At 54.7% G+C, this 113,879-nt stretch carries 119 protein-coding genes, 1 rRNA gene and 1 pseudogene (1 of these 121 running past the window's edge); 50 read left to right on the top strand and 71 right to left on the bottom strand.

The annotated features are described in order from the left end of the window. Positions 1-253, top strand: the 3' end of a protein-coding gene (sthA, locus tag PGR10_RS23590; RefSeq protein ID WP_015368908.1) for a Si-specific NAD(P)(+) transhydrogenase. 1,148 nt of this gene lie to the left of the window's left edge; 253 of the gene's 1,401 nt are visible here — the last part of the coding sequence; its start codon lies beyond the left edge, outside the window; the stop codon is at positions 251-253. On the opposite strand, the gene oxyR is transcribed toward sthA, so the two are convergent. From oxyR to argC, 4 genes are all read right to left on the bottom strand, one after another. Continuing rightward, positions 236-1,153, bottom strand: a complete 918-nt coding sequence (gene oxyR / locus PGR10_RS23585; RefSeq protein WP_015368909.1) for a DNA-binding transcriptional regulator OxyR — start codon at positions 1,151-1,153, stop codon at positions 236-238. The two genes, sthA and oxyR, sit on opposite strands and share 18 nt — an antisense overlap. A 252-nt stretch (positions 1,154-1,405) precedes the next feature. After that, positions 1,406-2,779 (bottom strand): argininosuccinate lyase, encoded by a 1,374-nt coding sequence (argH, locus tag PGR10_RS23580; protein ID WP_087858723.1) that lies wholly within the window; start codon positions 2,777-2,779, stop codon positions 1,406-1,408. 101 nt (positions 2,780-2,880) lie between these two features. Continuing rightward, positions 2,881-3,657, bottom strand: a complete 777-nt coding sequence (gene argB, locus PGR10_RS23575) for an acetylglutamate kinase (protein WP_113374915.1) — start codon at positions 3,655-3,657, stop codon at positions 2,881-2,883. 9 nt (positions 3,658-3,666) lie between these two features. Beyond that, positions 3,667-4,671 carry an N-acetyl-gamma-glutamyl-phosphate reductase gene (argC, locus tag PGR10_RS23570; RefSeq protein WP_271032462.1) on the bottom strand — a complete coding sequence of 335 codons (1,005 nt, stop codon included), beginning with the start codon at positions 4,669-4,671 and terminating at the stop codon, positions 3,667-3,669. Between the two features lie 113 nt (positions 4,672-4,784). Here argC and argE point away from each other — a divergent pair, with 113 nt between their 5' ends. Further along, positions 4,785-5,936, top strand: coding sequence for an acetylornithine deacetylase (argE, locus tag PGR10_RS23565; RefSeq protein ID WP_015368914.1), 1,152 nt, complete (start codon positions 4,785-4,787; stop codon positions 5,934-5,936). Between the two features lie 257 nt (positions 5,937-6,193). Further along, positions 6,194-8,845 carry a phosphoenolpyruvate carboxylase gene (gene ppc / locus PGR10_RS23560; protein ID WP_430924209.1) on the top strand — a complete coding sequence of 884 codons (2,652 nt, stop codon included), beginning with the start codon at positions 6,194-6,196 and terminating at the stop codon, positions 8,843-8,845. A gap of 46 nt (positions 8,846-8,891) precedes the next feature. Here the strand turns inward: ppc and zinT are convergent, their stop codons facing one another. After that, positions 8,892-9,542 (bottom strand): metal-binding protein ZinT, encoded by a 651-nt coding sequence (gene zinT / locus PGR10_RS23555; protein ID WP_113374913.1) that lies wholly within the window; start codon positions 9,540-9,542, stop codon positions 8,892-8,894. Positions 9,543-9,566: 24 nt separating this feature from the next. Here zinT and PGR10_RS23550 point away from each other — a divergent pair. The 3 genes and pseudogenes from PGR10_RS23550 (at position 9,567) to gldA (ending at position 12,572) form a co-directional block, all read left to right on the top strand. Then, positions 9,567-10,546, top strand: a pseudogene (locus PGR10_RS23550) (helix-turn-helix transcriptional regulator). Between the two features lie 205 nt (positions 10,547-10,751). Beyond that, positions 10,752-11,414: a fructose-6-phosphate aldolase gene (fsa, locus tag PGR10_RS23545; RefSeq protein WP_213317838.1), complete on the top strand. Its 663-nt coding sequence runs from the start codon at positions 10,752-10,754 to the stop codon at positions 11,412-11,414. A 54-nt stretch (positions 11,415-11,468) separates the two neighbouring features. Then, positions 11,469-12,572 (top strand): bifunctional L-1,2-propanediol dehydrogenase/glycerol dehydrogenase, encoded by a 1,104-nt coding sequence (gldA, locus tag PGR10_RS23540; protein WP_213317839.1) that lies wholly within the window; start codon positions 11,469-11,471, stop codon positions 12,570-12,572. A 53-nt stretch (positions 12,573-12,625) separates the two neighbouring features. Here gldA and PGR10_RS23535 read toward each other — a convergent pair whose 3' ends face one another. Together PGR10_RS23535 and metF are read right to left on the bottom strand one after the other, a co-directional pair. Then, the gene (locus tag PGR10_RS23535) at positions 12,626-13,525 is read right to left on the bottom strand and encodes a DMT family transporter (protein WP_087858731.1); all 900 of its coding nucleotides are present in this window, start codon (positions 13,523-13,525) and stop codon (positions 12,626-12,628) included. 151 nt (positions 13,526-13,676) lie between these two features. Further along, positions 13,677-14,564: a methylenetetrahydrofolate reductase gene (gene metF, locus PGR10_RS23530; RefSeq protein WP_087858732.1), complete on the bottom strand. Its 888-nt coding sequence runs from the start codon at positions 14,562-14,564 to the stop codon at positions 13,677-13,679. 366 nt (positions 14,565-14,930) lie between these two features. On the opposite strand from metF, the gene PGR10_RS23525 reads away from it, so the two are divergent. Continuing rightward, positions 14,931-16,430 (top strand): PTS transporter subunit EIIC, encoded by a 1,500-nt coding sequence (locus PGR10_RS23525; protein WP_087858733.1) that lies wholly within the window; start codon positions 14,931-14,933, stop codon positions 16,428-16,430. A 91-nt stretch (positions 16,431-16,521) separates the two neighbouring features. Then, positions 16,522-17,538: a Mal regulon transcriptional regulator MalI gene (gene malI, locus PGR10_RS23520; RefSeq protein WP_113374903.1), complete on the top strand. Its 1,017-nt coding sequence runs from the start codon at positions 16,522-16,524 to the stop codon at positions 17,536-17,538. Positions 17,539-17,570: 32 nt separating this feature from the next. Here the strand turns inward: malI and PGR10_RS23515 are convergent, their stop codons facing one another. Then, complete coding sequence (locus PGR10_RS23515) at positions 17,571-20,003, bottom strand: bifunctional aspartate kinase/homoserine dehydrogenase II (protein WP_045395300.1); 2,433 nt, start codon at positions 20,001-20,003, stop codon at positions 17,571-17,573. A 2-nt stretch (positions 20,004-20,005) separates the two neighbouring features. Further along, complete coding sequence (metB, locus tag PGR10_RS23510; RefSeq protein ID WP_015368924.1) at positions 20,006-21,166, bottom strand: cystathionine gamma-synthase; 1,161 nt, start codon at positions 21,164-21,166, stop codon at positions 20,006-20,008. A 266-nt stretch (positions 21,167-21,432) separates the two neighbouring features. Here metB and metJ point away from each other — a divergent pair, with 266 nt between their 5' ends. Then, the gene (gene metJ / locus PGR10_RS23505) at positions 21,433-21,750 is read left to right on the top strand and encodes a met regulon transcriptional regulator MetJ (protein WP_004107547.1); all 318 of its coding nucleotides are present in this window, start codon (positions 21,433-21,435) and stop codon (positions 21,748-21,750) included. Between the two features lie 101 nt (positions 21,751-21,851). On the opposite strand, the gene rpmE is transcribed toward metJ, so the two are convergent. After that, on the bottom strand, positions 21,852-22,064 hold the full coding sequence (gene rpmE / locus PGR10_RS23500; protein ID WP_087858736.1) for a 50S ribosomal protein L31: 213 nt from the start codon (positions 22,062-22,064) through the stop codon (positions 21,852-21,854). A gap of 260 nt (positions 22,065-22,324) precedes the next feature. On the opposite strand from rpmE, the gene priA reads away from it, so the two are divergent. The 8 genes from priA to PGR10_RS23460 all read left to right on the top strand — a co-directional run bounded on the left by priA (position 22,325) and on the right by PGR10_RS23460 (position 30,988). Continuing rightward, on the top strand, positions 22,325-24,520 hold the full coding sequence (priA, locus tag PGR10_RS23495; RefSeq protein WP_430924208.1) for a primosomal protein N': 2,196 nt from the start codon (positions 22,325-22,327) through the stop codon (positions 24,518-24,520). Positions 24,521-24,669: 149 nt separating this feature from the next. Further along, positions 24,670-25,698, top strand: coding sequence for a DNA-binding transcriptional regulator CytR (cytR, locus tag PGR10_RS23490; RefSeq protein WP_015368928.1), 1,029 nt, complete (start codon positions 24,670-24,672; stop codon positions 25,696-25,698). Between the two features lie 93 nt (positions 25,699-25,791). Continuing rightward, positions 25,792-26,760 (top strand): cell division protein FtsN, encoded by a 969-nt coding sequence (gene ftsN / locus PGR10_RS23485; RefSeq protein WP_113374899.1) that lies wholly within the window; start codon positions 25,792-25,794, stop codon positions 26,758-26,760. 91 nt (positions 26,761-26,851) lie between these two features. Further along, on the top strand, positions 26,852-27,382 hold the full coding sequence (hslV, locus tag PGR10_RS23480) for an ATP-dependent protease subunit HslV (protein ID WP_015368930.1): 531 nt from the start codon (positions 26,852-26,854) through the stop codon (positions 27,380-27,382). Positions 27,383-27,391: 9 nt separating this feature from the next. After that, a complete protein-coding gene (gene hslU / locus PGR10_RS23475) occupies positions 27,392-28,726 on the top strand; it encodes an HslU--HslV peptidase ATPase subunit (protein WP_045395296.1) in 1,335 nt (444 codons plus the stop codon). A gap of 67 nt (positions 28,727-28,793) precedes the next feature. Continuing rightward, positions 28,794-29,720, top strand: coding sequence for a 1,4-dihydroxy-2-naphthoate polyprenyltransferase (menA, locus tag PGR10_RS23470; protein WP_430924211.1), 927 nt, complete (start codon positions 28,794-28,796; stop codon positions 29,718-29,720). 92 nt (positions 29,721-29,812) lie between these two features. Further along, complete coding sequence (gene rraA, locus PGR10_RS23465; RefSeq protein WP_015703948.1) at positions 29,813-30,298, top strand: ribonuclease E activity regulator RraA; 486 nt, start codon at positions 29,813-29,815, stop codon at positions 30,296-30,298. Between the two features lie 87 nt (positions 30,299-30,385). Beyond that, positions 30,386-30,988, top strand: a complete 603-nt coding sequence (locus PGR10_RS23460) for a hypothetical protein (RefSeq protein WP_430924206.1) — start codon at positions 30,386-30,388, stop codon at positions 30,986-30,988. 113 nt (positions 30,989-31,101) lie between these two features. Here the strand turns inward: PGR10_RS23460 and pfkA are convergent, their stop codons facing one another. From pfkA to PGR10_RS23430, 6 genes are all read right to left on the bottom strand, one after another. Next, on the bottom strand, positions 31,102-32,064 hold the full coding sequence (pfkA, locus tag PGR10_RS23455) for a 6-phosphofructokinase (RefSeq protein ID WP_015368934.1): 963 nt from the start codon (positions 32,062-32,064) through the stop codon (positions 31,102-31,104). A 203-nt stretch (positions 32,065-32,267) separates the two neighbouring features. Then, positions 32,268-33,164 (bottom strand): CDF family cation-efflux transporter FieF, encoded by an 897-nt coding sequence (gene fieF, locus PGR10_RS23450; RefSeq protein ID WP_108419347.1) that lies wholly within the window; start codon positions 33,162-33,164, stop codon positions 32,268-32,270. 253 nt (positions 33,165-33,417) lie between these two features. Continuing rightward, positions 33,418-34,314, bottom strand: a complete 897-nt coding sequence (locus PGR10_RS23445) for a type VI secretion system-associated protein TagO (protein WP_059065021.1) — start codon at positions 34,312-34,314, stop codon at positions 33,418-33,420. A 4-nt stretch (positions 34,315-34,318) separates the two neighbouring features. After that, positions 34,319-34,651: a zinc ribbon domain-containing protein gene (locus tag PGR10_RS23440; protein ID WP_049025283.1), complete on the bottom strand. Its 333-nt coding sequence runs from the start codon at positions 34,649-34,651 to the stop codon at positions 34,319-34,321. A gap of 111 nt (positions 34,652-34,762) precedes the next feature. Then, complete coding sequence (locus PGR10_RS23435) at positions 34,763-35,011, bottom strand: ogr/Delta-like zinc finger family protein (RefSeq protein WP_072217510.1); 249 nt, start codon at positions 35,009-35,011, stop codon at positions 34,763-34,765. A 45-nt stretch (positions 35,012-35,056) separates the two neighbouring features. Then, the gene (locus tag PGR10_RS23430) at positions 35,057-36,211 is read right to left on the bottom strand and encodes a phage late control D family protein (RefSeq protein WP_059065024.1); all 1,155 of its coding nucleotides are present in this window, start codon (positions 36,209-36,211) and stop codon (positions 35,057-35,059) included. A 151-nt stretch (positions 36,212-36,362) separates the two neighbouring features. On the opposite strand from PGR10_RS23430, the gene PGR10_RS23425 reads away from it, so the two are divergent. The 6 genes from PGR10_RS23425 to PGR10_RS23400 are packed head-to-tail and all read left to right on the top strand — an operon-like array spanning position 36,363 to position 41,809. Next, on the top strand, positions 36,363-37,544 hold the full coding sequence (locus PGR10_RS23425; RefSeq protein ID WP_059065026.1) for a phage tail sheath subtilisin-like domain-containing protein: 1,182 nt from the start codon (positions 36,363-36,365) through the stop codon (positions 37,542-37,544). After that, complete coding sequence (locus PGR10_RS23420) at positions 37,545-38,060, top strand: phage major tail tube protein (protein ID WP_004187274.1); 516 nt, start codon at positions 37,545-37,547, stop codon at positions 38,058-38,060. It abuts the gene before it with no gap. A gap of 51 nt (positions 38,061-38,111) precedes the next feature. Beyond that, positions 38,112-38,411 carry a hypothetical protein gene (locus PGR10_RS23415; protein WP_059065028.1) on the top strand — a complete coding sequence of 100 codons (300 nt, stop codon included), beginning with the start codon at positions 38,112-38,114 and terminating at the stop codon, positions 38,409-38,411. Positions 38,412-38,443: 32 nt separating this feature from the next. Continuing rightward, a complete protein-coding gene (locus tag PGR10_RS23410; RefSeq protein WP_040209255.1) occupies positions 38,444-38,584 on the top strand; it encodes a GpE family phage tail protein in 141 nt (46 codons plus the stop codon). Next, positions 38,574-41,309 (top strand): phage tail tape measure protein, encoded by a 2,736-nt coding sequence (locus PGR10_RS23405; protein ID WP_430924204.1) that lies wholly within the window; start codon positions 38,574-38,576, stop codon positions 41,307-41,309. The genes PGR10_RS23410 and PGR10_RS23405 overlap by 11 nt, the downstream gene beginning before the upstream one ends. 11 nt (positions 41,310-41,320) lie before the next feature. Next, positions 41,321-41,809 (top strand): phage tail protein, encoded by a 489-nt coding sequence (locus PGR10_RS23400; RefSeq protein ID WP_151084872.1) that lies wholly within the window; start codon positions 41,321-41,323, stop codon positions 41,807-41,809. A gap of 97 nt (positions 41,810-41,906) precedes the next feature. Here the strand turns inward: PGR10_RS23400 and PGR10_RS23395 are convergent, their stop codons facing one another. From PGR10_RS23395 to PGR10_RS23310, 18 genes are all read right to left on the bottom strand, one after another. Then, the gene (locus tag PGR10_RS23395; protein WP_430924203.1) at positions 41,907-42,986 is read right to left on the bottom strand and encodes a phage tail protein; all 1,080 of its coding nucleotides are present in this window, start codon (positions 42,984-42,986) and stop codon (positions 41,907-41,909) included. Between the two features lie 9 nt (positions 42,987-42,995). Continuing rightward, on the bottom strand, positions 42,996-43,694 hold the full coding sequence (locus tag PGR10_RS23390) for a LamG-like jellyroll fold domain-containing protein (RefSeq protein WP_430924202.1): 699 nt from the start codon (positions 43,692-43,694) through the stop codon (positions 42,996-42,998). Continuing rightward, entirely contained in the window at positions 43,691-45,475 is a 1,785-nt protein-coding gene (locus PGR10_RS23385; RefSeq protein ID WP_430924201.1) for an SGNH/GDSL hydrolase family protein, read from the bottom strand. The genes PGR10_RS23390 and PGR10_RS23385 overlap by 4 nt, the downstream gene beginning before the upstream one ends. Beyond that, complete coding sequence (locus tag PGR10_RS23380) at positions 45,468-46,079, bottom strand: phage tail protein I (protein ID WP_430924200.1); 612 nt, start codon at positions 46,077-46,079, stop codon at positions 45,468-45,470. The genes PGR10_RS23385 and PGR10_RS23380 overlap by 8 nt, the downstream gene beginning before the upstream one ends. Further along, a complete protein-coding gene (locus PGR10_RS23375; RefSeq protein WP_060528029.1) occupies positions 46,072-46,971 on the bottom strand; it encodes a baseplate assembly protein in 900 nt (299 codons plus the stop codon). Before PGR10_RS23375 ends, PGR10_RS23380 begins: the two co-directional genes overlap by 8 nt. Continuing rightward, complete coding sequence (locus tag PGR10_RS23370; protein WP_004187254.1) at positions 46,958-47,326, bottom strand: GPW/gp25 family protein; 369 nt, start codon at positions 47,324-47,326, stop codon at positions 46,958-46,960. Before PGR10_RS23370 ends, PGR10_RS23375 begins: the two co-directional genes overlap by 14 nt. Continuing rightward, positions 47,323-47,907, bottom strand: coding sequence for a phage baseplate assembly protein V (locus PGR10_RS23365; RefSeq protein WP_221013764.1), 585 nt, complete (start codon positions 47,905-47,907; stop codon positions 47,323-47,325). Before PGR10_RS23365 ends, PGR10_RS23370 begins: the two co-directional genes overlap by 4 nt. Further along, a complete protein-coding gene (locus tag PGR10_RS23360) occupies positions 47,907-48,548 on the bottom strand; it encodes a phage virion morphogenesis protein (protein WP_430924199.1) in 642 nt (213 codons plus the stop codon). Before PGR10_RS23360 ends, PGR10_RS23365 begins: the two co-directional genes overlap by 1 nt. Continuing rightward, positions 48,545-49,003, bottom strand: coding sequence for a phage tail protein (locus tag PGR10_RS23355; protein ID WP_004187249.1), 459 nt, complete (start codon positions 49,001-49,003; stop codon positions 48,545-48,547). The genes PGR10_RS23360 and PGR10_RS23355 overlap by 4 nt, the downstream gene beginning before the upstream one ends. Next, positions 49,000-49,194 (bottom strand): Rz1-like lysis system protein LysC, encoded by a 195-nt coding sequence (gene lysC / locus PGR10_RS23350; protein WP_423786808.1) that lies wholly within the window; start codon positions 49,192-49,194, stop codon positions 49,000-49,002. Before lysC ends, PGR10_RS23355 begins: the two co-directional genes overlap by 4 nt. Continuing rightward, entirely contained in the window at positions 49,148-49,543 is a 396-nt protein-coding gene (locus PGR10_RS23345) for a hypothetical protein (protein WP_064184512.1), read from the bottom strand. Before PGR10_RS23345 ends, lysC begins: the two co-directional genes overlap by 47 nt. Before the next feature lies 1 nt (position 49,544). Continuing rightward, a complete protein-coding gene (locus PGR10_RS23340) occupies positions 49,545-50,093 on the bottom strand; it encodes a lysozyme (protein ID WP_430924198.1) in 549 nt (182 codons plus the stop codon). After that, on the bottom strand, positions 50,090-50,371 hold the full coding sequence (locus PGR10_RS23335) for a hypothetical protein (protein ID WP_430924196.1): 282 nt from the start codon (positions 50,369-50,371) through the stop codon (positions 50,090-50,092). The genes PGR10_RS23340 and PGR10_RS23335 overlap by 4 nt, the downstream gene beginning before the upstream one ends. Further along, positions 50,362-50,562 carry a tail protein X gene (locus PGR10_RS23330; RefSeq protein ID WP_004187236.1) on the bottom strand — a complete coding sequence of 67 codons (201 nt, stop codon included), beginning with the start codon at positions 50,560-50,562 and terminating at the stop codon, positions 50,362-50,364. Before PGR10_RS23330 ends, PGR10_RS23335 begins: the two co-directional genes overlap by 10 nt. Next, positions 50,562-51,059 (bottom strand): head completion/stabilization protein, encoded by a 498-nt coding sequence (locus PGR10_RS23325; protein ID WP_430924194.1) that lies wholly within the window; start codon positions 51,057-51,059, stop codon positions 50,562-50,564. The genes PGR10_RS23330 and PGR10_RS23325 overlap by 1 nt, the downstream gene beginning before the upstream one ends. A 102-nt stretch (positions 51,060-51,161) precedes the next feature. Beyond that, the gene (gpM, locus tag PGR10_RS23320; RefSeq protein ID WP_430924193.1) at positions 51,162-52,022 is read right to left on the bottom strand and encodes a phage terminase small subunit; all 861 of its coding nucleotides are present in this window, start codon (positions 52,020-52,022) and stop codon (positions 51,162-51,164) included. A 46-nt stretch (positions 52,023-52,068) separates the two neighbouring features. After that, on the bottom strand, positions 52,069-53,118 hold the full coding sequence (locus tag PGR10_RS23315) for a phage major capsid protein, P2 family (RefSeq protein WP_430924192.1): 1,050 nt from the start codon (positions 53,116-53,118) through the stop codon (positions 52,069-52,071). 23 nt (positions 53,119-53,141) lie between these two features. Continuing rightward, a complete protein-coding gene (locus tag PGR10_RS23310; RefSeq protein WP_032414440.1) occupies positions 53,142-53,975 on the bottom strand; it encodes a GPO family capsid scaffolding protein in 834 nt (277 codons plus the stop codon). A gap of 160 nt (positions 53,976-54,135) precedes the next feature. Here PGR10_RS23310 and PGR10_RS23305 point away from each other — a divergent pair, with 160 nt between their 5' ends. Both PGR10_RS23305 and PGR10_RS23300 read left to right on the top strand, forming a co-directional pair. After that, positions 54,136-55,857 carry a terminase large subunit domain-containing protein gene (locus PGR10_RS23305; RefSeq protein WP_032414439.1) on the top strand — a complete coding sequence of 574 codons (1,722 nt, stop codon included), beginning with the start codon at positions 54,136-54,138 and terminating at the stop codon, positions 55,855-55,857. Between the two features lie 2 nt (positions 55,858-55,859). Continuing rightward, on the top strand, positions 55,860-56,912 hold the full coding sequence (locus tag PGR10_RS23300; protein ID WP_032414438.1) for a phage portal protein: 1,053 nt from the start codon (positions 55,860-55,862) through the stop codon (positions 56,910-56,912). 434 nt (positions 56,913-57,346) lie between these two features. On the opposite strand, the gene PGR10_RS23295 is transcribed toward PGR10_RS23300, so the two are convergent. The 5 genes from PGR10_RS23295 to PGR10_RS23275 all read right to left on the bottom strand — a co-directional run bounded on the left by PGR10_RS23295 (position 57,347) and on the right by PGR10_RS23275 (position 62,285). Next, positions 57,347-58,180 (bottom strand): hypothetical protein, encoded by an 834-nt coding sequence (locus tag PGR10_RS23295; protein ID WP_048299734.1) that lies wholly within the window; start codon positions 58,178-58,180, stop codon positions 57,347-57,349. Then, positions 58,177-58,392, bottom strand: a complete 216-nt coding sequence (locus PGR10_RS23290) for a hypothetical protein (RefSeq protein WP_047049912.1) — start codon at positions 58,390-58,392, stop codon at positions 58,177-58,179. Before PGR10_RS23290 ends, PGR10_RS23295 begins: the two co-directional genes overlap by 4 nt. A gap of 254 nt (positions 58,393-58,646) precedes the next feature. Beyond that, entirely contained in the window at positions 58,647-59,342 is a 696-nt protein-coding gene (locus PGR10_RS23285; RefSeq protein ID WP_430924190.1) for a DNA adenine methylase, read from the bottom strand. Positions 59,343-59,445: 103 nt separating this feature from the next. Further along, the gene (locus PGR10_RS23280) at positions 59,446-59,661 is read right to left on the bottom strand and encodes a hypothetical protein (protein WP_430924189.1); all 216 of its coding nucleotides are present in this window, start codon (positions 59,659-59,661) and stop codon (positions 59,446-59,448) included. After that, a complete protein-coding gene (locus PGR10_RS23275; RefSeq protein WP_430924188.1) occupies positions 59,658-62,285 on the bottom strand; it encodes a replication endonuclease in 2,628 nt (875 codons plus the stop codon). The genes PGR10_RS23280 and PGR10_RS23275 overlap by 4 nt, the downstream gene beginning before the upstream one ends. Here PGR10_RS23275 and PGR10_RS23270 point away from each other — a divergent pair. After that, positions 62,284-62,661, top strand: coding sequence for a hypothetical protein (locus tag PGR10_RS23270; protein WP_032442292.1), 378 nt, complete (start codon positions 62,284-62,286; stop codon positions 62,659-62,661). The genes PGR10_RS23275 and PGR10_RS23270 overlap by 2 nt on opposite strands. On the opposite strand, the gene PGR10_RS23265 is transcribed toward PGR10_RS23270, so the two are convergent. The 9 genes from PGR10_RS23265 to PGR10_RS23225 form a co-directional block, all read right to left on the bottom strand. Next, the gene (locus tag PGR10_RS23265) at positions 62,638-62,799 is read right to left on the bottom strand and encodes a hypothetical protein (protein WP_023279597.1); all 162 of its coding nucleotides are present in this window, start codon (positions 62,797-62,799) and stop codon (positions 62,638-62,640) included. The genes PGR10_RS23270 and PGR10_RS23265 overlap by 24 nt on opposite strands. A gap of 184 nt (positions 62,800-62,983) precedes the next feature. Continuing rightward, entirely contained in the window at positions 62,984-63,157 is a 174-nt protein-coding gene (locus PGR10_RS23260) for a hypothetical protein (protein WP_162837725.1), read from the bottom strand. Next, a complete protein-coding gene (locus PGR10_RS23255) occupies positions 63,157-64,122 on the bottom strand; it encodes a DNA adenine methylase (RefSeq protein ID WP_430924187.1) in 966 nt (321 codons plus the stop codon). The genes PGR10_RS23260 and PGR10_RS23255 overlap by 1 nt, the downstream gene beginning before the upstream one ends. A 10-nt stretch (positions 64,123-64,132) precedes the next feature. Continuing rightward, positions 64,133-64,681, bottom strand: a complete 549-nt coding sequence (locus PGR10_RS23250; protein WP_430924186.1) for a 3'-5' exoribonuclease domain-containing protein — start codon at positions 64,679-64,681, stop codon at positions 64,133-64,135. Then, complete coding sequence (locus PGR10_RS23245; RefSeq protein WP_430924185.1) at positions 64,678-64,902, bottom strand: hypothetical protein; 225 nt, start codon at positions 64,900-64,902, stop codon at positions 64,678-64,680. The genes PGR10_RS23250 and PGR10_RS23245 overlap by 4 nt, the downstream gene beginning before the upstream one ends. Positions 64,903-64,971: 69 nt before the next feature. Continuing rightward, positions 64,972-65,244: a hypothetical protein gene (locus tag PGR10_RS23240; protein WP_004187204.1), complete on the bottom strand. Its 273-nt coding sequence runs from the start codon at positions 65,242-65,244 to the stop codon at positions 64,972-64,974. A gap of 14 nt (positions 65,245-65,258) precedes the next feature. After that, positions 65,259-65,489: a phage filamentation protein Fil family protein gene (locus PGR10_RS23235; RefSeq protein WP_032705924.1), complete on the bottom strand. Its 231-nt coding sequence runs from the start codon at positions 65,487-65,489 to the stop codon at positions 65,259-65,261. A 15-nt stretch (positions 65,490-65,504) separates the two neighbouring features. Then, entirely contained in the window at positions 65,505-65,723 is a 219-nt protein-coding gene (locus tag PGR10_RS23230) for a DUF4761 domain-containing protein (RefSeq protein WP_181246620.1), read from the bottom strand. A 26-nt stretch (positions 65,724-65,749) separates the two neighbouring features. Then, entirely contained in the window at positions 65,750-66,022 is a 273-nt protein-coding gene (locus PGR10_RS23225) for a Cox family DNA-binding protein (RefSeq protein WP_032723883.1), read from the bottom strand. Positions 66,023-66,175: 153 nt separating this feature from the next. Between PGR10_RS23225 and PGR10_RS23220 the strand changes: the two genes are divergently transcribed. Together PGR10_RS23220 and PGR10_RS23215 are read left to right on the top strand one after the other, a co-directional pair. Continuing rightward, positions 66,176-66,469, top strand: coding sequence for a helix-turn-helix domain-containing protein (locus PGR10_RS23220; RefSeq protein WP_114262129.1), 294 nt, complete (start codon positions 66,176-66,178; stop codon positions 66,467-66,469). A gap of 69 nt (positions 66,470-66,538) precedes the next feature. Then, positions 66,539-67,519 (top strand): phage integrase, encoded by a 981-nt coding sequence (locus PGR10_RS23215; RefSeq protein WP_117089489.1) that lies wholly within the window; start codon positions 66,539-66,541, stop codon positions 67,517-67,519. 185 nt (positions 67,520-67,704) lie between these two features. Here the strand turns inward: PGR10_RS23215 and cpxP are convergent, their stop codons facing one another. After that, entirely contained in the window at positions 67,705-68,208 is a 504-nt protein-coding gene (gene cpxP, locus PGR10_RS23210) for a cell-envelope stress modulator CpxP (RefSeq protein ID WP_015368936.1), read from the bottom strand. Between the two features lie 149 nt (positions 68,209-68,357). On the opposite strand from cpxP, the gene cpxR reads away from it, so the two are divergent. Both cpxR and cpxA read left to right on the top strand, forming a co-directional pair. After that, positions 68,358-69,056 carry an envelope stress response regulator transcription factor CpxR gene (cpxR, locus tag PGR10_RS23205; protein ID WP_015368937.1) on the top strand — a complete coding sequence of 233 codons (699 nt, stop codon included), beginning with the start codon at positions 68,358-68,360 and terminating at the stop codon, positions 69,054-69,056. Next, on the top strand, positions 69,053-70,426 hold the full coding sequence (cpxA, locus tag PGR10_RS23200) for an envelope stress sensor histidine kinase CpxA (RefSeq protein WP_015368938.1): 1,374 nt from the start codon (positions 69,053-69,055) through the stop codon (positions 70,424-70,426). Before cpxR ends, cpxA begins: the two co-directional genes overlap by 4 nt. A gap of 62 nt (positions 70,427-70,488) precedes the next feature. Here the strand turns inward: cpxA and yiiM are convergent, their stop codons facing one another. Together yiiM and sodA are read right to left on the bottom strand one after the other, a co-directional pair. Continuing rightward, positions 70,489-71,163, bottom strand: coding sequence for a 6-hydroxyaminopurine reductase (gene yiiM, locus PGR10_RS23195; RefSeq protein WP_113374897.1), 675 nt, complete (start codon positions 71,161-71,163; stop codon positions 70,489-70,491). 72 nt (positions 71,164-71,235) lie between these two features. Beyond that, positions 71,236-71,856, bottom strand: coding sequence for a superoxide dismutase [Mn] (gene sodA / locus PGR10_RS23190; RefSeq protein ID WP_015368940.1), 621 nt, complete (start codon positions 71,854-71,856; stop codon positions 71,236-71,238). Positions 71,857-72,146: 290 nt separating this feature from the next. Here sodA and rhaT point away from each other — a divergent pair, with 290 nt between their 5' ends. Continuing rightward, a complete protein-coding gene (gene rhaT, locus PGR10_RS23185) occupies positions 72,147-73,181 on the top strand; it encodes an L-rhamnose/proton symporter RhaT (RefSeq protein ID WP_032706783.1) in 1,035 nt (344 codons plus the stop codon). A gap of 8 nt (positions 73,182-73,189) precedes the next feature. Here the strand turns inward: rhaT and rhaR are convergent, their stop codons facing one another. Together rhaR and rhaS are read right to left on the bottom strand one after the other, a co-directional pair. Then, a complete protein-coding gene (gene rhaR, locus PGR10_RS23180; protein ID WP_430924183.1) occupies positions 73,190-74,038 on the bottom strand; it encodes an HTH-type transcriptional activator RhaR in 849 nt (282 codons plus the stop codon). 72 nt (positions 74,039-74,110) lie between these two features. Continuing rightward, complete coding sequence (gene rhaS, locus PGR10_RS23175) at positions 74,111-74,947, bottom strand: HTH-type transcriptional activator RhaS (RefSeq protein ID WP_113374895.1); 837 nt, start codon at positions 74,945-74,947, stop codon at positions 74,111-74,113. Positions 74,948-75,258: 311 nt separating this feature from the next. On the opposite strand from rhaS, the gene rhaB reads away from it, so the two are divergent. From rhaB to rhaM, 5 genes are all read left to right on the top strand, one after another. Beyond that, positions 75,259-76,725, top strand: a complete 1,467-nt coding sequence (rhaB, locus tag PGR10_RS23170; protein ID WP_430924182.1) for a rhamnulokinase — start codon at positions 75,259-75,261, stop codon at positions 76,723-76,725. Next, a complete protein-coding gene (gene rhaA, locus PGR10_RS23165; protein ID WP_113374892.1) occupies positions 76,722-77,981 on the top strand; it encodes an L-rhamnose isomerase in 1,260 nt (419 codons plus the stop codon). The genes rhaB and rhaA overlap by 4 nt, the downstream gene beginning before the upstream one ends. Before the next feature lie 82 nt (positions 77,982-78,063). Next, positions 78,064-78,888, top strand: a complete 825-nt coding sequence (rhaD, locus tag PGR10_RS23160; protein WP_430924181.1) for a rhamnulose-1-phosphate aldolase — start codon at positions 78,064-78,066, stop codon at positions 78,886-78,888. Between the two features lie 31 nt (positions 78,889-78,919). After that, positions 78,920-80,068 (top strand): lactaldehyde reductase, encoded by a 1,149-nt coding sequence (gene fucO, locus PGR10_RS23155; RefSeq protein WP_087858744.1) that lies wholly within the window; start codon positions 78,920-78,922, stop codon positions 80,066-80,068. Further along, positions 80,065-80,379: an L-rhamnose mutarotase gene (gene rhaM / locus PGR10_RS23150; protein ID WP_213794905.1), complete on the top strand. Its 315-nt coding sequence runs from the start codon at positions 80,065-80,067 to the stop codon at positions 80,377-80,379. Before fucO ends, rhaM begins: the two co-directional genes overlap by 4 nt. Before the next feature lie 41 nt (positions 80,380-80,420). Here the strand turns inward: rhaM and PGR10_RS23145 are convergent, their stop codons facing one another. Continuing rightward, positions 80,421-80,969, bottom strand: coding sequence for a helix-turn-helix domain-containing protein (locus PGR10_RS23145; protein ID WP_087858746.1), 549 nt, complete (start codon positions 80,967-80,969; stop codon positions 80,421-80,423). Positions 80,970-81,069: 100 nt separating this feature from the next. Here PGR10_RS23145 and PGR10_RS23140 point away from each other — a divergent pair, with 100 nt between their 5' ends. Further along, a complete protein-coding gene (locus PGR10_RS23140; RefSeq protein WP_087858747.1) occupies positions 81,070-81,729 on the top strand; it encodes an AzlC family ABC transporter permease in 660 nt (219 codons plus the stop codon). Further along, positions 81,729-82,052 (top strand): AzlD domain-containing protein, encoded by a 324-nt coding sequence (locus PGR10_RS23135; protein ID WP_045378791.1) that lies wholly within the window; start codon positions 81,729-81,731, stop codon positions 82,050-82,052. Before PGR10_RS23140 ends, PGR10_RS23135 begins: the two co-directional genes overlap by 1 nt. A gap of 44 nt (positions 82,053-82,096) precedes the next feature. On the opposite strand, the gene PGR10_RS23130 is transcribed toward PGR10_RS23135, so the two are convergent. Together PGR10_RS23130 and fdhD are read right to left on the bottom strand one after the other, a co-directional pair. After that, entirely contained in the window at positions 82,097-82,309 is a 213-nt protein-coding gene (locus PGR10_RS23130) for a YdgH/BhsA/McbA-like domain containing protein (RefSeq protein WP_015368957.1), read from the bottom strand. Positions 82,310-82,437: 128 nt separating this feature from the next. Further along, positions 82,438-83,274 carry a formate dehydrogenase accessory sulfurtransferase FdhD gene (gene fdhD / locus PGR10_RS23125; RefSeq protein WP_049047184.1) on the bottom strand — a complete coding sequence of 279 codons (837 nt, stop codon included), beginning with the start codon at positions 83,272-83,274 and terminating at the stop codon, positions 82,438-82,440. Positions 83,275-83,431: 157 nt separating this feature from the next. Here fdhD and fdnG point away from each other — a divergent pair, with 157 nt between their 5' ends. The 5 genes from fdnG to PGR10_RS23100 all read left to right on the top strand — a co-directional run bounded on the left by fdnG (position 83,432) and on the right by PGR10_RS23100 (position 90,122). Next, the gene (gene fdnG, locus PGR10_RS23120) at positions 83,432-86,482 is read left to right on the top strand and encodes a formate dehydrogenase-N subunit alpha (RefSeq protein ID WP_155960843.1); all 3,051 of its coding nucleotides are present in this window, start codon (positions 83,432-83,434) and stop codon (positions 86,480-86,482) included. A 12-nt stretch (positions 86,483-86,494) separates the two neighbouring features. After that, complete coding sequence (gene fdxH / locus PGR10_RS23115; protein WP_032712975.1) at positions 86,495-87,397, top strand: formate dehydrogenase subunit beta; 903 nt, start codon at positions 86,495-86,497, stop codon at positions 87,395-87,397. Further along, positions 87,394-88,020, top strand: a complete 627-nt coding sequence (gene fdoI, locus PGR10_RS23110; protein ID WP_015368962.1) for a formate dehydrogenase cytochrome b556 subunit — start codon at positions 87,394-87,396, stop codon at positions 88,018-88,020. The genes fdxH and fdoI overlap by 4 nt, the downstream gene beginning before the upstream one ends. Before the next feature lie 5 nt (positions 88,021-88,025). Beyond that, a complete protein-coding gene (gene fdhE, locus PGR10_RS23105) occupies positions 88,026-88,955 on the top strand; it encodes a formate dehydrogenase accessory protein FdhE (protein ID WP_015368963.1) in 930 nt (309 codons plus the stop codon). 249 nt (positions 88,956-89,204) lie between these two features. Next, the gene (locus PGR10_RS23100; RefSeq protein WP_430924180.1) at positions 89,205-90,122 is read left to right on the top strand and encodes an alpha/beta hydrolase; all 918 of its coding nucleotides are present in this window, start codon (positions 89,205-89,207) and stop codon (positions 90,120-90,122) included. 16 nt (positions 90,123-90,138) lie between these two features. On the opposite strand, the gene fabY is transcribed toward PGR10_RS23100, so the two are convergent. The 8 genes from fabY to typA all read right to left on the bottom strand — a co-directional run bounded on the left by fabY (position 90,139) and on the right by typA (position 98,248). After that, positions 90,139-91,080, bottom strand: a complete 942-nt coding sequence (fabY, locus tag PGR10_RS23095; protein WP_015368966.1) for a fatty acid biosynthesis protein FabY — start codon at positions 91,078-91,080, stop codon at positions 90,139-90,141. A 44-nt stretch (positions 91,081-91,124) separates the two neighbouring features. After that, positions 91,125-91,562 (bottom strand): D-aminoacyl-tRNA deacylase, encoded by a 438-nt coding sequence (gene dtd, locus PGR10_RS23090; protein WP_015368967.1) that lies wholly within the window; start codon positions 91,560-91,562, stop codon positions 91,125-91,127. Next, a complete protein-coding gene (locus tag PGR10_RS23085) occupies positions 91,559-92,419 on the bottom strand; it encodes a virulence factor BrkB family protein (protein ID WP_015368968.1) in 861 nt (286 codons plus the stop codon). The genes dtd and PGR10_RS23085 overlap by 4 nt, the downstream gene beginning before the upstream one ends. Next, positions 92,413-93,012 (bottom strand): glucose-1-phosphatase, encoded by a 600-nt coding sequence (yihX, locus tag PGR10_RS23080; RefSeq protein ID WP_015368969.1) that lies wholly within the window; start codon positions 93,010-93,012, stop codon positions 92,413-92,415. Before yihX ends, PGR10_RS23085 begins: the two co-directional genes overlap by 7 nt. Positions 93,013-93,163: 151 nt before the next feature. Beyond that, positions 93,164-94,423, bottom strand: coding sequence for an MFS transporter (locus PGR10_RS23075; protein ID WP_430924179.1), 1,260 nt, complete (start codon positions 94,421-94,423; stop codon positions 93,164-93,166). 97 nt (positions 94,424-94,520) lie between these two features. Next, positions 94,521-95,501, bottom strand: coding sequence for a sugar phosphate isomerase/epimerase family protein (locus tag PGR10_RS23070; RefSeq protein ID WP_087858751.1), 981 nt, complete (start codon positions 95,499-95,501; stop codon positions 94,521-94,523). Positions 95,502-95,508: 7 nt separating this feature from the next. Next, a complete protein-coding gene (locus tag PGR10_RS23065; RefSeq protein WP_430924177.1) occupies positions 95,509-96,219 on the bottom strand; it encodes a GntR family transcriptional regulator in 711 nt (236 codons plus the stop codon). A 205-nt stretch (positions 96,220-96,424) separates the two neighbouring features. Next, the gene (typA, locus tag PGR10_RS23060; protein WP_015368970.1) at positions 96,425-98,248 is read right to left on the bottom strand and encodes a ribosome-dependent GTPase TypA; all 1,824 of its coding nucleotides are present in this window, start codon (positions 98,246-98,248) and stop codon (positions 96,425-96,427) included. A gap of 376 nt (positions 98,249-98,624) precedes the next feature. Here typA and glnA point away from each other — a divergent pair, with 376 nt between their 5' ends. From glnA to glnG, 3 genes are all read left to right on the top strand, one after another. Next, positions 98,625-100,034, top strand: coding sequence for a glutamate--ammonia ligase (gene glnA / locus PGR10_RS23055; protein WP_015368971.1), 1,410 nt, complete (start codon positions 98,625-98,627; stop codon positions 100,032-100,034). A gap of 188 nt (positions 100,035-100,222) precedes the next feature. Next, positions 100,223-101,272 carry a nitrogen regulation protein NR(II) gene (gene glnL, locus PGR10_RS23050; RefSeq protein ID WP_015368972.1) on the top strand — a complete coding sequence of 350 codons (1,050 nt, stop codon included), beginning with the start codon at positions 100,223-100,225 and terminating at the stop codon, positions 101,270-101,272. A gap of 8 nt (positions 101,273-101,280) precedes the next feature. Continuing rightward, on the top strand, positions 101,281-102,690 hold the full coding sequence (gene glnG / locus PGR10_RS23045) for a nitrogen regulation protein NR(I) (RefSeq protein ID WP_087858753.1): 1,410 nt from the start codon (positions 101,281-101,283) through the stop codon (positions 102,688-102,690). 54 nt (positions 102,691-102,744) lie between these two features. On the opposite strand, the gene hemN is transcribed toward glnG, so the two are convergent. Both hemN and yihI read right to left on the bottom strand, forming a co-directional pair. Beyond that, entirely contained in the window at positions 102,745-104,118 is a 1,374-nt protein-coding gene (hemN, locus tag PGR10_RS23040; protein ID WP_430924176.1) for an oxygen-independent coproporphyrinogen III oxidase, read from the bottom strand. A 188-nt stretch (positions 104,119-104,306) separates the two neighbouring features. Beyond that, the gene (gene yihI, locus PGR10_RS23035; protein ID WP_113374883.1) at positions 104,307-104,813 is read right to left on the bottom strand and encodes a Der GTPase-activating protein YihI; all 507 of its coding nucleotides are present in this window, start codon (positions 104,811-104,813) and stop codon (positions 104,307-104,309) included. 581 nt (positions 104,814-105,394) lie between these two features. On the opposite strand from yihI, the gene yihA reads away from it, so the two are divergent. Then, complete coding sequence (gene yihA, locus PGR10_RS23030) at positions 105,395-106,027, top strand: ribosome biogenesis GTP-binding protein YihA/YsxC (protein ID WP_430924174.1); 633 nt, start codon at positions 105,395-105,397, stop codon at positions 106,025-106,027. A gap of 347 nt (positions 106,028-106,374) precedes the next feature. Here yihA and polA read toward each other — a convergent pair whose 3' ends face one another. Continuing rightward, positions 106,375-109,155 carry a DNA polymerase I gene (gene polA / locus PGR10_RS23025; RefSeq protein WP_087858756.1) on the bottom strand — a complete coding sequence of 927 codons (2,781 nt, stop codon included), beginning with the start codon at positions 109,153-109,155 and terminating at the stop codon, positions 106,375-106,377. Positions 109,156-109,551: 396 nt separating this feature from the next. On the opposite strand from polA, the gene PGR10_RS23020 reads away from it, so the two are divergent. Further along, the gene (locus PGR10_RS23020; protein ID WP_411325992.1) at positions 109,552-110,454 is read left to right on the top strand and encodes an acyltransferase; all 903 of its coding nucleotides are present in this window, start codon (positions 109,552-109,554) and stop codon (positions 110,452-110,454) included. 44 nt (positions 110,455-110,498) lie between these two features. Here PGR10_RS23020 and dsbA read toward each other — a convergent pair whose 3' ends face one another. The 3 genes from dsbA to PGR10_RS23005 all read right to left on the bottom strand — a co-directional run bounded on the left by dsbA (position 110,499) and on the right by PGR10_RS23005 (position 112,480). Beyond that, a complete protein-coding gene (gene dsbA / locus PGR10_RS23015) occupies positions 110,499-111,122 on the bottom strand; it encodes a thiol:disulfide interchange protein DsbA (protein WP_015368980.1) in 624 nt (207 codons plus the stop codon). A 26-nt stretch (positions 111,123-111,148) separates the two neighbouring features. After that, positions 111,149-112,135 carry a serine/threonine protein kinase gene (locus PGR10_RS23010; protein WP_411325991.1) on the bottom strand — a complete coding sequence of 329 codons (987 nt, stop codon included), beginning with the start codon at positions 112,133-112,135 and terminating at the stop codon, positions 111,149-111,151. 75 nt (positions 112,136-112,210) lie between these two features. Further along, a complete protein-coding gene (locus PGR10_RS23005; RefSeq protein WP_015368982.1) occupies positions 112,211-112,480 on the bottom strand; it encodes a YihD family protein in 270 nt (89 codons plus the stop codon). Positions 112,481-112,551: 71 nt separating this feature from the next. Between PGR10_RS23005 and mobA the strand changes: the two genes are divergently transcribed. Both mobA and mobB read left to right on the top strand, forming a co-directional pair. Then, positions 112,552-113,133, top strand: a complete 582-nt coding sequence (gene mobA / locus PGR10_RS23000) for a molybdenum cofactor guanylyltransferase MobA (protein ID WP_430924173.1) — start codon at positions 112,552-112,554, stop codon at positions 113,131-113,133. Further along, positions 113,130-113,636 (top strand): molybdopterin-guanine dinucleotide biosynthesis protein MobB, encoded by a 507-nt coding sequence (gene mobB, locus PGR10_RS22995; RefSeq protein ID WP_411325990.1) that lies wholly within the window; start codon positions 113,130-113,132, stop codon positions 113,634-113,636. Before mobA ends, mobB begins: the two co-directional genes overlap by 4 nt. A 154-nt stretch (positions 113,637-113,790) precedes the next feature. Here the strand turns inward: mobB and rrf are convergent. After that, a 5S ribosomal RNA gene (rrf, locus tag PGR10_RS22990) occupies positions 113,791-113,879 on the bottom strand; the annotation flags it as partial.

Raw genomic sequence — 113,879 nt, 5'->3', positions numbered from 1 at the left:
GGCGCGGGCGCAAATCGTCGGTATGAGCGTAGGTACGCTGAAGATTCTGTTCCATCGTGAGACGAAAGAGATCCTCGGTATCCACTGCTTTGGTGAGCGCGCGGCCGAAATTATTCATATCGGTCAGGCGATTATGGAGCAGAAAGGTGGCGGTAACACCATTGAGTACTTCGTTAACACCACCTTTAACTACCCGACCATGGCCGAAGCCTATCGGGTAGCGGCGTTAAACGGCTTAAACCGCCTCTTTTAACGCCTTATCAAAGTGGCCATCCATAGTACTGCGGATGGCCTCCGCCAGATGCTCATAGCGGCTACGCAGCGGCGAACCAGGACGATAAACCAGCCCGATGGTACGTCTTGGTTCCGGCTTAATGCACGGAATATAGACCACGCCATCGCGTTTTCTCTCCTGCGGCACCGCCAGCGCCGGCAGCAGCGTAATACCACTTCCGGCGGCAACCATGTTGCGCAGCGTTTCAAGGCTGGTCGCCCGGAAGTGGGTATCTTCATCCGCACCCGCTTCAAAGCAGAAGCCCATCGCCTGGTCGCGCAGACAGTGTCCGTCTTCCAGCATCAATAGCTTTTCACCCGCTAAATCCGCCATCGGAACGCGATCGCGCTCTGCCCACGGATGGTCTTCGTAGATAGCCAGCATCATCGGCTCATCGAACAGCGGCACTTCGATAAAGGCTTCACTCTCTTTGACCAGCGCGAGGATCGCGCAGTCGAGCTTACCGCTATCGAGCTGCGCCAGCAGCTGATGGGTTTGCGCCTCATGCAGATACATTTCCAGCTTCGGGAAAGTCTGATGCAGCATCGGGATTATGTGCGGCAGCAAATATGGCCCCACCGTCGGGATCAGGCCGATATGCAGCGGCCCGGACATGGTTTCCCCTTGCTGGCTTGCCATCTCCTTGAGCACTTTTACTTCGCGTAGCACGGTACGCGCCTGATCCACCAGCAGCAAACCCGCCTGAGTGAACAGAACCTTACGGCTGGTGCGCTCCAGCAACATCACCCCAAGTTCATCTTCCAGCTTGCGAATTTGTCCGCTGAGCGTGGGCTGACTGACGTGGCAGGAATCTGCCGCACGTCGGAAGTGGCGATGTTCAGCCAGCGCTACCAGGTATTCAAGATCGCGAATATTCATTATTCATCCTCCATCGCCACGATAGTCCATGGCGATAGATAGAATAGCAACGAACGATTATCCCTATCAAGTTTTCTGTTCAATAATAACCACAGAAACGAGGAGAACATCTGAAAATCATTGAGTCGCCTCACAGTTTCCCTACCCGAACAACTAAAGCCAACGTGAACTTTTGCGGACTTCGTGTCCGCTTTTTTTTTACGTAAAAAAGCCCGGGGAGTACCCAGGCTCATTCAACACCGGTGCAATCTCTTACACCAGGCGCTGTCTGGCGTCGGCAATCGCCTGCGTCACCTGCTGCGGCGAGACGCCGCCTTTGGCCGCACGTTTATCAAGGCAGGACTGCAACGACAGGATCGGATAGACGTCATCGCCGATAACGTTGCTGAACTTTTGCAGATCGCTTAACGGTAAATCTTCCAGCGCTTTGCCCTGAGCAATCGCTTCAACCACCGCTTCACCGACGATATGGTGTGCTTCACGGAACGGAACACCTTTTGCCACCAGGTAATCCGCCAGCTCGGTAGCGTTGGCGTAACCCTGCTGCGCCGCTTCCGCACAGCGCGGACGTTTCACCTGGATACCGTCCAGCACCAGCGCCGCCATGTGCAGGCAGTCGAGCCAGGTGTCCAGCGCATCGAACAGCCCTTCTTTGTCTTCCTGCATATCTTTGTTGTAGGCCAGTGGTAGCCCTTTCAGGGTCATCATCATGCCGGTCAGCGCGCCCTGCACGCGGCCGCATTTACCGCGGATCAGTTCCAGCGCATCCGGGTTTTTCTTCTGCGGCATCAGTGACGAGCCGGAAGTAACGCGGTCAGACAATTCAACAAAACCCGCTTCGCCGGTATTGAAGAAAATCAGATCTTCGGCAAAACGCGACAGGTGCACCATGCCGATAGAGGCATCGGAAAGCAGCTCCAGCACGTGATCGCGATCGGAGACGCTATCGAGGCTGTTACGGGTCGCCGATGCGAAACCCAACCAACCGGCCAGCTGTTCACGGTCGATTTCATAAGCGGTTCCCGCCAGCGCGCCGCAGCCCAGCGGGCTGACATCAAGGCGCTTGAGCGCATCCTGCAGGCGGCTTTCATCACGGGCCAGCATTTCAACGTAGGCCAGACACCAGTGCGCAAAAGTCACCGGCTGGGCGCGCTGCAGATGGGTATAACCCGGCATCACCGCGTCCTGATTGTTGCCCGCGGTTTCCACCAGCGCGCTTTGCAGTTGGCGGGTCGCGGACAGCAGCTCGGTGACGGTCTCTTTGCACCACAGCTTGAGATCGGTGGCGACCTGGTCATTACGACTACGTCCGGTATGCAGTTTTTTGCCCAACTGGCCGACTTTATCGATCAGTTTTCCTTCGACCCAGCTATGGATATCTTCGGCATCGCTTTCAAGGATTTGCTGCGGGTTGGCGCGTACCTCTTCCAGCAAGACGTTCAGCGCCTCTTCCAGCTGCAGCTGCTCATCGGCGGTCAGTACGCCTACGGTTACCAGCGCTTTGGACCAGGCGACGGATCCCACGATATCCTGTTCCGCCAGACGATAGTCAAAGCGTAAAGAGTCGTTGAATTGTTTGAACCGCTGATCTGCTGCCTGTGTAAAACGCCCGCCCCAAAGTGCCATAACATGCTTCCTTAATTCGTGAGTTCTGCCGGGTCGCGCTACGCTTACCCGGCCTACGGTCTTGTCGCCCCGGCAAGCAACGCGCCGCCGGGCATTCAATCTTAAGCCAAAATACGCGTACCGATCGGGGTACCGTTAAATAATGCCGGCAGCTGCTCGGCATGGCGCCAGGAGGCGATATCTACCGGACGGCCCAGCTCGCGCGCCGCGTCCAGCGCCGCGTTCACTTTCACGATCATGCCGTCGGTAATAATGCCCTGTTCAATCAGTTGCTCGGCCCTGGAGGCGGTCATTTCCGCAATCCGCTGACCTTTACCGTCGAGAATGCCGCTAACATCGGACAGCAAGATAAGATCCGCGCCCAGCGTCGCCGCCAGCGCCGTCGCTGCCTGATCGGCGTTGACGTTCATCAGTTGTCCTTGGTCGGTGACGCCGATCGAGCTCACGACAGGCAGGTAGCCGCCCGCCAACAGCGTATTGATAAGCGTCGGCGAGCCTGCCTGCGCTTTACCAACGTGGCCCAGTTCTTCATCCAACTGAGTCACCTTCACGCTATCGCCATCGCCGAGGAACAGCCCTACCGAAGCCAGACCATGTTTTTTCGCCCATGCCAGCAGCGTTTTGTTGGCGGTTCCCGCCAGCGCGCCGGTAATGATGTCAATCTGATCGGCAGGCGTTACGCGCAGGCCATTTTTCTTTTTCACCGGCAGATTAAGCTGTTTCATCAGCTCATCCACCACGCAGCCGCCGCCGTGGACGATAACCAGCGGACGCTGGTGTGTTTCGCGGTAGTGCACCAGCGCGGTAAACAGACGTTCCAGCGCTTCTTCGCTATCCAACAACACGCCGCCAAGTTTGATAATCAATGGATTGTTCATCATCACACCTTAAATTAAAGACTGCGTCTCAGCGAAGCCGAAACGAATGTTAGCGCACTGCACGGCCTGCGCTGCCGCGCCTTTCAGCAGGTTATCTTCTGCGGCCACGACGATAATATGTTCATCCTGGACGGCAAAACCGATATCACAGAATGGCAGCCCAACCACATTTTTCAGCGCCGGTACGCCTTTATCGTATAAACGGACCAACGGCTTATTGGCATAGGCCTGCTGGAAGACCTCTGCAACCTGCTCTTTACCGACGCCCGGCTTCAGGCGACAGGTAATGGTTTCAAGAATACCGCGTTTAAAATTGCCCAAATGGGGAGTGAAGATCACCTCTGCACCCAGATGGGTGGCAATTTCTGGATGATGGCGATGATTGAAAACGCCGTACGGCTGCAGGCTGACTTCACAGAAGCTATTGCTCATCGCCGCCTTACGACCGGCGCCGCTGACGCCGCTGGTGGCGTTGATCACCGGCCACTGCTTCAGATCCAGCAGACCGGCATCGATCAGCGGTTTTAACGACAGCTGCGCCGCCGTCGGGTAGCAACCAGGCACCGCGATCAAATTCGCCTCTTTCAATGCTTCGACGTTCCACTCCGCCAGGCCGTATACCGCCTGTTTGAGCAGGTCCGGATGCCGATGAGTGAAACCGTAGTATTTTTCGTAGAACGCGCCATCGTTGACGCGAAACGCGCCGGATAAATCGAACACCACGCAGCCCGCGGCCAAAAACTGCGGCGCCAGATCGTGGCTAACTTCATGCGCGGTCGCGAGGAACACCACATCCGCGCCAGCGCTAAATTCGCTGATATCAGACATCGCCTGCAGCGGCAGGTCGACAATACCTTTCAGCTGCGGATGTATATCGGAAATGAACTTTCCAGCATCATTACTTTGCGCGGAGACGGTCAAAGCGGTTATGTTCATATGAGGGTGGCGATTTACATAGGCCACCAGCTCTGCGCCGGCATAGCCGCTAGCTCCCACGATCAGCGTATTTAGCATTGGAAGAGCATCTCCTTACATTCGATGGGTTTTATTGCGCTCAACGATATTGTATTTTTATTCACAAATACTGCATGAATATTGATACTATCATGACCAGAGGTGTGTCAACAATGAAAAACAATTTACCGCCCTTTATCGAGATTTACCGCGCATTGATCGCCACACCTTCCATCAGCGCGACCGAAGAAGCGCTGGATCAAAGCAATGAGTCTTTAATCAATTTACTCGGCGGCTGGTTCCGCGATCTGGGCTTTAACGTCGAGATCCAGCCGGTACCGGAGACGCGTAATAAATTCAATATGTTGGCCAGTACCGGCCACGGCGCTGGCGGCCTGCTGCTCGCAGGGCATACCGATACCGTGCCTTTCGACGATGGTCGCTGGACTCGCGACCCGTTTACGCTTACCGAGCACGACAACAAACTCTACGGCCTCGGCACGGCCGATATGAAAGGCTTCTTCGCGTTTATCCTCGATGCCCTGCGCGACGTTGACGTCAGTAAATTGAAAAAACCGCTGTATATTCTGGCCACCGCTGACGAAGAAACCAGCATGGCGGGCGCGCGCTATTTCGCTGAAACCACACAGCTGCGCCCGGATTGCGCGATCATCGGCGAGCCGACCTCGCTGCAGCCGGTGCGGGCGCATAAAGGCCACATTTCAACAGCGGTACGCGTACTGGGCCAGTCCGGCCACTCCAGCGACCCGGCGCGCGGCGTGAACGCTATCGAACTGATGCACGATGCGATTGGCCGCATCATGCAACTGCGCGATGACTTAAAAGAGCGTTACCACTATGCTGCCTTCACCGTGCCTTATCCGACGCTCAACCTGGGCGCCATTCACGGCGGCGATGCATCCAACCGCATCTGCGCCTGCTGCGAGCTGCACATGGATATTCGTCCATTGCCGGGGATGACGCTTAACGACCTGAACGGCCTGCTGGATGAAGCGCTGGCGCCGGTGAGCGAACGCTGGCCGGGGCGTCTGACGGTCTCTGAGCTGCATCCGCCGATCCCAGGCTATGAATGCCCGCCGGACCACAAGCTGGTCGAAGTGGTTGAAAAACTGCTCGGCGCGCAGACCGAAGTGGTGAACTACTGCACCGAAGCGCCGTTTATCCAGACGCTGTGCCCTACGCTGGTGTTAGGACCGGGCTCCATCAACCAGGCCCACCAGCCGGATGAATATCTGGAGACGCGGTTTATTAAGCCGACGCGCGAGCTCATCACCCAGGTTGTCCATCACTTCTGCTGGCATTAATTGCCGCCGTTTTCCCGCCTTCACGTCCGGAGGCGGGAGAGTGACGATCGTCACACTTCCATAAGTAATGCTTATCCGCCGACCGCTGAGTTAACTTTCGCAAATTATCGCTATTTATTCGTTTGCTGAAGCGATTTCGCAGCAATTGACGCGGGGGTATTTACGTGGCTTTATAAAAGACGGGTTGCTTATCCACTGCTCAAATCACGGAGCGCCGGATATAACAAAATAAAATGAGATGGGGTGTCTGGGGTAACATGAACGAACAATATTCCGCTTTGCGTAGTAATGTCAGTATGCTCGGTAAGGTGCTGGGCGACACCATCAAGGATGCGCTAGGAGAAAACATTCTTGATCGAGTCGAAACTATCCGTAAGTTGTCCAAATCTTCTCGCGCGGGCAATGAGGCCAATCGCCAGGAGCTGCTTACCACGCTGCAAAACTTGTCCAACGACGAGCTGCTGCCGGTAGCGCGCGCCTTTAGCCAGTTTTTGAATCTGGCTAATACCGCCGAGCAATATCACAGCATTTCGCCCAACGGCGAAGCCGCCAGTAATCCGGAAGTTATTGCGCGTACCCTGAGAAAACTCAAAGACCAACCCAATCTCAACGAAGACACCATAAAAAAAGCGGTGGAATCCCTGTCGCTGGAGCTGGTATTAACCGCTCACCCGACCGAAATCACCCGCCGGACGCTGATCCACAAAATGGTGGAGGTCAACAACTGCCTTAAGCAGTTGGATAACAAAGATATCGCCGACTATGAGCACAACCAGCTGATGCGCCGCCTGCGCCAGCTGATCGCCCAGTCCTGGCATACCGATGAAATTCGTAAGTACCGCCCTTCTCCGGTCGATGAAGCCAAATGGGGTTTCGCGGTAGTTGAAAACAGCCTGTGGGAAGGCGTGCCGAACTATCTGCGCGAGCTGAACGAACAGCTGGAAGCCAACCTCGGCTACCAGCTACCGGTTGATTTCGTCCCGGTACGCTTTACCTCCTGGATGGGCGGCGACCGTGACGGCAACCCGAACGTCACCGCCGATATCACCCGCCACGTGCTGCTGCTCAGCCGCTGGAAAGCGACCGATCTGTTCCTGAAAGATATCCAGGTGCTTATCTCTGAGCTGTCGATGGTCGAATGCACCGACGAGCTCCGCGATTTGGCCGGCGCGGAAGGCGCGCAAGAGCCGTATCGTTATCTGATGAAAAAGCTGCGTAGTCAGTTGATGGAGACCCAGGCCTGGCTGGAAGCTCGCCTGAAAGGGCAAAAACTGCCGAAACCGGCAGGGCTTATCACGCAAAACGAACAGCTGTGGGAACCGCTGTATGCCTGCTATAAATCGCTCCAGGCCTGCGGCATGGGCATCATCGCCAACGGCGAACTGCTTGATACCCTGCGCCGGGTGAAATCTTTCGGCGTACCCCTGGTGCGTATCGATATTCGTCAGGAAAGCACCCGCCACACCGAAGCGCTGGGCGAAATGACCCGCTACCTCGGGATCGGCGATTATGAAAGCTGGTCGGAAGCCGACAAGCAGGCCTTCCTGATCCGTGAACTGAACTCCAAACGCCCGCTGCTGCCGCGTCAGTGGGAGCCGAGCGAAGAGACCCGCGAAGTTCTCGACACCTGCAAAGTGATCGCCGAAGCGCCGCGTGGATCGATCGCTGCTTATGTGATCTCCATGGCCAAAACGCCGTCCGACGTACTGGCGGTTCATTTGCTGTTAAAAGAAGCCGGTATCGGCTTCGCGCTGCCGGTTGCGCCGCTGTTTGAAACGCTGGACGACCTGAACAACGCCAACGACGTCATGACTCAGTTGCTGAATATTGACTGGTATCGCGGATTTATTCAGGGCAAACAGATGGTCATGATCGGTTATTCCGACTCGGCCAAAGATGCTGGCGTCATGGCCGCCTCTTGGGCCCAGTACCAGGCCCAGGACGCGCTGATCAAAACCTGCGAAAAAGCCGGTATTGAACTGACGCTGTTCCACGGTCGCGGCGGCTCCATCGGTCGCGGCGGCGCGCCGGCCCACGCGGCGCTGCTCTCGCAGCCGCCGGGCAGCCTGAAAGGCGGGCTGCGCGTCACCGAACAGGGCGAGATGATCCGCTTTAAGTACGGCCTGCCGGAAGTGACCATCAGCAGCCTGTCGTTGTACACCAGCGCGATTCTGGAAGCCAACCTGCTGCCGCCGCCGGAACCAAAACCGCAGTGGCGCGAAATCATGGCCGAGCTGTCCGACGTCTCCTGCAAGATGTACCGCGGCTACGTGCGGGAAAATAGAGACTTCGTCCCTTATTTCCGCTCCGCGACCCCGGAACAGGAACTGGGCAAACTGCCGCTTGGCTCGCGCCCGGCGAAGCGTCGCCCGACCGGCGGCGTCGAGTCACTGCGCGCCATCCCGTGGATCTTCGCCTGGACCCAGAACCGCCTGATGCTGCCGGCCTGGCTGGGCGCCGGCGCCGCGCTGCAGAAAGTGGTCGAGGGCGGTAAGCAAAGCGAGCTGGAAAGCATGTGCCGCGATTGGCCATTCTTCTCGACCCGTCTCGGAATGCTGGAGATGGTCTACTCAAAAGCCGACCTGTGGCTGGCGGAGTACTACGATCAGCGGCTGGTGAAACCGGAACTGTGGAAACTCGGTGAAGAGCTGCGTCAGCTGTTAACCGCCGATATCAAAGTGGTGTTGGCTATCGCCAACGACTCCCACCTGATGGCCGACCTGCCGTGGATAGCCGAATCCATCCAGTTGCGTAACATCTATACCGACCCGCTGAACGTCCTGCAGGCCGAACTGCTGCACCGTTCGCGCCAGGCCGAAGAAGCAGGCAAGGAACCGGATGCGCGCGTTGAACAAGCGCTGATGGTCACTATTGCCGGCGTCGCGGCAGGAATGCGTAATACCGGCTAGTCACTGTTTCCCCCGGCCGCCCGGCCGGGGGATTTTCCCTCTCGTTTTAGTGATGCAACATCTCATCGACGATCTGCTCTTTATGCAGCGCATAAGGATAATAGGTCGGCCAGTTATCCATCTCTTTCAGCAAGGCTTCCTGAGATTCATTGCCCATAAATATATGGAAATGCTGTGATTTACGCGGGCTAATAATGTGGTCGCTGAATTGGACGAATTTCGGCGCGTTACCATCGCCCTGTTGGCACTCAAACAGGTAACGAACCCCCTTCTTGCCGGAGGCGTATTGCAGAATTTTGTAGCCTGAGTAGGTATATTTGCAGCTATTAACGGTCTTGCCGACGTGGAACTCTATCACCCCATCTTCGATGCCAATCTGCTCCACATCGGTGGCGTAACCCTTCTTATAATAGGCGCGATACTCTTCCACGCTCATGGCGCCGGGCTTTTTCGCCTTCTGCTCCAGCACCGGATCAAGGTCGCCATTCAGCAGATACGGATAGACTGACTGCCAGACGCCATCCCAATCGCTCAACGCGCGATCCTTCACATCTTTATCGGCAAAAATGCCTTCGCTGGCCTGGCGTTCTGTTTCAGTTAACGCCGGGCCATGACTATGATTACCGTGGGCAAAAGCCTGAGCGCCGGCAAGCGCTATGCCGAAACCAAACGCGAGCATGGGGATCTTTCGGGTCATTACTCTCTCCTGAGTTAAATATCGATTGCGACAAAATGTTACGATATAACATATCTTAATCGGGAAGCAATAACGATGAGTTCGTACTTTTACCGCTGGAAAAATGTCCGGTATGATGAAATGCGTGGCGTTTTGGCGGGGTAAAGATGGATAACAGCATCAATCAGCTCATTGATTCATTAGTGAAAAAACAAACCTGCATTGCAGAAGTGCATTTTGCCGGAGAATCACGCCCGCCAGCCGACGCCGCGATCAAGGTTGATTTTCCACGTCTGAATATCGTCATTGAGGGGCAGTTGTACGATCTCGCCCTCGGCGATAACGCCGCGCCGCTGCAGGCGCGTGACGTACTCTATATTGCGAGCGATAGCTGGAACTGGCCGCGATGGCAGACCCCATGCCTGCTGCTAAGCATCTTATTCGGCAAACAGCAGCTGGAATTTTCGCTGCAGCGCTGGAACGGAGAAGCGCTAACCCTGGTCCAGAAGATTCAGGTACCGCGCCGCGGGCCGCGCGTGGGTTCATTTCTGCTACAGGCGCTAAATGAAATACGCATGCAGCCGCAGGAGCAGCAAACCGCCCGCTGCATCGTCATTAGCCTACTCAGCCATTGTACCGATCTACTGGGTAGCCAGGCGCAAACCTCATCGCGCAGCCAGGCGCTATTCGAGGCGATCCGCCAATATATCGATATTCATTTCGCCGAGCCGCTGAGCCGGGAATCCGTAGCACAGGCGTTTTATCTCTCTCCCAACTATCTCTCGCATCTGTTTCAGAAGTGCGGACCTATGGGCTTTAACGAATACCTCAATCATATCCGTCTCGAACAGGCGCGCATGCTGCTGAAGGGTCATGATATGAAGGTAAAAGATATCGCCCACGCCTGCGGCTTCGCCGACAGCAATTACTTCTGCCGCCTGTTTCGCAAGAATACTGAACGTTCACCTTCCGAGTATCGCCGCCAGTACCATAGCCAGCTGACGGAAAACCCCTCTGCGCCGTAAAACTAGATTTTTGTAAGTTACTGATTTCTACCTGCAGGCTATTTCAGCCTGGAGGTACTATCACACGGACAAACGTGATCTAAATCACTCTTAACCGTAATGCGTACATTTATCCAGTTTTTGGCAAATTTGTCATCTGGCGGGCAGGCAAACGGAAGCCGTATCCTTACCTCAACATCATTGAATTACACATCGAGGAATGGTTATGGAACTCTATCTGGACACCGCGAACGTCGCTGAAGTTGAACGTCTGGCCCGCATTTATCCGCTGGCTGGCGTCACCACCAACCCGAGCATCATCGCCGCCGGCAAAACCCCGGTTTGGGACGTGCTGCCGCGCCTGCAAAAAGCCGTTGGCCCGGAAGGTATTCTGTTCGCGCAGACCATGAGTCGCGATGCGCAAGGTATGGTGGCTGAAGCCAAACGCCTGAGTAACGCCGTACCAGGAATCGTGGTTAAGATCCCGGTGACCGCCGAAGGCCTCGCCGCCATCAAAGTGCTAAAAAAAGAAGGCATCCCGACGCTTGGCACCGCGGTCTATAGCGCTTCCCAGGGGCTGCTCGCGGCGCTGGCCGGCGCGAAATACGTCGCGCCGTACGTCAACCGCGTCGACGCCCAGGGCGGTGACGGTATTCGCATGGTGCAAGAACTGCAATCCCTGCTGGAAATGCACGCCCCGGAAAGCAAAGTCCTGGCCGCGAGCTTCAAAACCCCGCGCCAGGCGCTGGATTGCCTGTTAGCCGGCTGCGAAGCTATCACCCTCCCCTTAGACGTAGCGCAACAAATGCTCGGCACCCCTGCGGTAGAGTCAGCCATAGAGAAGTTCGAGCAGGACTGGAATAACGCATTTGGCACGTTGAACCTGTAATCCGATCGTCGGCCGCCAACAGACGGCTTGCACGGTCATCGAGGAGGAATCGAAATGGATCGCATTATTCAATCACCCGGTAAATACATCCAGGGCGCTGGCGCCATCAAGCGCCTCGGCGAATATCTCAAACCGCTGGCTGAACGCTGGCTAATCATCGGCGACAAGTTCGTTCTCGGCTTTGCCGAAGAGCAGCTGCGTACCAGCCTGAGCGGCGCTGGTCTGGTGGCCGAAATCGCCCCGTTCGGCGGTGAATGTTCGCAAAATGAAATCAACCGCCTGCGCGATATCGCCAGCAGCGCCCAATGCCATGCGGTGCTCGGCATCGGCGGCGGCAAGACGCTGGATACCGCGAAAGCGCTGGCTCACTATATGCATCTGCCGGTGGTAGTAGCCCCAACTATCGCCTCCACCGATGCGCCGTGCAGCGCGTTGTCTGTTATTTATACCGATGATGGCGAATTCGAAAGCTATCTGATGCTGCCGCACAACCCGAACATGGTGGTTGTTGATACGCAGATCGTCGCGGCCGCGCCAGCACGCCTGCTGGCCGCCGGGATTGGCGATGCGCTGGCGACCTGGTTTGAAGCCCGCGCCTGCTCGCGCAGCGGCGCGACCACTATGGCGGGCGGTAAGTGCACACAGGCGGCGCTGGCGTTAGCGGAACTCTGCTACAACACGCTGGTTGAAGAAGGCGAAAAGGCGATGCTTGCCGCCGAGCAGCATGTGGTCACTCCAGCGCTTGAACGGGTGATCGAAGCCAACACCTACCTGAGCGGCGTCGGCTTTGAGAGTGGCGGGCTGGCGGCGGCGCACGCGATTCACAACGGCCTGACCGCCATCCCGGACGCCCATCACTTCTACCACGGCGAGAAAGTCGCATTTGGTACGCTGACGCAGCTGGTGCTGGAAAACGCGCCGGTGGAAGAGATTGAGACCGCGGCGGCGCTTTGTCACAGCGTCGGCCTGCCCATCACGCTGGCGCAGCTCGATATTAAAGGCGACATCCCGGCTAAAATGCGCACGGTCGCGGAAGCCGCCTGCGCCGAAGGTGAAACCATCCACAATATGCCGGGCGGCGCCTGCGCCGATCAGGTTTACGCCGCGCTGCTGGTGGCCGACCAATACGGTCAGCGTTTCCTGCAAGAGTGGGAATAACCTTTCCCTTTACGCCCGGCGTTTGCCGGGCATAACGCTTAACGAGTAATACCTTACCTGGCAATCTGAGGTTGACGCTTTTTAAGGCTGATTATCGCCAGCGCCGCGACAATCAGCACAATGCCGGCGCCTTCCACCAGCCCCGGATTTTCACCTAGCAGCCACCAGGAAAACAGCACGCCGCAGACCGGTACCGCCAGCGTACTCAGGCCGGCGACGCTGGCTGGCAGGTTACGCAGGACATACAGCCACAGGCTCCAGGCCACCGCCGTAGCCAGGATCGCGCTATAGCCAAGCGCCCAAAAAACCCCAGGCTGCCAGTCAATGCTGCGCTGCGGCACCAGCCACGCCACCACGCTCATCACCAGCGCGGCATATAGCATCTGCCAGGCGGTTAATGATAGTAAATCGAGGCGCGGATAGCGCCGATACATGCGTTTAGCGACAATGGCGCTCGCTCCCCAACTGATGCCGGAGAGGATCGCCAGCAGCGCGCTTTTCATCGAGGAGAAATCCAACTGCCACGGCTGCAGCACCAGCAGTAGACCGCACGCCGCCAGGACGATAGCGGCATACTGTAGCCGCCGCATGCGCTCGCCTAAAAACAGCGCCGCCATGATCACCACCCAGAACGGCATGGTGTAGCTGAGAATGGCGACTTTACCGGCGCCGCCGCTCATCAGCGCCCACTGCGCCAGGCCGACCATGCCGCAGGTTTGCAGCAGCGCAATCGCCAGGGTATAGCCAAACGGCGTCGGCCGCATGCCGCGCCCGCGCAGCGCCAGCACCGCCATCAGTACAATCGCGCCGAAGATACAGCGCAGCGCGGTAAAATCGAAGGCGCCGATATAGAGCGTTACCTGTTTCATCGCAATCCAGCTGTAGCTCCAGATAAGCGTCAGCAGGACGAGGCCGCAACCGGCCAGGAGATTGCTGTTCCTTGCAACCGTCATAACTTCTCCACCGTCATGATTTTTGCGGGCACTATACTCGCTTTGGCGGCAGGTTGCTTAAAGGCAGAGCGCACTTTTCGTGCTAAAAAAGAGGGCGGCGAATTGCAGTTCGCCGCGCCGGGAAGGATGAAACAAGAGGTAAAGCAGGTGATTACGCCGGACGCACGCCCAGAGTATGGCAAATGGCATAGCTCATTTCGGCGCGATTCAGGGTGTAGAAGTGGAAATCTTTCACTCCTTCGCGGCTTAAAATTTTCACCATGTCCATGGCGATATTCGCCCCTACCAGCTGGCGCGTTTCGGCATCGTTATCCAGTCCTTCGAACATTTTCGACATCCAGGTCGGAATACGCACGTTCGTCATATCGGCAAATTTCTTCGCCTGCTTGAAGTTAGAGACCGGCAGAATGCCCGGAATAATTTCCACGTCGATACCGGCGGAGACGCAGCGGTCACGGAAACGCAGGTAGCTTTCGACATCAAAAAAGAACTGAGTGATCGCGCGATTAGCGCCGGCTTCTACTTTACGTTTCAGGTTTAACAGATCGGCCTGCGCGCTTTTGGCTTCCGGATGGACTTCCGGATAGGCAGCGACGGAAATGTCGAAGTCACCCACTTCTTTCAGCAGCGTGACCAGATCGGCGGCGTACATCTCCGGCTTGCCGCTACCCGGCGGCAGGTCACCGCGCAGCGCGACGATATGGCGAATACCGTTGTTCCAGTAATCCTGGGCAATCGCGCGCAGTTCATCGCGGCTGGCGTCGATACAGGTCAGGTGCGGCGCCGCTTCCAGACCGGTGCGGTCTTTAATGCCTTTAATAATGCTGTGGGTGCGGTCGCGCTCGCCGGAGTTCGCCCCGTAGGTGACGGAAACAAACTTTGGCTTCAGGCTGCTTAAGCGATCGATGGATTTCCACAGGGTTTGCTCCATTTCACTGGTACGCGGCGGAAAGAATTCAAAGGACACATTAATCTGGCCCTGGACTTCCGCCAGGCTCTGATTCAGGGCTTCCCGCTGATTGGCGTGAAAAAAGCTCATACCTTACCTCATCAATCGCATTATATTTATCAGTCGTGTTGCGAACTTCTATACGTTTAGACGTCCAGATGTAAAAATGACGGAAAAGCGGGCGGGCGTCAATAGAAAAATCTGCGTAAACAGTGAGGAATTTTCAGTCAAAGTGAAAAAAGTTCATCTGGCGTCAGGCCAGGCGCGCCCTGGCGTTGTTTTCAGATTTTGTCCACAACGTAATTTGAAGTAGTTCAAAAAATCGCACATCTCCCCCCTTGGTACGCCGATTACTATTGCAGCAACGTCAACCTTGATCCACATTAAGTAGAACGTTCTAGTAGAACGTTCTACTTAACATATCATCGCCAATAATATCTATTCGGGGTAATCAGCATGAGTCTGTGGTCAGGGTTCATAAAATCATTATCAAAACTGTCGATGATCGGCCGCGCCTTAATGCTGCCGATTTCGCTCCTCCCGGCCGCCGGCTTGCTGTTGGCCTTTGGGGACAAATTCCATTTACCGCTGATGATGAATGCCGGCGGTATTATTTTCGATAACCTACCGATGCTCTTCGCTATCGGCTCCGCGGTCGGCCTCGCGTCAGAATCCGGTATCGCCGCGCTATCGGCGGCGGTCTCCGTTTTCGTCACCAACATCACCATCGGTACCGTGCTCGGTATCACGCCGGAAATGGCCGCACAGGGCGGGAAATACGCGATGGTGGTCGGCATCCCGACGTTACAGATGGGGGTATTCGGCGGGCTAATCTGCGGGATCCTCGCCGCCTGGTGCTACAACCGTTTCCACACCTTACAATTGCCGGAATTCCTCGGCTTCTTCTCCGGTAAGCGCTTTGTGGCGATCGCCACCGCCTTCCTGTCATTCATCCTCGGCCTGCTGCTACCTTACGTCTGGCAGCATATCCAGGCCGGAATTGATTCCCTGTCGATGGTGATTAACGGCGATAACCAGGCCGCCTCAACCTTTATTTTCGGCCTCGTTGAACGCGCGCTGATCCCGCTTGGCCTGCACCACATCTGGTACCCTTCCTTCTGGTATTCTTTTGGCGATTACACTACCCAGGCAGGCCAGATGATCCACGGCGACCAGACCATCTGGTTTAAGATGCTGGAAGAAGGGGTGAAATCCTTTAGCACCGACAGTTATCAAAACGCCGGCAAATTTATGCAGGGTGAATTCCCGCTGATGCTGTTCGCTCTGCCGGCCGCCTGTCTGGCGATGTATCACGAAGCGCATACTAAAAATAAAAAAATCGCGGCCGGTATTCTCTTCTCCGCCGCGCTGACCTGCTTCCTGACCGGCATCACCGAACCCGTCGAATTCACCTTTATCTTCGTGGCGCCGATTCTGTACGTCTTTAACGCCATTATGGCTGGGCTCTCGTACATGACCATGTACCTGCTGCACGCGCATATCGCCAAGTCGTTCTCCGCCGGGCTTATCGACTATATCTCCTTCGGTATTTTGCCTTCCATGAACGGCTATCAGACAAACTTCCTCAGCGCGGTGATTGTTGGCGTGCCGATGGCGCTGATTTATTATTTCACCTTCCGTTTCGTGATCCGCCGCTTCGATGTGAAAACGCCGGGACGTACCGATATCACCGTAACGGCCAATGATAAAACCGACACCGAACTGGCAACCGAAATAGTCAGCCTGCTCGGCGGTTCGCAGAATATCGACTCGGTTGGCGCCTGCATCACCCGCTTGCGTCTGGAGGTTGCCGAACGCGATGCGGTAGATAAAGACGGCCTCAACAGTATCGGCGCGCGCGGCGTAGTCTTCGTCGGTGATAACGGCATCCAGATAATTTTTGGCGCCAGGGCGCAATTTATCGCCCAAACCATGTCGGGGATGATTGGCAAATAAGCAGAAGATGTTATGGTGTGGAAGATCGCTTGTCCCGGAGAAGCGATCTTCTGCTATCTGACTGTCATATAACAGTTTTCATGGAGCGATTTTGAAGAAAGTCAGCATTATAGATGTGGCGAAACTGGCCGGAGTTTCCGTTTCTACGGTCTCGCTGGTATTACGTCAAAAAGGGAAGATTTCCGACGCCACCATCGAAAAAGTCAATGCTGCCATCCAGGAGCTCGGCTATGTGCATAACGTCGCCGCCGCCAACCTTCGCGCCAACACCACCAATCTGATCGGCCTGATTCTTCGCGATTTCAACGACAGTTTTTCCATCAAAGTGATGGCCAATATCGTGCAGGAACTGGAGAAACAGGGCTACATGGTTTTTCTCGGTCAGCCGCTTAACGATAGCGACTATCTGGATCGCTGCCTGCTGTCATTTAAACAACAAGGCGTCGCCGGCGTGATTTATCTTGATGCTGATACCACCAGCAATACGCTGCCAGCAGCGCTGCTGCGTTGCCCGCTACCGCTAGTGGCCGTCTCGCAAACGCCGTTAATCGACAACCGCGATCGCGTGGTCCGCGATAACCGTCAGGCCGCGAGCATCGCCGCGCGTTATCTGATCGAGCGCGGCCATCGCTACATTGCCTATATCGGCGGTCAGGAAAACGATCTCATCCGCCAGCAGCGATTGCTCGGCTTTTACAGCACGCTAGAGAAAAACGGCATGGCGGTGCGCGAAGAGTTTGCGCCTGCCTGTCACGACAACACGCAGGCCGCGAGTATCGCCACCCGTCAGCTACTGGAACAGAACAACGCTATTACCGCGCTGCTGTGCCATTCGCCGGACGCGATGATTGGCTGTCTCAACGGTATTCATCAGGTGGGGCGGACGGTAGGTAAAGATGTTTTTCTTACCCAGCAGGTGGCGCTGGTGGGTTTCGAAGATATGATGCATGTGAATTTGACCTCGCCGTCCTTTACCTATGTCTCCTCCGCCAGCGAAGAGACCGGCCGTCAGGCCGCCGCGTTAATTATCCGCAAGATCAAAGAACCCACGCTGCCGACGCAGCATATCACCCTCTCCGGGCAGCTCGTCGCGCGGGAATCCGCATAATGAAGGCCGGCCCAGCGGGCCGGCTTGAGAGATTACAGCAGTTGCGCCAGACGGTTAATATCTGACTGAATCGCCCCGGCGGTAACATCGCGACCCGCGCCTGGCCCACGAATCACCATTGGGTTATCGCGATACCAGCGACTCTCGATAGCGAAGACGTTATCGCACGGCAGCAGCGCCGCCAGCGGATGTTCCTGACGCACCGCTTCGACCCCGACGCGTGCTTTACCGTTGGCATCAAAACGCGCCACGTAACGCAACACCAGCCCCATTTCACGGGCGGCTTCAAGGCGCTGCAGCATCTGTTCGTTCAGCTCTTCGCCGTTCTCAAAGAAGTGGTCAACCGAGCCCTCTTCGCAATGCGCCGGAACCAGCGATTCCACGCGCACCTGATCCGGCTCGATATTGTAACCAGCTTCGCGCGCCAGGATCACCAGCTTGCGCATCACGTCTTTACCTGACAGGTCAACGCGCGGGTCCGGTTCGGTCAGCCCTTGCTGCCAGGCCTGATCCACCAGTTCGGTAAATGGCACCGTGCCGTCAAACTGCAGGAACAGCCAGGAGAGCGTACCGGAGAAGATACCGCTCAGCCCCAGGATGGTATCGCCGCTATCGATGAGATCGCGCACCGTATGGTTAACCGGCAAGCCTGCGCCGACGGTGGCGTTATACAGCCAGTGACGGCCGGTTTTTTCGAAGGCGTCGTGGATCTGGCGATATTTATCGCTGCTGCTGGCGCCCGCCAGCTTATTGGCGCTGATCACGTGGAAGCCGTGGCTGGCGAAATCCAGATACTGATCGGCCAGCTGTTCGCTGGCGGTCACGTCCAGCACTACTAAATCATCATAAGGGTGCGCGCGCATCCACAGGAATAGCGACTCTTCATCCTGCTCAACCGCTTCATCTTCAAAGAATGCCAATGCGCGACTGGCATCCAGGCCTTCATAGTTCAGCAGGCTACGGCGGCTATCCACCACCCCGGCCAGCAGGAACTCAAAGCCGGTACGGGCGGAAAGCGTGCTCTGCTCGCGCGCGAACAACTCCAGCCAGCGGGAACCGATATTGCCTTTGCCGAACAGCACCAGACCGATGCGTTTTTCAGCACGGAACACGGAATGATGCAGCCCCTGAATCAGGCTCTCGGTTGGGCCGGCGCGCAGTACCGCCACCAGGCTGATACCCTCTTCCGATTGCCAGGTAAACTCTACCGGCTGCCCTTTCAATTGCTGCCAGAAACGGTGGCAGTGCAATGGATTGCGGGTCACGCCCGCGCCGACCATCGCGACCAGCGCCAGCTTCTGGCGCAGACGCAGCTCGCCCGGCAGGCCCGCCTCGTCCAGCAGCTTCAGCGCGCTATCGGCCACCTCAGAGGTGTAACAGAACTGCAGCAGCTTACGGTCGGCATGCACGCCCACCGCCAGCGGGCGCAGCTGCGCGCGTTTGAAAATCTGATCCAGCTCTTTATGCGCCAGCTTGAAATCCTGCCCGGCAGGCACCTGGAATTCAATCAGGCAGACGTCGTCGTGACTGGTGACAATACGCGCGCCGGTGCCGGATGCCAGCACGCGCTCAATGCGCGTCGAACCCTGGTCGGGGGTGTAGCTGCAGCGCAGCTGTAAATCGATATCGCTGCCGGAAACCGGCTGTAGCGTACGCGCGTGCAGCACCGGCGCCGCCAGGCGAGCCAGCTCGCTGGCTTCATCAAGACGCAGCAGCGGCAGCAGGCACGCATCTTTCACTTTACGCGGGTCGGCGCTATAGACCCCGGCCACATCGCTCCAGATGGTGACGCGGGAGACCCCGGCCAGCGCGCCAATTTGGGTGGCGGAGTAGTCGGAACCGTTACGGCCCAGCAGCACGGTTTCTCCGGCATTGTTGCGGGCGATAAAGCCGGTCACCACCAGCCGTTTGTTGGGGTGCTGCGCCATCAACTGTTGTAACAACGGGTAGGACAAGCCTTCATCAACCTGCGGCTGCGCGGCACGTTCCGCGCGCAGGAAAGCGCGCGCGTCCAGCCAGGCGGCTTCAACGCCAAGGTGGTTCAGTACCGCCGCCATCAGGCGCGCGGACCACACTTCGCCATGGCCGACAACTTCGGCATATACCGCATCGGTGACGCCGCTATCCAGCAGACCCGCCAGACGTTCAAGATCGTGAATAAACGTCGCGATCAGCGCGTCAGCGGCGTCCGCTGGCAACAGGCCGGCGATCAGATCCATTTGATAGCGACGCAGCGCTTGTTGCACCTGATGCGCAGAAAGACGATCGGTCTGGCTTAGCTGCAGCCAGCTAATCAGCTGGTTGGTGGTGCTACCGGCGGCTGAGACGACCATCATATCGCCTGCCTGCGCATAGTCCGTCATGATCCCGGCGACGCGCAGGTAACATTTCGCATCCGCTAAACTACTCCCACCAAATTTGTGCAGCTGACGACCCTTCGCCCCTGCCTGCGCAATCACACTCATCTTTATTCCTCGTTTGCTGCCCGGAAGCCATTTTCCAGGTCGGCAATTAAATCTTCACCATCTTCAATACCGGTCGAAATACGCAGGAGCGTTTCCGAGATCCCTGCCGCCGCACGCGCTTCCGGCGCCATGCCCGCATGCGTCATCGTCGCCGCATGGGAAATCAGGCTCTCAACGCCCCCCAACGATTCCGCCAGCGTAAAGAGCGATAAACCGCTCAAGAAGCGACGCAGCGTCTGCTCATCGCCATCGAGCTCGAAGCTTAGCATCGCTCCAAAACCTTTTTGCTGACGCGCTGCAATCTCGTGCCCCTGGTTTTCCGGCAGGGACGGATGATACAGCTTTTTCACCAGCGGCTGGGTTTTCAGATAGTCGACTATCGCCTGCGCGTTGCGCTGCGCCACTTCCATTCGCGGAGAAAGGGTACGCAAACCACGCAATAACAGATAGCTATCAAACGCCCCGCCGGTGACGCCGATATTATTCGCCCACCATGCCAGTTCGGTGACAGTTTCAGGATCTTTGGCAATCACCACCCCGGCGACCACATCAGAGTGGCCGTTGAGATATTTGGTGCACGAATGCAACACCAGATCGGCGCCCAGCGCCAGCGGATTTTGCAACGCCGGGCTCAGGAAGGTGTTATCCACCACGCTCACCGCGCCGGCTTCACGCGCCAGCCCGCAGATTTTCGCAATATCGACCACCCGCAGCAATGGGTTGCTCGGGCTTTCGACCAGCACCAGCTTCGGTTGTTCCGCTAATGCTTCACGTAATGCCTGCTCATCGCTTTGATCGACAAAGCGCACGCGATAGCAGCCGCGTTTCGCCAGGCTGTCAAACAGACGATAGCTACCGCCATAACAGTCGTGCGGCGCCACCAGCAGATCGCCCGGTTTCAGGAACACCGTGGTCACCAGCAGGATAGCCGACATTCCGGTATTGGTCAGTACCGCGCCCGCGCCGCCTTCCAGTTCCGCCAGCGCGCGCTGTACGACATCGCGAGTCGGGTTGCCGCGACGGGAATAATCGTGGGCGCGAGGTTCATTGAAACCGGTGAAATTATAGGTGCTGGAGAGGTGAATCGGCGGGACAACGCAACCGTACTGTTCGTCGTCATTTAAACCGCTACGCACTGCAATGGTGGCCTGTTTACGCGTCATGTTTGGACAGTTCCTGGGCTGTTCGGTGAGAAGTCAGGCCTCAGAGTAATCATTGTCACAATAGACGTCAATACATCTGGACATCTAAACTTCTTTGCGTATAGATTGAGCAAAAGACAAATAGCCGTTAAAATTATATGCATTAGCGCACGTCGGCGGCGGCTTATCTCATGTCGGAAAGCGCGCTCATACGGTAAACTACGCGCAATTATGGCCGGGCGTAATGTTCTGGCCCTTAACTAATAAACAGAGGATTAAGGTATCTCATGGCTGAATGGAGCGGCGAATATATCAGCCCATACGCTGAGCACGGTAAGAAGAGTGAGCAAGTAAAAAAAATTACGGTTTCCATTCCTCTGAAGGTGTTAAAGATCCTCACCGATGAACGCACGCGTCGTCAGGTGAACAACCTGCGTCACGCCACAAATAGCGAACTGCTGTGCGAGGCGTTCCTGCATGCCTTTACCGGTCAACCGTTACCTAACGATGAAGACCTGCGTAAAGAGCGCAGCGATGAAATCCCGGAAGCGGCGAAAGAGATTATGCGTGAACTGGGTATCGACCCGGATACGTGGGAATACTAAGACATAAAAAAAGCGGAAGACATCTTCCGCTTTTTTTATCCCTCGGCGTTGCCAGACGAAGGATACAAAAAAGCCGCCCTGAGGCGGCTCTTTCTGGCAACTTACTTGCTGCCCGGGATGCTGAAGCGCTTGTTGAAGCGGTCAACACGGCCACCGGTAGCAACATCACGCTGTTTGCCGGTGTAGAACGGGTGGCATTTACCGCACACGTCGAGGTTCAGGTCGTGACCAACGGTGGAACGGATTTTCATGACATTACCGCAAGAACAGGTAGCAGTAATTTCTTCGTAATTTGGGTGAATACCTTTTTTCATGGGAGAACCTCAGTTAAGGCCGCGTCGCTCTTCCAGCCCTAACGCCAGACACCACGCGATATTAATAATTTCCCGACGACCTTCGCACAGCTGGCGCATACCAGCTTAACGAATTTCCCGGGTTTTGGGATGTTTGATGCGGCATAAAGCGCACCAAAGGCGGCGAATCATACAGAATTTGACCAGCAGATGCAAACTTATCCGCGTCGCCTTCGGTAATGTGTATACTATCCCGCCAGATTTCAAGTCAGGAAGATTCCATGTCCGTCGCTCATGTCGCCCTGCCCGTTCCGCTGCCCCGCACCTTTGACTATTTGTTGCCTGAAGGCATCCTGGTCAAAGCAGGCTGTCGCGTACGCGTGCCGTTCGGCAAACAGGAGCGAATCGGTATCGTGGTGTCGGTCAGCGAGCGTAGCGAACTCCCGCTCGCCGAACTCAAACCGGTCGCCGAAGCGCTGGATAGCGAACCGGTTTTTCCCTCTACCGTCTGGCGCATGTTGCTATGGGCCGCGGATTACTATCATCATCCCATCGGCGATGTGCTGTTCCACGCGCTGCCGATTATGCTGCGCCAGGGCAAACCGGCCAGCGCCGCGCCAATGTGGTACTGGTTTGCGACGGAACAGGGACAAGCGCTGGATATCAACAGCCTTAAACGCTCGCCGAAACAGCAGCAGGCGCTGGCAGCGCTGCGCCAGGGCAAAATCTGGCGCTATCAGGTCGCAAAACTTGAATTCAATGACGCGGCGCTACAGGCGCTGCGCGGCAAAGGGCTGGCGGAGTTGGCCAGCGAATCCCCAGCCATTAGCGATTGGCGGACCAGCTTCGCTGTGCCCGGCGAACGGCTGCGCCTGAATACCGAGCAGGCGACCGCCGTCGGGGCAATTCATAGCGCCTCGGACCGTTTTTCCGCCTGGCTGCTGGCGGGTATTACCGGCTCAGGGAAAACGGAAGTCTATCTTAGCGTACTGGAGAACGTGCTGGCGCAGGGTCGGCAGGCGCTGGTAATGGTGCCGGAAATCGGCCTGACGCCGCAGACTATCGCCCGCTTCCGCCAGCGTTTTAACGCTCCGGTGGAGGTCCTGCATTCGGGTCTCAACGACAGCGAGCGCCTCGCATCATGGTTAAAGGCGAAAAATGGCGAAGCGGCGATCGTCATCGGCACCCGCTCGTCGCTGTTTACGCCGTTTAAAGACCTCGGCGTTATTGTCATCGACGAAGAACACGATAGCTCCTATAAACAGCAGGAAGGCTGGCGATATCACGCTCGCGACCTGGCAGTTTGGCGCGCCCATAGCGAACAGATCCCGATTATCCTCGGCTCGGCAACCCCGGCGCTGGAGACGCTCTATAACGTACGCCAGCGTAAGTACCGTGAGTTAAAGCTGACGAAACGCGCGGGCAATGCCCGTCCGGCACAGCAGCACGTGCTGGATTTAAAAGGCCAGCAGTTGCAGGCGGGCCTATCGCCTGCGCTGATTAACCGCATGCGACAGCATCTGCAGGCCGACAATCAGGTGATCCTGTTTTTGAACCGCCGCGGTTTCGCCCCGGCGCTACTGTGCCACGACTGCGGCTGGATAGCGGAGTGCCCGCGCTGCGATAGTTACTACACCCTGCATCAGGCGCAGCACCATCTGCGCTGCCACCACTGCGACAGCCAGCGCCCCATTCCACGCCAATGTCCTTCCTGCGGATCGACACACCTGGTGCCAGTGGGTCTCGGGACCGAACAGCTGGAGCAGGCTCTGGCGCCGATGTTCCCTGATGTGCCAATCTCACGTATCGACCGCGATACCACCAGCCGTAAAGGGGCGCTGGAGCAATATCTTGCCGACGTCCATCGCGGCGGCGCGCGCATTCTGATTGGCACCCAAATGCTGGCTAAGGGACATCATTTCCCGGACGTCACTCTGGTGTCGCTGCTGGATGTCGACGGCGCGCTGTTTTCCGCCGATTTCCGCTCGGCGGAGCGTTTTGCCCAGCTCTATACCCAGGTCTCCGGCCGTGCCGGGCGCGCGGGCAAACAGGGTGAAGTAATCCTGCAAACCCACCATCCGGAACACCCGCTGCTGCAGACCCTGCTGTATAAAGGCTACGATGCGTTTGCCGAGCAGGCGCTGGCGGAACGGCAAACCATGCAGCTACCGCCGTGGACCAGTCACGTGCTGATCCGCGCCGAAGACCATAATAACCAGCAGGCGCCGCTGTTTTTACAGCAGTTACGTAACCTGCTGCAGGCCAGTCCACTAGCCGATGATAAACTGTGGGTACTCGGCCCGGTTCCCGCGCTGGCGCCAAAGCGCGGCGGTCGCTGGCGCTGGCAAATTCTGCTGCAGCACCCTTCCCGCATACGTCTACAGCATATCGTTAGCGGTACGCTGGCGTTGATAAACACCTTGCCGGAAGCGCGTAAAGTGAAGTGGGTGCTGGATGTCGATCCTATTGAAGGCTAAGTCTTCTCTTGCGAGGCGGATCGAAAAATTCAACAACCGTCACGTTTTTCATGAAAATTCTGTAACTCTCAGGCTGTACTATCTGTTAAAAATGTTGCTGATGTCAGCACGCAAGGGATGTGTCTGCGCAGTCAGCGAGGAGAAACCAGGTGAAGCCCAAAAAACAAATGGTTGCCGCCACCATGAAAGACGTCGCCCTGAAGGCAAACGTTTCAACGGCAACCGTATCCCGTGCGCTAATGAATCCCGACAAAGTGTCGCAGGCAACCCGCAGTCGGGTGGAGCAGGCGGCGCAGGAAGTCGGCTATTTACCGCAATCGCTCGGGCGTAACATGAAACGCAATGAGTCGCGGACGATCCTTGTGATCGTGCCGGATATTTGCGATCCCTTCTTCAGTGAGGTGATTCGCGGCATTGAAGTGACCGCCGCCGACGAAGGCTATCTGGTGCTGATCGGCGATTGCGCCCATCAGAATCAGAAAGAAAAAACCTTTATTGATCTCATTATCACCAAACAAATTGACGGTATGGTGCTGCTGAGCTCGCGCCTGCCGTTCGACGCCAGCGTCGAAGAGCAGCGTAATTTGCCGCCGATGGTCATGTCGAACGAGTTTGCGCCGGAGCTGGAGCTCCCTACCGTGCATATCGATAACCTGACCGCCGCGTTTAATGCCGTTAATTATCTCCACGAACTGGGGCATCAACGTATCGGCTGTATCGCCGGGCCGGAGGATATGCCGCTGTGCCATTACCGGCTGCAGGGATACGTTCAGGCGCTGCGCCGCAGCGGTATCACCGTCGATCCGCACTACATCGCCCGCGGCAACTTTACCTTTGAAGCCGGGGCCAACGCGCTGGAGCAACTGCTGGCGCAGCCGGTGCCGCCGACGGCGGTCTTTTGCCATAGCGACGTTATGGCGCTGGGCGCGTTGTCGCTGGCCAAACGTCGCGGCCTGAGGGTGCCGGAAGATTTATCGATTGTTGGGTTTGATAACATCGCGTTGTCTGAATTTTGCGATCCACCGTTAACCACCGTTTCACAGCCGCGTTTTGATATCGGCCGTGAAGGAATGCTGCTTTTACTCGAGCAAATGCAGGGCCGTAACGTCAACAGCGGCTCGCGTCTGCTCGATTGCGAACTGATCGTTCGCGGCAGTACGCAAAAAATCAGACGATAACCATCAGGCTTTCGGGCCTGCTCTTCTGGTCAAAGGCCCGCCGCTTAAGTAACATGGCGGGCTGACGAACGAATATAAGACAGCGAAACGATAGTGGCACAACGAGATTATGTACGCCGCAGCCAACCGGCTCCTTCGCGGCGCAAAAAGAGCAGCTCCCGAAGCTCAAGGAACAAGCAAAGCAGCCTTCCGGCGATTTCACCGACTATGGTTGCGATCGCAGCGGCCGTGCTGGTGGCCTTTATCGGTGGTCTGTATTTCATTACCCATCACAAGAAAGAAGAAGCGGAAGCGCTGCAGAACCGTCAGGCGGCAGGCAATGGTCTCCCGCCGAAGCCGGAAGAGCGTTGGCGTTATATTAAAGAGCTGGAAAGCCGCCAGCCGGGCGTTCGCGCGCCGACTGAGCCAACCGCCGGCGGCGAAGTGATGAAACCCGAGCAGCTTACCGACGAGCAGCGCCAGTTGCTGGCGCAAATGCAGGCGGATATGCGTCAGCAGCCCACGCAGCTGACCGAAGTGCCGTGGAACGAACAAACGCCGGCGCAGCGTCAGCAGACGCTGCAGCGTCAACGTCTGGCACAGCAACAGCAGCAGGCGCAGCAGCAACAGTGGGCGCAGACTCAGCAGCAAACTGTGCAGCAACAGCCGCGCGTCCAGCAGCCGAAGCCGGTGCAGCAACAGCAGCCGAAGCAAACCGCGTCCAACCAGCAGCCGTACCAGGATCTGCTGCAGACGCCGGCGCATAACACCACCGCGCAACCGAAAAGCCAGGCCGCCGCGCCGGTCGCCCGCGTGGAGGAAGCGCCGAAAGCCGCAGCCGCCGAAAAGAAAGACGATCGCAGCTGGATGGTTCAGTGTGGTTCCTTTAAAGGCGCTGAGCAGGCCGAAACCGTACGCGCTCAGTTGGCCTTTGAGGGCTTTGCTTCGCATATCACCACCAACAACGGCTGGAACCGGGTGGTGATTGGGCCGCTGAAAGGCAAAGAGAACGCCAACGATATGATCAACCGTCTCAAGATGGCCGGGCACGCAAACTGCATTCGTCTCGCCGCCAGGGGTTGAAACCCCAAAAATCCCCCCCATCTATAATTGCATTCTGCCCCGCGTAACGCGCGGGGCCCCTATTCCGCTTTTGCAACCAAGGGGTCTGCTCGTGACAACAATAGTTAGTGTTCGCCGTAACGGCCATGTCGTTATCGCCGGTGATGGCCAGGCCACGCTGGGCAACACCGTGATGAAAGGCAACGTGAAGAAAGTGCGTCGTCTGTACAACGACAAAGTGATCGCTGGTTTCGCTGGCGGCACCGCTGACGCCTTCACCCTGTTCGAACTTTTCGAACGTAAGCTCGAGATGCATCAGGGCCATCTGGTGAAAGCCGCCGTTGAGCTGGCGAAAGACTGGCGTACCGACCGCATGCTGCGCAAACTGGAAGCGTTGCTCGCCGTCGCTGACGAAAATGCGTCGCTTATCATCACCGGTAACGGCGACGTGGTTCAGCCAGAAAACGATTTGATTGCGATTGGCTCCGGCGGGCCATATGCCCAGGCCGCCGCTCGCGCGCTGCTGGAAAACACCGAAATGGGCGCTCGCGACATCGCCGAGAAAGCGTTGGATATTGCAGGGGATATCTGCATCTATACCAACCACTTCCACACCATCGAAGAATTACCTTCTAAAGCGTAAGGATCTCCCATGTCTGAAATGACCCCACGCGAAATTGTCAGCGAACTGGACAAACATATTATCGGCCAGGACGCAGCCAAGCGTTCTGTTGCTATCGCCCTGCGAAACCGCTGGCGCCGTATGCAGCTTAATGAAGAGCTGCGTCATGAAGTCACGCCGAAAAACATTCTGATGATAGGCCCGACCGGCGTCGGTAAAACCGAAATCGCCCGTCGTCTGGCGAAACTGGCCAACGCGCCGTTCATCAAAGTTGAAGCGACCAAGTTCACCGAAGTGGGCTATGTTGGTAAAGAAGTGGACTCCATCATCCGCGATCTGACCGACGCCGCGATCAAAATGGTCCGCATGCAGTCCATCGATAAAAACCGTTATCGCGCCGAAGAAATGGCCGAAGAGCGTATCCTCGACGTACTGATCCCGCCGGCGAAAAATAACTGGGGCCAGGCTGAACAGCCGCAGGAACCTTCCGCTGCGCGCCAGGCATTCCGCAAGAAACTGCGCGAAGGCCAGCTTGACGACAAAGAGATCGAAATCGACCTCGCCGCGGCGCCGATGGGCGTTGAAATCATGTCCCCTCCGGGCATGGAAGAGATGACCAGCCAGCTGCAGTCCATGTTCCAGAACCTGGGCGGCCAGAAACAAAAACCGCGTAAGCTGAAAATCAAAGACGCGATGAAGCTGCTTATCGAAGAAGAAGCGGCGAAGCTGGTTAACCCGGAAGAGCTGAAGCAAGAAGCTATCGACGCCGTTGAACAGCACGGGATCGTGTTTATCGACGAAATCGACAAAATCTGTAAGCGCGGCGGCAACTCCTCCGGCCCGGATGTGTCTCGTGAAGGCGTTCAGCGCGACCTGCTGCCGCTGGTGGAAGGCTGCACCGTCTCCACTAAACACGGGATGGTGAAAACCGATCACATTCTGTTTATCGCCTCCGGCGCATTCCAGGTCGCCAGCCCATCAGATTTGATCCCGGAACTGCAGGGCCGTCTGCCGATCCGCGTTGAGCTGAAAGCGCTGACCACCCATGATTTCGAACGTATTCTGACCGAGCCGAATGCTTCCATCACCGTGCAGTACAAAGCGCTGATGGCCACCGAAGGCGTGAATATCGAATTCACTGAAGATGGTATCAAGCGTATCGCTCAGGCGGCATGGCAGGTTAACGAAACCACCGAAAATATCGGCGCGCGTCGCCTGCACACGGTGCTGGAACGTCTGATCGAAGACATCTCTTATGATGCCAGCGAAATGAACGGCCAGACGGTGACCATCGACGGTGATTATGTCGGTAAACACCTGGATGTTCTGGTGGCAGATGAAGATCTGAGCCGTTTTATCCTATAATCCGGTTCAATGCATTTTCATCACACACGATGGGGCTATGATAGCCCCATTTTTTTGGCTGAAAGAAATGACTGAACAACCGATAACACGCACCAGGGCCTGGCTTGAAAGCCTGCGTCCCAAAACATTACCTCTGGCGTTCGCCGCTATCGTCGTCGGCACCGCGTTGGCGTGGCAGCAAGGCCACTTCGATCCGCTGGTCGCGCTGCTGGCGCTTATTACCGCTGGTTTGCTGCAAATTTTATCTAATCTCGCCAATGATTATGGCGACGCCGTTAAAGGCAGCGATAAACCTGACCGTATCGGGCCGCTGCGCGGAATGCAAAAAGGCGCCATCACCCAATCGCAGATGAAACGCGCGCTGATCGTAACGGTAGCGCTGATTTGCCTTTCCGGCCTGGCGTTGCTGTTCTCCGCCTGGCAGACAATGGCGGACTTCATCGGCTTTATGGTGCTCGGCGGGTTGTCTATTGTCGCGGCTATCACTTATACCGTCGGCACGCGTCCTTACGGCTATATTGGCCTTGGCGATATCTCGGTGCTGGTTTTCTTCGGCTGGCTGAGCGTTGTCGGCAGTTGGTATCTGCAGGCGCACAGCATCGACGCGGTTATTTTCCTGCCCGCTACCGCCTGTGGCCTGCTGGCCGCCGCGGTGCTGAATATCAATAACCTGCGCGATATCGATAGCGACCGTTCGAACGGTAAAAATACGTTGGCGGTCCGTCTGGGGCCAATTAACGCTCGCCGTTATCACAGCGTCCTGCTGCTCGGCGCTCCGCTGTGCCTGGCGCTGTTTAACCTGCTGGCGCTGCGCAGCCTGTGGGGCTGGCTGTTTATTCTCGCCATTCCGCTACTGGTGAAACAGGCGCGTTTCGTCATGCGTGAGCGCGAACCGGTGGCGATGCGTCCGATGCTCGAACGCACGGTCAAAGCGGCATTATTAACCAACCTGCTGTTTGTCATCGGGATTATCGGCAGTAAGCTGGCGGCATAACTGACAAATATCAATTAACAATTGATGATTTTGCAAACAATGCAGTTCACGGGATATACTAAAAATTCTCGCAGCAACTGAACGTTAAGCCTATGAAATACGATACTTCCGAGCTTTGCGACATCTACCAGGAAGATGTCAATGTCGTGGAACCGCTGTTTTCCAACTTTGGAGGGCGGTCGTCGTTTGGTGGACAGATCATTACGGTAAAATGTTTCGAGGATAACGGGTTGCTCTACGATCTGCTCGAGCAGAATGGCCGTGGTCATATTCTCCTTATCGACGGCGGCGGTTCCGTACGACGCGCGTTAATTGACGCAGACCTGGCGCGTCTGGCGGTACAGAACGAATGGGAAGGGCTGGTGGTCTATGGCGCGGTGCGCCAGGTTGACGACCTGGAAGATTTAGATATCGGTATCCAGGCGTTAGCCGCCATTCCTGTGGCCGCTGCTGGGGAAGGTATCGGCGAAAGCGACGTGCGCGTCAACTTCGGCGGCGTTACCTTCTTCTCCGGCGATCATCTGTATGCTGACAATACCGGTATCATCCTTTCCGAGGATGCGCTGGATATCGAATAGCACTAGCATTGAAAGGCAGGCGCAGCCTGCCTTTTCTTTATAACCAGGATGGTTAATCGCTCACACAAGCGCAAAGGAGTGCATGACTTGCGTGAAATACTCTATTTCCTCAGCTTTATTTCGATACCATGGCTACTATATCGAGGATTTCGCATCCTGATTTTAGCCCAACCGCCCTATGCCCTTGCTGCGTCATTACGCTTAGGAGCAGCTTTCATTATATTTATCGGTGCGGTATCTCTTCCACGTAACGCTGCGACCTTTGAAAAGGAATATAAAGAAATCATTGGCTATCCATCGACCCAGGTAACATTGCAATTCGTGACGCTGGACAATTCGCAAAAACAACAAATTTTGCGAGAGATGGCAAAATACTTTTCAGATACCGAAAAGATAATAATAGTTATGCAAAAGAAAGTGACGGGAAAAAATGTAAGAAGATGGGATGAAGCAACTAATCCCCATCGCCCATACAGAACCTGGCACGATACGATTCCTACACGCTACCGCTGGAAAGAAAACCGGCTTGAGATAGCCACCGGCAGACCACTTGAAGATGACGAAATAGATACTTTAGAAGCGGAGTTAAAATTAACAATCGCGCAAGAAAATCATTCTGTTTTTTCTGAGCTGTTAAGCCAATCGCTAGAAAATTATCATTTGCAACGCAAGGTTCAATTTCGCCCTTGAAATCGAATCCCACGCTTGTCGATAAATAGCATACCGAGCATGGCTCGCTCGGTTTTATACGCTACGAAAAAAGGCCTTCTCAGTGAGAAGGCCTTTTTGTTATGCCGAGAAACTTAGTACAGTTTCTTCGCGCAATCCATCCAGTCAGACTTGAACGGACGCTTCATATTTTCGATAGCATCGATGATGTCGTGGTGAACCAGCTTCTCATTCTGGATACCAACACAGCGGCCGCCAAAGCCCTGCAGCAGCAGTTCAATGGCATATGCGCCCATACGGGAGGCCAGAATACGGTCGTAAGGAACCGGAGAGCCGCCGCGCTGAATGTGACCCAGCACGGTCGCACGAGTTTCACGGCCCGTTTCTTTCTCAATGAAGCTCGCCAGTTCGTCAACGTCGCACATGTGCTCGGTGATGGCCACGATCGCATGTTTCTTACCTTTCGCGATGCCAGCTTTGATTTCGGCCACCAGATCGTCGCGGGTATATTCTACTTCCGGCACCATGATGAACTCACAGCCGCCGGCAATCGCCGCCGCCAGAGTCAGATCGCCACAGTAGCGGCCCATCACTTCCACCACAGAGATACGCTGGTGCGAAGAGGAGGTGTCACGCAGGCGGTCAATCGCTTCAACAACGGTGCTCAGCGCGGTAAAGAAACCGATGGTGTAGTCAGTACCTTTGATGTCGTTGTCGATGGTGCCCGGCAGGCCGATGCAAGGGAAACCCATCTCGGTCAGACGCATCGCACCCATATATGAACCGTCGCCGCCGATAACAACCAGCGCGTCCAGGCCGCGCTTTTTCATATTTTCAATGGCGACAGCGCGAATATGCTCTTCACGAAATTCCGGGAAGCGAGCGGAGCCGAGGAAGGTACCGCCACGGTTGATCATGTCGGACACGCTGTAACGGTCAAGCTGAACCATACGATCTTCATACAGGCCGAGGTAACCGTCATAGATTCCAAAAACTTCCAGACCTTCCGTTAATGCCGCGCGCACAACGCCGCGAATTGCTGCGTTCATGCCCGGCGCATCACCGCCACTTGTCAACACACCGATTTTCTTAATCATGACTACCTCTGAACTTAGGAAGCAAAAAATAATCCTGTTGCCTGAAGCGCTCCCATACCAGGAGTGCACGACGATAATTGCAATAGTATATCAAACGCTTCTGGCTGAATTGATTCAGGTCAGACCAAATGGCGGTAATTTATACAAAAAATGCCTACCCGCCCCACATTTTAACATCGAGTTTACAGACTATAACCGAAAGCTCAAAAAACGCCCTGCCGCGCCGGCGGCACCACAGAACAGGGATCCTGATGGATGATGACATCCGATCCCGGGAAACGGCGCAAAATAGCCTGCTCCACCTGGTCGGCAATCACGTGCGCCTGTACCAGCGGGAGGTTATCTTCCATTTCCAAATGTATTTGAATAAAGCGAGTCGGCCCTGACTGCCGCGTTCGTAGATCGTGCGCGCCGCTGACGCCGGGCCAGCTATTCACGATACTGATGATTTCCTGACGATCCTCATCCGGAAGCGCGCGGTCTAATAACGATTGCACCGCGTCGTAACCCATACGCAGCGCGCTATATAAAATATAGATGCCAATCCCTAATGCAAACAGCGCATCGGCGCGGTGCCAGCCGTACCAGGAGAGGCCGAGGGCGATAAGAATAGCGCCGTTCATCATAACATCAGACTGATAATGAAGCATATCCGCACGCACGGCCTGGCTCTGGGTTTTTCTGACCACCCAGCGCTGAAAGGTCACCAGCATCAGGGTGCTTATCAAGGCAATCAGCGTTACCACCATCCCGACGCCTGCCGCCTGCATCGGTTCAGGGCGAATCAGATGCTGGATCCCGGTCAGGAACAGAAACAACGCCGAACCGGAAATAAACATGCTCTGCGCCAGCGCCGCCAGCGATTCCGCTTTCCCATGGCCAAAAGTATGTTCTTCATCAGCGGGTTGTAGCGAGTAACGCACCACCAGCAGGTTGGTCAGCGAGGCGGCAATATCCACCAGCGAATCCACCAGCGCCGCCAGAATACTCACCGAACCGGTATACCACCACGCAAAAATTTTGATCAAAAGTAACACGGAGGCCATCGCCGTCGCGGCAATAGCCGCGCGACTCACCAGCCGCCCATAAGATTGATTCATAAACGCTCCTTTTCCGGCGATGCGCTTAGTATAACCTGAACTTTTACCCGGAAGATGAACGGGCATGCGGCGGCTGAGGCGAAAAAAAGACAAAAAAAACCCCCACATCATGTGGGGGAAGACAGGGATGGTGCGCTAAGGAAGCCGCCAGCCCACTGATAAAAAAGGATTTTTATCAAACAGTGTCCACACTGTGACCACATCGACAAAAAAGCCACGGTTATCCGTGGCTTATCTTCATTACCTATCAGCTCTATTTCCAGCCACAGGCTTGCTGTAACGGTTTCAATGCGCTATTGAGTCCCGCCAAATCGAATGTCACAGACACCGGGCTTTCGTTGTAAGGCGTTATCCTGGCGAACATCTTATCGGCTTTCACCATGGCTTTAACAAAATCAATATCTCGCCCACTGTAGAAAACAGCCTTTGTATCAGTAGAAATCGACCATCGCCTTTCCACGGCTTTTTGCTTATCAAACCGGTAAAGCATGCTAGTTTCTTCTAGCCCCAGATATACATCCCAATTAATAAAAACTTCGGTTTTCTTTTCACGACAAGCTACAAAAATCGTCGGTGTAACGGTCTCGCCGTATGGTGTTCTGATGGAATCATTGCTAGGTAGCATTAAAACCACATTTTTAGAGTCATCAACCGGTGAAGTTGTTATATGAGTCAGCCATTTTCCAGGGTTTGGGGCTGACTCAACTGCGGAAGACGCAACATTCTCTGGTTCATCTTGAGGGAAAAGCTTGTCATAACACGCTAATCGTTTGGTGCCATTTATTTCTGAACGGCATTCAAGGAGCTTTTCTTTACTGATCGCCTCGTTTTTAGTGACTTCTTGGCCTGAAGATATGGTTTTGGTCGAATTTGTTGGTTTAAACGTTGGTGAGAAAAATCTGTCGTAGCAGGTCAGGCGGCCCTCGTCCGTTTTTTCATCAGGGCATTGGTCTCTACTTTCAAATTTTTTAGCACTCTTCGTTCGCGTAGGTGGAATTGAATTATCGTAACAAGAAAGACGCTGAGAGCTATCCTCAATCGCTCGACACTGAAGAACCCCTTTAAAGTCCCTTGGCTCCTTTTGAGCATGAGCAGCCAAAGACACGGAAGCGGCTAAAAATGTCACAATGAAAACAAAACTTTTCTTCATGAGATCATCCCTTTGGTCTTGTAAGAAACACCAGTATTCCAATGACAATGTCGCCAATAACCCAAATAGTACCAATGGCCATCATTCCCAGACCAGCCCCTAAAGCAGCCCCAGCCCTTTCCGCTTCCGATGTGGCATGATTAATAACTTCACCGGTTCCGCCCAAGCCTTTAAAGAGGGCGTAGATCATGAAGATGTTAAATAGAATGAAGATCCATTTTATAAGTAGCCCAAAAATTGAGCGGCGCGGTTTTCTTAGTTGTTTGCCGCAGGAAGGGCACCTCAACGCTGAATCACTCACTTCTTTCCGGCATTCCGGGCAGCTAACTAAAGCCATAACAATTATCCCCATCATTACTTATTGGTTTTTATTTGTTACAAAACATTTTGATTTTATAGGATCATTCTCAATTGACAAGAAATAGACCCCGCATATGCGGGGTCTATTTTAAACTGCGAGGGTAAGCTGATCGTTGCCGTAGTGCGATGCAGGAAACGCATCTGAAGGGATGAAGCCCGGCGGTAACTTTTCACGCGGTGTGCGCTTCGTTACCAGTTTTTCAACGCTGTTTAGCGTGGTGAAAGTGATGCTACATTCAAAATTCTGGCACTGGTGATAATGCCGAACGGTGGTATTGCTTAACGAGCGACTGGTACGCGTTTTTGCAACGGCACCACAAACAGGACACTTAAACATGATGGCCTCCCGGGGCGGGAGTTGAACTCGCTCATATTATGGCCGCTAACTCTCACTTTCTGCAATCCATTCAGGTATTTTCGCTTCAAGCTCCAGCCGGGTTTTGAATCCGCTATCGTCTACCGTATGCCCCACCTTCGCGATTATCCAATCCTGCTTGTCTATCGCATCTTTAAATCCCGTTACGGTTCCGTGCATCTCCGGATAAAGATCCGCGCGCCCATAAGCCAGGGTTAACGAAAATTCAGCTGCACCGCGCTGAAGCTGCTGCCACTTTGCGGCGGCCGCGCGCTGTGCCGCCATTTCGCTGCTGTATGTTGTGCGGAGTACAAAAACATTACCATCTTCCCCGGCGATATAATCGCCCTCCCGGCTGCTGCTGCGCGGCTTCTTCTCCGTGGTTTTCTTGCGCTTCTTCACCGTGACTTTTTTCTTTTTGCCGAAATTCAGATCCAGCCAGTAAGCCTGCACGCCGGTGTAAGCGTCGCGGTCTGCAATACGGAACGAATGGCGGTCTGCACTACCGCGCGTAATGGCGAACTCCGGCAACGCTTTGCCGTTCGCACTAACGCCGCCACCCGGCAGAATGAACAACAGGCAACCGTTTTTCACCGTGGCGATGGCACCGAGAATATCCGCCATGCGCGTCAGGAATGACATGTCGCTTTCCTGCGTCTGGTCGGCATGATCTATTTCGGCGCTCATCAGTTGCTCAGAAATGACCGGCGTCAACTTGTAACGATGAGCGATAGCCGACACGATTCGCTCTACCGTCACGTCATGCCACGATACCTCGCGCTTGATATTGAATTCATCACGAAAATCAGCGCTACGGGCGGTTATCTCGATGCGGTCTGGCGGCCCTGAATGCGCGATCTCATCAACAATGTAAATCCCCTTATAGATTAGCGGCTCCCCCTGCCAGCCGAGCGATAACGACAACTCGGCACCACGAGGCGGCAGCTCAATATCGCCCTGGCTGTCATCAACGGTGATCGTCAGCTCGTCGGCGTTAAATCCGCGATTATCCGTCAGCTCCAGAGAAATCATTTTTTCATCCAGCACGGTCAGCGCCTTACCGCCAATCAGGACATTAAACGCCGGAATGCGTGACAACTCATCCTGGTAATTTTTGAAGTCCTGAGTGCCTGCATTCAGCAGGCTTTTTGCATTGTCGATTGTGTCTGTGTTCAGTGCCATGATTGCCCTCCGCCGCTGATAGTTCCATGCGCGCGCGAGGCATGCGACGGCTTTTTGTTGTCACGGAACGCCCACAACCACCGCCGCGAGACGACGCCATGTATTTCAGGGATTATCACCCCGAACTCACTAAACATGATGGCGGTAGAGTATGACCGACAACTTTTTCCACGGGGCGCGCACCAAAGAAAACACCGACCTACAGACCGTAATCAACGATGTTGATTCAACGGTCATTGGCCTGGTGGCGGTTGCTGAGGATGCCGATCCCGAAACTTTTCCACTTGATACACCGGTACTGATTACGCGAGTGATCAGCGTGCTGGGTAAGACCGGCAAAACCGGCTCCCTGTACAAATCACTCAAGGCTATTTCCGACCAGGTCAGCACCCGCGTGATCGTCGTGCGTGTCGCTGAAGCTAAGACCGAGGAAGGCGCACAGACACAGTCGCAGCTCATCATTGGCGGAACGAAGGCAGACGGCAGCTATACCGGCATGTTTGCCCTGCTGACAGCAGAGCAAAAAACCGGTTATCGCCCGCGCATCCTCGGCGTACCAATGTATGACACGCAGGAGGTCACCGCGCAGTTACGCGTGATTGCAAAGCAGTTGCGGGCATTCTCTTACAGCTATTGCGATGGTTGCGAAACGATCACCGAAGCGAAAGCTTATCGTGAACAATTTGCAGAGCGCGAAGGCATGCTGATCTGGCCGAACTTCATCGCCTACAACTCACTAACCGGCGCCAACGAAGAATTTCCTGCAGTGGCTTATGCATTAGGGCTGCGAGCACTGATCGATAACGAACAGGGCTGGCATAAATCGCTATCTAACGTGGCGGTTAAAAACGTGCTGGGGATTACCAAAGACGTATTCTGGGCGCTACAGGCGGAAGACTCCGACGCCAACGAGCTGAACGCCAATGAAATCACCACGCTGATTAAGCGTGACGGTTTCCGCTTCTGGGGCAACCGCACCACAGACACCGAGGAATATATTTTCGAGGTGTACACCCGTACCGCCCAGATCCTGGCGGACAGTATCGCCGAAGCGCAATTTACCACCGTTGACAGCCCACTCACCCCGGCGAACGTGAAAGACGTGGTAAGTGGTATTAACGCCAAACTTCAGGCACTCGTCACGGCGGGCAAGCTGATTGGTGCGGCGTGCTGGTTTGATATCGTCGATAACCCGACCACTGGCCTGCGCCAGGGTAAGGCTGTCGTGCGCTACAACTACAGCCCGGTTCCTCCGCTGGAAGATTTAACGCTGATCCAGACCTTCACCGATCAGTACTACGAACCGGCTTTTGCATCGCTGGGAGGTGCGTAAATGGCTATTCCTAAAAAACTGCGGCTGTTTACCCTCTTTGTGGACGGGGAAAACTATATCGGGAAAGTGCCGAGCGTCACACTCCCGAAGCTCACCCGGAAAACGGAAGACTATCAGGGCGGCGGCATGCTTGGTGCGGCAGGTGTCGATCTCGGCCTTGAAGCCGGGGCGCTGGATGCATCAATGATTGTCGGCGGCGTAGTCGAAGAGCTGATCCTGAAATGGGGCGGCGACATTGACGAATTGCGCCTGCGCTTTGTGGGTGAGATTTACAGCGGCGGTACCAGCTCGCTGCTGGAAGTCGAAATGCGCGGCCGCATCACTGAAATTGATCAGGGTGAAGCGAAACAGGGTGATGATACTAACCACACCTATGCGATCAAAAACACCTATTACAAAGAGTCAGTAGACGATAAGCCCTTGCTGGAAATCGACCTGCTGAACTTCATCTACAAACGCAACGGCAAGAGCCTCTATCCCGATCGCATTGCCTCCGCGCTGGGCCTCGGCCAGTAACTTTTTAACCACTACCAATGGCGGCCAGACCGGCCGCCCGGAGAATTATCAATGTCTGTTACTTTAAGCAAGCCTATCAAACGCGGTGATCAGGAAATTAAAACCATCGCTATCACCGACACTATCAAGCAGGCAGGCTCGCTGCGCGGCCTGAAACTGGTTGACGTGCTCAACTTCGATTATGACGCCGTTTCCACGTTGCTGACGCGCACAACCAGCCCGCAACTGACAGCTCTCGAGATTGCCACGATGGCGACCGGCGACTTTACCGCGCTGTGTGAAGAGATCACACCTTTTTTGACGAAAGCGGAGCCGTCCGCAGTCACCGAAGCGGCGACGGCGAGCAAGTAAGAGAAGCGGTTATCTCCGATATCGACGACCTGATCGCCGATATCGCTGTTATTTTTCACTGGCCGCCCTCCGAGATGTACGGCATGGAGCTGCGCGAGCTGATAGCCTGGCGCGAACGGGCGGCTATCAGAAGCGGCAACCATGACAAGGAGGATGACGACGATGGATCTTAGTATTCGCGTTGCGTTCAGCGCCATTGATAAACTCACCCGTCCGGTCAACGCCGCCAGTAAAGCTATTGGCGGCCTTTCTGACTCCCTCAAGAAAACGCAGTCGTCGATCAAGGATCTGGAGAAAAGCGCAGCGGCATTCGACAAGCTACGCTCGCAGGCCAATGAAACGGCGCAGAAACTAAAAACAACCCAGCGGGCCTTTGACGGCCTCAACCAGAAACAGCGCGAAGGCGGCCAGCTTACCGAAGCACAGGCGGCTCGTCTTGAATCGCTGCGTGGCAAGCTCTCGCGGCTGACGGATACCTATAACAAACAGACCACGCAGCTGCGCGCGGCGGCGCAGGCGGTACGCCAGCACGGCGTTAACCTTTCATCCGGCAGCGGTGCAATTCAGAGCGCAATCCGGCGCACAGAGCAATATAACCAGACACTGGAGCGCGAACGTCGCCAGTTAGCGGCCACGACGCGCGCACAAGCAAGCTATGAGCGCGCCAAAGAAACCGCCGGGAAACTCCGTGGCGCTGGCATGGGGATGACACTTGGCGCAGCGGCTACAGGTTATGCGGCGGGGTCGTTCCTGGCGCCTGCGGTGGGTTTTGATGAGGAAATGTCGCGCGTACAAGCGTTAACCCGCCTCAACAAAAACTCATCCCAGTTGGCCGACCTGCGCGCGCAGGCGAAAAAGCTCGGCGCCGAAACGGCCTTTACTACCCGCGATGCTGCGAGCGGTCAGGCATTTCTCGCGATGGCCGGCTTCACCCCCGAAGCTATTCAGGCGGCCTTGCCAGGCGTACTTAACATGGCGCTGGCCGGTGGCATGGATCTTGGCGAAAGTGCCGATATCAGCTCTAACATCCTGTCGCAATTCCGTCTCGATCCAAAGGAAATGGATCGCGTCAGCGATGTGCTGACTGCCGCCTTTACCCGCACCAACACCGATTTAACCAATATCGGTGAAGCGATGAAATACGCCGGTACCGGCATGGCCGGTCTGGGCGTTGATGTTGAACGTACCACCGCCATGATCGGTGTAATGGCGAACGTGGGGCTGCGTGGCAGTATCGCGGGTACAGGTTTGCAAACGACCTTTTCCCGACTGGCTGCACCCACTACCAAAGCACAGGCCGCCTTGAAACAGCTTGGCGTTACCGTGGCTGACGCCACTGGCAAGATGCGCCCGGCAGAAGCCATCCTCTCGGATATCTATAAATCCGTCTCGAAGTACGGCGCCACCGATCAGCTGTCCTTCTTCAAAGATATCGCAGGGGAAGAGGCGGCCAAATCATTCCAGGCACTGGTGAGATCTGCGGGTAGCGGTGAGCTGCAAAAGCTGCTGGTAGATTTACGCGGATCACAGGGTGAAGCGCAGAAAGCGGCAAAAGTGATGGCCGACAACCTCAGCGGCGATCTGAAAAATCTGGATAGTGCATGGGAAGGCTTCCGCATCCAGGTGGAAGAAACCACCGACGGGCCATTACGTAAACTGACTCAGGGGTTAAGTGACTTAATCACGTCAGCCAGTGAATGGGTAAAAGAAAACCCGCGACTGACACAGACGCTGATCCTTGTGGGTGGGGCGCTGACTGTCTTTGCCGGGGCGGTGGGTATTGCCAGCATTGGCGCCAGTTTCATCCTTGGCCCACTGGCAAAACTCCGTTTGATGCTCAGTATGATCGGCATCTCATCAATCACCGCGACCGGCGGTATTTCGACGCTCGGCATGGCGTTCTCTGGGTTGAGGGTCATTCTCGCATCTTTACTAACTATACCAGGGGCTATTCTGGCGGCTTTTGTCATCGCTGGCGTACTTATCTGGAAATACTGGGAGCCAATAAAGGCGTTTTTCTCCGGGTTGTTTACCGGCATCAGCCAGGGGCTTTCTCCGCTGATTCAGTCGTTTTCTTTCCTGGTACCGCTGTTTGACGCCATCAGCGCCGGAGTGGCGAAAGTCTGGGGCTGGTTCAGCCAGTTATTTACACCGATTGATTTTTCCCGCGATGCGCTGGATAAGTGCGCCAGCGCCGGGAAAACATTTGGCGAGGTGCTGGGTACCGCCCTGAATCTGCTTTTCACCCCTCTCCGCTTGCTGACCGAGGGGGTCAGCTTGTTGCTTGAAAAGCTGGGGTTAATCCCTTCCGGAATTGACGCGGCACGGGCTAAGGCTAACAACCTCGAACCCAAAAAACCGACGTCGTGGGAGTGGGATCCGAAGCAAAAGAAAATGGTTCAAAAGGCGTGGGACTGGTCACCTAAAAAATCAGATTCCCCGGTTACCGCAGGCGCGCCGCCCGCTCCCTCGCCACTGTCCGGCAATACCGGCACGTTACGCCGCCTGAATAGCATTGCGGATAACACGAAGGCGACCGCCGACAACACGAAGGAAGCACGCAAAAAGATTGGCCCTGGCGACATCATTTTTAAAAACCTTCCTCGTGCGCTGGCCTTGCGCGGCGCTTATCAGGAGGCGCGGATGTCACCTCAGGCAGTACCGCGCGTTGCAGCTCCGGCGGCAGGCGGTATTCTCTCCGTTCCCTCAGCCACACAAGGCCCGCTGTCGGCGCCGGTTTCCGCCCCGACAAGTGGTGCGCCAGTGTTTAACCTGGTCTTTAACGAAGTCGGCCAGCACTCGGCGCGGGATCTGGAAAGAATGGTCAGGAATGCCGTTCGCGATGCAATGGCCAGCACAACCAGAAGTAACCGTGGTTCGTTCCGCGACAGAGATTAGAGGTAATCAGTATGATGATGGTTTTCGGGATGTTTGTTTTTACGCTGCGCACTGCCCCTTATCAGCAGCTCCAGCACGCGCAGGAATGGCGACACGTTAAAAACGACCGGGTTAATCAGTCCGCCGGGTGGCAGTACATCGGGCCGGGCGAGGATAATATTACCCTGTCCGGGGTACTCTATCCGGAAATTACCGGCGGCAACCTGTCGCTTTCTGCGCTGGAGACGATCGGATATTCCGGACGCCCCTGGCCGCTCATTGAGGGTGATGGCCGGATTTACGGGATGTACGTCATGACGCGGCTGGAGCGAGGCAAAACAGAGTTCGATCAGTTCGGTGGCGCAAAGAAAATTGAATTTACGTTAAGCCTCAGCCGGGCAGATGCAGATTTTCGCGAGAAGCTGCAATCATCCTCCATCAGCGATGCCCTGGCAGACCTTCAGAGCAGCGCCACCAAAGCCATTAACGCAACAACCAACTCACTGAATCGGCTGTTTTAACCCAACAAAAAGCCCCTCATCGAGGGGCTTTGCTATACCGGCAAACATCACCATTTCTGACCGTGCTGCAGAACGTTATTTTTGACGGTGCTCGATACTATGCAACCCGCGCCCAGCACATCAGCATTGTGTGTGCCTCAACAACGTTAATTGCCTGGCCATTACCAAGATTATCCGTTTTCCCAGTAACGGTGTGGCTATGAGGCGGGATAGTAAAACCATGCTTATGCGCTGGTGCATCGCTTGTATTGTTAAAGGTTGTGCTTTTCTGATTGTCTGTTCCGTGAGTAGCCTCTCGCCATGAAGCCCCCGGCGCACCATCTCCCCCCTGGTGATTATGCGCGCCATTTTCGGTCGTCTCCTGATAACTTCCCTGATGTTCGTCGGTTGATCCGTTTACATTAATCTGTACAGCCGGGAGATTGGCTTGCTGAATGGCGACGGTGTCGCTACCACCAGTGGCACCCACATTTGAGCCATCGGCCTTACCGACGCGGATTGTTTTATTCTCGCCAGTGTAAGTCCATTTCGACCACGGCCATTTCTCGTTCGGATTGATATTTTGAGCAAAGAAGCGCACCGTTCCTGGCGGGTTTTCCTCTTCCCAGAAGTCCCGGCGTGCCGCAGTGATAGCGTCAGCAATAACCTGCTGAATGCTGGTATCCAGATCCCCGACTAACTGATCGGCGTAGTCCTTCGCTTCATCCCTGGCTTTCCCCACTTCGTCAGCTGTCGCAAGAATCACTGAAGGATCCGCTTTCAGCTCTACATCTTCTGTGCTGCTGACCTTCAGTTGCATCCGAATAACCTGGAATCGGCCAGAACCTTCCGCCAGAAGTGGCTTGTACGTCTCCGGCATATTCCCTGCGGCTATACAGGCCCCATCTTCCGCAAACAAAGCCAGCTCGCGCAGCCAGAATCCTCCAATTTGTGGAGGCATGATGAGTTCCGCTTCGATAATACTGGCGTCATTGTCGGCGATGATCAGTTTATTGAGTGTTCCACGGTATTTTTCATTAATTAACCCACTGGCATCACTTGACGGTGCGACAAGGCGCCCGCCACTGTCACCCACAGCCATTTCTGAAATAGCAATGGGGACACCTGTAACCGCTGCTCTTGCCAGATATTCCGCGCCGGTTTCCGTAATTAGCGTCAGAAATTTTTTATCTGTCATATCGCCGCCTTAGCTAACGCTTACGCCACGCAGCGCCATAATCTCTTTTAGCAAGGCGCGCTTTTCAGTTTGTTCATCGGCAGACAACACCCGGTTATATACCGCTATGATCCCCATCATGCCCGGCAAGCCCATATTCTGCTCTGCGCTGACTCCACCATTAAGCATAATGGGAAGAGTCGATTTTTTACGGGCGGTGATCTTAGTCGAATGTTTATCGCCACTGGCGCGAGTGATTGTGATCTCGGTGTTCGACACGGTGACAGTAAAACGAGTCCAGCCTCCAACCGCCCCGCCATGCGTAACATTCACGACTGCCTCGACCGTGTTACCTGTTCCCATCTGCAAAATAAGCTGACCATCAGCTTCAATGCGAAGCTGAATTCCACCAAACGGCGCAACACCCGGTGACAGGTTGGAAAAGATGCGGCCGCTGACGTTCGGCTTATCCATGTTGATACACACCGCAAAGGTCATTTCATCCGTTTCAGTGATACCAGTATTCGCCCCATGTTCGCCATCAGCGACAGTCCGCATCCCCATCAGGGTAAAATCATTGTCCGTGACCAGGTCATACCCGTTTCCGCTGGAGTCGTATTTGTCCTGCATGCCGTAGGTAGCAATGCTGGCACTGTCATTGAGCATCATTTCCGGTTCGGCCAGCTCAAGATCTCCGGCATTCACCACGCCATCACAAACAAGAATCATATATCCTCCAGTTTCAATAAACCGACCTGCCCGATGCTGGTTTTTGCATTGTTGGCAACGATTGTTAATTTCACTTCTGTTACCCCTTCAGGGATCACAACGTCATAGCTAAAAGTCCTGAATCCATCCGTTGATTGATTCCACGGACGGATCCCGGCAAGGTTCGCGCCATTCACTTCAAGAAAACATGCCGTTGCGGCATCCTGAGTAACATCAAACTTCAACCGGCAACTAAACTTCCTTTTTTCCCCCGGCTTAACCTGAATTTTTTGTGAGACACGGCCGCTGACGTCTGCCGTTCCCGTTATAACCAGTACATTACCGACGACCGCGGGATCAGTAACAATCTCAACTGTGCCGCCCTCAATCGTCCATCCCGATGGCTTGCCATCAGCGATATCAAGGAAGAGAGGATTAACAACCGCATTTGGCCCACCCGACGTCACGGGGTTTGATATAGCAAGCTGCGGATAGATAGTTGCCATATATGGAGCCAGCGCAGCAGCCAACGCCTTACCCATATGGAACGCACCCAGCGCTGTCGGATGTGAAGGGTCAGGGGAGCCATCAACAAGTTTTCCGTTATAGCCGTCTTTCCAGCCGTCAGTTTTTGGATCAACTGTCGCCGCACGCATATCAACGAAAGGGAACCCCTGCGAAACAGCAAAAGACCGGATAAAGGTATTAATCGCATTTTCCCGCTCTTTAAGAGCCGCATCGCTGTTATTCTGCGCCGCCATGCTACATACGACAGGAATGATCCCGTTCTTTCTGAATTGCGTCAGAATGTAGCGAATATTATTTTTTATAGTCTCAACGGTGAATTTGAAATTACCGGCGCCATCTTTCTGAATGACGTCATTCCGGCCACCGAGGAAAGTAATAAAACGTGGTTTTGCCGCTATTGCAGGCTGCAAATGCACCCGAATCATATCAGCAGTCGTATAGCCTCCCGTCGCCCATTGCCCGACATATTGCAGGCGCCCGTCACTGAAAAGAGAAGCCCATAGCTGCCACGATCTGGCGTTATACACGTTCCCGTCACGCCCGTTCGCTGTCAACGAATCACCAAATCCACCAAACGTATTCTGTAACAGCCCAATATGCGTCTCCAGCGGAATACCGCGATATTCCAGCGTTGCTACACCATCATCCCTGACAGCCAGGAGCCGCTTACCACCTGTCACCAGATTAAACAGATAACCCGGACGAGGTCGGCGAATCGTTGATGGCCCAATAATTAATTCCTTCATGACATTTAAAAAGTCAGAAAAGGATTTTCCCGGTAACTCCTTCTCACCGCGTTCGTTAATAGAAAAAAGCCGCTCACCTTTTCGGGTAACAAAATCAACAGGCCGCTTATTTCGCTGAATAGTCAGTAATCCGCGAGTTCGTCTGTCGGTTGTTGAAGCCATCAGTTCTACTGCTTCAACAAATGCCGCCGTGACTATTTTTTTACCCGTCGGCATGGCAACACCGCTGACATTCTCATATTGTTCCACCCAGTAATCGGTGACTGGCGAATTTACAGAAAACAAGCGACGGGTTTCCGTTCCGGCGTTAATCGCTGCCTGCGCCTCTTCAGGCGAGTCATAAATTTTCGCATCAGCCATTACTGATGTGTTGAGCTTATCGACGTCGCTTTTTAATGCCCGCGTGCGGTTCGCCAGTTGCCTCGCCTGGATATTAGCCACGCCATCCCGGCCCCCGGTAATGGGATCGCCACGCTTGACCTGATAAATCGACTCTTCCCATTTGGCCTGCTCGTTAATATCAGTCATAAGTAATCCCCGAGTAGTGATAACCGCTGTCTGTATGCGGGATCCCGTTATAGTAAACACTGTCATCAGGCTCATAATCAGCGGGATAGACAGTGACTATCCCGCCATCATGGACACCCACAGCGGCGTAAACAAAACCACGGCTAACCGTAGCAATATTCAGTTGTGCAAGATGGCGGCTGACTGGCTTCGCATCACCGATCAGGCGATTCAACTCATCAAGGCTTTTCGGGGTCAATCCGACGTTACCCACATCAACCTCGATCCGGAACGTGCCAGGCTCGTCGCCGACATCGAACCATTCCGCAAACGTCGCGGAAAAACCCATATCTTCGATCACTCGCCGCACGGCTGCGCGCGTACCCTTCCGGCGATGAAGCCAGTAGGATTGCTGGATTGACGCTATTTTTTTCTCTGCCGGCCAGTTCTTATCCCACCGATCAACCGACAGCGCCCACGCCAGATACGGCAATAAATCAACCGGGCATGCCGTCGGCGTCCACAGCGTGCGAATGGCTACCGTGATTCCGGACAGCTTCGCCGTAGCAGCTTCGGCGCAACGCATCCACGCGCTGGCAGAGGGTGGAAGAAGCGTGTTACTCATCCGTTCCGCCGTTTTCCAGGTTGTAGCCGATATTCCTGGCCGCCTGGATATCGCTGATCCTGATATCGTCCGGCGGGGCATTCAGCACGACGCGCTGTACGCCCTGGACATGGAGCGCCGCTGAAATGGCGGAGCGCGCCACGTCTCTGCTGATTTTTTTATCGTTCTGCTTCAGGAACTTTTGCAATGATGCATCAGCCGCATTGATGATCGGCTCTGACTCCGGCCCCGGATACAGGTACAGCGTGGCGTTAATCTCGTAATCGACAATCTCAGCGCTGCGCACCGTCACGCGATCACCCAGCGGGCGAACCTCTTCATCGTTTACCGCTTCGGTAACTGCGGCGAGCAGTTCTGGCGACGCGGTACCATCACCCTCCGTGGAGAGCACCGCAACAACCACCTCTGCCGGTGCCGGACTGGAAGCCCTGGCGTCGGCAACTTTTCCGCTGGCGCTGCGGGCAAAATATTCATAGGCCGCCGATGGCCCGGCAACGCTCATACCCTCAAAAGCAGCCTGTGCCCGCAGGCGTAACGCCTCGTCACTTTCCATTTCGGCATCGGTTGTCTCGGTTGCTTCGGTCTTGATCAGGCGTTCGGTATCGAGATTCGCCGCGATATTATCCAGATCGTCACCGGTCGAATGACTCAGCATGCAGGCGGCCGCCCCTTCGTTAATGCGCTGGCGCAGTAACATCTCGCGATATGCCAGCGCCTGGGCGAGCACGTTCAATGGTTCGGACTCCAGCGCCAGGGCGGCAATAACAGCGGCCTGCTGATCTGCCGGATAAGCAGCTACCATCACTGCTTTCACCTCGATCAGAATTTCTTCAAAATCCAGTTCCTCGATAATGGTCGGCTGCGGCAGCTGCGAGAGGTCAATTGTCGGCATTTTTGGCACTCCTTAACGTTACCGATCTGGTGCTCTTTTCCATGCTTTCAGTCAGCATTCCGGATAGCTCCGCCGTTACTGCGCCCGAAGCAGAATAGTGAATATTGATAGCGTCAAGCGCGATCCGCGGCTCCCATGCAGCCAGCGCGATAACGGCGGCGCTCATCAGTTGCAGGCGCGTGACGTCGTTCTGCGGGCTGTCGATCAAATCGGGGCATAGCGAGCCGTAATTGCGGCGCATAATGCGCGTATTAACCGGCGTCAGCAGAATATCGCCCACGGACTGCCACACATGATCTTCATCCGTCAGCGTTCCGGTGCCGTTCGCATTCATACCGCGATAGCGCTCACTCATCGGGTGCCCTCCGTCCAGTTATCACCGCGTTCAACTTTGCCGTGATTGTGGTTATCCACCTGCACGCCGTTAGAGATAAACGCCCCGCCGGTATGATTAAAATCACCGCGCATTTCCCCGCCTTCGGTGATATCAAGATTTTTCGCGCGCAACAGGTTGGTGCAGTTCACCTCCGGCGTATCCAGAGTGACGATCACCGACGCCTCGATCGCTGCCGATTTAATACCCGTCACCTGTAAGGCGCCCGCCTCGGCGTCATAACGAAAACGCGCACCATCAGGAGCCGTGACTACCATTTCATTACGCGTCGCGCCCGGCGCCGGATTGTCATTGCTGTACAGGCTGCCGCCAATGATGGCGGTATCCGTGTTACCACCGAGACACAAGAGCCAGACCTGCTCGCCAATGGACGGCGGCACCCAGACCTTAAATGCCCCGGCCCGCTGCGCGTTCCAGCGCAGCCAGGTCGTTTCCAGTCCGCCGCTTTGTACCCGGACTCGCCAGTTTTCCTCGTCGATCTCCGTCACCGTACCGGTGCGGCCGATGTTCTCCAGCAGGCGAATTAGTTCGGCAATATCCATCAGCGCACTCCCAGAGAATCAATCACCTGCCGGGCAATCATCATGCGATCCGTCTTACTCAGGCCCAGCAGTTCACGGCGGGGATAGCTCGCCATCGCGCCGCTGTCATTCACCCGGTCACGCAATCCATACTGGTGAACGCGGGCAATACGAGCCGCCACGCCAGTGAATCCCACGCTTGCCCCTTCAGAGGTGGCGCGAGCTTTCAGAAAACGCGCGGTGCGCAGGCGGCGGAACATGGGATCGGCTTTCGTCGTATCGCGGCGAGTCTCGTTGAAGCTGATATCGAGATAACGCTCGATATCAGCACGGAAAAACGACCGCACCGCGCCTCGCCCTTCATCAAATCCGGTCAACATCCGGCCACGACTACCACGCGTCGCCCGCCAGTTACGCAAGCGGCGCTCTTCCCCCTGCCAGATAAACCCGATCCCGGCCTGCGAGCGCAGTACCCGGCGGTGCCGCTTCTGGTACGGCGTGCCGTCCGGCGAAACCTGCTTACCGATCCGCTGGCTCTGAGTACGGCGCAGCGTGGTGGCAATGCCTCTTGCCGTGCGCAGGCGACGTGCTGGCGTCATAGCGGAAAGGATTTCCGCGAAGACCTGATCAAGCTGTTGAAACAGCGCAGCATCGTTGCTCACGTCATCTCCCCCTCATAGCCCGGATCAAAGACCACTTCCCACTCACCGCCATTAATACGCGGACGGTCTTCCGCCAGGTGCGTAGCAACGGGTTTTCCGTTGACGTTCTCCACCATGACGCGTTCCCAGACCGGCACCTTAAACAGCACATCGGCCATGTCATCGCTGATAATGTCCGCGTCAAACTCAACTTTGCGGTTATTGTCCGGATTGAGCAGCAAATCAGGCTGGTAATGCCATACCCACGCCATAATCGGCAGCATGAGATCATCCACCTGCCCCGGAAAGTCCACGGCCAGCACCTGTATGGTGTAGCGATACATAAACGAGGGTTCGCCGGTCGCCTGCGTCTCAATGCTCCCCTTCTCCACCCAGACGGTGATCAGTTCGGGGTTGGCCTTACACCAGGTGTTTGCGGCGATCAGCGCCTCGCGTAACAATTCGGCTTTTTTCACTTCATCCCCCTGGCTATTCGCCGCAGTTCCAGCTCCTGAATGCCCGCCTTATCGGCGTTGCAGGTATCCAGCGCATCAAGCAGCGCATCGGACCAGAGCACAAGGCTCCCGTAGCGCATCGGTCTGGGCGGTGGCGCTGGCGTTTCAGTTTTTGCCGTCAGGCTTTCTGGCAAAGGCTCCTGAATGATCACCGGCGGCGACTTCGGCTGCGCGCTGGTACAGGCTGTCAGCGACAGCGTCAGGCACAAGAGCAGCAGCACAGGGATCGCCGGCCAGTTCAGTTTTGATATTTTCACGACGTTTCTCCCCGGCTTCGTTACGCTTTTGCCCCAGCGCTTTCACACTGGCTTCAATCTCGCTGACGTCCTGGCGCAGCGCCCGCACTTCGGCCAGTACATCGCCGGTCTGGTTCAGTTTTTGGGTAGCGTCTGCCAGCGCTCTTTCTGCGGCTTCGCGCTTGTTGGTTTCTATGGTTAACCGGATGCAGGCCACCGCCAGGAGGACACAGATCGCCGTGATAACGGCAAGCAACCCTTTCACTTCACCCCCCCTTAAACACAGGATCTGACAAGCACCACTCCCGGAACTCTTCCCGGCGGTTAACCAGTCCCTGCAAGCGCCTGCCGCCTGAGTTAACAAAATCCGTTACCCGCTCACAGACGCCGCGCCAGTCAGCCGACTGCGCGTTACGCCAGATTGTCGTTCTTACCTTTTTCCCCTGCCTGTTGGTGTACCAGGCAAGCCCGCTACAACCGACATTAAATGCGCCATCGGTCAGCGCTTCGAAAACACGCTGCGGTGCAGCTGCGCCGTTAAACTCGCGGTTAATGCAACGCTCTGCGCGCATCAGATCATTCACCCAGCGCTCTGCGATCTCCTGCTCGGGATACTCCCGGTTCTGCACTTTCCCGGTCGAGCCGATCCCCACGGTTAGTACGCCTGCCGGGCAGTAATACGGGGTCTTGCGACAATCCTCATATTTCGCCATCTTCAGTTGCGCTTCCGGGCTGGTACGCAGTGACTGCGGCCAGAGCACGGCGGCCAGCGAGATAATCGCGGCGACTGAGCAGGCAATAACGCCCTTTTTCATCGTGGCGCCTCCCTGATAGTGCGGATCAGCTCTTTAACGTCCTGCCGGTTTTCCGTGTCGTCGCGAATGGCGTCGATCAAATCGTTCAGCAGCACGTTATTGGTTTCATAGATACGGGCCATCCGGCGGCGATGCATTTCACCTAACACCGCCACCACTACCCCTGTTACTGCCGCAATAGCCGTCAGCCAGTCCTTTTGCGTCATCATGCCGACGCTTCCGAGGAACACCGACCAGAGGTATGCTGCCCAATTCCAGGCGCGGTTTATTAACTCCATAGCTGCACCGTCTCCTTTGTCGCCGAGGCGCTCACCTCCGGCAGTTCCACCACCTGCCCGGCCTCCATGAAGATCTGATCGGCCAGTGACTTGTTCGCAGCAAGCACAATCTCGGTAACGCCCTGGGTGGTGCCGTAATAACGCTGGCAAAGCAAATCCACCGTATCGCCCTGTAAGGCCTTTACTTTCATCAGAATGCCTCCGCAGAATTGCGAACTTCGCCGCGAATATCGGAGATAGCCCAGCGCGCATCACGCCAGTGATCGTTTGCCTGGCTTGCCAGCGCAGCGGCTTTCTTCTCCCCGGCGTCGCCGGTCGTATCCACATCACGGAACGTTTCGATCAGCAGAGCGCGGGCTATGCTGTAAACCGCGCGGCGCCAGCGGTAAACTTTTGCGCTCTGCCCGTTAATTTCCATTGCTGGCACGGTATCCAGTGATGCAAATCCGGCGTTCTGCTGTTCGATCCGCCAGGTATCGAGCTGGTCAGCGGCATGGCCCACCGCCTCGATAACAACATGCTTCAGCCGCGAAGTTGTCACCGCGCCAGTGATGCGCATCTCTTTACGGGCATCGCTCAACGCGATTTCGGGCCAGAACGCACCGGCGGTGACTTTCTCGCCGCCATCGTCCACATCCGGCACATCCTCTGCTGAGGGGGTTATTGTGCGGGGGGCTACAAGGCTCATGGTGTAGTCTCCAGAAAAGGTGGCGGTGAGCGGACGGAGAAAAGAAAACGCAGTGCGTTGCAGATCTCCGACCGCGCCGCCAGCGCACGGGGCGCAAGTCGGTTATTTTTTGGCGGCAGGCGCTTTTTTCGTTGTGGTTTTGCGCGCCGCTGGTTTTTTGGCTGTGCTTTTACGGGCGGCTTTAGGCGCAGGCTTTCCGGCCGCCACCGCCGGAACCGGTGGTGCTGCAGGGCTATCACTTTGTCCCTCTTCGCCATCGTCGCCAGTAGACTCACCCTCGGAAATAGCCGCAGCAGCGGTTTTCTTCAGCTGGCTGGCGAGTTTGTCGATCAGCTTTTTCACGCCTGCGCCAGGATCCATGATCAGTGCAGTACGCAGCAGCCCTAGTGCGGTTTCCTGCTCGGCAGGCGTGCCGTTGCGCAGTGCAAAAGCGCGTGCTTTGTGGAGTTTGGCGCGTACCATGTCTGGCATATCGCTGGCTGCGGTAAACTCGGCTACTTCATCGAGTACCGCCAGATATGGCGATACGTCGGTGCTGTCGTCGGCTTTAACCTGAACCAGGATCGGATCACAAATTTCATCGACCAGAGCTGTCGCCGCCGTGCGGTTAAAGCGGTCTGGCATCGCCAGGTTATGCGCGATGACGTAACGCCCGATTCGCGCCGCCAGTGGATAATCACGAACATCTATCGCCCAAATCATCAGGCGCGTGATCACTTCATCCTGGCGGCCGCTATTACCTTCGAGCGTTCCCTCAATCCACCCCTCGTAATTGGGTAGCATCTGGCGCTTAAGCGCGGCTTTCGCCTGCTCGCCCTGAATTTTTTTAAGCGCGGCCATATCCATGCGCATGCGGTGCAGGATCTGCTCATGCGCAGTGCGCGCCGTATCGGACAAATCCTCAGCCTTGCCATGACGTTCAGCCATGACGCGTTGAAAATGTCGTTGTGCCGGTGTCAGCATTCTTTCTTCCCCGATGAACGGCGGGCCGAAGCCCGCCAGTGTGCGGTTACGCGCCGCCTTCCGGCGCCTCGGCAAAGGTGATGCCGTCGATAAATGCGACGTTGCCGTAGTCCTCGATCACAAAGTCATCGTTTGAGGACTGGTATGTCGCGATGCGGTTGTACTCCGGCTCTTCCTTGATCGTCCGGCGCAGTCCGCCGCGCTGGTAGTACACCGACAGGTTTTTAAACGGCGTGATCAGTACGCCATTTACCGGGAAGTAAGGCGCGATAAAGGTCGGCATGTTTCCAACGCGTTCCTGCGCAACAATCAGCTGACCGGCCAGCATTTCGGTGTTCGGGTTAGTCTGGCTCATGGCATTAATGGCCGGGAAATTGCCGGTAGTCAGCAGGTCGCCCGCCAAGATCACCACGTTATCCGGATTGCGTTTGTGCCATTCATCCATAAGACTGTTTTTCGCGTCATAGACCGCGGCGCCGAGGTTGCCGTAGGTGCCTTTTGCAATGACTTTGTTATCTTCATCGCGTGAGGTGATGGTGACGCCGGAAATCACACGGTGTGAGGCTTCAGTGCGGATTTTTTGCAGCCAGCCAATGCCGCAATCCTGCAACAGCGGGTTAGCCGCACGATCTGACGGGTCGCTGTATTTGGTGCCGTTAAAGCCAATCATGATGCGATCCAGCGACATCTGACGAGCCATCGCGGCGCTGATCAACGGCTGGAAGTTCGGCATATGCGCCCAGGCATCAAGCTGTTCGTAGCTGATCCCATAGTCGTAATTGACCTTACGGCACATGTAATCAAATGGCTCCATCGTATGATTTGCGCCCGGATTACGGCGGGTAGTGGTGCTGTTGTTGACGCCAGCCATCGGGCCTTTGCTACCAATCAACACTTTCTGACCGATCTGCTGATTGACGCCAAACACGTTAATTTTGCTCAGGAAAGAATCGCTCTCCTGCGCTGCCTGCTCCAGCTTTTGCTGACGGGTTGGATCAACCGCAAATTTCGCAGCAACTGCCGCAGGCGATACGCCGTTTAACTGCGCCTGGCGCAAAATGTACTGGTCAAACAGCTGGCGGGTATTGTTTTCCATGTTCTCTGCTCTCGTTGTGAATATCAGTAATCAGCCAGCTGCGCGTTCGCGCCGCCGCCCGCCGGTGGTCGCTGGCTAAAGCTGGCATCTGTGGTGCTCAACTTTTGCCGCAGTTCGGCCAGCTCACTGGTGAGTTTCTCAATGGCGACTTTGTCCTGCTGGCGCTCCTGCTCTGCGGTGTTAAAGCGATCAATCTGCTCTGACTGCGATTGCGCCACGGCCTCAACGACCTGGTGCATCTGGCTGAAGCGCTGATCGTCGGTTTTCTGGCCTTTGCCGATGATGCCCATCACCCGGTTAAACCACTTAACCCCTTCATCACTGCGCTGGGCGGCCAGTTCGATCACCTCAGCCTCCAGGGCTTCGGTAAACATTGGCGCTTCGCCCTGCTGGTTGTTAAAGGCCATCACCGAGGCACGTTGCTGCGCGGCAAACTTCAGGCGATCGGTACCCAGGCTCGCCGGGGTATCGGTCATCGCCAGCCCCACCACATAGGCTTTTCCGTTGAGGGCAAACTGAGGATGCAGCTCAATGCTTGAGTAGACTTTCTGGCCTTTGTCGGTCATCTGCACCATGCGATCTGATGGCTCGATCTCGGCATAAAGGGCGGTTCGTCCCGCTAACGGGCCGTCGGTAATGTCTTCGGTGCTGAGTGCCACCACATCCCCCATCGCGCCAAAATCGCTGTTCGGGAACATAGAGAGATAGTGCTCAATGTTGACGCGTGCGCCGTACACCTCCGGGTTGTAATTCGCTGCCGCATCGCGAAGGTGCTGCGGTTGAATTTCGCGGCCATCAACGGTGTTTCCGGAGACGGCAACGCGGAATTTCTTACGTGGTTTTGCTGTGCCTGCCATGTTCGTTTACTCGCTCGGTTTCTGAGTTCCCGGAGATGATGGCAGGGGGTGACGTGCGCTCTCAACGCGTTGTTGTTGTGAGGGAATCACCACAACCAAAAGCGAGCGAAAGGGCACGCGCGCGCGGGTTAATCTCCCCGGCAGGAAGCGAGGAGGACAAATGGCGATTGAAGAAGCATTCATCATGCAGCGGGCGCGGCAGCTTTACTGGCAGGGGTACCCGCCAGCGGAGATTGCACGCCTGATGGGTATTAATCAGAACACGGTTTACTCATGGAAAAAGCGTGATGAATGGGACGCCACGCCACCGATCCAGCGCGTGACGACGTCCATTGATGCACGGTTGATACAGCTCACCACCAAAGACAAGAAGACCGGCGGCGACTTCAAAGAAATTGATCTGCTTACGCGCCAGCTGAAAAAGCTGGACAACGGCACAGCAGCCACCCAGCCGAAGAAGAAGATCCGCAAGAAACAAAACTATTTCTCAGAGTCGCAGATTGCAGCACTGCGCGAGAATATTCTCGGCTCACTGCACTGGCATCAAAGAGGCTGGTACGACAACCACCACTGGCGCAACCGCATGATCCTGAAAAGCCGTCAGGTTGGCGCGACATGGTACTTTGCGCGCGAAGCCCTGGTGCGCGCCCTTTCCGACGATGTGAAGTACAAGCATCAACGTAACCAGATCTTTCTGTCGGCGAGCCGCCGCCAGGCGTATCAGTTCCGCAGCTTTATTCGCTCTGCTGCCGCTGAGGTTGATGTTGAGCTGAAAGGCGGCGACATGATCCAGCTGTTTAACGGTGCCGAGCTGCATTTCCTCGGCACGTCCGCTGCGACGGCCCAGTCGTACACCGGCAATCTGTATTTTGATGAATTTTTTTGGGTCGGCCAGTTTGCCAACCTGAAGAAAGTAGCCGGTGCGATGGCGACGTTAAAAGGGCTGACGCGTACCTATTTCTCCACCCCGTCAGCAGAAAGCCATGAGGCTTACCCTTTCTGGACAGGTGAAGCATTCAACAAAGGGCGCAGCCACGGAAAGCGGGTTGAGTTCGATACGTCCTGGAAGACGCTAAACAGCGGGCTGATGTGCCCGGACAAAATCTGGCGCCAGATCGTCACATTGCAGGACGCTATCGATCACGGCTGGGATCTGACCGACATTGACGAAATCCGCGACGAAAACAGCCCGGAGGAATACGACAACCTGTACGGGTGCCAGTTCATCAAAAGCGGTGAAAGCGCCTTTGACTATAACCGGTTGCTGGCATGCGGCGCAGACGGCTACGACGACTGGCCCGACTGGCGCCCGTATGCCTCCCGCCCGATGGCGGATCGCCCGGTCTGGATTGGCTACGATCCCAACGGTGCCAGCGGCAAAGGCGACAGCGGCGCCATTTCAGTCAATGCCGTACCAATGGTCGCCGGTGGCAAGTTCCGCACCGTCGAGACGCTACGCATACGCGGGATGGAGTTCGAAGAGCAGGCCAATCTCATTATCGGCATGCTGAGTCGCTATAACGTGCAACACATCGGGATTGATGGTACCGGCATCGGTGAGGCCGTTTATCAGCTGGTTAAAAAGCACTTCCCGGCAGCGGTCTGTTACCAGTTCTCACCGGCCAGCAAACGCATGCTTGTGCTGAAGATGCAGCAGCTCGTTCGCGGTGGCCGCTGGGAATATGACCGGGGAGAGCTTGATCTCGTTGGCGCGTTCAACTCTGTTCGCAAGATTGTTACCCCCGGCGGCGTTATCACTTACGACACTGACCGCTCGCGCGGCGTCAGTCACGGCGATCTCGCCTGGGCGACGATGCTTGCCACCATTAACGAGCCGCTGGGACAGGAAGGCGGCAGCAGTATGACAGTTACGGAGTATTAACCTTGAGCAAACGAAAATCCATGCGCGGCAGGCAGTATGCCAGGGAGCAGGCCGATCTCGCCGTCTCGCTAAAAGCTGCACCCGAGCTGAACTCGTTCACATTCGATGGCCCCTGGCCGGTGAGTGGCGCGTATGACCTGCTCGATAACATGTACTGCGCCGACAACGGGCGATACTACGAAACGCCGGTTGACTGGTACGGGCTGGCGCGCCAGTTCGGCTATGCCAGTTGGCACCAGTCGGCGCTGTATTTCAAACGCAACGTGCTGGCCGGGTGCTTTATTCCGCACAAATTGCTTTCCCGCCAGGTATTCTCATCCTTCGCGCTGGACTGGTTCGTATTCGGGAACGGCTATCTGGAGATGAGGAAAAACCGGCTTGGCGGTTCTCTTGGCTTTCGTAACTCGCTGGCTAAATATACCCGTCGCGGCTCCGACCTGGACACCTACTGGTTTATTCAATCCGGGCTACAGGATCACCAGTTTACAACTGGCTCTGTCTGCCATGTTCTTAGCCCGGATATTCACCAGGAGATCTACGGTATGCCGGAGTATTTCGCCGGTTTGCTGTCGGCTAACCTGGCACATTCTGCCGACAAGTTCCGCAAACTCTATTACGACAATGGCTCGCATGCCGGGTGTATCGTCTACGTGAACAGCGCAATGGCCGATCAGGAGAGCCTCGACAAGCTGAAGAAGACGCTAACAGATACCCGACGCGGCGGGGCATTCAAAAACATTCTTCTTCACGCCCCTAACGGCGGCAAAGACTCCGTGCAGATCCTGCCGTTCAGCCAGATATCGGCAAAGGATGAATTCGTAGGGGTGAAGTCCTCCACCCGCGATGACATGTTAGCCGCACATCGGGTGCCGCCTCAATTAATGGGCGCCATTCCGGAAGGCAACGGATCATTTGGCGATATCGAGAAGGCGGCTCGCGTCTTCGCCGTCAACGAGCTGACGCCATACATGGAAGCCATGAAGCATGTTAACGACTGGCTGGGCGAAGAGGTGATCCGCTTCAATCCTTACGCACTGCTCGAAAGCACGAAGTAACACCAGGCCGCATCGTCATTTCTGGCGGTGCGGTACTCGCCGCCCCGTATCAGTACCCGGCCACACTGGCCGCTCACTCACTTTCGAATCCCTACTACACCTCACCAGACGCCGCCAGCGCCATTCTGGCGCATTCACTCGTTCGCATCATCCGGATCTGCACCAGAAGACAGCGCGCGACAGGACGCGATTGGCGAACGATACGCCCCCCTCCCTTACCCCCTTTACGCGCGCTTGCTCCCCCGCCTCGCCTGCGCGCTAAACCGACCTCTTTTTGTGCACTTTGTGCAGACCGCCCAGGCCCCGCCAATGCTGGCGCTGCGCAGCAAAAACATCGTTTCAAAAATTGTGCAAATTTGTGCAATTTCTTGCGTTCACGAAAAGCAAAAAAAGAGGCCTACCAGGCCTCTTCTTGTGTACTGCTCAACGAAGGGTTAACTCCCGTTTTTTCTGGGAACAAACGCCGGGGATAACATAGTGGAACCGATTTTGTCCGCCTCTTCTTTTGCTTTGAATTGCGAGTAAGTATCGGTATCAAAGAATGATATCCCTTCTATCTCATCTTTAGGAACCAGCGTCCTGAAGTCTGCGAGTGTAATCTGACCATCCCCGGCGCCGCCGAGAATACCGCTATCCATATAGTGTCGCTTGTAGTTCGTTGTTACGTTCACTGTCAGAGTATCTTTATCACGATAACCACTAAGCAGCGGTAACATCTGCAAGTAATCAGTTTTACCATGCTCAAATTGAGGGCAATCAACTATCCCAACATAGAATTTCCGCGAACCTAAGGTGATGATTACTGGCATTTTTCTAACGGCTGCTTCAATGAGAAGGCTTTCCAAAGGGTCGTGATGTACGGCTTTAACCAGCGCATCAATCCTTCTGTCAGCATTACGACAGACATACCACCTCATGCCACGCCCTGCCGCCCAGGCTAACAACATTGACGTCACGCCAAAAACTGCAAATTTCAGATCTGCGAATTTAAATTGCTCTGCGGGGGATAGGGGAAAAACACGCTTGATAGTGCTTTCCGCGATGAAGTCATGCGACAGCAGGAAGCCATAAATCCAGCGAAAGATACCTAGCACACTGATAAACGAGCACAAAAGCCAAGCAACGAGGGTAAACAAGACGCCCCACGCTGCAACATAAAAATAAGCGTCCCAACCTTCGGAACGCTTAAATTTATATCGAGCTGAAACAGATCTAGTTACGTAGAGGTAGCCACTAATCAAAACGACGGCGAGAATGATTGTATTCATTCACCTTTCTTTCCAGACTCTTCCTTGATATCGCCGAGTTTCTCAATCTGGCGAGTGATTGCATCTACAACCTCTTTTTTGTTGAGGTCAAGAGATACATAGCCATCACGACTAATGGTGTAACTGTTTTTGTTGTCCTTCAGAGCCTTGGTCAGTCGCTCTTTCGAACTGAACATAGCCCCGGATAATGACAATCCGAATGCAAATGACATATCCGCCTCCTTTGTCCGGTTGCTATCCAGAAATTAGAATAAAATCATAAATATAAAAACAATCGCTATGCGCGACTGCTTAGAGGTATGCGCAGTACGCGCTCATTTGATATTGCTATTGGTTACGTTATGTATAGTAAAGCATGAACCATAGCAACAGTTTTTGCTGTGTGTGCGTACAATATTTCGGATTATCACTACATATTGTGTATCGGTTAGTTTTACGCCACTACTAACCGATTATCCGCCCGCTTTTAGTCCTCGACTTCGCAAAGCGCCTGCATTATCGCCAAACGTTCGGCATGCGGGAGGGCCAAAAACTTCATTTTCCAACGGTTTGCTTTCCGCTTTATACGGTAACGATCATTGTAGTCTTTACCCGCGAAAGTGTGAGAGTACGCGCGCCCCTCTGGAAAGTTCATCCAGATTTTCTCCGTTCGCACGCCGCCTCGCGTCATGGCCTGAAACTCTCGCGAGCGCCAGCCCTGCAAAGCGTTGTCATAAACAGAAGAAGGATACCCGGATACGATTACGCTCACGCTTTCCGGCATCGAGCAGAGGCACTGAAGCAGGCGGTGATGATCGCTAACGGTGTATTCATGTCGATAACGCGCGGAACTGGAACGTGTTTCATGAAGGTATGGCGGATCGGAATAAATCAATACCCGACCGGCAGAGGAGTAATCGAAACGACGTAAAAACTCAACGGCATCGCCAACATCAATAAACAACGTATCTGCCAGCCTATCCAGAAAATCAGGGTTGTCCTGGTTAAATGCTTCGACGGTTTGCGGGTCGATATCGATCCCCCAATTCACTTTTGCCGGAGGTTTACGCAGCATGATCGCGCCGCCGCCTAAATGCGTTTCAATGTAGGTATCGTGCGGCGGCATTTCAGCGATGATTTTTTGATAAACACCGCTGGCCGCCTTACTTCCCAGATAACTCATCGCTTTCTTATCCTCAAAAAAACCAACCTGCAGCACCGCCAAAAATGACGGTGCTCGATAGAATGGCCAGCACGGTCAAAAGCGACCATGACCGGCCACCAAATCACAATTTCATAAGGTTTTTGATAACAATCCGGGAAACAAGATTGTTGGCTTCTCTGGCTTTTTTCAGCAGGAAGGTGCAATGCTGATCTTTAATCTCTGACGGGTCGATGCATTCACCATCGCTGTGCTCTACGGTTGCAGCGCCGTTCCCGTTGTAGATCAGATTCCCTTTTGCGTCGTACCCTTCGAAGTAACTGATATATGCTGATTTCATTTTTTCCCCTTAACTTCAGTTTTGGCCTTTTGTTTGGCCGCCTTCTTCCAGCGCGTGACCAGGTCACACACCGCCATATATTCGGAAGTTGGTTTATCTTTCTCGCCTGCGCCCCACACCTTCACCTCACGCAACCGGCCACCGTCCGCCGCCAACATCCCGCCACCGTGGCGAACGCGAGCACCGGCGGCGATTGACCGCACAACGTCATCACTGACGAAAATCCGACAGCTACGCAGCTGCGCGCCGATACAGTCGATCACCTCTTCTGGAATGCCGTTCTTCTGCAATACTTCTTTTTGCTGCGCCTGGCGCAGTGCGGCTTCGGCCTTTTTCCTCTGGTATTCCGCAACTGCTGCGGCGTAGTTATTCGCGCGCCGTTCGGCCTCGATCCGCAGCTGCTCCCGCCAGCGCTGCTCTGCCTCTTCCGGCGTCAGGCTCATATCTTTCGCGGCGGTAACTTTTGGCCCCCATGTCAGCGCGGTTTCATCATCAACAGACGTGCGAAGACCTCGCGCAGTGCGTACGAAGGCTTGATCTGAGCTTTCGCTACCGGTTTTTTTCAGCCTGGAGGTGATCTCCTGCCTTTGCTGGCGTGAATATCGCCTTAAGTCTTCGATATTCAGCGGAAGTTCTGTCACTGAACTTTCGTCTGGCGCAGTTTTATCAGCTGTCACCGCCGTTTCTGACGGTGGTTTTCCATCCGAAGCGGAGCGCCCCGTACAGTTATTGACAGAACTCCGAGGGGCCGCTGCGCGGCCTTCTAAGGTCAAATTCTCGACCGGCGACGGCTTACGCTTAGGCACAATCTTGTAATCGGTGGTGCGGGTGAAAATGACAGAATCACCGCCCGAGTACGGGCAATAGATACCAGTGATTTTGGCGACCGTGTCACCATAATCATTGCCATCCTCGGTGTATTCGTAGTTGAGGCGAACGCGCAGGCAATCTCGCGGAACAAATGGGCCGCCCTGTGCGTTGGTGTATCCCGGCCAGTCCGGCGCATCAGCTGCCGCGCGGGCCGCTTCAAGTTCCGGATGCAATACCAGCTCACGGCTACCCAACCGGCGCAGCTCGCGCCAGGTAGTAACGGGAGCGCCACCAATCTGCTGAAACTGGCGAATGCTCCAACGAGAAGCCCACGCCCTAACGCGCTTTGCCATCTCTTTGACTGGCTGGCCTGACTCGTCGTCTAACTCGCCATCCATGCCGTAACCGTCGATATTCTTTGAGATGTATTTCGCGATGTATCCCGTCGCTGAGCCAAATTTTTCATCAATCGGCGTGACGGTAAAACGGTGCTCTTGAGCGCCTGGCTCGCCACCGTCTTCACGCAGCGCATGTTTGCGGAAAATAGCTGTGGCGTACTCAGCCTCTTCTGGTCGCAGGAATAACAACAGGTGCCAGTGTGGAGTTCCATCATGATGCGGTTCGGCAACACGAAAACCAAAGGTGCGAATTCCTTCGCGCCCCCATTTGGCTCGGACGCGCGACCATACTTTGCAGAGGTATTTCTGAGTTTTGCGCGGGCTGGCGTCGCGGTATTTATCGTTTCGCTTCCCGGATTGCACATGCGTTGAGTGATAACGCGACGGCGCAGTCAAGGTGTAGAACATGCCGACCAGGCCCATTTCGTTAGCCATATCTTCAAACCCGCGCATGCGTACCATCAGCTCATGGCGCGCGATCTTCGGGTTGGATACGCTACCCATGACCTTATCCAGCAAAGAACTACGCTCGCCGGTGTCCTGGTCTTCCAGCTCCATCGCATTAAGAAATTCAAGGTTTGCTTTCTTCTGGGCTACCCACTCCCTGAAGCAGGGATCGGAGCAATATGGCGATGCCACCTTGCTGACATAACCCGTTGCGATCATGAGGTGTTCGCGCCAGCGATCGTGGATACGGCGGATTTTACTCAGCCACCATTTTTCTTTCTGAAGGCGCGCAATAGCACGCAGTGCATCTTCGGCCTGAAGAGATTCATCGCAATATTTATCCCAGCCCGGGATCGCAATATTGAGCGCTGTCGCTTTACTGGCGATAAATCCGTATGCGTAAAGCGTGGAAAACTCAACATCAGAGGTTTTCTCATACTGAAAATCAAACTCGCGCATAAACTCGCTTTTCATCAGGTTGGCGAGCTTATAAGCCAGTCGTTTCAGGCGCTTTTTGTCGGCCCACGGCAGCAGATGGAATTCATCTCGCAGCGGGATAAGAATTGCGGGCAGGTTGTTTTGAGGCAGGTATTGCGCATTCACCGCATCAATACGGCGTAAAACATGACGCTCGAAGGTACCGAACAACCAGCGCACCACATCTTTTGGCTTGTTGCGTTCGAGGTTTTCAAGGTGCTGGGCGAAACGCTTACGGATAAATGCCGGGAGCGTTTGCACCCGGCGCCGGAGATAGCTGGCGCGGCCTTTACGGTCAAATGCTTCTCGCGCCTCCCCTTCGCGTGGACGCATGGGGTAACGGTAAACCGCATCAACGAGATCACCATAGGCGAGCGTCTTCCGCTCGCCTTTTGGGGTGAGATACTCAATTTCAGGATCTGCGGCGTGATTTGGGTTAATAGCCTGCCGTTTGGCGTTCCATTCCCAAACTAAGGAGGAATAGTCAGACATGATCTGCCTTTTCTGGCTCGCCATGTCCGGCAAACTTTCTTGCCCTCAAACGCAGCAGATGGTTAGTATTGCCAACGCATACAGCAAAAAAGGGATAAAAATGAAAGATAAATATGTAGAAGGAAAAGTGAAGTCCTCCATTGATGAGAAAATCTCCGAAGTAGTCCGCAAAGCGAAGGATGCTGAACTTGGTGGCATGCCGATGCTGACAGCGATTCAAAATGAAGCTGGTGATATTTACCGCGTCATTACTGTTGATGGTCTTGGCGCATACCTGGCTCTCGTTCAAGGCATTGCTAAGCTTGGACTGACTGATCTTCATGCAGATAACCTTAATCCTGGAAAATACGATTCATTGTTCGTTTTCAAGCAATAAGCTCTGGCGGCAAAATGCCGCCTTTTGTTGCTTTTTTGACTTGTATTTATTGACATATTTCCATGCATCAACCTGTTCAAGCAGCCGATTCATTAGCTCATTTCCTTTGAGTTGATACTTCTCTTCGTACAAAGCCATTTAGTTTTCTCCTTTGATTTCACTACATTTTTATAAGAGGCCACAGCGCATCCCAGACCGCAGAGCCAACACGAAATGCGAGATACCCCATCGGGATCCAGAACAACAGCGAGCAAAGCGCACAACAGATCACAAGGTTTCGCCAGAACCGGCGATAATTGGTTTCTTCGTTCATTCGCAAGCCTCAAATCGTCACGGTGTCGCCGGTACGCACTTCCCGGGCTTCTTTTTCGGAATTGCAGATAACGGTCGTCTGGCTGTATCCGCCCCAACTCGACACCTCGACCTCCACGATCCAGAAATCGCGATAAGGGCGGACGTCCAAAACCCGCGTTACAACGGCATCAATCTTGTTCATCAGAATGCCCCCTGAGTTTCATAACCCTTTGCTGGATCTACCCCTAAAAACATCTCGGCGTATGTCGCATCTCCCATCGCCGGGCCGCAGTCCGGGCAGCAACCACCACCAGAACGGCCGCAGCCATCACACACGCGCAGAACGCCGATTACCTCGCCAGCCATATCCCGGCTTTTCGCACTCACGGAACGACGCACGCTCAAGGGGTGAAGGTTGAAGGAGGAATAGATCTCGCGGGTTTCCGGTGTGTCACTATTTGAAATAACCGAGCGCGTGCCGTGCTGGCGATTAACGACCACCAGAACCGCCTCCAAATCGCGATGATCATCAACAGTAAAGGGCTTGCCGTAGGCGGTGAAATTGGCGGTGGTGCTGGTTGGGATGTACGGCGGATCGCAATAAATAACGGCGTCATGCTCCAGCTGCATGACGTCACGGATTGAATCGCGGAAGTCGCTATGAACGAAAACCGCCTTTGTATCATTAGCCTTTTCGGCAAACAGGCGCATTTCGCCTTCGGGGAAGTAAGGTGAAGCATACTTGCCAAATGGGGAGTTAAACTCCCCCTTGAGATTGACGCGGTAAAGCCCATTGTATGTGTGGCGGTTCAGGTACAGAAAATACGCAGCCAGAAGCAGTGCGGCATCCGGATCTGAGTCCGATTTTTGAATTAGCGAATTAAACTCCACACGGCGTTTATAAAATTCCTCAGCGTCATTTCCCCCGTTAAACATCTCCCGACATGCTGCAATTGTGTCCGCTGGGCGTCCTGTTAATTGGATAAAAAAGTTGATCAAATTTGGATTGCTATCGCAAAGCACATAACGGCGGTAATCCGTATTCATAAATACGGTTCCGCTGCCTACAAATGGCTCTATCAGACAATCAGCTTTAGGCAGGTGTTTCAGCAGCTGCGGCATGACGCGAGTTTTACCGCCCGCCCATTTTATCGGTGACTTAATCATTATCATGCCCTCACAGAGATTCGAGGTGTGGGGAAGTCAGGCGCTGCCAGATCTCGCACGCCTGTTCGGCGCGATAAACGGCATCGGTCAGCAGGTAGGTAGCAGAAGAGCGGCGCGGGTGTGGGACGTACCCGGTAACGCCTGCGATATGAATTAGCGTTGAAAGGTTGCGGACTTCAAATGGCGGTAGGAATGGCTCTAAATCATACCGGGAAACAGCATGCGCCAGCGCTGCAACACTAAGAGAGTCACCCGCAGACCAACAAAAGAGCTTCTCGTGCTTTGAAGCAGTTGAAGCGATAAAACTACAGGCCCCCGCAACGGCATCGATCGCGCTGCACGTTGCGTTGATTACCTCGGCTCGTTGCGCCGTATCAGCTCTCATGAGCTGAAACATCGCTTCTGGGTAAATACCTCCCACTGTTCTGATATCAACAGCGCGGTAGTAACTAGGGCCGATCGTCATGGTGGACGGCTCGAAGAAAACGCACTCGATGGCGAAAATTGGAGAGTCGGGGGACTTTCCCAGTACGCGAACATCTAACATGACGTTATTCATTGCTTGTTACCCTCTGTATTGGTTAATTCGCGGTTGACGATCCACCGCTCGACTGATGAATAAATCTCTTCCGGGGTGAGGCTTTCCTTTTTCAGTAAGCCCATGTAGATGCGAAGCAGCCCCAACAATTGGGCGCGCTCACTTATGCGTGCATCGGTGTTTATTTGCATAAACTCCGGATCACTTATTCCGCTTTCCAACTTTATTGACTTGATCGACATGGCGACCTCCTGAAAAAGGCAAAACGAAGCCCCGGCAAAATTAATGCCGTTATTTTTAACGCTGGTTAATTAGTGGTTGGGGCGCGGTTTTCTTTTAACCTGTTTAAATAACCTTTCGTGCCAGTAATACAAAAAGTCGATAAACGTCATTCGCGCACGTTCATGATTACCGCGAATTGTTTTCTCCAGACCGTAAATAATTAAGTCAATCGACGGGCTGTCAGCGGTGACGTTAACGCGAGCGCCGTTCTTCAGGTGAACGGTGAAGCCCTGCTCTGCGCTTTCCACCGCTTCGCGTATCAGCATTTCACGTTCCCACGATGTTTTCTCTTCGGTAAACATAATGGCCCCTTTGGCTACAGGATTTTTTTAAGCGCGTTAATCAACGCAGCGACAATCCCTTTATTTATTTTCTGCGTATAAATAAAAGGTCTGTTCATTTCTTTAATAAAACGAACCTTGTTAGGCTCCGGCTTAAAGAAACGCCCGTCAGGAGTTTCAATCCAACCGCGTGTATTCCTGAAATGTGTGACCTGGCATCCATGCTTCAGCAGGCTGGCAATTGAAGGGATGTTTTCAGTGCTCATCGATACACCTTGTAATTAATGAGTAATAAAGCGGTTTTTATTAATAATTCGGTCTATCGTTTTGCATGCTTCAGCTAATGCAAAGTCAATCCCGAAGTAATGGCCGCTATGCGTGATCTGATAGCGCTGGCGGCTGTATGGTTTTTTGCGTGGGAGCTTCAGAATAGTAAAGCCACGGTAAAGGCTGGTTTTACTATTCAGCTGCGAGACCGCTCCGATAATTCCACTTTTCATGTATCCACTCCCTGAAGCAGTTCGCATCAAAGCCCCATCCACAGCAACCAGGCATCACGCTGCTCTACCGGACGGTTGTAATACGCCTCACGCACTGCCCGGTTGAACTCAGGGATATACACCCAGCGTTCACCCGCGCGGGCGTTCGGTTTGGTTGGGTCGCGCAGCTCAATCACCGGCAGCTTTCTTGCCTTGATCATTTCTTCCACGGCGGACTTTGGTTTGCCGATCAGCTCGGCGAACTTCTCCACATGGACAGCATCAAGCGGATATTTGATCGCGTAATCACTCGCTTCCATCGTTCACGCTCCTGTTAGCTCGTGTTAATCTCGTAAGATCCAGCCCTTTCTAAACCGTTTGAAAACGTTCTAGCGGCTGGTTCTTACGCCTTAAAAGGTTTCTATATGGTTACCTTTTGCGGTGAATATAGTCACCAATGGGAGTCCTTGTCAATGGAGATAGGCCAAAAACTTAAAGCTATTCGTAAAGCTGAAGGGTTAACACAGAAGAGATTTTGTGAGGCGTGCGGGCTAGCGCTCGGTACGGTCAAAAACTACGAAGGAGGATATAAAACACCTGGCTTACAAGTGCTTATGCAGGTAACAAACACAACACAATTCCAAAAATACACGCTATGGCTGATGACTGACAAAACCGCCCCGCAGGCTGGTCAGATCGCACCGGCCCTCGCGCACATTGGGCCAGAATCAACGGAATCAGACCAATCCGGGAAACAGACTGGCTAACAATTTATAAACATTACATTTTCACTATTTGTTACCAAGATAGTGATAACTGCGCCGGAGGGCTTTCTTATGTCGATTAAGAAGCTCGATGATGGTCGCTATATGGTGGACATTAGACCGCGCGGGGCAGCAGGACGCCGCATCCGCAGGACGTTTGACAGAAAGGCAGAAGCTACCGCGTTTGAGCAATACACGATAGCGAACGCCAGCCAAAAAGAATGGGCTGGTAAGCGCGCCGACCGGCGGCCTTTAAGTGAGTTGCTAGATGCCTGGTGGCGGTACCACGGGCAAAACCATGAAAACGGCAAAAAGGAATTCAATCACCTTTTGAAGACAATAAGCGGCCTCGGCGATCCCGCCGTTAGTCGGTTAAGCAAAAGAGATTTAATGGATTACCGCTCAAGCCGTTTGAATGCCGGGATCAAGGCATCAACGATTAATCGTGAGATGTACCGATTATCTGGCATGTTTACGAAGTTAATACAGATTGAGGAATTTAGCGGGCAGCACCCCGTTAACGGGCTTCCACCACTGGCGGAAGAAAACCCGGAAATGACATTTCTGGAGCGAGAAGAGATCAGCAGTTTGTTGAACGTTCTGGAGGGGGATTATCTGTTAGTTGCCCTGTTATGCCTGAGCACTGGCGGAAGATGGTCAGAGGTCGCCACACTGAAGCGGTCGAATATCGTCAACTGCCGCGTGACTTTCCTGAAGACAAAAAATGGGAAAAAACGGACGGTGCCAATCTCTGAAGAACTGGAAAAAAAGGTGAAAAAAGAGGCCAGCGGGAAGCTGTTCAAAGTGGATTATGAGAGGTTTTGCAAGATACTGCGGGAGGTGAAGCCGGATATCCCGGAAAACCAGGCAACGCATATTCTGCGCCACACCTTTGCAAGCCATTTCATGATGAACGGCGGGAATATTATTGCGCTGCAACAGATCCTGGGGCATGCGAATATTCAGCAAACGATGGTCTATGCGCACCTGTCGCCTGACTACCTGCAAAACGCGGTGACGTTGAACCCGTTACAGGGGGGAATTGCGGCATAAAGTGCACCCCGGAGTGTCCATATACTGTCCACACTCCGGGAAATTTGAAAGCGTTCCAAACCTTCACAACTCTTTTTAAGTCGTTGTTTTGATTTGAATACAGAGGTAAGTGATTGATAAAAAAAACCCCCACATCATGTGGGGGAAGACAGGGATGGTGTCTATGGCAAGGAAAACAGGGTTTGTTACTTGGGTTGCACGGTACTGCTACTACTGGAAAGCATCATGGCTGAGCCTTTCTGCATCCTTGCAACCTCACGCAACTGATCCATACGCTGCTGGTGCTTAGCATTTAAAACCGCTTGCTGCTCAGGGGTTAGCAGGTGATACATCTGGTTGCGGACTTTCGCCATTTCTACCTGGCGGGCAACCTGTTCCTGCGCCATCTTTTCTGCCTGAGCGCGCACAGCGCTTTCATCAAATTTATCTGCGGTGACAAGGCTATGCATTGTCTCCAGTTCGCTAACATTAACAGGGAGCCGGTCATGGCGCGCCCGTTGCATAAGATCCCGTAACTGCTGTCGTTGCTGTTCGGTTAGACTTATGCCGTCAAACATATGGCTCTGGCCGCTGCGCTGGGCTCCCTCTTCACCGTGGAGCCAGTTAACGCCGGTAACGACTTCAGCGGCTTGGCTAGTAGCACTTAGCGCCAGCGTTGAGGCCATGACGGCAGCGATAACATTGCGCATCACATACTCCCAAAACGTTTGTGTCGCGATTCAACGAGAGACAGTTTACGATTCAGGCTGCAAACATGCGTCAGGGGGTGTAAAACAACGTAAAGTCATGGATTAGCGAGCCTTGATGACGTAATTTCTGCCTCGGAGGTATTTAAACAATGAATAAAATCCTGTTAGTTGATGATGACCGGGAGCTCACCTCCCTGTTAAAAGAGCTGCTCGATATGGAAGGTTTTAATGTGCTCGTTGCCCATGACGGTGAACAGGCGCTGGCGCTTCTTGACGACAGCATTGATCTCCTTTTGCTTGATGTGATGATGCCGAAGAAAAACGGTATCGACACGCTTAAAGAATTACGTCAGACACACCAGACCCCGGTTATCATGCTAACGGCGCGCGGAAGCGAGCTGGATCGCGTTCTCGGCCTCGAACTCGGGGCGGATGACTATTTGCCTAAGCCGTTTAACGATCGCGAGCTGGTGGCGCGTATACGCGCGATTCTGCGTCGCTCCCACTGGAGCGAGCAGCAGCAGACTACCGAATCCGGTTCTCCGACCCTGGAAGTGGATGCGTTAAGCCTCAATCCGGGCCGTCAGGAAGCCAATTTTGATGGGCAAACGCTGGAGCTGACCGGCACCGAGTTCACCCTGCTGTATCTGCTGGCGCAGCATCTTGGTCAGGTGGTGTCACGTGAACACTTAAGCCAGGAAGTGTTGGGCAAGCGGCTGACGCCGTTCGACCGCGCTATCGATATGCATATTTCCAACCTGCGGCGTAAGCTGCCGGAGCGCAAAGACGGCCATCCGTGGTTTAAAACATTGCGCGGACGCGGCTATCTGATGGTTTCTGCTTCATGATTGGAAGTTTAACCGCACGCATCTTCGCTATCTTCTGGCTCACGCTGGCGCTGGTGTTGATGCTGGTGCTGATGTTGCCCAAGCTGGACTCGCGCCAGATGACCGAGCTGCTGGAAAGCGAGCAACGTCAGGGCATCATGATTGAGCAACACGTCGAGGCCGAACTGGCGAACGATCCGCCGAACGACTTGATGTGGTGGCGACGTCTGTTTCGCGCCATCGATAAGTGGGCGCCGCCGGGGCAGCGACTGCTGCTGGTCACCAGCGAAGGCCGCGTGATCGGCGCAGAACGCAACGAAATGCAGATCATTCGTAACTTTATCGGCCAGGCCGATAATGCCGATCATCCGCAGAAGAAGCGTTACGGACGCCTGGAGATGGTCGGCCCGTTTTCCGTCAGGGATGGTGAAGATAATTATCAACTTTATCTCATCCGCCCTGCCAGCACTTCACAATCCGACTTCATCAACCTGCTGTTTGACCGTCCGCTATTACTGCTTATCGTGACGATGCTGGTCAGCGCCCCGCTGCTGCTCTGGCTGGCGTGGAGCCTGGCGAAGCCGGCGCGCAAGTTGAAAAACGCCGCCGACGAAGTTGCCCAGGGTAACCTGCGGCAGCATCCGGAGCTGGAAGCCGGTCCGCAGGAGTTTCTGGCCGCCGGGGCCAGCTTCAACCAGATGGTGACCGCGCTTGAGCGAATGATGACCAGCCAGCAGCGGCTGCTGTCGGATATCTCGCACGAGCTACGCACGCCGTTAACCCGCCTGCAGCTAGGCACCGCGTTGCTGCGCCGCCGCAGCGGTGAAAGCAAAGAGCTGGAGCGTATCGAAACCGAAGCGCATCGGCTGGACAGCATGATCAACGACCTGCTGGTGATGTCGCGTAATCAGGCAAAAAACGCGCTGGTCAGCGAGACGGTGAAAGCGAATCAGCTGTGGGGCGAAGTGCTGGACAACGCGGCATTTGAAGCCGAACAGATGGGGAAATCATTTACCGTTGAGTATCCGCCGGGCCCCTGGCCGCTGTACGGTAACCCCAATGCGCTGGAAAGCGCGCTGGAAAATATCGTGCGCAACGCGCTGCGCTACTCGCACACGAAAATTTCCGTCAGCTTCTCGGTGGATAAAGACGGGATTACGGTCAACGTCGATGATGACGGCCCGGGCGTCAGCCCGGAGGATCGCGAACAGATTTTCCGTCCGTTCTATCGTACCGACGAGGCTCGCGATCGCGAGTCCGGCGGCACCGGTCTGGGGCTGGCGATTGTCGAAACGGCGATTCAGCAACATCGCGGCTGGGTTAAAGCCGACGATAGCCCGCTGGGTGGCCTGCGATTAACAATCTGGCTGCCGCTGTATAAACGAACCTGAGCCTGTCCCGGCTTGCGCTACGCTGAGCCGGGCTACGGGTTGCCACGTTCAATATGGGGGAATTATTTCCCCCATAATCTGCGCGAATTATCCTCGATCTGCCCGCTTAAACGCCGTTTCTGCATGGTTCTGCTCCAGCTTACCGACAGGCCCGCCGCAGATAACAGACGGTGATACTGGTCGTCGTCAAACGGCATATGCCAGGCAATCGCGCCAGCCTCATGCACGCTCACATCGCTTAATCGCGATACCAGCTCCAGCGGCGCATCGCTGGAGACCTGGCCGCCGGCAATAATGCGGTAGAGCCAGCCAACCTTGCCGCTGTTCTGCATCAGTTGCGCCATATCGCTAATGCCGAAATGGTAATTCAGTTTGAAGCAGGGAGAGCGCGGCTGAGTGACCTGAATCAGCGCCTCGCCCCAACGAAAGATATCGCCGATATAGACATTTTTTTCCGTTAGTCCTTCGGAAGAAAGGTTCTCACCGAATGCGGGGGCGCAGAACAGATCGGCCTGCTGCGGGAATTCGCGGATCCAGTCGAGGTAATGCTCGCGGGGATAGTGGCACAGCGCGCGATCCGGCCCGCCGTGAATTTTCTTTTCCGCCTGCTCGTCCCCTTCCAGCCCGAGATCGCCGAGCTGCAGCTCGCCATCGACCTGGATTTTGCCAATTGCGCTGGGGCGGCTACCGTCGTAGTCCCTGATTTTGCCGACAAAGACATTCACCGGGTAATGCATTGCTGCTCTCCTTGCTACGGATATAAAAAAAGCGAGTCATCAGACTCGCTTCTCTCTTAGCACAATGCAACCTTATTTTTTGGCGGCAAAACGCGCTGCTGCTTCGTCCCAGTTAACCACGTCCCAGAAGGCTTTGATGTAGTCCGGACGGCGGTTCTGGAATTTCAGGTAGTAAGCGTGTTCCCACACATCCAGGCCGATAATCGGGAAGCCGGAAGCGCCGGAAATGGCTTCGCCCATCAGCGGGGAATCCTGGTTTGCGGTAGAAACGACGGCCAGTTTGTCGCCTTTCAGCACCAGCCACGCCCAGCCGGAACCAAAGCGGGTTGCTGCCGCTTTTTCGAATTCAGCTTTGAAGTTGTCCACAGAACCGAAATCACGCTCGATAGCGGCTTTCAGGTCGCCCTGCAGGGTAGTGCCGGTTTTCAGGCCTTTCCAGAACAGGCTATGGTTAGCGTGGCCGCCCGCGTTGTTACGCAGTACGGTTTTTTTGTCAGCCGGCAGTTGATCCAGTTTGGTGATCAGCTCTTCCGCGGACAGGTTAGCGAATTCCGGCAGGCTTTCCAGCGCTGCGTTAGCGTTGTTAACGTAGGTCTGGTGATGCTTAGTATGATGGATCTCCATCGTCTGCTTGTCGAAATGCGGTTCCAGAGCATCGTAAGCGTACGGCAGGGATGGCAGTGTATAACTCATAATCATCTCCATTATTATCGGGCGGCAGAGGGTGTTAACGCCGCGTAAGCAGTCGGTTCATTATAGTTAATTAAATGATATTGAAAATGATTATCAATGCCGTAGTTTTACTAAGGTTATACCCAAAATAGATACACGCCGGTTTGTGAGCCAAAACAACCCATTAAGCCCCTGATTGCCAGAGTTTCGTCTGAGGTGGCAACAGCTCAAAGGCGTAAAAACTGCGCAATTTTTACACTCATCGCATCGGAGAGAGTCTATCCAACCCAACACAGATGAGGGTAAAGGCAATGAATCATGCGATTACGATGGGAATTTTTTGGCATTTAATCGGCGCCGCCAGTGCCGCCTGTTTTTATGCTCCTTTCAAGAAGGTGAAACACTGGTCGTGGGAAACCATGTGGTCGATCGGCGGGATTGTCTCCTGGCTGATTCTGCCGTGGGCGATAAGCGCCATGCTGCTGCCCGATTTCTGGGCCTACTACCGCTCGTTTAGCGCCTCCACGCTGCTGCCGGTGTTTTTGTTCGGCGCGATGTGGGGCATCGGTAACATCAACTATGGCCTGACCATGCGCTATCTGGGTATGTCGATGGGTATCGGTATCGCTATCGGCATTACGCTTATCGTCGGTACCTTAATGACGCCGATCCTCAACGGCCACTTTGATGTGTTGATTCACACCAAAGGCGGACAAATGACCCTACTCGGCGTGCTGGTAGCGGTGATTGGTGTGGGTATCGTCACCCGCGCCGGCCAGCTTAAAGAGCGCAAAATGGGCATCAAAGCGGAAGAGTTCAACCTGAAAAAAGGGCTGATGCTGGCGGTGATGTGCGGTATTTTCTCCGCCGGCATGTCATTTGCGATGAACGCCGCTAAACCAATGCATGAAGCCGCCGCGGCGCTGGGCGTCGACCCGCTGTATACCGCGCTGCCAAGCTACGTGGTGATCATGGGCGGCGGCGCGCTGGTTAACCTCGGCTTCTGCTTTATTCGCCTCGCCAAAGTGAAGGATTTGTCGCTAAAAGCCGACTTCTCACTGGCAAAACCGCTTATCATCAGCAACATTCTGCTTTCCGCATTGGGCGGGCTAATGTGGTATCTGCAGTTCTTCTTCTATGCCTGGGGCCACGCCAGTATCCCGGCGCAGTATGACTACATGAGCTGGATGCTGCATATGAGCTTCTACGTACTGTGCGGCGGGCTGGTTGGGCTGGTGCTGAAAGAGTGGAACAACGCCGGACGCCGCCCGGTCAGCGTGCTCAGCCTCGGCTGCGTGGTGATTATCATCGCCGCGAATATCGTCGGCCTGGGAATGGCTAACTGATTTCCCCTTCACGCGGCGGCGCGACTGCGCTGCCGCCACTGTCCCGGCGTCATGCCAATTTCCCGATTAAACACCACCGAAAAGTAGTTACTGTCCTCAAACCCGCACTGCATGGCGATCTCGCCGATTAGCCGCTCGGTATGCTGCAGTAAATACTGCGCATGGCAGATCCGCAGTTGGCGCAAATAGTGAGTTATCGTCATTCCCGTTTGCTGGCGAAACTGCTGGCGTAGCGCGCGTTCGCTGCAGCCTTCACGCAGACAGAAGCTATCCAGATTAAAGGGACGATTAAGACTACCGGCCAGTTCGGTCAGCAGTTTGTCGAGCAGAGTTTCGCTTTGCGTCGCCGCCAGGTTATCAGTGGCGTAGCGATAGCGCTGGAGCGTTAGCGCCAGTTGGGCAAACAGCAGTTCCGCCATGCTATCCGCCTGCACATCCTGCCGCGCGCTTTCGTGCTCCAGCTGGCTAATGACCTGCCTGGCCTGCGCCATGCCGCTGCCGCCGAGCCGCCAGTGCGGCTGCCACGGCGTGCCGAATAATCCCGGAATATGCGCCGCCCAGTCAAAATTGAGCCGCAGCCGATCCGGGCAATAAATAATATTCTGCAGCACCAGGTCGTTGACCGACGCATAAGAGTGTTTATCTTCCGCGCGAATATAAAAGAGATCGCCGCGGGTAATCCGCCACGGGCGATCGTTGAGGATATGCAGGCCGTTGCCGCGCCACACCAGCACCAGCTCGCAAAATTCATGGGTATGCTCGGCGAAGACGTTTTGCGGGTAGCGGTCAGCCACCGCGACCGCCTGCGAGGAGGAGGCAAAAAACTCATCTTTGCGAAGCACCAGCTGACCTGCCACAACTCTTACTCCCGACGCGGAAACCAACCATTATTCGCATTTTGGTCAGGCAATACGTTGACTCTTCTCGCGTTACTGAAGAATAGCGTCGCGCCCCTGGCGAATATCGCGCGGCGACCAGTCGAATTCACGGCGAAATAGCGTCGAAAAATGATTACTGTCGCCAAAACCGCAGCGATAGGCGATCTCCGTCACGCTATCATCGCTGTGGCGCAGCAGGTGCCGCGCCTTCATCAGGCGCACCCGGTTGAGATAGCGCTGGGGCGTCAGCCCGGTTTGCAGCTTTAACTGGCGATGCAGGGTGCGTAAAGAGAGCGAAAACTGCGCCGCCACCTCCTCCCAACATATCTCTTCGGCAAAATGGTCTTCCAACCAGGCCATCAGCTGATTCAGCCGCGCCTCGTGGTTGCCGGCGCCTTCCGCCAGGCTGTTGCTGTGCAGTAGCACCAGTAGCTGCATAAAAAGGATTTCACGGCTGGCGATGGTATGGGGTTCGATGCCCTGCCCGACCTTTTCCATCTGACCGACGATTTGCCGCACCTGCTGCAGTACCGTCTGGTTGACCCGCCAGTGTGACAGATAGTTGCCGTCCTGCTCCTGCGGCAGCAGCTGGTTCACGCCGGTCAGAAAACGAAAAGCATCCGGCGCGCGGTAGAGCACGTTGGTCAGACACAGGTTATTAGTGTGTTCGTAAAGATGGCGATCGTGATCGCGAATAAAGCAGACCGAACCGCCGCTGATGGTATAGGGCTGGCCGTTGAAAACGTGAATGCCCGTACCCTGTTCAACGATGACAATCTCATGAAAATCATGGTGATGTTCTGGAAAGGCCGCTTGAGGAAGGCGCGGTTCAATCGCCACCGCCGAGACGCCGGCCTTAAAGAAATCCGTACTGTGCAACACGGTCATAGCAGCCTCCACGAATGAGAAAAATTATCAACCGTCGCCGCAAATAGTAATTAAGGGCCGGCAATCCGGCCTTCAATTTTTGACCGTGAACCGCGTAAAACCTGCCGTTTTTTCAAGAACCAGCCGGAAATTTCCGGAACTGCGGCCAACATCACACCGCGCCTCGCGCCGCCCATAAAACGAAACTGTGACGCTTCTCACGGTCACCTTTGCTGTGTTGCCAGCCGTCCGTTTTCGCTGTCAGTAGCGAGAAGGTGACGCAGAGACGCCTTTTTTAGACTGCCTGTAATGATTTTAAGAAGGGTCGTGCCATGAGTATTCGTCATTGTGTCGCCGTTGATTTAGGCGCTTCCAGCGGTCGGGTCATGCTCGCGAATTATGACACCGCGACGCGCGCGCTGACGCTGCGTGAAGTTCACCGTTTCACCAACCGCCTCCTGAAAGTGGGCGGCTACGATTGCTGGGATATCGATAGCCTGGAAGCGGAAATTCGCCGTGGGCTGGTGAAAGTGTGCGAACAGGGGATCCTGATCGACAGTATCGGCATCGACACCTGGGGCGTTGATTTCGTCTTGCTGGATAAGCACGGCCAGCGCGTCGGCCTGCCGGTTTCCTATCGCGATAGCCGCACTCACGGCCTGATGGCGCAGGCAATCGAACACCTCGGCCGCGCCAATATCTACTGCCGCAGCGGCATCCAGTTTCTGCCGTTCAACACCCTTTATCAGCTGCGGGCGCTGGTCAGCCAGCAGCCGACGCTGGTGGAACAGGTCGCCCATGCGCTGCTGATCCCGGACTACTTCAGCTACCGCCTGACCGGCGCGATGAACTGGGAATACACCAACGCCACCACCACGCAACTGGTTAATATCAATAGCGATAACTGGGATGACGAGCTGCTCCGCTGGAGCGGCGCGCAGCCGGACTGGTTCGGTACGCCGACGCATCCGGGCAATGTTATCGGCCACTGGATCTGCCCGCAGGGTAACCGCATCCCGGTGGTCGCCGTCGCCAGCCACGATACGGCCAGCGCCGTGATCGCCTCGCCGCTGGCGGATAAAAATGCCGCCTATCTCTCATCAGGCACCTGGTCGCTGATGGGCTTTGAAAGTAAAACGCCTTACACCAGCCAGCAAGCACTGAAGGCGAATATCACTAATGAAGGCGGCGCTGAGGGACGCTATCGGGTGCTGAAAAACATCATGGGCCTGTGGCTGCTGCAGCGGGTACTGCAAGAGCAGAACATTAGCGATCTGCAGGCGCTGATTGTCGACACGGCGATGCTGCCAGCCTGCCGTTACCTGATTGATTGCAATAACGATCGCTTTATTAACCCGGCCAATATGAGCGCCGAAATTCAGGCCGCCTGCGCGGAGACCGCCCAGCCGATTCCGGTCACTCCCGCCGAACTGGCGCGCTGCATTTTTGACAGCCTGGCGCTGCTGTATGCCCGGGTATTGGGCGAGCTTGCAGCACTCCGCGGCCACCCTTTTAGCCAGTTACATATCGTCGGCGGCGGCTGCCAGAACGCGTTGCTTAACCAGCTGTGCGCCGATGCCTGCGGCCTGCCGGTGGTGGCGGGCCCCATTGAAGCCTCCACGCTTGGCAATATCGGCATCCAGCTGATGACGCTGGATGAACTGCACAACGTCGATGAATTCCGTCAGGTGGTACGCGACAACGCGTCGCTCACCACGTTTACCCCACATTCAGATAGCGAAATTGCCCGCTTCGTCGCGCAATTTCAGCCACAACCTACAAAGGAGCTTTGCGCATGACCACTCAACTTGAACAAGCCTGGGAAATTGCTAAGCAGCGCTATGCCGCCATCGGCGTAGATGCCGAGGAAGCTCTGCGTCAGCTGGACCGTCTGCCGGTGTCAATGCACTGCTGGCAGGGCGATGACGTGGCGGGCTTTGAAAACCCGGAAGGCAACTTAACCGGCGGCATTCAGGCCACCGGCAACTATCCCGGCAAAGCGCGCAATGCCCAGGAGCTACGCGCCGACCTCGAACAGGCGCTAAGCCTGATACCGGGGCCGAAGCGCCTTAATCTGCACGCGATTTATCTTGAGTCCGCCACGCCGGTCGCGCGTAATGAAATCAAGCCGGAACACTTTAAGCACTGGGTGGAATGGGCGAAACGCCACCAGTTGGGGCTCGATTTTAACCCTTCCTGCTTCTCGCATCCGCTAAGCGCCGACGGTTTTACGCTGTCGCACGCCAACCCGGAGATTCGTCAGTTCTGGATCGATCACTGTAAAGCCAGCCGCCGCATCTCCGCTTATTTCGGCGAGCAGCTTGGGACGCCATCGGTAATGAATATCTGGGTGCCGGACGGCATGAAAGATATTACCGTCGATCGCTTCGCCCCGCGCCAGCGGCTGCTGAACGCGCTGGATGAGGTCATCAGCGAAAAGCTCGATCCGGCGCACCATATCGACGCCGTTGAGAGCAAGCTGTTCGGTATCGGCGCCGAAAGCTATACCGTGGGCTCCAATGAATTCTACATGGGCTACGCCGCCAGTCGTCAAACCGCGTTGTGCCTGGATGCCGGCCACTTCCATCCGACGGAAGTCATCTCCGACAAAATCTCCGCCGCCATGCTCTATATCCCACGCCTGCTGCTGCACGTCAGCCGCCCGGTACGCTGGGACAGCGATCACGTGGTGCTGCTGGATGACGAAACCCAGGCCATCGCCAGCGAAATTATCCGCCACAACCTGTTCGACCGCGTGCATATCGGCCTCGACTTCTTTGATGCCTCCATTAACCGCATCGCGGCGTGGGTAATCGGCACCCGCAACATGAAAAAAGCCCTGCTGCGCGCGCTGCTGGAGCCGACGGCGCTGCTGCGCCAGCTGGAAAACGACGGTGATTACACCGCCCGTCTGGCGCTGCTCGAAGAGCAGAAATCTCTGCCGTGGCAGGCCATCTGGGAGATGTACTGCCAGCGTCACGATACGCCGGCAGGCAGCCAGTGGCTGGAAAACGTGCGGACCTATGAAAAAGACGTGCTAAGCCAGCGCGGCTAATGCCTGACTTTCCCCGGATTGTGCCGTACAGGGTTTATCCGGGGAATCACACCTATTACGAATCAACAGGAAAGACAAGACTATGCACAACATCATCAATTCATGGTTCGTTCAGGGCATGATCAAAGCCACCTCCGACGCCTGGCTTAAAGGCTGGGACGAGCGTAACGGCGGTAATTTGACGCTGCGCCTGGATGAAGCGGATATCGCGCCATTCAAAGCCGATTTTCACGCTCAGCCGCGCTATATCGCCTTAAGCCAGCCGATGCCGGAACTGGCTAATCAGCCGTTTATCGTTACCGGTTCCGGTAAATTCTTCCGTAATGTGCAGCTCGATCCCGCCGCCAATCTCGGAGTGGTGAAAATAGACAACGACGGCGCGGGCTACTTCATTCTGTGGGGGTTAACGGAAGAAGCCGTGCCGACGTCGGAACTGCCGGCGCATTTCCTGTCGCACTGCGAGCGCATCAAAGCCACCGGCGGAAAAGATCGCGTGATCATGCACTGCCATGCCACCAACCTGATCGCCCTGACCTACGTGCTGGAGAACAACAGCGATCTGTTCACCCGCAAGCTTTGGGAAGGCAGCACCGAATGCCTGGTGGTGTTCCCGGACGGCGTCAGCATTCTGCCGTGGATGGTGCCGGGCACCGACGAGATTGGCCAGGCGACCGCCGGTGAAATGCAGAAACACTCTCTGGTGCTGTGGCCATTCCACGGCGTCTTCGGCAGCGGACCGACGCTGGATGAGACTTTCGGCCTAATCGATACCGCCGAGAAATCCGCCGAGGTGCTGGTGAAAGTCTATTCGATGGGCGGCATGAAACAGACGATTAGCCGCGAAGAATTGATTGCGTTAGGCCAACGCTTTGGCGTCACGCCGCTGGCCAGCGCGCTGGCGCTCTAAGAAAGCGAGTCGCTTTGTAAGGAGAATAATCATGAGCTTTATGTTGGCACTGCCGAAAATCAGCCTGCATGGCGCGGGCGCGATCGGCGATATGGTGAGCCTGGTGGCGGACAAGCAGTGGGGAAAAGCGCTGATTGTCACCGACGGCCATCTGGTGGAAATGGGCCTGCTCGATAGCCTGTTTCAGGCGCTGGAAGCGCATCAACTGTCTTATCATCTGTTCGATAACGTCTTTCCGAACCCAACCGAAGCGCTGGTTCAGCAAGGTATCGCCGCATTCCGTGCGGCGCAGTGCGACTATATTATCGCCTTCGGCGGCGGCAGCCCGATCGATACCGCTAAGGCGGTGAAAATTCTCAGCGCTAACCCGGCGCCATCGACCGCCTATTCCGGCGTGGGCAAAGTGAAGAATGCCGGCGTGCCGCTGGTGGCAATAAACACCACCGCCGGAACCGCCGCTGAAATGACCAGCAACGCGGTGATTATTGATAGCGAACGTCAGGTGAAAGAGGTCATCATCGACCCAAACATCATCCCGGATATTGCCGTCGACGACGCCAGCGTGATGCTCGATATTCCGCCGTCGGTTACCGCCGCGACCGGTATGGATGCGTTAACCCACGCTATTGAGGCGTTTGTCTCCGTCGGCGCCCATCCGCTGACCGACGCCAACGCGCTGGAAGCGATTCGCTTAATTCACCAGTGGCTGCCGCTGGCCGTTGATGACGGGCACAATCTGCAGGCCCGCGAGCAGATGGCATACGGTCAGTATCTGGCAGGAATGGCGTTCAACAGCGCAGGTCTTGGTCTGGTACACGCGCTGGCGCATCAGCCGGGCGCGACCCACAATCTGCCGCACGGCGTTTGTAATGCCATCCTGCTGCCGATCATCGAAAACTTTAACCGCCCGAACGCGGTAGCGCGTTTTGCCCGCATCGCCCAGGCGATGGGCGTCGATACGGGCGGCATGAGCGACGAAACCGCCAGCATGGCGGCGATTAATGCGATTCGCGCGTTGAGCAAACGAGTCGGTATTCCTGAAGGCTTTAGCCAGCTTGGCGTCAGTAAGGCCGACATCGAAGGCTGGCTGGATAAAGCGCTGGCCGACCCCTGCGCGCCCTGTAACCCGCGCAGCGCCAGCCGCGACGAGGTGCGCGAGTTATACCTGGAGGCGTTATGATCCGCAAAGCCTTCGTGATGCAGGTTAATCCCGACGCCCACGAGGAGTATCAGCGCCGTCATAATCCCATCTGGCCTGAACTGGAAGCCACGCTGAAAGCGCATGGCGCGCATCACTATGCGATCTTTCTCGACAAACAGCGCCATCTGCTATTCGCCACGGTGGAAATTGAATCGGAGGCCCGCTGGAACGCGGTGGCGGAAACAGAGGTCTGCCAACGCTGGTGGCGGTATATGCGCGAGGTGATGCCGACGAATCCGGATAACAGCCCGCTAAGCGTTGAACTGAGCGAAGTGTTTTATCTTGCGTAAAAAAAACGGCCTGTTTTATCAGGCCGCTTGAATTACTACTATTAATTTTGCTCTGCCACCAGCAGCGCCTGGGTATCCGGCTCCAGCGCCTGAAAGAGATGTTCCCGATCGGCCGGGTAGCAGATGTAATCCCCTTCCCCCAGCTCTTCCGGCGCTTCGGTAAGACCAACGCGCGCGCGCCCCTGAGTGATAATAATATGTTCGACCGACCCGGGCGGGTGCGGGTGCGAGATCCGATCGGCGCCGGGCTGCGTCAACAGCAGATAGATGTCGCGACGCGCGCCGGGGGGACAAGCCGCCAGCAAAATGGCCTGATAGTTGGCCTGCTCAGCAACCACTTTAGTGCCTTCGCCGCGGCGAATCACCTGGGTCTGGTTGGCCTGCGGCTCCAGTAAGCGGGCGAAGGGAATGTCCAGCGCCACGCACAGCGCCCACAATGTTTCCAGGCTAGGGTTGCCATTGCCGGACTCCAGCTGTGACAGGGTCGATTTGGCTATCCCGGCGCGGCGCGCCACCTCCGCCAGTGAGAGCCCGGTGCGCGAACGCTCGCGCGCCAGGCTTTTAGCAATTACGCTGATGGGCTGTGTCATACACCGCTCCTCGTATTTTATATCGAACGAATCGTTCGTCTTGAAAAACCATTCTGTTGCGTTCATTATAATGGAAATTCGTTCGATATGGCTAAAGCGTATGCGTTACAAATTTTCCTGTCTCAGTGGAGACACCATTAAAGCAATCGTTCTGGTATGCCTGGCGGTCGGCGTGGTTGGCATGTCTTACGGTTCATTAGCGATGGCCTACGGTTTTCCGCTGTGGGTGCCGTTTGTCCTTTCCATTACGGTGCTGGCCGGTGCCTCTGAGTTTATGTTTATCGGTATTGTCGCCAGCGGCGGTAACCCGCTCGCCGCGGCGGCGGCAGGTTTACTGGTGAACGCCCGCCACGTTCCTTTTGGCGTCACCGTGCGCGATCTGGTCGGCGCCCGCGCCGCCAGCCTGCTCGGCTGCCACATCATGAATGATGAGAGCGTGGTGTTCGGCCTGTCGCAGAAAACCCAGGAGCAACGTAAAGCCGCCTACTGGCTCTGCGGGCTAGGCGTGGCGCTCATCTGGCCGCTCGGTACCCTGCTGGGTGCCGGCGTCGGTAAATTATTACCCGCACCGGAAACCATCGGCCTGGATGCGGTATTCCCGGCTATTCTGCTGGCGCTGGTGGTACCGGCTTTTAAAAAACGTACCACACTGATTCGTGCCTGCAGCGGCGCGGTTATTTCGCTTGCCGCCGTGCCCTTCGCGCCGGTTGGATTACCGGTTCTGCTCTCATTGTTTGGCTTACTGGCGAGGAAAAAATAATGGCTAATATGACGCTGTTTATCGCCGGGATCGCGATTCTGTCGATCGGCACATACCTGATGCGTTTGGGCGGGGCAAAGCTTGGCAGCCGTTTAGCGTTTTCCGAGCGCTCACAGGCGCTGCTTTCTGATGCCGCGACGGTGTTGCTGTTTTCCGTGGCGCTGGCAACCACCTTTTATGAAGGCGAGCATTTTTCCGGCATGGCGCGGGTACTTGGCGTCGGTTTTGCCGTGTTCCTTGCCTGGCGCAAGATGCCGCTTATCGTGGTGATTATCGCCGCGGCGGTGGTGACGGCGTTGCTACGCCTGGCGGGTATAAACTAAAAAAGCGCCCTGAGGCGCTCTTTCGACGGTAGTGGGTTGCTAACTTATTTGTTCAGTTCAGCGGTCATATGCACGCGATTACCGTTAAACGCTTCGGTAATGGTGTAAGAAGACGCGCCGGCAGCCTGCGCCTGAGCGGCGATTTTCGCTTCCGCGGCGTCCATAGTGGAAGCGGTGGCGGTCACGGATTGTGCAGCGAAAGAACCGAAAGAAGCGGCCAGAGCGATAACAGCGACAAAAGTTTTGATGCTTTTCATGATATAAACCCTTTAATTTAGTTGTTTGGATAAGGCGCCGTGCCTTGATGTGATAAATAATAATCTTCACATCCCGTAACTAAAAGCGGAAGGATTTGCTGTCATCTTTCAAAAAAACTGACCAACATTTAACCGGCAATGAGGCGCTGCGGATGAGTATAAATCGTCGCTCTGCCTGGCCTGCAGAACCCCACCAGCGTCAGATTACAACGCTCGGCGACTTCCACCGCCAGGGTCGTCGCCGCGGAGACCGCAAACAGAATTTCCACCCCGCACATCGCGGCCTTCTGTACCATCTCATAACTGGCGCGGCTGGAGACTAAGGCCGCGCCCTGCTGCCAGCCCTCTCCTTCTTCACTACGGCGCCCCAGCAGTTTATCCAGCGCAACGTGACGGCCTACATCTTCATGCCCGCCCGCCAGTTCGCCATCAGGGCGCACCCACGCGGCGGCGTGCGTACAGCCGGTCAGACGGCCGATAGGCTGAACCTCATTTAACTGTTTGAGCGCGCGATCGAGATGAGAGAGCGCAAAGGTCTGGCTAAAGGGCAGCGGCTCGACGGGCTTACCGATATCATTTAGCTGCTCGACGCCACATACTCCACAGCCGGTACGCCCGGCGAGCGCCCGGCGGCGCTCTTTCAGCCCCATAAACCGGCGGCTGGAGAGTTCGATTTGCACTTCTACCCCGTTACAGGCCTGCACCACGTCCATCCCGTAGATCTCTTGTCGACTTTGAATAATCCCTTCCGACAGGGAAAAACCGACGGCGAAATGTTCCAGGTCACGTGGCGTCGCCATCATGACAACGTGCGAGATGCCGTTATAGACCAGAGCGACGGGTACCTCTTCAGCTACCTCGTCTGGCTGAGGATGTTGTAAATCCTCGCGTTTCCAGAGGGTAACCTGGCGATAACCTGTGACATCTGTCACATTTTTGATTTGTTCAGGAAGGTTCTTATTCACTTTCATTTAACCGTATTGGAACAGGCATACACACAATGTGGTATTCTGTTTTTATATCCCTCCAGGACCGAGGGAAATTAACTCAATTCTGAACCTTTGCGGCCTTCACCGCAAAGTAAATAACTACATGTGACAATGTCGAAACAAGGAGCGAACCATGCAGGTCAGCAGAAGGCAGTTCTTTAAGATCTGCGCTGGCGGTATGGCAGGCACGACGGCAGCAGCGCTGGGCTTTGCCCCGGCTACTGCGCTCGCGGAAACCCGGCAGTACAAACTGCTGCGTACTCGCGAAACCCGCAACACCTGTACGTACTGTTCCGTTGGCTGCGGGCTATTGATGTATAGCCTCGGCGACGGTGCGAAAAACGCCAAAGCATCCATTTTCCATATCGAAGGCGATCCGGATCATCCGGTAAACCGTGGTGCGCTCTGCCCGAAAGGGGCCGGTCTGGTGGACTTTATCCATTCTGAAAGCCGCCTGAAATTCCCGGAATATCGCGCGCCAGGTTCTGATAAATGGCAGCAAATCAGCTGGGACGAAGCGTTCGATCGCATCGCGAAGCTGATGAAAGAAGACCGTGACGCCAACTTTATCGCCCAAAACAGCGCCGGCACCACCGTTAACCGTTGGCTGACCACCGGTATGCTGTGCGCCTCCGCTTCCAGTAACGAAACCGGCTATTTAACGCAAAAATTCACCCGCGCCCTCGGGATGCTGGCGGTGGATAACCAGGCGCGTGTCTGACACGGACCAACGGTAGCAAGTCTTGCTCCAACATTTGGTCGCGGTGCGATGACCAACCACTGGGTTGATATTAAAAACGCCAACCTGATCGTGGTGATGGGCGGTAACGCCGCAGAAGCGCATCCGGTGGGATTCCGCTGGGCGATGGAAGCCAAAATTCATAACGGCGCCAAGCTCATCGTTATCGATCCGCGCTTTACGCGTACGGCGTCGGTGGCTGATTTTTACACCCCGATTCGTTCCGGTACCGACATAACCTTCCTGTCGGGCGTCATCCTGTACCTGCTGAATAACGAAAAATTCAACCGTGAATACACCGAAGCCTATACCAACGCCAGCCTGATCGTGCGTGAGGACTACAGCTTTGATGATGGTCTGTTCAGCGGCTACGATGCCGAAAAACGCCAGTATGACAAAACCAGCTGGAACTATGAGCTGGATGAAAACGGCTTCGCCAAACGCGATACCACGCTACAGCATCCACGCTGCGTCTGGAATCTGCTAAAACAGCACGTTTCCCGCTATACGCCGGATGTGGTCGAAAACATCTGTGGTACGCCGAAGGCCGATTTCCTTAAAGTTTGCGAATATATTGCAGAAACCAGCGCGCACGATAAAACCGCGTCGTTCCTGTATGCTCTCGGCTGGACCCAGCACTCCATCGGCGCGCAGAACATTCGCACCATGGCGATGATCCAGCTGCTGCTTGGCAACATGGGGATGGCAGGCGGCGGCGTCAATGCCCTGCGCGGTCACTCCAATATCCAGGGTCTGACTGACCTCGGCCTGCTCTCAACCAGCCTGCCGGGATACATGTCGCTGCCTAATGAAAAACAGGCCGACCTGCAGACCTACCTGAGCGCCAACACGCCGAAACCGCTGTTGAAAGACCAGGTGAACTACTGGGGCAACTATCCGAAGTTCTTCGTCTCCATGATGAAAGCCTTCTTCGGCGATAAAGCTACGGCAGAAAATAGCTGGGGCTTTGACTGGCTGCCGAAGTGGGATAAGAGCTACGACGTTCTGCAGTATTTCGAGATGATGAATCAGGGCAAAGTGAATGGCTATATTTGCCAGGGCTTTAACCCGGTCGCCTCGTTCCCGAACAAAAACAAGGTGGTGGCTTCCCTGTCGAAGCTGAAGTTCCTTGTGACCATCGACCCGCTCAACACCGAAACGTCCACCTTCTGGCAAAACCACGGTGAGTCCAACGATGTTGATCCGGCGAAAATCCAGACCGAAGTGTTCCGCCTGCCGTCCACCTGCTTCGCCGAAGAAAACGGTTCTATCGTCAACTCCGGCCGCTGGCTGCAGTGGCACTGGAAAGGCGCGGACGCCCCGGGGATCGCCGTGACCGATGGTGAAATCCTCGCCGGTATCTTCACCCGCCTGCGTAAGATGTATGCCGAAGAAGGCGGCCCAACACCGGAGCCGGTGCTTAACATGACGTGGAACTACTCCACGCCGCACGAGCCGGCGTCTGAAGAAGTGGCGATGGAAAGCAACGGTAAAGCGCTGGCGGATATCATCGATCCGGCAACCGGCGCGGTAATCGTTAAGAAAGGGCAGCAGTTGAGCTCCTTCGCACAGCTACGCGACGACGGCACGACTTCCAGCGGCTGCTGGATCTTCGCCGGTAGCTGGACGCCGGAAGGCAACCAGATGGCGCGCCGCGATAACGCCGACCCGTCAGGCCTCGGCAATACGCTGGGCTGGGCCTGGGCATGGCCGCTAAACCGCCGCATTCTGTATAACCGCGCCTCCGCGGACCCGCAGGGTAAACCGTGGGATCCGAAGCGTCAGTTGCTGAAATGGGACGGCGCGAAATGGGGCGGAGTGGATATTCCGGATTACAGCGCCGCCGCCCCTGGCAGCGACGTCGGTCCGTTTATCATGCAGCCTGAAGGGATGGGGCGTCTGTTCGCTATCGATAAGATGGCTGAAGGGCCGTTCCCGGAACACTACGAACCGTTTGAAACGCCGCTGGGGACTAACCCGCTGCATCCAAACGTGGTCTCTAACCCGGCCGCTCGCGTCTTTAAAGGCGATCTCGAGCAGATGGGCAAGGCCGAGAAGTTCCCGTACGTCGGCACCACTTACCGCCTGACCGAGCACTTCCACTACTGGACCAAACACGCGCTGCTTAACGCTATCGCGCAGCCGGAACAGTTTGTGGAGATCGGCGAAAAACTGGCGAATAAGCTCGGCATCGGCCACGGCGATACTGTGAAGGTCTCCTCTAACCGCGGCTATATCAAAGCCAAGGCGGTGGTGACCAAGCGTATTCGTACGCTGCAGGTTCACGGTAAAGAGGTGGATACCATCGGTATTCCTATTCACTGGGGCTACGAAGGCGTGGCGAAAAAAGGCTTTATCGCCAATACGCTGACGCCGTTCGTCGGCGACGCCAACACGCAGACGCCGGAGTTTAAGGCCTTCCTCGTGAACGTGGAAAAGGTGTAACGGAGACGACTTATGGCTTATCAATCGCAAGATATTATTCGTCGTTCCGCGACTAACGGTTTCACTCCCGCGCCTCAGGCGCGGGACCACCAGCAGGAAGTGGCGAAGCTTATCGACGTTACCACCTGCATCGGCTGTAAAGCCTGCCAGGTGGCCTGTTCTGAATGGAACGACCTTCGTGACGAAGTGGGTAGCAACGTCGGGGTGTATGACAACCCGGCGGACCTGACCGCCAAGTCATGGACGGTCATGCGCTTCTCGGAAGTGGAACAAAACGACAAGCTGGAATGGCTTATTCGTAAAGATGGCTGCATGCACTGCGCTGACCCGGGCTGCCTGAAGGCCTGTCCGTCAGAAGGCGCGATCATTCAGTACGCTAACGGCATCGTCGACTTCCAGTCTGAGCAGTGTATCGGCTGTGGCTACTGCATCGCAGGTTGCCCGTTCGATGTACCGCGCCTGAACCCGGAAGACAATCGCGTCTACAAATGTACGCTGTGCGTAGACCGCGTGACTGTCGGCCAGGAGCCGGCCTGCGTGAAAACCTGCCCGACCGGCGCTATCCACTTTGGTTCGAAAGAGGATATGAAAACGCTGGCCGGCGAGCGCGTCGCAGAGCTGAAAACCCGCGGTTATGACAAGGCGGGTCTGTACGATCCGGCTGGCGTTGGCGGCACCCACGTGATGTACGTGCTGCACCATGCCGATAAACCGAATCTCTACCACGGTCTGCCAGAGAATCCGGAAATCAGCCAAACGGTGAAATTCTGGAAAGGTATCTGGAAACCGCTGGCGGCGGTCGGCTTTGCTGCGACCTTCGCAGCCAGTATCTTCCACTACGTCGGCGTCGGTCCGAACCGCGCAGATGAAGAAGAAGACAACCTGCATGAAGAGAAAGACGAGGTGCGCAAATGAGAAAACGTGACACCATCGTGCGCTACACGGCGCCGGAACGCATCAACCACTGGATAACCGCCTTCTGCTTTATTCTGGCGGCGGTAAGCGGGTTAGGCTTTTTCTTCCCGTCGTTTAACTGGCTGATGCATATTCTCGGTACGCCGCAGCTGGCGCGTATTCTCCACCCGTTCGTCGGGGTGGTGATGTTCGCGTCGTTTATCATCATGTTTTTCCGTTACTGGCATCACAACCTAATCAATCGGGATGATATCTTTTGGGCGAAGAATATTCGTAAGATCGTCGTCAACGAGGAGGTAGGCGATACCGGGCGTTATAACTTCGGCCAGAAATGCGTATTCTGGGCGGCGATTATTTTCCTGGTGCTGCTGCTGGTAAGCGGCGTGATCATCTGGCGTCCGTACTTTGCGCCTGCATTCTCAATCCCGGTGATCCGATTCGCGCTGATGCTGCATTCTTTTGCCGCAGTCGCGTTAATTGTGGTTATCATGGTGCATATCTACGCCGCCCTTTGGGTGAAAGGCACCATTACCGCGATGGTGGAAGGCTGGGTTACCAAAACGTGGGCGAAGAAACATCACCCGCGCTGGTACCGTGAAGTCCGCCAGAAACAGGAAAAATAGACTGCATGAGTATTCGCATAATCCCGCAAGACGAGCTGGGTTCGAGCGAGAAACGCACGGCGGAAGCAATTCCGCCGCTACTGTTCCCCAGACTGAAGAATCTTTATAACCGCCGCGCAGAGCGCCTGCGCGAGCTGGCCGCCAACAACCCGCTGGGCGATTACCTGCGCTTTGCCGCGCTGATCGCTCATGCGCAGGAAGTGGTGCTGTACGACCATCCGTTGCAGATGGATCTGACTGCCCGCATTAAAGAGGCCAACGATCAGGGCAAGCCGCCGCTGGATATTCACGTATTACCGCGTGATAAACACTGGCACAAGCTACTGCATTCACTGATCGCCGAGCTGAAACCTGAGATGAGCGGCCCGGCGCTGTCGGTTATCGAGAACCTGGAAAAAGCCTCCGGGCCGGAACTGGAAGAGATGGCCAGCGCGCTGTTTGCTTCCGATTTCGCCTCGGTCAGCAGCGACAAAGCGCCGTTTATCTGGGCCGCGCTGTCGCTGTACTGGGCGCAAATGGCCAGCCTGATCCCGGGGAAAGCGCGCGCCGAATACGGCGAGCATCGCCAGTTCTGCCCGGTTTGCGGCTCGATGCCGGTCTCCAGCATCGTGCAAATCGGCACCACTCAGGGGCTGCGCTATCTGCACTGCAACTTGTGTGAAACCGAATGGCATGTGGTGCGCGTAAAATGCAGCAACTGCGAACAGAGCCGCGACCTGCACTACTGGTCGCTGGATAACGAGCAGGCGGCGGTGAAAGCCGAAAGCTGCGGCGACTGCGGGAGCTACCTGAAGATTATGTATCAGGAGAAAGACCCGAAAGTCGAAGCCGTTGCCGACGATTTAGCCTCGCTGGTACTCGATGCTCGCATGGAACAGGAAGGCTTCGCCAGAAGCTCAATTAACCCGTTCATGTTCCCCGGCGAAGGGGAGTAAGTTCTGCGCACCTATAACGGGCGACTCAGGTCGCTCGTTATCATTCATACGGCGTGACCACGCCGGAAATGCTCTCCTTATCCCGATCCTGCTTCTCCAGATATTGTTCAACAGAAGAAGCAGATCTTTGCTGAGAAATACGCTTTTGCGAGCCGCTTTCCACAATGCGATCGCGGCTTTATTCGGTATATCTTTTTCGCAAAAACCAGGCTATAACACTGGATATTAATCCAGTAAAAGGGACTTGCCATGACGTTGGAAAAAGGTATTGCTTCGCTGGTTGAGGAGTTTATTGCTGCGGGGCGGCCACCATCGCGAGAACAGAGTATTGATGACCGGAGAAACGGCTATCTCGCCAGCACCGTTCTCGCAGGGGAAACGGAAACGCGTGTGCAGGTTGAAGACATCACGCTCGATGGCATAACCTTTCGCGTCGTCTCGCCGCCAAAAAGCAACGGCTTGCTACCCACCATTGTGTATTACCACGGCGGCTGTTTTGTGAGCGGCGGCTTTGCCACCCATGACAACCAATTGCGCCAGCTTGCCTGGTTCAGTGGATGCCGGGTGATCGCCGTGCAATACCGCCTCGCCCCGGAATCCCCTTTTCCGGCGGCGCACGATGATGCGGAACGAGGCGCCAACATTATCTATCGGTATGCGCAGCGGCTTGGCGTTGACGCCGCGCGCATCACGCTGGCCGGCGACAGCGCCGGCGGCCACCTCGCCCTGGTCACTGCGCTACGCCTGAAAGCGGCGGGAGTATGGCAACCTGCGCAGCTTATCCTGATTTACCCTATGCTCGACGCTACCGCCAGCATGGCAAGCTATGCCAGCAACGGCGAGGATTACATCATTACCCGGGATACACTGCTTAGCGGCTACGAGATGTATTTAGCGGCCACACCCGCCACCCATCCGGAAGCCAGTCCGCTGTGGCGCGAAGATTTTAACGGGCTGCCGCCGGTTCATATCCTGACGGCCGAATTTGACCCTTTGCGCGATGAAGGAGAAGCGCTGTACCGGCGGTTAATAGCACAGGGAATAGAAAGCACCTGCCAGCGCTATCTGGGCGTCATACACGGTTTCTTTCAGTTAGGCGGGATAAGCCTCGCGGCAAGGCAGGCGATGCGCGATATTGCCTGGCATACGCGAACGCCAGGCCAATAATAATGCCGGAGGCGGGTTACTCTTCCTCGTTCCCGCCCTCTTCATACGAACCGAACGGCTTCGCGGGCAGTACGATATAGGTCCCCTCAAAAACAGCGCCCAGCTTATCGTTACCGAACAGTTCAACCTGAAGCTGCACGCGAGCCTTGCGCCCGCGCGCCAGGCGATCGAGATCGCCGCTTAGCGAGCCCAAATCGGCCACGGCATTCGGCCTCCCGCTGATCGGCTTGCTGTAACGGATATGCGCATCGGCAAGGATAATCGTGCCGCCAAGGTGCCTCTCGCGCAGCATTAACCAGATTAGCCCCCAGCCGGTTAAGGTGGCGAGCGAAAACAGGCTGCCGGCAAATAACGTATGGTGCGGATTCTGGTTACCCGCTTCGGGCATGGTGGTGATAAATTTCTGCCCGGTGTACTGCTGGATGCGCACTCCCATCTTTTCGCTCAGCGGAATGTGCTGATACCAGGCCTGCTGCAGCTGGCCGCACCAGTCGCCGCGGTGCAGGATATCGTCCAACGAAGCAATGGGTTTAATCATCAAGAAGTGGCGAATCGGCGTGGTTGTCGGCGTGGTGATTTCACCCTGGTTCACAAAGCCCAGCTTAGAGAAGAACTCCATCGCGTCTTCACGGGCGCTACAGGTCACCCGCTTCACCCCTTCCTGACGGGCGACTGACTCAAGAGTCATCGCCATAAGGGTGCCTAAACCTTTATCCTGAACGGAAGGATGTACGGCCATAAAGCGGATCGAGGCTTCATTCTCCGCATTAATATACAGCCGGCCGACGGCAACCAGGTTGCCTTCTTCATCGACGACCATCTGATGATGCGCCATGGCATCCCAGGCGTCGCGTTCCGATCCTTTAGGCTGATGCAGCGGCTTACGCAGCATCTCCCAGCGGAATTGATAATAGCTTTCTAACTCTTCTTCTGTTTGCGGTACACGAAGGTGATACATAGCTGTACTCTCTTTTGTTACCCGCAGCCTGCCCGGAAGCTGACTCATACCTGCAACCAAAAGGTCACGGGACCATCGTTTACCAGCGAGACCTGCATATCCGCAGCGAATCTCCCGGTCTGAGTATTCATTTCTTGTTGGCGGCAGCGCTCAACAAAATATTCATACAGCGCTTCCGCTCTGTCCGGCGCCGCGCCTTTGGAAAAACTCGGGCGCATGCCGCGCTCGGTATCGGCCGCCAGCGTAAATTGCGAAACCACCAGCACGCTGCCGCCCGCCTGCTGGACATTAAGATTCATTTTGCCTTCGGCGTCGCTGAAAATGCGATAGCCGAGCACCCGTTCACACAGACGGTTGGCCTTCTGTTCGTCATCGTCTTTCTCGACCCCCAGCAGCACCAGCAGCCCCGGCCCGATTTCACCCGTCACTTCACCCTCCACGGTAACGCTTGCACGGGATACGCGTTGAATTAATGCAATCATGGTTGTTCTGTTTCTTCTTTTTTGAGTTTGCGGTATTCACCGAGAGTGACAGTTATTTCAGCGCCAAGCAAGACGATACACCAGGTCCAGTAAACCCAGACAAACAAAATGGGTACTACCGCAATCACGCCATAAATCAGCTGGTATGACGGAAACATGGTGATATATAAAGCAAAAGCCTTTTTACCGGCTTCAAAAAGCAGTGCCGCCACCAGCGAGCCAATCACCGCATCGCGATTGCGCACCTGGGTGGTGGGCACGATGCTATAAAGCATCCAGAACGCCGCCCACGATAAAATTAGCGGGAATATACGTAGTACATCATCAATGACGCTATTGAGATCGCTGGCCCAACGTAGTGAGAGAAGATAGGAACTGATTGCCAGACTGGCGCCAGCCAACAGCGGCCCGAGAGTCAGGATCATCCAGTAGACCGCAAATGAATAGATCTTTGGTCGCGTCCGACTGCTGCGCCAGATGGTATTCAGCGCGCTATCAATCGAGTACATCAGCAGTAATGAGGTGACGATTAACCCAAAGGCGCCGACGGCCGTCATCCTGCTGGAGTTCGCCACAAACTGTTCGATATATCCCTGAATGACATCGCCGGTCGCCGGAATGAAGTTGGCAAAGATAAAATGGCGGATCTGCACGCTGACGTCGGAGAACATCGGAAAGGCGGCAAACAGGGCAAAAACCACGGCGATCAGCGGTACCAGCGCAAGTAAAGACACGTAGGCAAGATTCCCCGCCAACGTCGTCATGTTGTCTTCTTCAATTCGCCGCCACAGCAGCTTAAGCCAGGCCACCAGCGGCCTGGTATGGTATTTGGTTTTTTGATGAACGCTTTTTAGCATAGCTGCTTCGCAAAGTAGTTGGGGATGGTCTCCTTATCCGTGACCAGAATACTGGTGATCCCCAACTGGTTAGCCCCAGCTATATTATCGGCGTTATCGTCAAAAAAGACCGCGTCTTGCGGCGAAAATCCTTCCGCCTGCAGCACGCTTTGGTAGATACGCGTTTCGGGTTTGCGCATCCCCATCTCTTGCGAAAGATACACATGATCTGCGGCAGCACGCACTTGTGGATATTCGCTTGGCCAGAAAGTGGTATGTAATCGGTTGGTGTTCGAGAGTACGACCACGCGGTGCCCCTGGTCGCGAAGTTTTTGCATGATGTCGGTGACTTCTGGACGCAAGGCGACAAAAACGGCCTGCCAACCGTGGGCAAACTGTTCATAGCTCAGCGGCATGTTCATTTCGTGGCACATCGCGGCGGCAAACTCTTCATCGCTGATCTCCCCGCGTTCATGCTGGTGGAAGGCATCGCCCATGACAAAGTCTTGCTTTAGCGTCGCCAGCGGAATGCGGGTCAAATCACTCCACGTTCCGAGCACCCGGTTGAAGTCAATGTCGACAATCACATTACCTAAATCAAAGATATAGAGCATTTTTGTCTCCTTCCGCGCCGTTGAAGATTAACTGTAGCGGGAAAGAAGAGGTTTGACTATGAACAAACCGGAAACGGCTCACGACATCTCAGGCGCAAAACGACCAAAGCCGCATATCTGCGGCTTTGGTGAAATGGCTGAACGCTTAAAATCAGACCAATGCGGTTTCCAACATATTCTTTCTGCGGTTGATGCGTTTAACCAACATCACCGAAACGAACGCGCCGGCGCAAGCGAAGCAGGCCATGATGCCAAAGACTATCTTGTACCCCACCAGACCCGGATTAAGATCGAGAATGTAGCCGTACAGGCTATAGCAAAACATAGCCGGCGCATAGCCAATGAAGCTCCCCAGCGCCATCGCCGCGCCCGTCTGGTTTTCAGCGATTTTCGCCTCCCCAATCGGGGCAAAAAACACGGCGCGTTGCGTAAAAACAATGGCGCCGAACCCGAGAGTACACACCATACCCAGATAGACCGGCATACTTTCGTGCGGTAACAGAATTAACGCGACTAAAGCCATCGTACTGATACAGAAGGTATAAAAGAGATATTTACTTGGCGATTTGAGGATCTTATCGGCAATTAAACCGCCAATTGGACCACCGATCATTTTTAAACAGTACTGGTTAATAATGCCGTATGCGCCCACCAGGGCTACCGGCAGCATGTAAATGTTCTTCAGGAACGGGATAAAGAAGGTGAGTCCACAGTAAACGGCGTAAACAAAAAACACATTGAAGGCAATCAGCCAGATAGTTTTGTCTTTCAGCACCGAAGAGATGCTGGTTTGTTGCCTGGTGGCGCCTTCATCAGCGGCGGGCGTCGGCTCATCCTTTTGCTTAAGCATGAAAAACAGCAAGATGCCTACAACAATGACAATAATTGCGTAGAACCAAATGCCGGCTTTAAAACCCAGTAAGCCACTGCCAAACCAGGTGAAAATAGCTAATGCGGAAAATGCGATAACGGTGTCGACAATTCCGCGCCCCGTTTCGAAGAAGCCAAATAAACGCCCCTGCTGTTCGCTATTCCCTAACCGACTCACTGATTTTAATAGTACGGGCCAGTTCATCATGTCGCATGTCACGCCAAATAATGCCCAGACAAACAGAATGCCCCAATAGCCGGGCATCGTCGTCAGGTAGATGCCTAACAATCCCGTCGCTATTAGTGAAAATGACATGGTGTAGCGACGCGGAAGTTTATCAGCAAAGTAAATTGACAAGAAAAAACCAATGGTTGTCACCACTGAGTTTACCGACATGGCATTACCAATCTGACCATTGGTCAAATGAAAGTAATCCTGCATCGGTATATAAAACGCATCTTTTAATGAAGGCAGTTTATAAATGGTACCACCACAAAGCGTTAACAGGCTAAATATAGCCCATTTCTTTCTTGTGAGCATAAGATCCCCTGATGACTTAACATCATTTTATTTAAGGACATGGAACATTTAGCTATTAAATTAAAATAGCGGCCATAAATACCAAATTTAATTAAAATTAGCGAGAAAGCACTTTCAGAGCATCATTTTTTATATCGTGTAAGGTGTCCCTGACAAAATTTAACTGGGCGATCGCATCCTGTTTTTCTTTATCCAGCCGGGCTTCAAGTTGCGTTGTATCAGGCAGAGGCGTTTCGCTCATTTGTCGCCACGGGATCCACGGGTTATCGCCTTCAGCCGCAAAGCGGAAAGGCGGCGCGTAATAATCAACTTCTTCTTCCAGTCCGTACGCCATCACCTGTGGTTGCTCCTGGCCCAGACAAATTAACTCAGTCAGCAGCGCCTTAAACGGCATATCACCCAGACCTGAGTTACAGGCCCGGTGCCCAAGCCCGCCATTTTCCGCAATGATACAGGCATCTTTAATGTGAACCTGAGTGACATAGGGTGACATCGCTGCCAACGCCTCAAGCGGTCGTTCATTGGCATTGATCATATTGGCAAAATCAAAGAGCAGCGATAGCGACGGCATCTCGCTTTGTTTAATCAGATTAACCAACTCGATACTTTTTAAATCTTCATGTTGTTCAATGGTAAAAGTGAGTCCAGATTGGCTATACGCCTCTTTAATATATTGAATATCAGCCGTAATTCTTGCCAGAACTTCTTGTAAAGGCCCTTCGTAACGAGGATAAAAACGAACGGAGGTTGCCCCGGTCTTTAATGCGATAGCGACGGCCTGATCGATGGTCTCTTTATCGGAGGCGCTTGTTTCTATATGAATATCCAACCGTAACGCTTTTGCCTGCTCGCCAAAAGCGGCCAATTGCATATTATCCATACAGCTAAGAGAGTAACGCTCACCATCGAGGACATGTATTTTCACACCTTTTAAATGATGGCTATCCGCAATTTTCAATAAATCGACCGGTAAAATTCTCTCCAGCCGCATATTCAGATGATATGCATAAGCATGAAGATAAAGAGGAATATTATCAATGCGAGAAACGATCTTCTCAGCGTTATCTTTAGTGAGCATAAAATACCTACAAGTTAATAAAGAGATCCACAGCCTCAAATCGCCAATATTCGAGATCTATTTGCACGATATTACCTGCACTATCGGCACGATGTTTTTCAATCAGAATAGCGGGCATGCCGGCAGACCCGCCGATGAATTTACTTACATCGCCGGACATTCTCACTGGCCTGAAAGCTAATTTTTTAATAACAACATTTTTATGATAACTCTTCTCCCAAACGGAAGAAAAAGATTGGTTCTTTAGCCTGGTAATAAACTCCGGCGCAACATTCGGGTTGATAAACGTTTCATGATAAAAAACTTTATGCCCTTCCAGCGCCCCCCAGCCGGTTATCAGATATAAATCTTGCGCAGGACAGGTGGCAAAGAGAGCTTCCGTGACGTCGGGATACTCCGTCGTACGTACCTTTTCGATAAAACCCCACGAAGGCTCTCTACCCTGTTCAATCGCTGCCCGCTGAAAGCTGGCCGAAAGCTCCGGGCTATAGTTAAAACGCGGCTGGGCAACGAACCAGCCTTTACGGTCCTTACGAAATATTCTTGATTCCGCCTCCAGGCTGAGCAGCGCCTGGCGCAACGTCATGCGCTTGATACCGAGCAACTCGCCAAGCTCGCGCTCGGACGGCAGTTTTCCACCCGATACCGTCAGGCCCTGCTTTAGCCACAGGTCCAGTTTCTCTTTCGCATTTTCCACAGTGGATGGGTTATTCGTCATTGTTTAATCCATTTGGTTTAAACCAGATGACTCATCTTACTATTGAGCAAAAAAAGAAAGCAATTGCTGCCGCAAGCTTTAAGAATAATTGTGACCGAGCTCTCTCCCGGAGCGACACTGGCGCCGCCCAGGTGATAAGCATGAGGAACAGGCATAAAAAAACCCCGCCGGAGAGGCGAGGTTTGAAGGGTAGCAAGAAGGGTAATTACTCTTCTTTTGCACCGCGCATAGCGCGTTTACGGTCGTTCTCGGTCAGGTGACGTTTACGGATACGGATAGACGTCGGAGTAACTTCTACCAGTTCGTCGTCATCGATGAACTCCAGAGCCTGCTCCAGGGTCATCTTAACCGGCGGAACCAGAACCGTTGCTTCGTCAGTACCGGACGCACGCATGTTGGTCAGTTTCTTACCGGTCAGGCAGTTTACCGTCAGGTCATTAGAACGGCTGTGAATACCGATAATCTGACCTTCGTAAACTTCAGCGCCGTGGCCGAGGAACAGCTTACCGCGATCCTGCAGGCCGAACAGTGCGAACGCAACCGCTTTACCCTGACCGTTAGAGATCAGTACGCCGTTGTTACGCTGGCCCACTTCGCCCGGACGAACATCGTCGTAGTGGCTGAAGGTGGAGTACAGCAGACCGGTACCAGAAGTCATGGTCATGAACTCTGAACGGAAGCCGATCAGACCACGGCTTGGGATCACGTAGTCGAGACGTACGCGGCCTTTACCGTCTGGATTCATGTTTTTCAGGTCGCCTTTACGCTCGCCCAGCGCCTGCATGACAGACCCCTGGTGCTGCTCTTCGACGTCCAGCGTTACGTTTTCGAATGGCTCTTGTTTACGGCCATCGATTTCGCGGAAGATAACTTTCGGACGGGAAACCGCCATCTCGAAACCTTCACGACGCATGTTTTCAATCAGAACGGACAGGTGCAGTTCGCCACGGCCAGAAACGCGGAACGCATCGGCGTCTTCGGTTTCTTCGACGCGCAGCGCAACGTTGTGCACCAGCTCTTTGTTCAGACGGTCCAGGATCTGGCGAGAGGTAACGAACTTACCTTCTTTACCGCAGAACGGAGAGGTGTTGACGTTGAAGAACATAGATACGGTCGGCTCATCAACAGACAGCGCCGGCAGCGCTTCGACGTTCTGCGGGTCGCAGATGGTGTCGGAGATGTTCAGCTCGCCCAGACCGGTGATCGCGATGATGTCGCCGGCTTCGGCTACGTCGCTCTCGATACGCTCGAGACCCAAGTGAGTCAGTACTTTACCGACTTTACCGTTACGGGTTTTCCCTTCGCTATCGATGATAGTGATCTGCTGGTTCGGCTTCACTTTACCGCGCTTGATGCGACCAATGCCGATTACGCCAACGTAGTTGTTGTAGTCGAGCTGGGAGATTTGCATCTGCAGCGGACCGTCAAGGTCAACGTCCGGCGCCGGTACACGGTCAACAATCGCCTGGTACAGCGGGGTCATGTCTTCAGCCATGTCTTCGTGGTCCAGACCCGCGATACCGTTCAGCGCGGAAGCGTAAACGATCGGGAAGTCCAGCTGTTCGTCGGTCGCGTCGAGGTTAACGAACAGGTCGAATACCTGGTCGACAACCCAATCCGGACGCGCGCCCGGACGGTCAACTTTGTTGATGACCACGATCGGCTTCAGACCGTGAGCAAACGCTTTTTTGGTAACAAAGCGCGTCTGCGGCATCGGGCCGTCAAAGGCATCAACCACCAGCAGCACAGAGTCAACCATGGACATAACACGCTCAACTTCACCTCCGAAGTCGGCGTGCCCTGGGGTATCAACGATGTTGATACGGTAATCATTCCATTTGATTGCAGTGTTTTTAGCGAGGATGGTAATCCCACGCTCTTTCTCCAAATCGTTGGAGTCCATCACACGTTCTTGTGCTTCAGTACGTGCGTCGAACGTACCGGATTGCTGTAGCAGCTTATCAACCAGGGTAGTTTTACCATGGTCGACGTGCGCGATGATGGCGATATTACGCAGATTTTCGATCACAACTTTGCCTCAGGCATTAGAAATAGCGCGTTATTGTACACGTATTAAGCGAAGGACTGAACAGGATCACAAAGATCCTCCGCAAACAAGTATTGCAGAGTTTGTTTGTGACCGCTTTCACGGAGCGATAAAAGGGCACCGTAATAAAAATTGCACCAAAATGGTGCTCAACGTTCACATTGAAGCACTATTTTGGTGCATTATCTCCATCATGGTGCAGTCCTTTTGCACTATGGTGCGCATGATACAGCGTTTTACCGTACTTTTAAAAGTTGGCACAGATTTCGCTTTATATTTTTTAAGGCAACAACGCCACTTTTAAGCAGTAAGAAGTTCGTTACCACGACGACAATGACCAATCCGGGAGAGTTTAAGTATGTCCGCTGAACACGTTTTGACGATGCTGAACGAGCACGAAGTGAAGTTTGTCGATCTGCGCTTCACCGATACCAAAGGTAAAGAACAGCACGTCACGATTCCTTCCCATCAGGTAAATGCCGAATTCTTTGAAGAAGGCAAAATGTTTGATGGCTCCTCGATTGGCGGTTGGAAAGGTATTAACGAATCCGACATGGTCCTGATGCCGGATGCCACCACGGCGCTGATCGACCCGTTCTACGAAGAACCGACGCTGATCATCCGCTGCGATATCCTGGAACCAGGCACCCTGCAGGGCTACGACCGCGACCCGCGCTCTATCGCCAAGCGCGCTGAAGAATACCTGCGCGCCACCGGCATCGCCGACACCGTTCTGTTCGGGCCGGAACCAGAATTCTTCCTGTTCGACGACATCCGCTTTGGCGCATCCATCTCTGGTTCCCACGTGGCCATTGACGATATCGAAGGCGCATGGAACTCTTCTACCAAATACGAAGGCGGCAACAAAGGCCACCGTCCGGGCGTGAAAGGCGGTTACTTCCCGGTTCCGCCGGTAGACTCCTCTCAGGATATCCGTTCTACCATGTGTATGATCATGGAAGAGATGGGCCTGGTTGTTGAAGCTCACCACCACGAAGTGGCAACTGCAGGTCAGAACGAAATCGCCACCCGCTTCAACACCATGACCAAAAAAGCGGACGAAATTCAGATCTACAAATACGTTGTACACAACGTCGCTCACCGTTTCGGTAAAACCGCAACCTTCATGCCAAAACCAATGTTTGGCGATAACGGTTCCGGCATGCACTGCCACATGTCCCTGTCCAAGAACGGCGTAAACCTGTTCTCCGGCGACAAATACGCGGGACTGTCTGAGCAAGCGCTGCACTACATCGGCGGCGTTATCAAGCACGCTAAAGCGATCAACGCCCTGGCGAACCCGACCACCAACTCCTACAAGCGTCTGGTCCCGGGTTACGAAGCGCCGGTTATGCTGGCTTACTCCGCCCGTAACCGCTCTGCTTCCATCCGTATTCCGGTGGTTGCCTCGCCGAAAGCGCGTCGTATCGAAGTGCGCTTCCCGGACCCGGCTGCCAACCCATACCTGTGCTTTGCCGCGCTGCTGATGGCCGGTCTGGACGGTATTAAAAACAAAATCCATCCTGGCGATGCGATGGACAAAAACCTGTACGATCTGCCGCCGGAAGAAGCGAAAGAAATCCCGCAGGTTGCAGGTTCTCTGGAAGAAGCCCTGCAGGCTCTGGACGCAGACCGCGAGTTCCTGACCGCAGGCGGCGTCTTCACTGACGAAGCTATCGATGCTTACATCGCCCTGCGCATTGAAGAAAACGACCGCGTACGTATGACTCCGCACCCGGTTGAGTTCGAACTGTACTACAGCGTCTGATTTTGCTGTAAATCCATGGTGTTCCCGTGTTGTGGCACGGGACACCAGGGATGTTTTGTTGCCGTGGAAACTTTCAGCCCATCTCAGGATGGGCTTTTTTCACCAGCAACACGCTGATCTCTCGCGCTTTTTACCAATAAAAAGCTATACTGCACTAAAATAGTGCAACCATTTCAGGAGACTGTCAGATGGCAACAGGCACACAGCCCGATGCTGGGCAGATCCTCAACTCGCTGATCCACAGCATTTTATTAGTCGATGACGACCTCGCGGTGCATTATGCCAACCCGGCTGCCCAGCAGTTACTGGCGCAAAGTTCGCGTAAATTATTCGGTACACCGCTGCCAGAATTGCTGAGCTACTTTTCGTTAAACATTGGCCTGATGCAGGAGAGCCTGCAGGCGGGTCAGGGCTTCACGGATAATGAAGTGACGCTGGTGATTGACGGCCGCTCGCACATTCTCTCCCTCACCGCTCAGCGCCTGCCTGAAGGCTATATCCTGCTTGAGATGTCGCCGATGGATAATCAGCGACGTTTGAGCCAGGAACAGCTGCAGCATGCTCAGCAGGTGGCGGCGCGCGATTTAGTGCGCGGTCTGGCGCATGAGATTAAAAACCCGCTCGGCGGCCTGCGCGGCGCGGCACAGCTATTGAGTAAAGCGCTACCGGATCCCGCGCTGATGGAATATACCCAGGTGATTATTGAACAGGCAGACAGGTTACGTAACCTGGTCGATCGCCTGCTGGGGCCGCAGCATCCCGGTATGCACATCACAGAAAGCATTCATAAAGTCGCGGAGCGCGTGGTGGCGCTGGTCTCCATGGAGTTGCCGGATAACGTCAAACTGATCCGTGATTACGACCCGAGCCTGCCTGAGCTGGCCCACGACCCGGAACAAATCGAGCAAGTGTTGCTGAATATCGTGCGCAACGCGCTGCAGGCCCTGGGGCCCGAAGGCGGCGAAATCATCCTGCGCACCCGTACCGCCTTTCAGCTCACGCTCCACGGCGTACGTTACCGTCTGGCGGCGCGTATCGACGTGGAAGATAACGGGCCCGGTATCCCGCCCCATCTGCAGGATACGCTGTTTTACCCCATGGTTAGCGGCCGCGAAGGCGGCACCGGTCTTGGGCTTTCCATCGCCCGCAGTCTTATCGATCAGCACTCCGGCAAAATTGAATTTACCAGTTGGCCTGGCCATACCGAGTTCTCGGTATACCTGCCTATTCGGAAATAGAGGTGTTTATGCAACGAGGGATAGCCTGGGTAGTCGATGACGATAGCTCCATCCGTTGGGTGCTTGAACGCGCACTCACCGGAGCGGGTTTAAGCTGCACCACGTTTGAGAGCGGCAATGAGGTGCTTGATGCCCTCACTACCAAAACGCCGGACGTTTTACTTTCCGACATTCGCATGCCTGGGATGGACGGCCTGGCGCTGTTAAAGCAGATTAAACAACGCCATCCGATGCTTCCGGTCATCATTATGACCGCGCACTCGGATCTCGATGCCGCCGTCAGCGCCTATCAGCAGGGGGCCTTTGATTACCTGCCGAAACCTTTTGATATTGATGAGGCTGTAGCGCTGGTTGACCGTGCGATTAGCCATTATCAGGAGCAGCAGCAGCCGCGTAATACGCCGGTCAGCAGCCCGACGGCCGATATTATTGGCGAAGCGCCGGCGATGCAGGATGTGTTTCGCATCATTGGCCGCCTGTCACGCTCCTCAATCAGCGTACTGATCAACGGCGAATCAGGTACCGGTAAAGAGCTGGTCGCCCACGCGCTGCATCGCCACAGTCCACGCGCCAAATCGCCGTTTATCGCCCTTAACATGGCGGCCATTCCGAAAGATTTGATTGAATCGGAACTGTTCGGCCATGAAAAAGGGGCTTTTACCGGCGCCAATACCGTCCGTCAGGGGCGTTTTGAGCAGGCCGATGGCGGTACGCTATTCCTTGATGAAATTGGCGATATGCCGCTGGATGTTCAGACGCGACTGCTGCGCGTGCTGGCTGACGGCCAATTTTATCGCGTTGGCGGCTATGCGCCGGTGAAAGTCGATGTGCGGATTATTGCCGCGACTCACCAGAACCTTGAGCTACGCGTGCAGGAAGGAAAGTTCCGTGAAGATTTGTTCCATCGCCTGAACGTGATTCGCGTGCATTTGCCGCCGCTGCGCGAACGCCGGGAAGATATTCCGCGCCTGGCGCGCCACTTCCTGCAGATTGCCGCCCGTGAACTGGGCGTCGAAGCCAAGCAATTGCATCCGGAAACGGAAGCGGCGCTGACGCGACTGGCCTGGCCCGGTAACGTGCGACAGCTGGAGAACACCTGTCGCTGGCTAACGGTGATGGCAGCAGGCCAGGAGGTACTGACCCAGGATCTGCCGTCCGAGCTGTTCGAAACGTCGATTCCCGATAGCCCAACGCAGCTCCAACCGGATAGCTGGGCAACGCTGCTGGGGCAATGGGCCGACCGCGCCCTGCGTTCCGGTCATCAAAACCTGCTATCAGAAGCGCAGCCGGAGATGGAGCGTGCATTGCTCACCACCGCGCTACGTCATACGCAAGGGCATAAGCAGGAAGCCGCTCGTCTGCTGGGCTGGGGGCGAAATACGTTAACGCGGAAGCTAAAAGAGCTGGGAATGGAATAACACCGGACTCAGCGGTGAAATGAACGCCCGGTGAGCTGGCTCACCGGGATTCGCTTAAATAACGCGAGAGAACTGCTGCAGGCGCGCTTTCTGCCGCAGATAGGCATCGAAGCACATACAGATATTACGAATCAACAGACGGCCTTTTGCCGTAACCTGTATTCCTTTTTCATCCACATCCACCAGCCCGTCTTTCGCCAGCGGCGCCAGCAATTTCATATCTTCGGCAAAGTAATCGTTGAAGATAAGATCCCACTGCGTTTCAACCGCCGAGAACTCAAGACGGAAGTTGCAAATCAGGGCCTTAATGATATCCCGGCGGATACAATCATCGCGGGTTAACGCAATACCCCGCCACAGCGCGGTGCCGCTTTCATCGACCTGCTGATAATACTGTTTCAGCTCTTTCTGGTTCTGCGCATAGCAGTCGCCAATCATACTGATCGCCGACACGCCCATTCCGAGCAGGTCGGTATCGCCCTGGGTGGTGTACCCCTGGAAGTTGCGGTGCAGCACGCCTTCACGCTGGGCAATTGCGAGTTCATCGTCCGGCCGGGCAAAGTGATCCATACCGATAAACTGATAGCCAGCGTCGGTAAGCGAAGCGATGGTTTCCTGCAGGATATCCAGTTTCTGCTCTGCGCTCGGTAAATCCGCGTCTTTAATTTTGCGCTGCGCAGCGAATAGCATGGGCAGATGCGCGTAGTTAAATACGCTCAGACGGTCCGGATTGAGTTCAGCGACTTTCTGCAGCGTGAAGGCAAAGCTTTCCGGCGTTTGCTTCGGCAGACCGTAAATCAAATCGATGTTGGTCGATGTGAAGCCAATCTCACGCGCATGACGCAGCAGCGCAAAGATGAATTCTTCATCTTGTTCACGGTTCACCAGGCGCTGTACTTCTTTATTGAAATCCTGCACCCCCATGCTCAAACGGTTGAACCCTGCGGATCGTAAATGATCCAGTACATCCAGTTCGATTTCACGCGGATCGACTTCGATGGAGATTTCCGCATCGGCGTTAAAGCTGAAGTGGCCACGCAGCAGATTCATCAAGCGGCTGATTTGCGCTTTGTTGAGATAGGTCGGCGTACCGCCGCCCCAGTGCAGTTGGCTGACCTGACGGCCGGCAAAAAGTGGCGCGCGGTGAATAATTTCCTGCTCAAGGACATCAAGATACTGGTCAGCCTTATGCTGCTGACGGGTGACAATCTTATTACAGCCGCAAAAATAGCAGAGCTTATGGCAGAACGGGATATGGACGTACAGCGACAGCGGGCGCTGCGGGTAACGGGCGACGGCGGCGGCAAAATCAGCAGCGCCGAACGCCGGAGAAAACTCCAGCGCGGTGGGATACGAGGTATATCGCGGCCCGGAATAGTTATATTTCTGGATAAGGGCCAGATCCCAGTCGATTAACTGCTCAGACATGCTCACTCCTTCCGATGATGCCGCCGACGGGTACGCCGTGCCGGCCCAACCACACCTCGGGTCATGAGCCGGTTGCGCAGCCATTTTTGACGCCGCGACAACCGTCTTAGTTTAACGAATAACCACAGCAGATAACATATAACCAGAAGGGTTATAAGCAGGACCGGGAATCCGATGGGATGCAAACGTTAGTTTCCACCCTTCAGCAGACGCATCATATCTTCCTGACGCTCTTCTTCTTCCTCGTCCTCGTCGTCATCATAGGAGAGGCCAAGCTGCTGCATCAGCGCGTCAATACGATCCAGTTTAGCATCGACCCAGGCCTGCTCTTCAGCATTCAGGGTACCGCCCTCTTCCAGACGTTCCAGCAGCGCGTCCAGGCGCTCATCATTCTCCAGCAAATCCAGCTCAGCCTGCGGTGAAAGCATAGGTTTCTCGCTCTTTGGTTTGTGCTGCTTAACGGCCGGGGTGCTTTCAGTCACGCCCAGCGGGATCGGTTTTTTGCTGCCAATGCGTGGGTCCAGCTGCTGGCTGCGGCCTTTGCCTGCTGAAGCAGCATCGCCGCCGCTGGCGCGGCTGCCTGCGGCATGGCCGCGGTGTTTTTTCTGACGTTTACGGTCGCGTGCTTCCTGGTTCAACTCTTCACGCGACTTACCACGTGCTTTACCGCGCGATGCGGATGCCGGTTTTTTCATGATGTGTGATCTTCAGACAGTTTTCTTCAGTATAGAATTGAGGCGGAATCTAGCAGAAAGCAAGCAAAGAAAAAAGGCGACAGATTAATCTGTCGCCTTTTTCCGCACTCACAACCCTTAACGGGTTTCCACTTTCCATGTCAGCTATCGACTTACCCTGTCTTTCCCTTAGCTTCCAACGGTCCTTGTTCTGTCCCTTTCCCTTTTAAAACGTCTCCAGACGTTTGTCATCCTGACAATCCTGGTCTTCGCCTCCTGGCGCTCCTGACCCCTCGTCCTGAGTCGTAATCCTCCGGCATCCTCGCCTTTGCCCACTACTTTACCGCTTTGCCGAAAATCGACAACCACCTGTAGGATGAAAAGCCAGCTTAAGGATATAGAATTTCCTGTAACAGTATGATTTAACGATAATCAATGAATTTGGCGTCAGGTTTTTCTCACAAATTTCGTATAGTCCTTATGGACAATGTCTCACAAACCGCATGGTTTTTACTTACAACGCCGATGTGCGGTAAAAACAGTCTTTTTCTGCCTTTCAGGTATAATCCCCGCCATAGCCTGATTTTACGGAGACGACAGTCTTGACCAACTGGAATTATCAACAGACGCATTTTGTCACGAGCGCGCCTGATATCCGCCATCTTCCATCCGATACCGGAATTGAAGTGGCATTCGCTGGCCGCTCAAATGCGGGCAAATCCAGCGCCCTTAATACGCTGACTAACCAGAAAAGCCTGGCGCGTACGTCAAAAACGCCGGGTCGTACCCAGCTTATCAACCTGTTTGAAGTCGCAGAAGGTAAACGCCTGGTCGACTTGCCGGGGTATGGCTATGCGCAGGTGCCGGAAGAGATGAAAATCAAATGGCAGAAGGCGCTGGGTGAGTATCTTGAAAAACGTCTGTGCCTGAAAGGCCTGGTGGTATTGATGGATATCCGTCATCCGCTGAAAGATCTCGATCAGCAAATGATCGAATGGGCGGTAGAAAGCGATATTCAGGTGCTGGTCCTGCTAACCAAAGCCGACAAGCTCGCCAGCGGCGCGCGTAAAGCGCAGGTCAATATGGTGCGTGAAGCGGTACTGGCCTTCAATGGCGATATCCAGGTTGAGCCTTTCTCTTCGCTGAAAAAAACTGGCGTGGATAAATTGCGTCAGAAGCTGGATAGCTGGTTTAACGACATCCCGCCGCAAGAAGCCGCCGAAGACGTAGAGTAACCCCCGCTTTTTCCGGATAATGGCGCCCAGCGCCCTATCCGGACGTTCATTTTACGCTGTTGTCAGCGCGTAAAACTTTTCTTTCGCGCAATAAAAAACGCCCCGGTCATAAATGACCGGGGCGGCTAAAATATTCAGCCAAATCCGATTACGTGAAGTAAAAGGTCTGAAAGATAGAACATCTTACCTCTGTACCCTACGCGAATAACTTTACTCTTCTTTCGGTTATGGATAAAGCACTTTTTGTAGTTTTTTTTCACTATTTACATAATAAATTCAAATGACCATCACAAAAATCTATAAGTTATGTTGCTAACTTACAAAAAAGAGCCTTACAGATTGCCCACTTAGTGCGCTTGATCCCAGTTTTCACCGCTACCGACTTCCACCAATAACGGCACTGCAAGCGTGGTGCTGTTTTCCATTAACTCATGTACCTTCTTCGATACGCTATCCAGATCGTCTTTGTGCACTTCAAACACCAGTTCATCGTGTACCTGCATGATCATCCGCACGCGCGGTTTTTCGCTCAGCAGCCAGTCATCAACGGCGATCATTGCCCGTTTAATAATATCCGCCGCCGTTCCCTGCATCGGAGCGTTAATCGCTGCACGTTCCGCGCCCGCGCGGCGCGCGCCATTGCTGGATTTGATATCCGGCAGATACAGACGACGCCCTTCCAGCGTTTCGACATAACCCTGCTCTTTCGCCTGCGCGCGGGTACGTTCCATGTAGTCCAGTACGCCCGGGTAGCGTTCGAAATAGAGATCCATATACTTCTGCGCTTCTTTACGCGGGATATTCAGCTGACGCGCCAGACCAAATGCGCTCATGCCGTAAATCAGGCCAAAGTTAATCGCCTTCGCGCTGCGGCGCTGTTCATTACTGACGCTTTCCAGCGGTAAGCCAAACACCTCTGCCGCGGTGGCACGGTGAATATCCTTACCTTCAGCAAAAGCCTTCAGCAGCCCTTCATCACGCGACAGATGCGCCATGATGCGCAGCTCAATCTGCGAATAGTCGGCAGACACAATCAGGTAATCCTCAGGCGCGATAAACGCCTGACGAATACGGCGACCTTCGTCATTACGCACCGGAATGTTCTGCAGATTAGGATCGGTCGAAGAGAGACGCCCGGTCGCCGTCACCGCCTGATGGTACGAAGTATGAACGCGGCCGGTTTTCGGGTTAATCATCAGCGGCAGCTTATCGGTATAGGTCGATTTAAGCTTCGCCAGCCCACGATACTCGAGGATCACCTTCGGCAGCGGGTAATCCAGCGCCAGTTCCTCCAGCACCTCTTCAGAAGTCGACGGCGCGCCGCCAGGCGTTTTCTTCAGCGGCTTGATGCCCTGCTTTTCAAACAAGATGGTTTGCAACTGTTTGGTAGAAGAGAGGTTGAACTCCTCACCGGCAATTTCATGGGCGCGTTGTTCCAGCTCAACCAGCCGCTTAGCGATCTCCTGCGAATGCGCATGTAGCACCGCCGGATCGATCTTCACGCCGTTGCGCTCAACCCGCGACAGCACCGGCACCAGCGGCATCTCGATATTTTTAAAGATATTCAGCGGGCCTTCATGCTGCTGTAGTTGCGGCCACATCTTCAGATGCAGTTGTAGCGTCACGTCAGCATCTTCCGCGGCGTAACGCCCTGCCTCTTCCAGCGCAATCTGATTAAAGGTGAGCTGATTTTTCCCCTTACCGGCAATCTCTTCAAAGGTGATGGTTTTGTGTTTCAACCAGCGATCGGACAGGCTATCCATATCATGTCGGCCCGCGACGCTGTCGAGGGTGTAGGATTCCAGCATGGTGTCGAAGGCAATACCACGCAGTTCAATGTCGTAGTTGGCCAGGATGCCGCGATCGTACTTCAGGTTTTGCCCTACTTTTAGCACCTTGTCATCTTCCAGCAGCGGCTTGAGCAGCTCCAGCACGCGTTCACGTGGGATCTGGTCCGGCGCGTCGAGATAATCATGGGCTACCGGCACATAAGCCGCAACGCCAGGCTCAATCGCGAATGACAGGCCAACCAGATTGGCGGAAATGTTATCGAGGCTATCCGTTTCGGTATCAAAAGCAAATAGCGGCGCTTTCTTCAATCTGGCAATCCATTCGACCAGCGTCGCTTCATCCAGGATTGTCACATAATGCTCAGCAGAGAGCGTCGCGGCGACCTCTTCTTCCACAATCACCGCGGCTTCAGCTGGTTTCGCCGCTGGTTTAGCGCCTTTCCCCTGTAGCCATTTACCGGATTCGACATCGGTGATCCAACGTTTGAATTCATATTGCTTAAAGAGCGCCAGCAGTTCATCAGCCGCCGGCTGCGCAACTAACAGCTCTTCGCAACCCAGATCCAGCTCCACATCGGTTTTTATTGTGGCGAGTTGATAAGAGAGGTAGGCCACCTCTTTGTTCTGCTCCAGCTTCGCCGCCATCGTTTTCGCGCCGCGGAAGGTCAGCCCGGCGATTTTTTCTGGTTCCGCATAGAGCGTATCCAGACCACCCAATCCCTGCAGTAGCGCCTGCGCCGTTTTTTCCCCAACGCCCGGAACGCCAGGTATGTTATCTGAGGAGTCGCCCATCAGCGCGAGGAAATCAATAATCAGTTCCGGCGGTACGCCGTACTTATTCACGACCTCTTCCGGGCCGAGGATAGTGTTGGTCATGGTGTTGATTAAGGTAATGCCCGGCGTCACCAGTTGCGCCATATCTTTGTCACCGGTGCTAATCAGTACCGGACGGCCCACTTTTTCCGCCTCGCGGGCCAGCGTGCCGATAACGTCATCCGCTTCAACGCCAGGCACCGCCATCAGCGGCAGCCCCATCGCCTTCACCATCTTGTGCAGCGGTTCGATCTGTGCGCGTAGATCGTCCGGCATCGGCGGACGATGTGATTTGTAGTGCTCAAACAATTCGTCACGGAAAGTTTTCCCTTTGGCATCAAATACCACGACGGCATGCGTCGGCTGATACTGCAGGATCAGGCTACGCAGCATATTCAGCACGCCGTACATTGCGCCGGTAGGCTCCCCTGCGCTATTGGTTAGCGGCGGGAAGGCGTGGTAAGCCCGGTATAGGTAAGAGGAGCCGTCGACGAGGATGAGAGGGTTTTCTGGGATCTGAACCATAATTTCCGTGCCTGTTTATCAGATTATGGGTAAAGGATGCCACAGACGGGCATGAAATCCTGAATTTTTCCCGCATTTAGCCGAAAAGATTCATCGCAGAGGTGAATCGCTGCACAATATTATCTGTGGATAACTTTGTGCATAGTTTTATCGCCTCAGCCAAAAAAGCCTAAACCATGTGACAAAGAATCTTATAAATCATTATATATCAATGTATTAAATATACATCTAAGTCTATATATGCTTCATGATGACTCAATGTTCCATGTGGATATAAGATTCGCATTTTTTTCTGTTCTGGTAAGACCCGTTATTTGCCGCGTTTTCTGGTAAAATCAGCCCCTTGCGCGGTTTAAGAACGTTCTTTGCCGGCCTAACTTTCTGAATAAACTAACTATGTCGAGATTACTCGCTGCGATAACACTCCCGCTGAGTATCGCCCTTACCATCTTAGTCACCATTATCTGTTCCGTGCCGATTATCATCGCCGGGCTGATTAAACTGCTGGTACCTATCCCGGCGGTTTGGCGTTCTATTTCTGTTTTTTGCAATTTCATGATGTATTGCTGGTGCGAAGGACTGGCGCTGCTGCTGCATCTCAACCCATGGTTGAAATGGGATGTTCAGGGGCTGGAAGGGCTGAATAAAAAGAACTGGTATCTACTTATCAGCAACCATCACAGCTGGGCGGACATCGTGGTGCTCTGCGTTCTGTTTCGCAAGCATATCCCGATGAATAAATACTTCCTCAAGCAGCAGTTGGCCTGGGTACCCTTTATCGGCCTGGCCTGCTGGGCGCTTGATATGCCTTTTATGCGCCGCTATTCGCGCGGCTACTTACTGCGCCACCCGGAACGCCGCGGTAAAGACGTCGAAACGACTCGCCGCTCATGTGAAAAATTCCGTTCTCATCCGACAACCATCGTCAATTTCGTTGAAGGTTCAAGGTTTACCGTAGAAAAGAAGCGCGAGACGCGCTCGCCTTACCACAACCTATTGCCGCCTAAAGCTGCGGGCATTGCGATGGCATTAAACGTCCTCGGCGCACAGTTCGATAAGCTACTGAACGTTACGCTGTGCTATCCGGACAATAATGCCAGGCCGTTTTACGATATGTTAAGCGGTCGCCTGACGCGCATCGTGGTACGTATTAATCTGGTGCCGATTGGCGAGGAACTACACGGTGATTACGTCAATGATAAAAACTTTAAGCGCGGTTTCCAGCGCTGGCTGAATGGGCTTTGGGAAGAAAAAGATCGTCAGCTCACTGACATTATGCAGGGTAACGAAAAGTCGTGACTATAGAGTCGATAAAAAAAGCCGGTCAGTGACCGGCATTTTTTTTATTTCTTTTCAACCAGTTGTTTCACAGTATCTGCGTACTGGGAGACAAACGCGTCCATATTGCTGGTATCCATACCCTGCGGGTTCAGCTGGTATTTACCATTAACAAACATCGCCGGAACGCCCTGCAGCTGTAAATCGGCTGCGGCTTTCTCTTGTTGGGCGACCAGAGACTTCACCACAAAGCTGTTCCATGCCGCGTCGTAATCTTCACCTTTCACGCCCGCATCAACGAAGACTTTACGGATGTCGGCAGTGGACTGCACGGTTTGGGTTTTCTGTACCGCTTCAAACATCGGCGCGGTTACTTTATCTTCAACGCCCAGCGCGATCGCCACAGCCCACGCCTGGGTCAGGTCTTTACCCAACGGGCCCAGGAATTCAACGTGATACTTGGTCATTTTGGTGCCTTCCGGCAGTTTCTGACGTACGTTGTCGGAAACGTGCAGCACTTCTTCAAACTGATAGCAGTGCGGGCAGTAGAATGAGAAGAACTCAAGGACCTGAGGTTCGCCTGCAACCGGCTTATCAAGGGTGGTGTACTGCTTGCCGTCGGTGATCTGGGCAGCGGATGCACTGAAAGCCAGAATCATACCAGCCAGCGCCAGCCAAATTTTTTTCATGATTATTTCTCTCCTGATATATCACATTAATACATTGGCGTTAACTGAAGAGGGGGTTCCTGCAGAACCTTCACCTGCTCAAGAAATGTTGCAGTCTGCCCGCGCCAATAATCTTCCCCGGTTAACCATGGGAAATTTATAGGGAAAGCAGGATCGTCCCAACGCCTGAGCAGCCACGCCAGATAATAAACTAAACGCATGGCGCGTAAAGGTTCGATGAGAGCGATTTCGTCCGTATTGAACGGACTGAATTCTTCATAGGCCTCAATGATGGTCTCCAGCTGCATGCGCTGTTCGGCTTTATCGCCATTCAGCAGCATCCAGAGATCCTGTACTGCCGGGCCGGTGCGGGCATCATCTAAATCAACAAACAGCGGACCATCGCGCCACAGGATATTGCCGGCGTGGCAGTCGCCATGCAGACGAAGCGTATCCGCACGCCCGTGCCACCGTGCCCTGACAGCATCGATGAGTTTATCAGCCGCACTCAGGAAATCAGCCTTCAGGCCAGATGGAATAAGCGTCGCCTGTTCGAATACCTGACGTGGTTCCAACAGATATTCTTGTACGCCAATCTCCGGGCGCGCATTAAAACGCTGCTTACGACCGGTCTGGTGCAGGCGGCCAAGATAGCGCCCGACCCATTCTATTTGGTCAAGATTATCCGCTTCGAACTGGCGGCCGCCGAGGCTTGGGAAGACGGCAAAGAAGAATCCTTGATGTTGATGTAGCGTGCTGTCGTTAAATAAGAGCGGCGCGGCAACGGGCACTTCATCTTCTACGAGTTGAAGCGCAAACTGGTGTTCTTCGAGGATCTGTTCTGCAGACCAGCGTTCAGGACGATAGAACTTCACCACATAGCGGCGGCGGTCTTCGTCCTGAAACTGGTAAACACGGTTCTCATAGCTATTAAGCGGAGTCAGACCGGAGTCGACCCGCATTCCCAGATCGAATAATCCATCAATGATGGTATCCGGGTGAAGCGTCTGAAAAGTAAAAGCGTTATCGTGCATCCTGACATCCGATAATCGTACGAATGCTTCAGGATATCATCTCGTAGCCGGTTTCGCGGCAGCACTTACAACCTTTTACTCTTTAATAACACCGCGCGCGCGTAACAGTGCGGTTTTAAAATCCTCTTCATAATCTTTCTGAATACCCGGGATGACGGCCTCTTTCGATGAATCACGCATCTTCAGGTGATAAATCAGAATATCATCAGAAAGATCGGCTAGTTCACCTTTATAACCTGCTTCCGCCGCCAGTTTCTGCAAGAATTGCATCAGGTTCAGTTCAGGTTCTTTTTGCCAGGCTGGCTGGAGAAGTTCAATTACTTCATTCAGGCGTTTACATTTCATAGTCATGCTCCTTACTCTTGATAGGGACAAGTTAACAGGGTCAATCCCACAATGAAAGAGGCGATATTAATATGCAAAGCGAGGCAATAACCGGTGTCGTGCTGGCGGGTGGAAGAGCTACGCGCATGGGCGGTGTTGATAAGGGATTGCAGTTGCTGAATGGTCGTCCTCTCTGGCGTCACGTTGCGGATTCATTAGAGCCGCAGGTAGGCAGATTAGTGATTAGCGCTAATCGCAATCTAGAGTATTGGCATACCAGCGGATATGCCGTTTATCGCGATACCCAAGCTGATTTTCCAGGCCCACTGGCCGGAATGCTTGCCGTTATGCAGCAGGTAGATAGCCCATGGTTTGTATTTTGCCCCTGCGACACGCCGTTCATCCCCTCTTTTCTGGTCGAGCGTTTGGTAAAACAGAAAGCTTCAGCGCCGGTGGTTTGGGTACACGATGGCGAGCGCGATCATCCCGCCGTTGCATTAGTCCACCGACGAATTATTCCGGAGCTGGAGACTTATCTGGCTCATGGAGAACGCCGGGTGATGGTCTTTATGCGTCAAGTGGGCGGGCACCCGGTGAATTTCAGCGATGTGAAATCAGCATTCATCAATGTGAATACGCTGGATGATTTGCAGCAGATGCAGGAGCCATCATGATCCCATTACTGGCGATCGCCGCATGGAGCGGTACCGGGAAAACAACACTATTAAAACGCCTCATCCCTGCACTCTGCGCCAAAGGATTACGCCCGGGGCTGATTAAGCACACTCATCATGATATGGATGTCGATAAGCCAGGCAAGGATAGTTACGAATTGCGCAAAGCTGGCGCTTCGCAAACTATTGTCGCAAGCGCGCAGCGTTGGGCGCTGATGACAGAAACCCCTGATAAACCCGAATTAGATCTTCAATGGCTGGTAAGCAGAATGGATCCGGAAAAGTTGGATTTCGTTTTGGTGGAGGGTTTTAAGCATGAACCTGTACCGAAGATCCTGCTTTTCCGGCAAAACAGCGGACATCGTGTAGAAGAGTTAGTGATTGATGAACATACGATAGCAGTGGCCAGCGATGTGCCCATCGCGACGTCACTTCCGCTGTTGGATTTAAATAATATTCCACAGATCGCGACGTTTATTGCGAGTTGGTTAAAGAGGCAATAGCGGTGATATAGGTGGGATTTTCCCGGAGGCGGTGCTGCGCACCTTTTCCGGGCTACGCGGTCTGTAGCCCCGGTAAGCGCAGCGCCACCGGGGGGATAGACGCCACACAGCAAAAAACCCCGCACCTTCCGGTACGGGGTTCTTCTTGTTTGATGCCTGGCAGTTCCCTACTCTCACATGGGGAGACCCCACACTACCATCGGCGCTACGGCGTTTCACTTCTGAGTTCGGCATGGGGTCAGG

Origin of the sequence: Klebsiella sp. 141198, assembly GCF_050600785.1 — a bacterium.
Classification (GTDB): Bacteria; Pseudomonadota; Gammaproteobacteria; order Enterobacterales; family Enterobacteriaceae; genus Klebsiella; species Klebsiella aerogenes.
This window is presented reverse-complemented; position numbering and strand designations above follow the sequence as displayed.

Bases quoted from the DNA above. Each gene is read 5' to 3' on its own strand.
- oxyR (WP_015368909.1), bottom strand. From the start codon at position 1,153: ATGAATATTCGCGATCTTGAATACCTGGTAGCGCTGGCTGAACATCGC.
- argH (WP_087858723.1), bottom strand. From the start codon at position 2,779: ATGGCACTTTGGGGCGGGCGTTTTACACAGGCAGCAGATCAGCGGTTC.
- argB (WP_113374915.1), bottom strand. From the start codon at position 3,657: ATGAACAATCCATTGATTATCAAACTTGGCGGCGTGTTGTTGGATAGC.
- argC (WP_271032462.1), bottom strand. From the start codon at position 4,671: ATGCTAAATACGCTGATCGTGGGAGCTAGCGGCTATGCCGGCGCAGAG.
- argE (WP_015368914.1), top strand. From the start codon at position 4,785: ATGAAAAACAATTTACCGCCCTTTATCGAGATTTACCGCGCATTGATC.
- ppc (WP_430924209.1), top strand. From the start codon at position 6,194: ATGAACGAACAATATTCCGCTTTGCGTAGTAATGTCAGTATGCTCGGT.
- zinT (WP_113374913.1), bottom strand. From the start codon at position 9,542: ATGACCCGAAAGATCCCCATGCTCGCGTTTGGTTTCGGCATAGCGCTT.
- fsa (WP_213317838.1), top strand. From the start codon at position 10,752: ATGGAACTCTATCTGGACACCGCGAACGTCGCTGAAGTTGAACGTCTG.
- gldA (WP_213317839.1), top strand. From the start codon at position 11,469: ATGGATCGCATTATTCAATCACCCGGTAAATACATCCAGGGCGCTGGC.
- PGR10_RS23535 (WP_087858731.1), bottom strand. From the start codon at position 13,525: ATGACGGTTGCAAGGAACAGCAATCTCCTGGCCGGTTGCGGCCTCGTC.
- metF (WP_087858732.1), bottom strand. From the start codon at position 14,564: ATGAGCTTTTTTCACGCCAATCAGCGGGAAGCCCTGAATCAGAGCCTG.
- PGR10_RS23525 (WP_087858733.1), top strand. From the start codon at position 14,931: ATGAGTCTGTGGTCAGGGTTCATAAAATCATTATCAAAACTGTCGATG.
- PGR10_RS23515 (WP_045395300.1), bottom strand. From the start codon at position 20,003: ATGAGTGTGATTGCGCAGGCAGGGGCGAAGGGTCGTCAGCTGCACAAA.
- metB (WP_015368924.1), bottom strand. From the start codon at position 21,166: ATGACGCGTAAACAGGCCACCATTGCAGTGCGTAGCGGTTTAAATGAC.
- metJ (WP_004107547.1), top strand. From the start codon at position 21,433: ATGGCTGAATGGAGCGGCGAATATATCAGCCCATACGCTGAGCACGGT.
- rpmE (WP_087858736.1), bottom strand. From the start codon at position 22,064: ATGAAAAAAGGTATTCACCCAAATTACGAAGAAATTACTGCTACCTGT.
- priA (WP_430924208.1), top strand. From the start codon at position 22,325: ATGTCCGTCGCTCATGTCGCCCTGCCCGTTCCGCTGCCCCGCACCTTT.
- hslU (WP_045395296.1), top strand. From the start codon at position 27,392: ATGTCTGAAATGACCCCACGCGAAATTGTCAGCGAACTGGACAAACAT.
- menA (WP_430924211.1), top strand. From the start codon at position 28,794: ATGACTGAACAACCGATAACACGCACCAGGGCCTGGCTTGAAAGCCTG.
- rraA (WP_015703948.1), top strand. From the start codon at position 29,813: ATGAAATACGATACTTCCGAGCTTTGCGACATCTACCAGGAAGATGTC.
- pfkA (WP_015368934.1), bottom strand. From the start codon at position 32,064: ATGATTAAGAAAATCGGTGTGTTGACAAGTGGCGGTGATGCGCCGGGC.
- fieF (WP_108419347.1), bottom strand. From the start codon at position 33,164: ATGAATCAATCTTATGGGCGGCTGGTGAGTCGCGCGGCTATTGCCGCG.
- PGR10_RS23445 (WP_059065021.1), bottom strand. From the start codon at position 34,314: ATGAAGAAAAGTTTTGTTTTCATTGTGACATTTTTAGCCGCTTCCGTG.
- PGR10_RS23440 (WP_049025283.1), bottom strand. From the start codon at position 34,651: ATGGCTTTAGTTAGCTGCCCGGAATGCCGGAAAGAAGTGAGTGATTCA.
- PGR10_RS23435 (WP_072217510.1), bottom strand. From the start codon at position 35,011: ATGTTTAAGTGTCCTGTTTGTGGTGCCGTTGCAAAAACGCGTACCAGT.
- PGR10_RS23430 (WP_059065024.1), bottom strand. From the start codon at position 36,211: ATGGCACTGAACACAGACACAATCGACAATGCAAAAAGCCTGCTGAAT.
- PGR10_RS23425 (WP_059065026.1), top strand. From the start codon at position 36,363: ATGACCGACAACTTTTTCCACGGGGCGCGCACCAAAGAAAACACCGAC.
- PGR10_RS23420 (WP_004187274.1), top strand. From the start codon at position 37,545: ATGGCTATTCCTAAAAAACTGCGGCTGTTTACCCTCTTTGTGGACGGG.
- PGR10_RS23415 (WP_059065028.1), top strand. From the start codon at position 38,112: ATGTCTGTTACTTTAAGCAAGCCTATCAAACGCGGTGATCAGGAAATT.
- PGR10_RS23405 (WP_430924204.1), top strand. From the start codon at position 38,574: ATGGATCTTAGTATTCGCGTTGCGTTCAGCGCCATTGATAAACTCACC.
- PGR10_RS23400 (WP_151084872.1), top strand. From the start codon at position 41,321: ATGATGATGGTTTTCGGGATGTTTGTTTTTACGCTGCGCACTGCCCCT.
- PGR10_RS23395 (WP_430924203.1), bottom strand. From the start codon at position 42,986: ATGACAGATAAAAAATTTCTGACGCTAATTACGGAAACCGGCGCGGAA.
- PGR10_RS23390 (WP_430924202.1), bottom strand. From the start codon at position 43,694: ATGATTCTTGTTTGTGATGGCGTGGTGAATGCCGGAGATCTTGAGCTG.
- PGR10_RS23385 (WP_430924201.1), bottom strand. From the start codon at position 45,475: ATGACTGATATTAACGAGCAGGCCAAATGGGAAGAGTCGATTTATCAG.
- PGR10_RS23380 (WP_430924200.1), bottom strand. From the start codon at position 46,079: ATGAGTAACACGCTTCTTCCACCCTCTGCCAGCGCGTGGATGCGTTGC.
- PGR10_RS23375 (WP_060528029.1), bottom strand. From the start codon at position 46,971: ATGCCGACAATTGACCTCTCGCAGCTGCCGCAGCCGACCATTATCGAG.
- PGR10_RS23370 (WP_004187254.1), bottom strand. From the start codon at position 47,326: ATGAGTGAGCGCTATCGCGGTATGAATGCGAACGGCACCGGAACGCTG.
- PGR10_RS23365 (WP_221013764.1), bottom strand. From the start codon at position 47,907: ATGGATATTGCCGAACTAATTCGCCTGCTGGAGAACATCGGCCGCACC.
- PGR10_RS23340 (WP_430924198.1), bottom strand. From the start codon at position 50,093: ATGAAAAAGGGCGTTATTGCCTGCTCAGTCGCCGCGATTATCTCGCTG.
- PGR10_RS23335 (WP_430924196.1), bottom strand. From the start codon at position 50,371: ATGGAGTTAATAAACCGCGCCTGGAATTGGGCAGCATACCTCTGGTCG.
- PGR10_RS23330 (WP_004187236.1), bottom strand. From the start codon at position 50,562: ATGAAAGTAAAGGCCTTACAGGGCGATACGGTGGATTTGCTTTGCCAG.
- PGR10_RS23325 (WP_430924194.1), bottom strand. From the start codon at position 51,059: ATGAGCCTTGTAGCCCCCCGCACAATAACCCCCTCAGCAGAGGATGTG.
- gpM (WP_430924193.1), bottom strand. From the start codon at position 52,022: ATGCTGACACCGGCACAACGACATTTTCAACGCGTCATGGCTGAACGT.
- PGR10_RS23315 (WP_430924192.1), bottom strand. From the start codon at position 53,118: ATGGAAAACAATACCCGCCAGCTGTTTGACCAGTACATTTTGCGCCAG.
- PGR10_RS23310 (WP_032414440.1), bottom strand. From the start codon at position 53,975: ATGGCAGGCACAGCAAAACCACGTAAGAAATTCCGCGTTGCCGTCTCC.
- PGR10_RS23305 (WP_032414439.1), top strand. From the start codon at position 54,136: ATGGCGATTGAAGAAGCATTCATCATGCAGCGGGCGCGGCAGCTTTAC.
- PGR10_RS23295 (WP_048299734.1), bottom strand. From the start codon at position 58,180: ATGAATACAATCATTCTCGCCGTCGTTTTGATTAGTGGCTACCTCTAC.
- PGR10_RS23290 (WP_047049912.1), bottom strand. From the start codon at position 58,392: ATGTCATTTGCATTCGGATTGTCATTATCCGGGGCTATGTTCAGTTCG.
- PGR10_RS23285 (WP_430924190.1), bottom strand. From the start codon at position 59,342: ATGAGTTATCTGGGAAGTAAGGCGGCCAGCGGTGTTTATCAAAAAATC.
- PGR10_RS23280 (WP_430924189.1), bottom strand. From the start codon at position 59,661: ATGAAATCAGCATATATCAGTTACTTCGAAGGGTACGACGCAAAAGGG.
- PGR10_RS23270 (WP_032442292.1), top strand. From the start codon at position 62,284: ATGATCTGCCTTTTCTGGCTCGCCATGTCCGGCAAACTTTCTTGCCCT.
- PGR10_RS23275 (WP_430924188.1), bottom strand. From the start codon at position 62,285: ATGTCTGACTATTCCTCCTTAGTTTGGGAATGGAACGCCAAACGGCAG.
- PGR10_RS23265 (WP_023279597.1), bottom strand. From the start codon at position 62,799: ATGGCTTTGTACGAAGAGAAGTATCAACTCAAAGGAAATGAGCTAATG.
- PGR10_RS23260 (WP_162837725.1), bottom strand. From the start codon at position 63,157: ATGAACAAGATTGATGCCGTTGTAACGCGGGTTTTGGACGTCCGCCCT.
- PGR10_RS23255 (WP_430924187.1), bottom strand. From the start codon at position 64,122: ATGATTAAGTCACCGATAAAATGGGCGGGCGGTAAAACTCGCGTCATG.
- PGR10_RS23250 (WP_430924186.1), bottom strand. From the start codon at position 64,681: ATGAATAACGTCATGTTAGATGTTCGCGTACTGGGAAAGTCCCCCGAC.
- PGR10_RS23245 (WP_430924185.1), bottom strand. From the start codon at position 64,902: ATGTCGATCAAGTCAATAAAGTTGGAAAGCGGAATAAGTGATCCGGAG.
- PGR10_RS23240 (WP_004187204.1), bottom strand. From the start codon at position 65,244: ATGTTTACCGAAGAGAAAACATCGTGGGAACGTGAAATGCTGATACGC.
- PGR10_RS23235 (WP_032705924.1), bottom strand. From the start codon at position 65,489: ATGAGCACTGAAAACATCCCTTCAATTGCCAGCCTGCTGAAGCATGGA.
- PGR10_RS23230 (WP_181246620.1), bottom strand. From the start codon at position 65,723: ATGAAAAGTGGAATTATCGGAGCGGTCTCGCAGCTGAATAGTAAAACC.
- PGR10_RS23225 (WP_032723883.1), bottom strand. From the start codon at position 66,022: ATGGAAGCGAGTGATTACGCGATCAAATATCCGCTTGATGCTGTCCAT.
- PGR10_RS23220 (WP_114262129.1), top strand. From the start codon at position 66,176: ATGGAGATAGGCCAAAAACTTAAAGCTATTCGTAAAGCTGAAGGGTTA.
- PGR10_RS23215 (WP_117089489.1), top strand. From the start codon at position 66,539: ATGTCGATTAAGAAGCTCGATGATGGTCGCTATATGGTGGACATTAGA.
- cpxP (WP_015368936.1), bottom strand. From the start codon at position 68,208: ATGCGCAATGTTATCGCTGCCGTCATGGCCTCAACGCTGGCGCTAAGT.
- cpxR (WP_015368937.1), top strand. From the start codon at position 68,358: ATGAATAAAATCCTGTTAGTTGATGATGACCGGGAGCTCACCTCCCTG.
- cpxA (WP_015368938.1), top strand. From the start codon at position 69,053: ATGATTGGAAGTTTAACCGCACGCATCTTCGCTATCTTCTGGCTCACG.
- yiiM (WP_113374897.1), bottom strand. From the start codon at position 71,163: ATGCATTACCCGGTGAATGTCTTTGTCGGCAAAATCAGGGACTACGAC.
- sodA (WP_015368940.1), bottom strand. From the start codon at position 71,856: ATGAGTTATACACTGCCATCCCTGCCGTACGCTTACGATGCTCTGGAA.
- rhaT (WP_032706783.1), top strand. From the start codon at position 72,147: ATGAATCATGCGATTACGATGGGAATTTTTTGGCATTTAATCGGCGCC.
- rhaS (WP_113374895.1), bottom strand. From the start codon at position 74,947: ATGACCGTGTTGCACAGTACGGATTTCTTTAAGGCCGGCGTCTCGGCG.
- rhaB (WP_430924182.1), top strand. From the start codon at position 75,259: ATGAGTATTCGTCATTGTGTCGCCGTTGATTTAGGCGCTTCCAGCGGT.
- rhaA (WP_113374892.1), top strand. From the start codon at position 76,722: ATGACCACTCAACTTGAACAAGCCTGGGAAATTGCTAAGCAGCGCTAT.
- rhaD (WP_430924181.1), top strand. From the start codon at position 78,064: ATGCACAACATCATCAATTCATGGTTCGTTCAGGGCATGATCAAAGCC.
- fucO (WP_087858744.1), top strand. From the start codon at position 78,920: ATGAGCTTTATGTTGGCACTGCCGAAAATCAGCCTGCATGGCGCGGGC.
- rhaM (WP_213794905.1), top strand. From the start codon at position 80,065: ATGATCCGCAAAGCCTTCGTGATGCAGGTTAATCCCGACGCCCACGAG.
- PGR10_RS23145 (WP_087858746.1), bottom strand. From the start codon at position 80,969: ATGACACAGCCCATCAGCGTAATTGCTAAAAGCCTGGCGCGCGAGCGT.
- PGR10_RS23140 (WP_087858747.1), top strand. From the start codon at position 81,070: ATGCGTTACAAATTTTCCTGTCTCAGTGGAGACACCATTAAAGCAATC.
- PGR10_RS23135 (WP_045378791.1), top strand. From the start codon at position 81,729: ATGGCTAATATGACGCTGTTTATCGCCGGGATCGCGATTCTGTCGATC.
- PGR10_RS23130 (WP_015368957.1), bottom strand. From the start codon at position 82,309: ATGAAAAGCATCAAAACTTTTGTCGCTGTTATCGCTCTGGCCGCTTCT.
- fdxH (WP_032712975.1), top strand. From the start codon at position 86,495: ATGGCTTATCAATCGCAAGATATTATTCGTCGTTCCGCGACTAACGGT.
- fdoI (WP_015368962.1), top strand. From the start codon at position 87,394: ATGAGAAAACGTGACACCATCGTGCGCTACACGGCGCCGGAACGCATC.
- fdhE (WP_015368963.1), top strand. From the start codon at position 88,026: ATGAGTATTCGCATAATCCCGCAAGACGAGCTGGGTTCGAGCGAGAAA.
- PGR10_RS23100 (WP_430924180.1), top strand. From the start codon at position 89,205: ATGACGTTGGAAAAAGGTATTGCTTCGCTGGTTGAGGAGTTTATTGCT.
- fabY (WP_015368966.1), bottom strand. From the start codon at position 91,080: ATGTATCACCTTCGTGTACCGCAAACAGAAGAAGAGTTAGAAAGCTAT.
- dtd (WP_015368967.1), bottom strand. From the start codon at position 91,562: ATGATTGCATTAATTCAACGCGTATCCCGTGCAAGCGTTACCGTGGAG.
- PGR10_RS23085 (WP_015368968.1), bottom strand. From the start codon at position 92,419: ATGCTAAAAAGCGTTCATCAAAAAACCAAATACCATACCAGGCCGCTG.
- yihX (WP_015368969.1), bottom strand. From the start codon at position 93,012: ATGCTCTATATCTTTGATTTAGGTAATGTGATTGTCGACATTGACTTC.
- PGR10_RS23075 (WP_430924179.1), bottom strand. From the start codon at position 94,423: ATGCTCACAAGAAAGAAATGGGCTATATTTAGCCTGTTAACGCTTTGT.
- PGR10_RS23070 (WP_087858751.1), bottom strand. From the start codon at position 95,501: ATGCTCACTAAAGATAACGCTGAGAAGATCGTTTCTCGCATTGATAAT.
- PGR10_RS23065 (WP_430924177.1), bottom strand. From the start codon at position 96,219: ATGACGAATAACCCATCCACTGTGGAAAATGCGAAAGAGAAACTGGAC.
- glnA (WP_015368971.1), top strand. From the start codon at position 98,625: ATGTCCGCTGAACACGTTTTGACGATGCTGAACGAGCACGAAGTGAAG.
- glnL (WP_015368972.1), top strand. From the start codon at position 100,223: ATGGCAACAGGCACACAGCCCGATGCTGGGCAGATCCTCAACTCGCTG.
- glnG (WP_087858753.1), top strand. From the start codon at position 101,281: ATGCAACGAGGGATAGCCTGGGTAGTCGATGACGATAGCTCCATCCGT.
- hemN (WP_430924176.1), bottom strand. From the start codon at position 104,118: ATGTCTGAGCAGTTAATCGACTGGGATCTGGCCCTTATCCAGAAATAT.
- yihI (WP_113374883.1), bottom strand. From the start codon at position 104,813: ATGAAAAAACCGGCATCCGCATCGCGCGGTAAAGCACGTGGTAAGTCG.
- polA (WP_087858756.1), bottom strand. From the start codon at position 109,155: ATGGTTCAGATCCCAGAAAACCCTCTCATCCTCGTCGACGGCTCCTCT.
- PGR10_RS23020 (WP_411325992.1), top strand. From the start codon at position 109,552: ATGTCGAGATTACTCGCTGCGATAACACTCCCGCTGAGTATCGCCCTT.
- dsbA (WP_015368980.1), bottom strand. From the start codon at position 111,122: ATGAAAAAAATTTGGCTGGCGCTGGCTGGTATGATTCTGGCTTTCAGT.
- PGR10_RS23010 (WP_411325991.1), bottom strand. From the start codon at position 112,135: ATGCACGATAACGCTTTTACTTTTCAGACGCTTCACCCGGATACCATC.
- PGR10_RS23005 (WP_015368982.1), bottom strand. From the start codon at position 112,480: ATGAAATGTAAACGCCTGAATGAAGTAATTGAACTTCTCCAGCCAGCC.
- mobA (WP_430924173.1), top strand. From the start codon at position 112,552: ATGCAAAGCGAGGCAATAACCGGTGTCGTGCTGGCGGGTGGAAGAGCT.
- mobB (WP_411325990.1), top strand. From the start codon at position 113,130: ATGATCCCATTACTGGCGATCGCCGCATGGAGCGGTACCGGGAAAACA.